At 45.2% G+C, this 115,343-nt stretch carries 106 protein-coding genes, 2 tRNA genes and 1 other annotated feature (1 of these 109 running past the window's edge); of the genes, 15 read left to right on the forward strand and 93 right to left on the reverse strand.

What is annotated here, in order from left to right; genetic code table 11:
• The 9 genes from G9G57_RS03025 to G9G57_RS03065 all read right to left on the reverse strand — a co-directional run.
• Positions 1–10,142: non-ribosomal peptide synthetase (locus G9G57_RS03025; protein WP_164964473.1), on the reverse strand; the 10,142-nt coding region annotated here is incomplete at its 3' end.
• A 232-nt stretch (positions 10,143–10,374) separates the two neighbouring features.
• Positions 10,375–11,124, reverse strand: a complete 750-nt coding sequence (locus G9G57_RS03030; RefSeq protein ID WP_016821481.1) for a polyketide synthase — start codon at positions 11,122–11,124, stop codon at positions 10,375–10,377.
• 46 nt (positions 11,125–11,170) lie between these two features.
• Entirely contained in the window at positions 11,171–11,932 is a 762-nt protein-coding gene (locus G9G57_RS03035) for an enoyl-CoA hydratase/isomerase (RefSeq protein WP_016821482.1), read from the reverse strand.
• Positions 11,929–13,191 carry a hydroxymethylglutaryl-CoA synthase family protein gene (locus G9G57_RS03040; RefSeq protein WP_016821483.1) on the reverse strand — a complete coding sequence of 421 codons (1,263 nt, stop codon included), beginning with the start codon at positions 13,189–13,191 and terminating at the stop codon, positions 11,929–11,931. Before G9G57_RS03040 ends, G9G57_RS03035 begins: the two co-directional genes overlap by 4 nt.
• Positions 13,192–13,206: 15 nt before the next feature.
• Complete coding sequence (locus G9G57_RS03045) at positions 13,207–14,454, reverse strand: beta-ketoacyl synthase N-terminal-like domain-containing protein (RefSeq protein ID WP_016821484.1); 1,248 nt, start codon at positions 14,452–14,454, stop codon at positions 13,207–13,209.
• Positions 14,432–14,671: an acyl carrier protein gene (locus tag G9G57_RS03050; protein WP_016821485.1), complete on the reverse strand. Its 240-nt coding sequence runs from the start codon at positions 14,669–14,671 to the stop codon at positions 14,432–14,434. Before G9G57_RS03050 ends, G9G57_RS03045 begins: the two co-directional genes overlap by 23 nt.
• Positions 14,672–14,696: 25 nt before the next feature.
• Positions 14,697–15,452, reverse strand: a complete 756-nt coding sequence (locus G9G57_RS03055; protein WP_228552566.1) for a 4'-phosphopantetheinyl transferase family protein — start codon at positions 15,450–15,452, stop codon at positions 14,697–14,699.
• A gap of 113 nt (positions 15,453–15,565) precedes the next feature.
• Complete coding sequence (gene loaP / locus G9G57_RS03060) at positions 15,566–16,087, reverse strand: antiterminator LoaP (protein ID WP_016821487.1); 522 nt, start codon at positions 16,085–16,087, stop codon at positions 15,566–15,568.
• A gap of 327 nt (positions 16,088–16,414) precedes the next feature.
• Positions 16,415–17,050, reverse strand: coding sequence for an MBL fold metallo-hydrolase (locus G9G57_RS03065; RefSeq protein WP_016821488.1), 636 nt, complete (start codon positions 17,048–17,050; stop codon positions 16,415–16,417).
• Positions 17,051–17,514: 464 nt separating this feature from the next.
• Here G9G57_RS03065 and G9G57_RS03070 point away from each other — a divergent pair, with 464 nt between their 5' ends.
• Positions 17,515–18,075, forward strand: coding sequence for a carbohydrate binding domain-containing protein (locus tag G9G57_RS03070; protein ID WP_019687997.1), 561 nt, complete (start codon positions 17,515–17,517; stop codon positions 18,073–18,075).
• A 222-nt stretch (positions 18,076–18,297) separates the two neighbouring features.
• Here G9G57_RS03070 and G9G57_RS03075 read toward each other — a convergent pair whose 3' ends face one another.
• The 3 genes from G9G57_RS03075 to G9G57_RS03085 are packed head-to-tail and all read right to left on the reverse strand — an operon-like array spanning position 18,298 to position 19,513.
• The gene (locus tag G9G57_RS03075; protein ID WP_016821490.1) at positions 18,298–18,570 is read right to left on the reverse strand and encodes a barstar family protein; all 273 of its coding nucleotides are present in this window, start codon (positions 18,568–18,570) and stop codon (positions 18,298–18,300) included.
• 13 nt (positions 18,571–18,583) lie between these two features.
• Complete coding sequence (locus G9G57_RS03080; RefSeq protein WP_017428096.1) at positions 18,584–19,024, reverse strand: ribonuclease domain-containing protein; 441 nt, start codon at positions 19,022–19,024, stop codon at positions 18,584–18,586.
• Positions 19,025–19,075: 51 nt separating this feature from the next.
• The gene (locus tag G9G57_RS03085) at positions 19,076–19,513 is read right to left on the reverse strand and encodes a GNAT family N-acetyltransferase (protein WP_017428097.1); all 438 of its coding nucleotides are present in this window, start codon (positions 19,511–19,513) and stop codon (positions 19,076–19,078) included.
• Between the two features lie 84 nt (positions 19,514–19,597).
• Between G9G57_RS03085 and G9G57_RS03090 the strand changes: the two genes are divergently transcribed.
• On the forward strand, positions 19,598–20,416 hold the full coding sequence (locus tag G9G57_RS03090; protein WP_019687998.1) for a MerR family transcriptional regulator: 819 nt from the start codon (positions 19,598–19,600) through the stop codon (positions 20,414–20,416).
• Positions 20,417–21,218: 802 nt separating this feature from the next.
• On the opposite strand, the gene G9G57_RS03095 is transcribed toward G9G57_RS03090, so the two are convergent.
• The 7 genes from G9G57_RS03095 to G9G57_RS03110 form a co-directional block, all read right to left on the reverse strand.
• Positions 21,219–21,413: a hypothetical protein gene (locus tag G9G57_RS03095; RefSeq protein ID WP_017428100.1), complete on the reverse strand. Its 195-nt coding sequence runs from the start codon at positions 21,411–21,413 to the stop codon at positions 21,219–21,221.
• A 96-nt stretch (positions 21,414–21,509) separates the two neighbouring features.
• Positions 21,510–22,112, reverse strand: coding sequence for a hypothetical protein (locus G9G57_RS03100; RefSeq protein WP_017428101.1), 603 nt, complete (start codon positions 22,110–22,112; stop codon positions 21,510–21,512).
• Positions 22,113–22,636: 524 nt separating this feature from the next.
• Positions 22,637–22,711: a putative holin-like toxin gene (locus G9G57_RS26345; protein WP_220124463.1), complete on the reverse strand. Its 75-nt coding sequence runs from the start codon at positions 22,709–22,711 to the stop codon at positions 22,637–22,639.
• Between the two features lie 182 nt (positions 22,712–22,893).
• Positions 22,894–23,292, reverse strand: coding sequence for a tyrosine-type recombinase/integrase (locus tag G9G57_RS26275; RefSeq protein ID WP_316562497.1), 399 nt, complete (start codon positions 23,290–23,292; stop codon positions 22,894–22,896).
• A complete protein-coding gene (locus tag G9G57_RS26155; RefSeq protein ID WP_026065486.1) occupies positions 23,199–23,477 on the reverse strand; it encodes a tyrosine-type recombinase/integrase in 279 nt (92 codons plus the stop codon). Before G9G57_RS26155 ends, G9G57_RS26275 begins: the two co-directional genes overlap by 94 nt.
• Positions 23,474–23,797 carry a site-specific integrase gene (locus G9G57_RS25725; protein WP_026065487.1) on the reverse strand — a complete coding sequence of 108 codons (324 nt, stop codon included), beginning with the start codon at positions 23,795–23,797 and terminating at the stop codon, positions 23,474–23,476. Before G9G57_RS25725 ends, G9G57_RS26155 begins: the two co-directional genes overlap by 4 nt.
• Positions 23,798–23,939: 142 nt before the next feature.
• Positions 23,940–24,025 (reverse strand) — tRNA-Leu (locus tag G9G57_RS03110).
• A gap of 248 nt (positions 24,026–24,273) precedes the next feature.
• Here G9G57_RS03110 and G9G57_RS03115 point away from each other — a divergent pair.
• Both G9G57_RS03115 and G9G57_RS03120 read left to right on the forward strand, forming a co-directional pair.
• A complete protein-coding gene (locus G9G57_RS03115; RefSeq protein ID WP_013311032.1) occupies positions 24,274–24,432 on the forward strand; it encodes a hypothetical protein in 159 nt (52 codons plus the stop codon).
• Between the two features lie 125 nt (positions 24,433–24,557).
• A complete protein-coding gene (locus G9G57_RS03120) occupies positions 24,558–24,749 on the forward strand; it encodes a hypothetical protein (RefSeq protein WP_025365320.1) in 192 nt (63 codons plus the stop codon).
• Between the two features lie 35 nt (positions 24,750–24,784).
• Here G9G57_RS03120 and G9G57_RS03125 read toward each other — a convergent pair whose 3' ends face one another.
• The 3 genes from G9G57_RS03125 to G9G57_RS03135 all read right to left on the reverse strand — a co-directional run bounded on the left by G9G57_RS03125 (position 24,785) and on the right by G9G57_RS03135 (position 25,585).
• On the reverse strand, positions 24,785–24,937 hold the full coding sequence (locus G9G57_RS03125) for a hypothetical protein (RefSeq protein WP_164964474.1): 153 nt from the start codon (positions 24,935–24,937) through the stop codon (positions 24,785–24,787).
• A 95-nt stretch (positions 24,938–25,032) separates the two neighbouring features.
• Entirely contained in the window at positions 25,033–25,359 is a 327-nt protein-coding gene (locus G9G57_RS03130; RefSeq protein WP_013371956.1) for a YnfA family protein, read from the reverse strand.
• Positions 25,360–25,402: 43 nt separating this feature from the next.
• Complete coding sequence (locus G9G57_RS03135; RefSeq protein ID WP_016821496.1) at positions 25,403–25,585, reverse strand: hypothetical protein; 183 nt, start codon at positions 25,583–25,585, stop codon at positions 25,403–25,405.
• 663 nt (positions 25,586–26,248) lie between these two features.
• On the opposite strand from G9G57_RS03135, the gene G9G57_RS03145 reads away from it, so the two are divergent.
• Positions 26,249–27,280, forward strand: coding sequence for a glycosyl hydrolase (locus G9G57_RS03145; RefSeq protein WP_044785305.1), 1,032 nt, complete (start codon positions 26,249–26,251; stop codon positions 27,278–27,280).
• Between the two features lie 71 nt (positions 27,281–27,351).
• Here G9G57_RS03145 and G9G57_RS03150 read toward each other — a convergent pair whose 3' ends face one another.
• The 6 genes from G9G57_RS03150 to G9G57_RS03175 all read right to left on the reverse strand — a co-directional run bounded on the left by G9G57_RS03150 (position 27,352) and on the right by G9G57_RS03175 (position 31,949).
• On the reverse strand, positions 27,352–27,567 hold the full coding sequence (locus tag G9G57_RS03150; RefSeq protein ID WP_013371960.1) for a hypothetical protein: 216 nt from the start codon (positions 27,565–27,567) through the stop codon (positions 27,352–27,354).
• 189 nt (positions 27,568–27,756) lie between these two features.
• Positions 27,757–28,857 (reverse strand): glycerol dehydrogenase, encoded by a 1,101-nt coding sequence (locus G9G57_RS03155; RefSeq protein ID WP_016821499.1) that lies wholly within the window; start codon positions 28,855–28,857, stop codon positions 27,757–27,759.
• A gap of 133 nt (positions 28,858–28,990) precedes the next feature.
• Positions 28,991–29,524, reverse strand: a complete 534-nt coding sequence (locus G9G57_RS03160) for a GNAT family N-acetyltransferase (protein ID WP_016821500.1) — start codon at positions 29,522–29,524, stop codon at positions 28,991–28,993.
• A 216-nt stretch (positions 29,525–29,740) separates the two neighbouring features.
• The gene (locus G9G57_RS03165; protein ID WP_016821501.1) at positions 29,741–30,727 is read right to left on the reverse strand and encodes a ketoacyl-ACP synthase III; all 987 of its coding nucleotides are present in this window, start codon (positions 30,725–30,727) and stop codon (positions 29,741–29,743) included.
• Between the two features lie 31 nt (positions 30,728–30,758).
• Positions 30,759–31,109, reverse strand: a complete 351-nt coding sequence (locus tag G9G57_RS03170) for a hypothetical protein (RefSeq protein WP_016821502.1) — start codon at positions 31,107–31,109, stop codon at positions 30,759–30,761.
• A gap of 186 nt (positions 31,110–31,295) precedes the next feature.
• Entirely contained in the window at positions 31,296–31,949 is a 654-nt protein-coding gene (locus tag G9G57_RS03175) for a cell wall hydrolase (protein WP_016821503.1), read from the reverse strand.
• Positions 31,950–32,405: 456 nt separating this feature from the next.
• Between G9G57_RS03175 and G9G57_RS03180 the strand changes: the two genes are divergently transcribed.
• Both G9G57_RS03180 and G9G57_RS03185 read left to right on the forward strand, forming a co-directional pair.
• A complete protein-coding gene (locus G9G57_RS03180) occupies positions 32,406–33,077 on the forward strand; it encodes a cupin domain-containing protein (RefSeq protein ID WP_016821504.1) in 672 nt (223 codons plus the stop codon).
• 109 nt (positions 33,078–33,186) lie between these two features.
• Positions 33,187–33,414, forward strand: a complete 228-nt coding sequence (locus tag G9G57_RS03185) for a hypothetical protein (protein ID WP_016821505.1) — start codon at positions 33,187–33,189, stop codon at positions 33,412–33,414.
• Positions 33,415–33,601: 187 nt separating this feature from the next.
• Here the strand turns inward: G9G57_RS03185 and G9G57_RS26160 are convergent, their stop codons facing one another.
• Complete coding sequence (locus tag G9G57_RS26160; protein WP_016821506.1) at positions 33,602–33,730, reverse strand: hypothetical protein; 129 nt, start codon at positions 33,728–33,730, stop codon at positions 33,602–33,604.
• Positions 33,731–33,899: 169 nt separating this feature from the next.
• On the opposite strand from G9G57_RS26160, the gene G9G57_RS03190 reads away from it, so the two are divergent.
• Positions 33,900–34,166, forward strand: coding sequence for a DUF2642 domain-containing protein (locus G9G57_RS03190; RefSeq protein ID WP_045244401.1), 267 nt, complete (start codon positions 33,900–33,902; stop codon positions 34,164–34,166).
• A gap of 70 nt (positions 34,167–34,236) precedes the next feature.
• Here G9G57_RS03190 and G9G57_RS03195 read toward each other — a convergent pair whose 3' ends face one another.
• Both G9G57_RS03195 and G9G57_RS03200 read right to left on the reverse strand, forming a co-directional pair.
• Positions 34,237–35,781: a GH25 family lysozyme gene (locus tag G9G57_RS03195; RefSeq protein WP_164964475.1), complete on the reverse strand. Its 1,545-nt coding sequence runs from the start codon at positions 35,779–35,781 to the stop codon at positions 34,237–34,239.
• 236 nt (positions 35,782–36,017) lie between these two features.
• A complete protein-coding gene (locus tag G9G57_RS03200; protein ID WP_016821509.1) occupies positions 36,018–37,043 on the reverse strand; it encodes a YeiH family protein in 1,026 nt (341 codons plus the stop codon).
• A gap of 117 nt (positions 37,044–37,160) precedes the next feature.
• Here G9G57_RS03200 and G9G57_RS03205 point away from each other — a divergent pair, with 117 nt between their 5' ends.
• Positions 37,161–38,048 carry a LysR family transcriptional regulator gene (locus G9G57_RS03205; protein ID WP_164964476.1) on the forward strand — a complete coding sequence of 296 codons (888 nt, stop codon included), beginning with the start codon at positions 37,161–37,163 and terminating at the stop codon, positions 38,046–38,048.
• Between the two features lie 58 nt (positions 38,049–38,106).
• Here G9G57_RS03205 and G9G57_RS03210 read toward each other — a convergent pair whose 3' ends face one another.
• From G9G57_RS03210 to G9G57_RS03240, 7 genes are all read right to left on the reverse strand, one after another.
• Complete coding sequence (locus tag G9G57_RS03210; RefSeq protein WP_045244399.1) at positions 38,107–39,684, reverse strand: glycoside hydrolase family 43 protein; 1,578 nt, start codon at positions 39,682–39,684, stop codon at positions 38,107–38,109.
• Positions 39,678–40,658 carry a pectinesterase family protein gene (locus G9G57_RS03215; protein WP_045244398.1) on the reverse strand — a complete coding sequence of 327 codons (981 nt, stop codon included), beginning with the start codon at positions 40,656–40,658 and terminating at the stop codon, positions 39,678–39,680. Before G9G57_RS03215 ends, G9G57_RS03210 begins: the two co-directional genes overlap by 7 nt.
• Before the next feature lie 25 nt (positions 40,659–40,683).
• Positions 40,684–41,568 (reverse strand): dienelactone hydrolase family protein, encoded by an 885-nt coding sequence (locus G9G57_RS03220; RefSeq protein ID WP_045244397.1) that lies wholly within the window; start codon positions 41,566–41,568, stop codon positions 40,684–40,686.
• 24 nt (positions 41,569–41,592) lie between these two features.
• A complete protein-coding gene (locus G9G57_RS03225) occupies positions 41,593–42,954 on the reverse strand; it encodes a glycoside hydrolase family 28 protein (RefSeq protein ID WP_025365332.1) in 1,362 nt (453 codons plus the stop codon).
• Between the two features lie 134 nt (positions 42,955–43,088).
• Positions 43,089–44,609 (reverse strand): extracellular solute-binding protein, encoded by a 1,521-nt coding sequence (locus G9G57_RS03230; protein WP_016821515.1) that lies wholly within the window; start codon positions 44,607–44,609, stop codon positions 43,089–43,091.
• 28 nt (positions 44,610–44,637) lie between these two features.
• Positions 44,638–45,261, reverse strand: a complete 624-nt coding sequence (locus tag G9G57_RS03235) for a YesL family protein (RefSeq protein WP_016821516.1) — start codon at positions 45,259–45,261, stop codon at positions 44,638–44,640.
• Positions 45,262–45,282: 21 nt separating this feature from the next.
• Complete coding sequence (locus G9G57_RS03240) at positions 45,283–46,248, reverse strand: ABC transporter permease (protein ID WP_016821517.1); 966 nt, start codon at positions 46,246–46,248, stop codon at positions 45,283–45,285.
• Positions 46,249–46,517: 269 nt separating this feature from the next.
• Between G9G57_RS03240 and G9G57_RS03245 the strand changes: the two genes are divergently transcribed.
• Entirely contained in the window at positions 46,518–47,417 is a 900-nt protein-coding gene (locus tag G9G57_RS03245; RefSeq protein WP_016821518.1) for a carbohydrate ABC transporter permease, read from the forward strand.
• Here the strand turns inward: G9G57_RS03245 and G9G57_RS03250 are convergent.
• Positions 47,414–49,675 (reverse strand): helix-turn-helix transcriptional regulator, encoded by a 2,262-nt coding sequence (locus G9G57_RS03250; protein WP_045244396.1) that lies wholly within the window; start codon positions 49,673–49,675, stop codon positions 47,414–47,416. The two genes, G9G57_RS03245 and G9G57_RS03250, sit on opposite strands and share 4 nt — an antisense overlap.
• A 165-nt stretch (positions 49,676–49,840) precedes the next feature.
• Here G9G57_RS03250 and G9G57_RS03255 point away from each other — a divergent pair, with 165 nt between their 5' ends.
• Both G9G57_RS03255 and G9G57_RS03260 read left to right on the forward strand, forming a co-directional pair.
• Entirely contained in the window at positions 49,841–51,337 is a 1,497-nt protein-coding gene (locus tag G9G57_RS03255) for a GDSL-type esterase/lipase family protein (RefSeq protein WP_045244395.1), read from the forward strand.
• A gap of 357 nt (positions 51,338–51,694) precedes the next feature.
• On the forward strand, positions 51,695–51,955 hold the full coding sequence (locus G9G57_RS03260; protein WP_016821521.1) for a hypothetical protein: 261 nt from the start codon (positions 51,695–51,697) through the stop codon (positions 51,953–51,955).
• Positions 51,956–52,200: 245 nt separating this feature from the next.
• Here the strand turns inward: G9G57_RS03260 and G9G57_RS03265 are convergent.
• The 11 genes from G9G57_RS03265 to lspA form a co-directional block, all read right to left on the reverse strand.
• A tRNA-Ile gene (locus G9G57_RS03265) sits at positions 52,201–52,274 on the reverse strand.
• A 123-nt stretch (positions 52,275–52,397) separates the two neighbouring features.
• Positions 52,398–52,562, reverse strand: a complete 165-nt coding sequence (locus tag G9G57_RS03270) for a hypothetical protein (protein ID WP_010345444.1) — start codon at positions 52,560–52,562, stop codon at positions 52,398–52,400.
• A 150-nt stretch (positions 52,563–52,712) separates the two neighbouring features.
• A complete protein-coding gene (pyrE, locus tag G9G57_RS03275; protein ID WP_017428119.1) occupies positions 52,713–53,354 on the reverse strand; it encodes an orotate phosphoribosyltransferase in 642 nt (213 codons plus the stop codon).
• Positions 53,351–54,145, reverse strand: coding sequence for an orotidine-5'-phosphate decarboxylase (gene pyrF / locus G9G57_RS03280; RefSeq protein WP_017428120.1), 795 nt, complete (start codon positions 54,143–54,145; stop codon positions 53,351–53,353). Before pyrF ends, pyrE begins: the two co-directional genes overlap by 4 nt.
• A gap of 66 nt (positions 54,146–54,211) precedes the next feature.
• Entirely contained in the window at positions 54,212–57,427 is a 3,216-nt protein-coding gene (gene carB, locus G9G57_RS03285; RefSeq protein WP_164964477.1) for a carbamoyl-phosphate synthase large subunit, read from the reverse strand.
• A 1-nt stretch (position 57,428) separates the two neighbouring features.
• Positions 57,429–58,565 carry a glutamine-hydrolyzing carbamoyl-phosphate synthase small subunit gene (gene carA, locus G9G57_RS03290; protein ID WP_013372064.1) on the reverse strand — a complete coding sequence of 379 codons (1,137 nt, stop codon included), beginning with the start codon at positions 58,563–58,565 and terminating at the stop codon, positions 57,429–57,431.
• Between the two features lie 62 nt (positions 58,566–58,627).
• Positions 58,628–59,950, reverse strand: coding sequence for a dihydroorotase (locus G9G57_RS03295; protein ID WP_064962141.1), 1,323 nt, complete (start codon positions 59,948–59,950; stop codon positions 58,628–58,630).
• Positions 59,951–60,010: 60 nt separating this feature from the next.
• Positions 60,011–60,925: an aspartate carbamoyltransferase catalytic subunit gene (locus tag G9G57_RS03300; protein WP_013372066.1), complete on the reverse strand. Its 915-nt coding sequence runs from the start codon at positions 60,923–60,925 to the stop codon at positions 60,011–60,013.
• A 2-nt stretch (positions 60,926–60,927) separates the two neighbouring features.
• Entirely contained in the window at positions 60,928–61,488 is a 561-nt protein-coding gene (pyrR, locus tag G9G57_RS03305) for a bifunctional pyr operon transcriptional regulator/uracil phosphoribosyltransferase PyrR (protein WP_016821529.1), read from the reverse strand.
• Positions 61,489–61,997: 509 nt separating this feature from the next.
• Positions 61,998–62,969: an RluA family pseudouridine synthase gene (locus tag G9G57_RS03310; RefSeq protein ID WP_016821530.1), complete on the reverse strand. Its 972-nt coding sequence runs from the start codon at positions 62,967–62,969 to the stop codon at positions 61,998–62,000.
• A gap of 1 nt (position 62,970) precedes the next feature.
• Entirely contained in the window at positions 62,971–63,462 is a 492-nt protein-coding gene (gene lspA, locus G9G57_RS03315) for a signal peptidase II (protein ID WP_013372070.1), read from the reverse strand.
• 234 nt (positions 63,463–63,696) lie between these two features.
• On the opposite strand from lspA, the gene G9G57_RS03320 reads away from it, so the two are divergent.
• The gene (locus G9G57_RS03320; RefSeq protein WP_016821531.1) at positions 63,697–64,437 is read left to right on the forward strand and encodes a TraR/DksA C4-type zinc finger protein; all 741 of its coding nucleotides are present in this window, start codon (positions 63,697–63,699) and stop codon (positions 64,435–64,437) included.
• 12 nt (positions 64,438–64,449) lie between these two features.
• Here G9G57_RS03320 and G9G57_RS03325 read toward each other — a convergent pair whose 3' ends face one another.
• The 37 genes from G9G57_RS03325 to G9G57_RS03505 form a co-directional block, all read right to left on the reverse strand.
• Positions 64,450–64,842, reverse strand: coding sequence for a DUF5665 domain-containing protein (locus G9G57_RS03325; protein ID WP_026065489.1), 393 nt, complete (start codon positions 64,840–64,842; stop codon positions 64,450–64,452).
• 140 nt (positions 64,843–64,982) lie between these two features.
• The gene (gene ileS, locus G9G57_RS03330) at positions 64,983–68,072 is read right to left on the reverse strand and encodes an isoleucine--tRNA ligase (protein WP_016821534.1); all 3,090 of its coding nucleotides are present in this window, start codon (positions 68,070–68,072) and stop codon (positions 64,983–64,985) included.
• 78 nt (positions 68,073–68,150) lie between these two features.
• Positions 68,151–68,429: a binding site (T-box leader), on the reverse strand.
• Positions 68,430–68,599: 170 nt separating this feature from the next.
• On the reverse strand, positions 68,600–69,109 hold the full coding sequence (locus tag G9G57_RS03335) for a DivIVA domain-containing protein (RefSeq protein ID WP_013311075.1): 510 nt from the start codon (positions 69,107–69,109) through the stop codon (positions 68,600–68,602).
• A gap of 172 nt (positions 69,110–69,281) precedes the next feature.
• Positions 69,282–70,064 (reverse strand): YlmH family RNA-binding protein, encoded by a 783-nt coding sequence (locus tag G9G57_RS03340; protein ID WP_016821535.1) that lies wholly within the window; start codon positions 70,062–70,064, stop codon positions 69,282–69,284.
• Between the two features lie 8 nt (positions 70,065–70,072).
• On the reverse strand, positions 70,073–70,330 hold the full coding sequence (locus tag G9G57_RS03345) for a YggT family protein (RefSeq protein ID WP_013372075.1): 258 nt from the start codon (positions 70,328–70,330) through the stop codon (positions 70,073–70,075).
• Between the two features lie 7 nt (positions 70,331–70,337).
• Positions 70,338–70,790 (reverse strand): cell division protein SepF, encoded by a 453-nt coding sequence (locus G9G57_RS03350; RefSeq protein WP_013372076.1) that lies wholly within the window; start codon positions 70,788–70,790, stop codon positions 70,338–70,340.
• Positions 70,781–71,482, reverse strand: a complete 702-nt coding sequence (locus G9G57_RS03355) for a YggS family pyridoxal phosphate-dependent enzyme (RefSeq protein ID WP_016821536.1) — start codon at positions 71,480–71,482, stop codon at positions 70,781–70,783. The genes G9G57_RS03350 and G9G57_RS03355 overlap by 10 nt, the downstream gene beginning before the upstream one ends.
• A gap of 8 nt (positions 71,483–71,490) precedes the next feature.
• Positions 71,491–72,375, reverse strand: a complete 885-nt coding sequence (pgeF, locus tag G9G57_RS03360) for a peptidoglycan editing factor PgeF (RefSeq protein ID WP_029514420.1) — start codon at positions 72,373–72,375, stop codon at positions 71,491–71,493.
• 82 nt (positions 72,376–72,457) lie between these two features.
• Positions 72,458–72,802 carry a YlmC/YmxH family sporulation protein gene (locus G9G57_RS03365; RefSeq protein WP_173426158.1) on the reverse strand — a complete coding sequence of 115 codons (345 nt, stop codon included), beginning with the start codon at positions 72,800–72,802 and terminating at the stop codon, positions 72,458–72,460.
• A gap of 112 nt (positions 72,803–72,914) precedes the next feature.
• Positions 72,915–73,697, reverse strand: coding sequence for an RNA polymerase sporulation sigma factor SigG (gene sigG, locus G9G57_RS03370; RefSeq protein WP_013372080.1), 783 nt, complete (start codon positions 73,695–73,697; stop codon positions 72,915–72,917).
• Positions 73,698–73,793: 96 nt separating this feature from the next.
• Positions 73,794–74,534 carry an RNA polymerase sporulation sigma factor SigE gene (gene sigE, locus G9G57_RS03375; protein WP_164964478.1) on the reverse strand — a complete coding sequence of 247 codons (741 nt, stop codon included), beginning with the start codon at positions 74,532–74,534 and terminating at the stop codon, positions 73,794–73,796.
• Positions 74,535–74,638: 104 nt separating this feature from the next.
• Positions 74,639–75,625 carry a sigma-E processing peptidase SpoIIGA gene (gene spoIIGA / locus G9G57_RS03380; RefSeq protein ID WP_126666838.1) on the reverse strand — a complete coding sequence of 329 codons (987 nt, stop codon included), beginning with the start codon at positions 75,623–75,625 and terminating at the stop codon, positions 74,639–74,641.
• A 191-nt stretch (positions 75,626–75,816) separates the two neighbouring features.
• Entirely contained in the window at positions 75,817–76,941 is a 1,125-nt protein-coding gene (gene ftsZ, locus G9G57_RS03385) for a cell division protein FtsZ (protein WP_013372084.1), read from the reverse strand.
• A gap of 67 nt (positions 76,942–77,008) precedes the next feature.
• On the reverse strand, positions 77,009–78,280 hold the full coding sequence (ftsA, locus tag G9G57_RS03390) for a cell division protein FtsA (protein ID WP_031461774.1): 1,272 nt from the start codon (positions 78,278–78,280) through the stop codon (positions 77,009–77,011).
• Between the two features lie 199 nt (positions 78,281–78,479).
• The gene (locus G9G57_RS03395) at positions 78,480–79,244 is read right to left on the reverse strand and encodes a cell division protein FtsQ/DivIB (RefSeq protein ID WP_017428129.1); all 765 of its coding nucleotides are present in this window, start codon (positions 79,242–79,244) and stop codon (positions 78,480–78,482) included.
• Between the two features lie 56 nt (positions 79,245–79,300).
• Complete coding sequence (gene murA, locus G9G57_RS03400) at positions 79,301–80,611, reverse strand: UDP-N-acetylglucosamine 1-carboxyvinyltransferase (protein ID WP_013372087.1); 1,311 nt, start codon at positions 80,609–80,611, stop codon at positions 79,301–79,303.
• On the reverse strand, positions 80,601–81,506 hold the full coding sequence (gene murB, locus G9G57_RS03405) for a UDP-N-acetylmuramate dehydrogenase (RefSeq protein ID WP_016821542.1): 906 nt from the start codon (positions 81,504–81,506) through the stop codon (positions 80,601–80,603). Before murB ends, murA begins: the two co-directional genes overlap by 11 nt.
• Positions 81,507–81,652: 146 nt before the next feature.
• The gene (murG, locus tag G9G57_RS03410) at positions 81,653–82,762 is read right to left on the reverse strand and encodes an undecaprenyldiphospho-muramoylpentapeptide beta-N-acetylglucosaminyltransferase (protein ID WP_016821543.1); all 1,110 of its coding nucleotides are present in this window, start codon (positions 82,760–82,762) and stop codon (positions 81,653–81,655) included.
• 6 nt (positions 82,763–82,768) lie between these two features.
• Complete coding sequence (gene spoVE, locus G9G57_RS03415) at positions 82,769–83,866, reverse strand: stage V sporulation protein E (RefSeq protein ID WP_013372090.1); 1,098 nt, start codon at positions 83,864–83,866, stop codon at positions 82,769–82,771.
• Between the two features lie 49 nt (positions 83,867–83,915).
• Positions 83,916–85,337, reverse strand: coding sequence for a UDP-N-acetylmuramoyl-L-alanine--D-glutamate ligase (murD, locus tag G9G57_RS03420; protein ID WP_164964479.1), 1,422 nt, complete (start codon positions 85,335–85,337; stop codon positions 83,916–83,918).
• A gap of 4 nt (positions 85,338–85,341) precedes the next feature.
• Positions 85,342–86,310 (reverse strand): phospho-N-acetylmuramoyl-pentapeptide-transferase, encoded by a 969-nt coding sequence (gene mraY, locus G9G57_RS03425; protein ID WP_013372092.1) that lies wholly within the window; start codon positions 86,308–86,310, stop codon positions 85,342–85,344.
• A 22-nt stretch (positions 86,311–86,332) separates the two neighbouring features.
• On the reverse strand, positions 86,333–87,736 hold the full coding sequence (locus tag G9G57_RS03430; RefSeq protein ID WP_151255438.1) for a UDP-N-acetylmuramoyl-tripeptide--D-alanyl-D-alanine ligase: 1,404 nt from the start codon (positions 87,734–87,736) through the stop codon (positions 86,333–86,335).
• Positions 87,736–89,223, reverse strand: coding sequence for a UDP-N-acetylmuramoyl-L-alanyl-D-glutamate--2,6-diaminopimelate ligase (locus tag G9G57_RS03435; protein ID WP_151255413.1), 1,488 nt, complete (start codon positions 89,221–89,223; stop codon positions 87,736–87,738). The genes G9G57_RS03430 and G9G57_RS03435 overlap by 1 nt, the downstream gene beginning before the upstream one ends.
• Positions 89,224–89,278: 55 nt before the next feature.
• Positions 89,279–91,195, reverse strand: coding sequence for a stage V sporulation protein D (locus G9G57_RS03440; protein ID WP_044785342.1), 1,917 nt, complete (start codon positions 91,193–91,195; stop codon positions 89,279–89,281).
• A gap of 81 nt (positions 91,196–91,276) precedes the next feature.
• Positions 91,277–93,631: a penicillin-binding transpeptidase domain-containing protein gene (locus G9G57_RS03445; protein WP_090889367.1), complete on the reverse strand. Its 2,355-nt coding sequence runs from the start codon at positions 93,629–93,631 to the stop codon at positions 91,277–91,279.
• A 61-nt stretch (positions 93,632–93,692) separates the two neighbouring features.
• A complete protein-coding gene (locus G9G57_RS03450; protein WP_013372097.1) occupies positions 93,693–94,073 on the reverse strand; it encodes a hypothetical protein in 381 nt (126 codons plus the stop codon).
• 24 nt (positions 94,074–94,097) lie between these two features.
• Positions 94,098–95,048, reverse strand: coding sequence for a 16S rRNA (cytosine(1402)-N(4))-methyltransferase RsmH (rsmH, locus tag G9G57_RS03455; protein ID WP_017428135.1), 951 nt, complete (start codon positions 95,046–95,048; stop codon positions 94,098–94,100).
• A gap of 17 nt (positions 95,049–95,065) precedes the next feature.
• The gene (mraZ, locus tag G9G57_RS03460; protein ID WP_013311099.1) at positions 95,066–95,503 is read right to left on the reverse strand and encodes a division/cell wall cluster transcriptional repressor MraZ; all 438 of its coding nucleotides are present in this window, start codon (positions 95,501–95,503) and stop codon (positions 95,066–95,068) included.
• A 329-nt stretch (positions 95,504–95,832) separates the two neighbouring features.
• Positions 95,833–97,098, reverse strand: coding sequence for an adenosylhomocysteinase (locus G9G57_RS03465; RefSeq protein WP_017428137.1), 1,266 nt, complete (start codon positions 97,096–97,098; stop codon positions 95,833–95,835).
• 43 nt (positions 97,099–97,141) lie between these two features.
• Entirely contained in the window at positions 97,142–98,773 is a 1,632-nt protein-coding gene (gene bshC, locus G9G57_RS03470) for a bacillithiol biosynthesis cysteine-adding enzyme BshC (RefSeq protein ID WP_164964480.1), read from the reverse strand.
• A 121-nt stretch (positions 98,774–98,894) separates the two neighbouring features.
• A complete protein-coding gene (locus tag G9G57_RS03475; protein ID WP_016821552.1) occupies positions 98,895–99,833 on the reverse strand; it encodes an ABC transporter ATP-binding protein in 939 nt (312 codons plus the stop codon).
• Between the two features lie 11 nt (positions 99,834–99,844).
• A complete protein-coding gene (locus G9G57_RS03480; RefSeq protein ID WP_016821553.1) occupies positions 99,845–100,795 on the reverse strand; it encodes an ABC transporter permease in 951 nt (316 codons plus the stop codon).
• A gap of 4 nt (positions 100,796–100,799) precedes the next feature.
• Positions 100,800–101,732, reverse strand: coding sequence for an ABC transporter permease (locus G9G57_RS03485; protein WP_016821554.1), 933 nt, complete (start codon positions 101,730–101,732; stop codon positions 100,800–100,802).
• A gap of 197 nt (positions 101,733–101,929) precedes the next feature.
• Positions 101,930–103,630: a peptide ABC transporter substrate-binding protein gene (locus G9G57_RS03490; RefSeq protein WP_016821555.1), complete on the reverse strand. Its 1,701-nt coding sequence runs from the start codon at positions 103,628–103,630 to the stop codon at positions 101,930–101,932.
• 153 nt (positions 103,631–103,783) lie between these two features.
• On the reverse strand, positions 103,784–104,173 hold the full coding sequence (locus tag G9G57_RS03495) for a DUF3397 domain-containing protein (RefSeq protein WP_013372105.1): 390 nt from the start codon (positions 104,171–104,173) through the stop codon (positions 103,784–103,786).
• A 4-nt stretch (positions 104,174–104,177) separates the two neighbouring features.
• Positions 104,178–105,158: a ketopantoate reductase family protein gene (locus tag G9G57_RS03500; protein WP_016821556.1), complete on the reverse strand. Its 981-nt coding sequence runs from the start codon at positions 105,156–105,158 to the stop codon at positions 104,178–104,180.
• Between the two features lie 104 nt (positions 105,159–105,262).
• Entirely contained in the window at positions 105,263–105,913 is a 651-nt protein-coding gene (locus G9G57_RS03505) for an RsfA family transcriptional regulator (RefSeq protein WP_016821557.1), read from the reverse strand.
• 296 nt (positions 105,914–106,209) lie between these two features.
• Between G9G57_RS03505 and G9G57_RS03510 the strand changes: the two genes are divergently transcribed.
• On the forward strand, positions 106,210–107,295 hold the full coding sequence (locus tag G9G57_RS03510) for a coiled-coil domain-containing protein (RefSeq protein WP_016821559.1): 1,086 nt from the start codon (positions 106,210–106,212) through the stop codon (positions 107,293–107,295).
• A 99-nt stretch (positions 107,296–107,394) separates the two neighbouring features.
• Here the strand turns inward: G9G57_RS03510 and G9G57_RS03515 are convergent, their stop codons facing one another.
• From G9G57_RS03515 to G9G57_RS03535, 5 genes are all read right to left on the reverse strand, one after another.
• Positions 107,395–108,726 (reverse strand): PhoH family protein, encoded by a 1,332-nt coding sequence (locus G9G57_RS03515; protein ID WP_017428139.1) that lies wholly within the window; start codon positions 108,724–108,726, stop codon positions 107,395–107,397.
• 301 nt (positions 108,727–109,027) lie between these two features.
• Entirely contained in the window at positions 109,028–110,089 is a 1,062-nt protein-coding gene (locus tag G9G57_RS03520; RefSeq protein ID WP_016821561.1) for an LCP family protein, read from the reverse strand.
• Between the two features lie 125 nt (positions 110,090–110,214).
• Positions 110,215–112,056, reverse strand: a complete 1,842-nt coding sequence (gene typA, locus G9G57_RS03525) for a translational GTPase TypA (RefSeq protein WP_016821562.1) — start codon at positions 112,054–112,056, stop codon at positions 110,215–110,217.
• Positions 112,057–112,349: 293 nt separating this feature from the next.
• Complete coding sequence (locus G9G57_RS03530; RefSeq protein WP_151255415.1) at positions 112,350–112,841, reverse strand: hypothetical protein; 492 nt, start codon at positions 112,839–112,841, stop codon at positions 112,350–112,352.
• A gap of 162 nt (positions 112,842–113,003) precedes the next feature.
• Positions 113,004–113,663, reverse strand: a complete 660-nt coding sequence (locus tag G9G57_RS03535) for a TerC family protein (RefSeq protein WP_025365349.1) — start codon at positions 113,661–113,663, stop codon at positions 113,004–113,006.
• A 217-nt stretch (positions 113,664–113,880) separates the two neighbouring features.
• Here G9G57_RS03535 and G9G57_RS03540 point away from each other — a divergent pair, with 217 nt between their 5' ends.
• Positions 113,881–114,576, forward strand: a complete 696-nt coding sequence (locus tag G9G57_RS03540; protein WP_016821565.1) for a TerC family protein — start codon at positions 113,881–113,883, stop codon at positions 114,574–114,576.
• 68 nt (positions 114,577–114,644) lie between these two features.
• On the opposite strand, the gene thiI is transcribed toward G9G57_RS03540, so the two are convergent.
• On the reverse strand, positions 114,645–115,343 hold the 3' portion of the coding sequence (gene thiI / locus G9G57_RS03545) for a tRNA uracil 4-sulfurtransferase ThiI (RefSeq protein ID WP_016821566.1). It continues 528 nt past the right edge of the window; 699 of the gene's 1,227 nt are visible here — the last part of the coding sequence; its start codon lies off the right edge, out of view; its stop codon occupies positions 114,645–114,647.

The raw sequence follows: 115,343 nt of genomic DNA on the forward strand, positions 1-115,343 counted from the left end.
ACAAACGGCGTCTGCTCAAAAGGAATGTTCGGATTCAGTTCCTGGGCATGCAGACTGGGAACCAGTGTCCGGTTTTTCATCTGCAGGACAATTTTCCCAATCCCTGCGATGCCCGCTGCCGCCTCCAAATGTCCGATGTTGGACTTCACAGAGCCCACGGCGCAAAATCCCTTGTCTGCCGTGTCCTTTCTGAAGGCCTGGGTCAGACCGGTTACTTCAATCGGATCTCCCAGTTCTGTGCCAGTTCCGTGAGCTTCGATATAGCTAATGGTCCGGGCATGTACCCCGGCTCGTTCCAAAGCCGACCGGATTAGCTCCCCTTGAGCAGTCGGGTTAGGCACGGTATACCCGTTGGTCTTGCCTCCATGGTTGATGCTCGTTCCCCGGATGACCGCATGGATTGGGTCCCCATCTGCTATCGCCTTCGACAACGGCTTCAATAGCACGACCCCCACACCTTCTCCTGGGACAAAGCCGTTGCCTCCCTTTCCGAAGCTCTTGCACTGTCCGTCTACGGACAGCATCTGATTCGCACAAAGTCCGACATAACTCAGCGGATGCAGATATAGGTTCACTCCTCCTGCCATGGCCAACTCGCATTCTCCGCGGTACAGATGCTCACACGCTTCATGAATCGCAGTCAACGAGGACGAACACATCGTATCCACCGGCATGCTCGGCCCCTGCAAATTAAACAGGTACGAAATCCGGTTGGCTACCGAGCTAAAGGATATTTGGGGGAATATTTTGGCCCCCATCTTCCATAATTCCGGCCCATAAAGCTCGTAGCCCGTTTTGGTAATTCCCGCAAACACACCTACACGGCTGTTATGTCGTACCGCAAGCTGTTCTCTGGTGTAGCCTGCGTCCTCCATCGCTTCCCAGCAAGCTTCAATAAACAGCCTTTCCTGAGGATCCATGCTGAGGGCTTCTCGCGGTGCAATATTGAAAAACAATGGGTCGAATTCCGCAAAGCCTTCGATAAAGCCGCCCCACTTGCTGTAGCTTTTCCCATCAGCCACCGCTTCCTGTTTGTCAGGCTGGAAGAATTCTTCCAGTTTCCAGCGTTCCTGCGGGATTTCGCTGACACAATCCTTTCCTGCCTTGAGATTTTCCCAATATTCGTTCATGTCCCTCGAACCTGGATACTTTCCTGCCATGCCAATGATGGCGATCGGTTCTCGTGTTTCCTCTGCGCCAAGTTCCGCGTAGCTTCGAATCGGCTCCACGTAGCTTCGGCTGGACTTCGCTGCCGCCTCTTCCGCTATCGTCTGCCCCGCAATTTGCGTGCTTTCTTCTTCAGCGTACTGGGCTGTCGCAGCCGTTTCCTCTACCCGTTCCTTGTCCGTGCTCATTCCAACCCATTGCATGCACTCCGGTGCATATTCCGCCACTAAATGTTCTGCCAGGGCACGCAGGGTCTGGTACTCATAAAATAGCGTCTTGGATAGCTCGCCAAAAGACTCTGCCAGCTTGGCATTGAGCTGGGTAATCATAATCGAATCAATCCCATAACGCTCTAGCGGTTCTTGGGCTTCAATGCTACCGACGCTCAGCCGGGTCACCTCTCCCAATAGCGCCTTGAGATGATACAAGGTTTTATCGTACAGTAAACCCGCATCCAGCTTCAATCCAGCTGCCTCTACCGCTCGAACATCGGTCTGCGAGACGGCTTTCGCCAGATAGGCCTTGATTTTCTTGGGCTCTCCTTCCAGGATCATCACCTGATCCTTGCTTGAGGTCAGGCATTGGTACAACGCCTGAATGCCCGACTCGGTCTGTAGAGGCGTGATGCCCATATTTTGTCTCATGAGCTTTTCCGTGTCCGCATCGATCCGCATTCCGCCTTCTTTCCACAGCGGCCAGCGGATGGATAGCGTCCGGCCCCGCCGTTGCTGGGCTTCCACCAGGGTATTCCGATATGCTGCGTACGCATCCATAAAGGCGTTGGCGGTGGCATAATCGGCCTGTCCCGGATTTCCCAGACTGCCCGAGATGGAGGAAAAGAGCATGAAGAAGTCCAGATCCTGGCCGCTGCTTGCCTCATCCAGATGGACCAGCCCTTGGACCTTCGGCCCCAGCACCTCGATAAATTCTTCCCTGCTTTTCTTGAGAATGAAGTTATCGTGAATGACCCCAGCACAGTGGATAATCCCGTGAACACGCCCGAATTCTTCCTGGATGCTTTCCAGCAAGCTGGTAACCGTGTTCCTGTCGGTGATATCCCCCTGCTTATACACCACTCTGGCCCCTAAGGACTCCAGCTCCTTCAGCCGGGTTTGTATGTTGCCGTCCAGTGTCGACCGCCCTGTCAGGATCAAGGTCGCTGTTCGGGTGTGTCGAACCAGTTCTTCGGCAACAAGCAGCCCCAGGCCGCCAGAGCCGCCGGTGATGAGATACACGCCCCCATCTCTCCATGGCAGCTCCTCATCTGACCGAGATGGCTCCAACCTGTTCCAGCAAGCGGTTTTGCGTTGACTGCCCTCATAGCGAATCCATCCATCCAACGGACTGCGGCTGTTTTCCTCCAGCTTCGCCAGCAGGCTTTCCGCAAGTTCTCCCTGTTCCACTTCGATCAATTGCCCGATGAGTTTTGGATTTTCCAGTCGGGCGGTCTTCAGCAGACCCGAAAGCCCTGAAAAGAGCTGTCCTTCTCCAGCCGCCGTCACGACAAGCTGAACCAGCACCCTTCCGGCAGGCTTGTCTTTGAGTAGGCTTTGGATGCTCTCAAAGGCCTGAACTGCATAGGTCTGAAACCGCTCATCCACCCGGCTCTTCCCAGATGAGAAGGCCAAGACCTGTGCCGCTCCGTTCACTCGCGCTTCAAGCCGTTCAGGTAAGGCCTCGTCCGGCTCACACAGTAAGATGATACGGCGGTCGTAGGCAAGGGCTTCGACCTCCGGCGCTACGTCCTGCTCCTTCCAGACTGGCTCAAACATCAGAGTTTGGCTGGCTGCAGTCGCAGGTGCTTCCGCCACTGCTCTGACCCTTGCTGCTCCAGCCTCAACCTCAGGAGCCCAACAGCGTTGCTGAGCAAAAGGATACGTAGGCAGACTGATTCTTTTCGGTTGGATATCGTAATACAGCAACTTCCAATCGATATAGAAGCCTTTGGCCCATAGCTCTGCCAGCTTGTTCATTTCACGATTTGAGATCCATTTGCTCACTAATTCCTTGAACACTTCTTCCTGTTCAAACCATTGCATTGAATCTTGCTGGTTATTTTCTCCCCTCCAGCAATTCTCGATATGTTCTTGTCCATTCGCGAACGAATCCAATTTTTGCACCAGCTCGCTCGTATTCCTGACGATAAACGCTACCCGACTTTTCATTGCCATTCGTCCTGTTTGAAGCGTAAAAGATACATCCGACAAATTGATTTCTTGAGAAGCTGTCAAGAAATCCGAGAGGTCCCCAGCATATGCCTTAAGGCGCTGATCATTTTTGGCAGACAAAGGAATAAGATACTCAGCAGCATCGTTCACCAAACTGGATTTAGAACGTTCGGGTTCATCATTAGCTACAAATTGTTCGAAAATAGCATGAGCATTCGTTCCGCCTATGCCAAAAGAGCTCAGCGCCGCTCGATGGGGAGCCGACGCTTGTTCCCATTTCCGCAGTTTATCAACAACATAAAAAGGCGATTCAGACAAATGGATATCGGTATTGGGTGTATCATAATTAAGCGTAGGAGGAATCTCATTATGGTATAAGCTTAAAGCGACTTTAATACACCCCGCCAAACCTGCTGCAGTGTCCAAATGTCCGATATTGGTTTTGACCGATCCAATACCACAAAACTGTTTTTTGGCTGTATACTGCCTGAATGTATCATTCAAGGCAGCAAATTCAACCGGATCGCCCAATTTGGTTCCGGTTCCATGTGTCTCAATATAACTGATCGTTTCGGGATGAATTCCGGTTGATTCGATCGTCTTCTGAATAACTTCAGATTGACCCTTAACACTTGGAGCATAAAACCCTAGTTTGTCAGTCCCATCGTTGTTCACGCTAACCCCTCGTAAAATCGTATAAATATGGTCACCGTCTCTAATGGCATCCAGCGTTTTTTTCAGTAGAACAACTCCAACCCCTTCTCCGCCAATCATTCCGTCTGCCGAATCGTCAAAAGCTCTAATATGGCCATCACTAGAAAAGTTCAAGCCAGGCTGATACACATAACCTAAGCTGTTGAAAGGAAAGATTGTTGACGCTCCAACCAAGGCGTATTTTGCTTCACCAGACAACAGGCTTTGCGAAGCTAGACGAAGTCCGACTAACGAAGAAGAACAGTTGGAATGCACAAATAAGCTAGGACCTTTAAATCCTAATTTATGAGAGATCATAGTAGGAATGGTCCCGCCTTGTGCCAAAATCCAGGTTACATATTCATCCGCATTCCTCAGGACATTAGGTGATTGCGATGCCAAATTAGGAATAAAGGCTTGATAAAAGCTGCTGCTCGCCGACATATACACACTGGTCTCAGGAATTTCCTTGGAGACATAACCAGCATCTTCGACAGCCTTCCATGCATGCTGTAGCAGTAATTTCATCTGAGGGTCCATAAATTCTGCATTTTTCTGGGATAAATTAAAAAACTCAGGGTCGAAATACTCTTTCCCCTCAATCGTGCATTGTCCGGGCACAAAGTGTGGATGCTCGACAATCTCTCTCTCCAGCCCTAACTGGGCTAGTTCTTCCTCAGAAAAGTACCGGACACTTTCCACCCCTGCCCTCAAATTGCTCCAAAACTCAACGTGGTTTTTCGCACCCGGAAAATGGGATGAAATTCCTATGATTGCGATACTATCCTCATAATAATCAGGGTAGGATGGTTTATGTTCATCTTCCTCCGAGTCTAATCCCTGTGAAATGGTATTTTTAGCGGTATCTGTTTGTTCTGTTGCAGAAGCTGGTGCCTCGCCTTTTACTTTCGTAATATAGGCACTAAGTTCCCTAACCGTTGGATACTTGAACAATGCTGTCACCGAAATATCACATTCCAGCTTGTCCTTGATCCTTCTAATCATCTCTGCGGCTGAAAAAGAATTTCCGCCCACGTCGAAAAAAGCATCATCCGTACTTAGATGATCGATATCCAGAAGCTTTTTCCATATTGTTAAAACTTGTTGTTCAACATCCGATTGCGGCAAATGGATTTTTCTTGTTGCTGTCGCCAGCTTGACCCTACGACCCATTAATTCCTTCCGATCTATTTTGCCATTCGGGGTCAATGGCAGCTTGTCCAGTTCGATAAAGAATGCTGGAATCATATAATAAGGCAAGAATGCTTTTAAATAATTTCGTACTTCTTTCGGATCAAGTGAGGATTCCCCGAACTGAGAGTTGTTGCGTAAATAGTAGGCGACAAGCTGCTTATCCCCTCCTTGTTCCTTGGCGATCACGACACATTCATCAATTCCCGGATATGTTCTGACCTGACCTTCAACTTCACTTAGCTCAATTCGAAACCCGCGGATTTTCACTTGATAATCCATCCGACCCAAATATTCAATGGAACCGTCAGAAAGCCACTTGCATAAATCTCCGGTTCTATAGAGCTTAGTTCCGGGCTTGAATGGGTTGTCAATAAACTTTTCATCCGTAAGCACCGGCTGATTCAGATAGCCTCTGGCCAAGCCATTGCCCGAAATGAAAAGTTCACCCGGAAATCCGATAGGTACAGGTCTAAGGAGCTGATCCAAAATATAAATCTGGGTGTTGGCAATAGGCTTACCGATCGAAATCGGCTTGTCGGCGGTAATCGTTTGAATTGTAGACCAAATCGTCGTCTCAGTCGGACCGAACATATTCCATGCGTCACCGTTGTTATGCACAAAATAAGATTTCAATGTTTCCGAAAGTGCTTCTCCGCCACAGAGCATTTTCATGTTCTCTTCGTTCTTCCAGCCAGCTTGAAAAAGCATGGTCCAGGTCACAGGCGTTGCCTGCATCATTGTCGGTTTTATTTTTTGAATCTCCTGCTTGAGTCTTTCGGCATCCTTAGCCTTTTCAGAACTGCAAACATAGCATTGAGCGCCTTTAATCAAAGGCAGATATAATTCCAGCCCCGCGATGTCAAAGCAATACGTTGTCACTGCAAGCAATTTATCCTGCTCTGTTATGCCTGGCTTTTCTCCCATGGAAAGAAGAAAGTTGGTCAACGCTTTGTGCGGGATCATGACCCCTTTGGGTTTCCCTGTACTTCCAGAGGTATATATCACATATGCCAAATGGCTAGGCTGCACTTCCCGTTTGAGTGTCTTTCTCCCCTTTATACTACTTGTCAGAAGATCCCATTCGTTATCAAGAACAATGCAGTTCACATGACTCCCTGCCAGCCGAGATACTTTTTCCAGCAATTCCGATTGCGTAATGACAAGGGAAGTATTGGAGTCCTGCAGCATGTATTCCAATCTGTCCTCTGGATAGTCCGGATCAAGCGGCACATAGGCTCCTCCCGCCAGAAGGATTCCCAACAGCCCAATGACCATTTCTAAAGACCGTTCCATGCAAATTCCTACCAGCGTATCAGGGGTAACGCCCTGATTTTGCAAATATAGAGCGAGCAATGTGCTCTTTTCTTTTAATTCCCTATAGGTAAGTGATTGTTCTTCATACACGACTGCAATAGCGTCAGGCGTTTTCCTTGCCTGTTTAATGAATAATTCAGGGAAGCATTTATCTGGATAACTTATTTCGGTCGCATTCCAGTCATAAAGGACGCTGTTCTTTTCCTCTTGCAAAAGTAATGAATAGTCCTGCAGGGCAGCCGTAGGATTGCTCATAAGTGCTTCCGCTAATCCGATGTAACGCTCAGCCATCTGTACGATGGTTGATTCATCGAACAAACCGGAACGGTATTTGATATTTAATGTCAGCTCTTCTTCCTGCTCCAGCAGCTCCAATACCAGCTCATATTCACCTTCCTGGTGAATTTCCTCTACCAACTCAACGGTAAAGCTATCGCTATACGGCGCACAAAGCTGCTGCAAGCTTGAAGTTTGCAGAAAATTTTGGTAAGAAAAAACTGCCTGAAAAACAGGCGAGCTCGCCTGCAAACGTGGCACATTTAATGCTCGAACCAGAGCCGGAAAAGGATAAGGAGCATGATCCATCCCATTGACTACGGTGATTTGCAATTTTTTCATAAAATCCAGGAATGTCTCTGTTTCGGACACTTGGCTGCGTATTGGAAGCATATTGACAAAATATCCGATTAATTGGTCAAAACGCTCCTCTGGTCGTATCATAACTGGCATTCCAACGATGATGTCTTCCTGTTTCGAATACTGGTTAAGCAATATCACATACATACCTAACAAGACGGTAGACAAGCTCATATATTGCGTACGGGCGAAAGATTTTACCCGATTGACCCAATCAACTGGAAGCCGCTTGGTGTATGTTTGTCCTTCCATGCTCGGAGTCAGAAAACCTGAGCGGTTATATGGAAGCTCTAGAGTCGGTAAAGCATCCGACAGTTGTTGCTTCCAATAGGAAAAATGCTTTTCCCCTTCTGCACTCGCCAGCATCGTTTGTTCCCATTCCACAAAATCGCTATAGCTCGCGGCAGGTGGTAAAACGACTGGTCTCTTTCCTTGTCCCAAGTCCTTATATGCATCTAAAAAGCTTTGAATAAAAAGGATGAAAGAACTACCATCAAAAATAATATGATGGATGACCACCAGTATGAAATGTTCTTGTTCGGACCTGGACATCAGATAAACACGCATCAAAGGGTCCTGTTCCAGCGCGAATGGCTGCTTTGCCTTGCTCCGAATAAAGGGAATGATTTCATCCGCTTTCAAGCTTGAAATATCCTCTATCTGCATATTGAACGGCTGAGCAGACTCCAGCTTTTGATAAGGTGTCCCGTTATCCTCTTCAATCACACTTTTTAGAATAGGATATTGCTCTAAAACGGTGTGGAAAGCCTGTTTAACGTTCTCTATCTCAACTTTCGTATTAAATCGGAGACATATTGGTACATTGTAAGCATTTATTTCAGGAGACATTTTATGTAATAGCCACAACCCTTTTTGAACTTCAGAAAGTGGAGTCCGTTGCAAACCATGCAGGATTGTTTCGGTCTTGATCTCTACAACCGGTTTATCTTTTTCAATCTTTTTGGCTAAATAAGCCGATAGTAGTTGAATCGTTGGGTACTCTAGAATTTCTCTTGCATTAACCTTGATCGGATAAGATTTTTCAATGCCGCGTATGAGCTTCATGATAAGCATGGAATCGATGCCATAACCGTGAATATTTTTATTCAAATCCATTGCCTCGGACTCCAAATTCAGTTCCTGTTGCAAAAATTGCACCATATATTCCTGAATCTTCAGCTGTATCAACGAAACAGCGTCTACAGTAGCATCCGTTTCTCCAATACCCGAATGCGCTGTTGAGAATGCACTCCGATATTGATAAAGTGCCCTAAGCTCTTGTTTGATGTAAGCATTACGGCAAACCTTTCTTTGAATTTTCCCGCTCCCCGTTTTGGGAATACTACCTTTTGGCAGCAAATATATATCATAAATCTCAAGTTGATGTGTCCCAGATACGGCATTTAACATCTTTTCGACCAGTCGTTTATATTCCTGCTCATGAAGGGACGTTTCAATCTCTTGTACGACGATTACCTTTTCCTGGCCTTTGACTTCAGAGGCAAATACAGCGATAGGCAAGGTCAACTCCGGCATATTCTTTTGGATGGTCCATTCAATATCGACAGGATGATGATTTTTGCCGTGAACGATAATGACTTCCTTCTCTCTGCCGATGACATAAATATGATTGTCTGCAATAAAGCCAAGGTCACCTGTACGGAAAAAACCGCCTTCTTGTGTACTGGAAAGTACCGCCTCAAAAGTGCTGTCCGTTTCTTGCTTCCTATTTAAATAACCCTCTGCCATCCGATCGGATTTAATCCAAATCTCGCCGATTTCCTCTGGCAGGCATAGCATATGACTTTCAGGATGAACAATCCGTATTTCTGTCGGAGCTTCGATCTCCCCGCAACTGACAACGGACTTCGATGGGTTCTTCTCATCTGTGTATTGGACTCTTCTTTGCTCCAAGCTAGGAATATCCAAATTAAGAAATCTCATCGACTGGCCCGGTTTTACACTGGTAACAGGACACAGCTCAGATAAGCCAAGAAGAGGACAAAATATATCTTCTTTAAGCCCCAATGCCCGGAAATGATGGACAAAATTTTCGTAACTTTCCTTCCGAATGGGCTCACCTGCACATATAATAGCTTGAAGATGGTGCAAAGAATATTCCTGTAGTGAAGCTACGTCCAAGGTGGAGCAGCAGTAATCGAATGCAAAGTTTGGCGCAGCCGTATGGGTAGCCTGATACTTGTCAATCATCTGAATCCAGTGCTCCGGATTTTTAGCAAAGCTTTCTGGCGGGAGAATAATGCTTGAGGCGCCATTCAATAGCGGTACCAAAATATTGTTTTGCAGTCCAAAAGCATGGAATTGCGGCATCCAGGAAACGATACGGCTATTTTGTTCAATTCTCCATTGCTCAGCCTTAACCTGATTCATCAAACATCTATGGCTGAGAATTACACCTTTAGGCAGTGAAGTAGAGCCTGATGTGTATAGCAAAAGGGCCATATCTTCAGGTGCTGGCATTCTCATCTTTATATCTACGTGGGCGGCGCTCTCTTGAAGAATCTCATCAATATTTAGGATACGAAACGTTCTATACTCCGGTTGTGTTTGGAGAAAAGCTTTGAAGGCAGTATTGGTTATGATACATACAGCCCCGGAATCCGTTTGAATAGGCTTTATTTTCTCAAGCATTTTTTCATCTGGCTCTGCTGGTGTAATGGGTGTAGGGATGGCTACGATGTTTGCATAAAAACATGCCAGCATGCTGCTGATATATCCCAGACCCTGAGGAAATACAAGGAGCGCTCTTTCCTGCGCAGCCAGTTCTTTCATTAGAATGTTGCCCAAAGTTTGCACTTGCAGCAAAAGCGTGGTCCCCGTAAGAACGTGAGGATGCTCTCCTTCATTCTCAAAAGTAAACAACTCTGTTTCAGGAAATTGCCGGCAAGTTTCCATAAAAGAAAGGATCGGGATATTAAAGTCTGATCTTTGATCATGTTTACGTGTCATTCATCCACCAACTCCTCAAACACAAAATTTAAATACAACATGAGCCAAATGCTTATCACGATGTCTATTTTGAGCTACTGTTTCACGCTTGAAGCGTTGCCTAACGAAAGTAGCAAAGAAAAAACGAGTGATGAGAAAGGCTATGCGCCCCTTTCACACTCGTTTCCAGATTCCCATGAAAAACCGTAAAAGCGTCCAACAAATATAAATAAATAAGGATGTGAAAAAGTTATTATTTTCCAAACAGGTTGATGATTCGTTCTTTAACCTCGGCTTGGTGAAAGGTCTTCTCATGCATAATCAGCTCTTGTTCTACGATTTTGGGAAGCTGAGCACGGAGTGGAGCAACCAGATGATCCTTTAATGTGATTAATGAAAATCTGGGTTTCTCGGCCAGCTGTCTAGCAAGATCCAATCCATAGCTCATCACTTCTTTGCGAGGCAAAACTGGAAACGGCACTCCTCGCTTCTCCAGTTCTGCGCCTCGGTAATTCCCCCCATTTAACAATAATTCTTCTCCCAGGCTGAACCCGAGTTTTTGGGGAAGAATGAACGTCGCACCCATTCCTGGTGTAAATCCGTATCTCATAAAATTAGTCGTGTACATACTTTCCTTACTCAGGATTACGAAATCAGAAAATAGCCCCATGACAAAGCCCCCACCAACCGCATGGCCCTGCATAGCAGCTATCACTGGAACTTTGCAGTTCAATGCTAGAGAGTAAATATTTTCATCAGTAAACTTTGATGTTCCTTCATGTATAGCCAATAGTCCTTCTTGCGTCCCACCCGTGGCAAAGTAGTTGTCATACCCTGTTATAATTACGACTTTGCAGGTCGAGTCATCCTGGATCGTACGGAACGCTTCTCTAAGTCCATGAGTCATTTCAAGTGTAAATGTATTTTTATGAACTCTATCTTGCATTGTTACTTGAATAATCCCTCGCTCGATCTCAAGTAACTCAACCACAGATTGTGACATGATGATCTACTTCCCCCTCAGCATCCCGTCTTGTGGCAAACGCCCATCAGTCCATCCACGGAAATTGACCTGTTTCGACATATCGGAAAATGCCCTTCAGATTTTGAGCGTCTGAAAACACCTCTTGATTGGACGCCAGCGCCAGTGATTTATACTGACGCAAATCGCTGAGTTCGTCCATAAAGCGTTTGTAGCGTAAAATACCCGTTTTGGACAATCGTCTGAGGCGTAATAAATGCTTGCGCAGCACCGTATCACTCTGGGCATCATATGCATCGACTAGTCCCCATGTAAGAGCCTGCTCAACCATAATCGGCTGTGTCATTAATGTCAAATAATTCGCTTTTTGGAATCCAATTCTGCGTACTAAAAAGGGCAAAACACAAGCAGGGAAAAGCCCAAACAACAATTCCGACAGACTGAACTGTGCTGTCTGATCTGCTATCACAATGTCGCTGGCAGCAATAAATCCAATGCCGCCAGCGTTTGCCTTTCCTCGCACATGAGAAATCGTGATATAGGGCCCTGTCGCCAGTTTTAACCACAGATCATATAGTGGTTCTGGATTCTGTGCATGCTCATGTTCATTTGCCATTTTTTCGTACATTCCTTGAAAATCCGCTCCAAGACAGAACACCTCCGGCAGGCCTTCCAAAACAACGATCGTAACCGACTCCTCACACAGTGCAAGCACATGCATGCATTCCTCAATGAGGGTGTTATTAATCGTGTTATTTGCCTCTGGTCGGTAAAACCGTAAATAACAAATCGATTCTTGAAACCGAACCTGAATTGTTTGATAATTCATGATTCCCACCGATATTTGCGGTGGAATTCATAGATTTCCTCCAGATATAATCGCTGTCTCCCTTTCCCGGAATCGATCACTCCAGGAACCAATTGAAAATCAAGTTTGGTGTTGCGGGTTCCAAAACGTACAGCGCCACTGCCTTTCAGCAAGGATTCATATTCATCCATGGATAATTGATACCGATCATTCAAATTACGCTCGATCTCAAAACGACGCAGATATTCCTGGCTTTGCGGCATCACTACCCCGCTATAAAATTCCGAGCAGCAGCCTGATCCATAGGAAAAGCAACCAATCCGCTTCGGAGAATCAAATGTGCCCTTATCAATCGTGCCTGCCAAGGACAGGTACAAGGTCGCACCCATAATATTGCCGACTCGTTGGCAATACTCCAATCCTGGCTTGACACGTTGTACATAATCCGCCTCAATCTCATTGGGCTTGGCCTGAGTAATCCTTCGCATCATCGTGCGATGCGCTCCTTTTACCATTCCACCGAATGGAGTATGGAAGGAAAGATACTGGAAGGTATCTTTATAATCCACTCCTTGTACCCGTTTCTGGTATTCCAAAAATGCTTGCTCGCAGCAGTCCAGATAGGACATTAAAGACAAGTCCGCATCTCCGGCCTCGCTATCTGGTATCGGCCGGCAAGTATCCATCACCTCATAGCCATAATATCCATTAGCGCCCGCATCGACTTGGAATATATGAGGATTTTCACTAATGAGCATGGCCACAGCCCCTGCCCCTCCGCTTGGTTCAGCGTAAGACCAATCCTCACTCAAAACATCCCCGCCTTCAGCGGCAATAAATCGTGAGATATCACTGGCAATAACAAGCGCTTTGGCCCCTGGCGAGACTTGGGATAAAATAAAATTCACCGCCATTTGGAGTCCGGCAGTACCTGAATAGCAGGCTTGCTTGAGTTCAAATAGCCTGCAATTCCGATTCAGTCCCAAATAGTGGTGAATATATGTACTGATTGATTTTCCAAAATCAATTCCTGATTCTGTACAGGTGATGAGCATTTCGATGCGGTTTTTTTCCGCTTCAGAGAGGGCGTCCACCAGCGGTTTTGCCGCATTGACTCCAAAGGTAACCGGATCTTCATAGGGTAGGGCAACAGCCTTTTCTTTCATTAATAAATTTTCAAATCTCGCAGGGTCCAACTGTCTGTGCTGCGCTAATTGCATGACATCTAGATAGGCTGAGCCCCCAAAAACATTCATTGCTTCTATTCCTACCAATACCATAATGCTCCCCCTTTCTTAAATGCCCGACTCATACTTTTGCATACAGATGGCCGTATTGATCCCGCCAAATCCCATGCTCAAATTCATAGTATTGTGAATAACCGCTGGGATGGACTCGTTTTTCACCCAGTTGCAATCCACTCTGATCGGCTCCTCCAAATTGCGGGTAGGATGAAGTTTCGACTCTTTCATTTGTAGAAGAGTAGCAATAATTTCAACCGTCCCGGCTGCGCTCAGACCATGCCCGATAATGGATTTGGTTGCATTGATGTAAGCATGTGATAATTGGCAATCCTGTATTGCCTTTATTTCGATCTCGTCCCCAATTACAGAGCCTGTCCCATGGGGATTAATATAATCAATTTTTTCCGGCGACAGTTTCGCTTTCTCCAAGGCCCTTTTAATCACTCGAACCTCGCCATCATAAGAAGGATTGGGGTTCCGGTTCCGATCCATCCCCATATCCCAGCCTGCAAGCTTTGCATAAGGTTTCCCCTGCCGCTTCATTGCAAAATCCGACCGCTCTATGACGATAACTCCGCAAGATTCCCCGTATATAAATCCATCGTGCATCTTATCAAAGGGGCGACACGCTATTGCTGGTTGGTCGGCATATCGGTCGCTTCCCATGGCTCCCAAGGATCGCAATGCCTGGCATTCCAAATACGAAATATCCATCAACGCCCCCATCGCAATGCACACATCAACCCGATTTGCTTGAATTGCCTCAATCGCTTGAATGATGGCGACTTGTCCGCTCGCGGAAGCCCCGCCGACAGTATACGCTAACCCTTGAATACCGAATTGCTCAGTGCATAATCCGCACAAATCAGTATCCATAAAGGACAGCCCATAGGTCGGAGATACAAAGTGCATTTTTTCCCGATAAGCCTCATAGGTTTGAAATAATTCCCGTTGCTGAAAATTGGAGCCTCCAATCACCAATCCTATGCGGCTAGGGTCGACGTCATCCAATTGAGCATCATCCCAGGCCTCTTGAAGGGTAACCATTGCCACCTGTCCTGAAAATGATGCGGTTCGTAACATTCGTTTGGAAATGGTCTCCGGATAAGACAGAGATGGCAGCTCCGCACCTATAAATGAAGCTTCTCCCTTTCTGCCTGGACGTTGCATAACTCCAAATGCATGTTGCCCTTTGAACAGCGCCGAAGCAAAGGCAGTCTTCCCTTGCCCAATCGACGAAGTAACACCAACTCCCGTAATAACTAACTCAGGCTCTTTATAATTTGGCATAAAGCGCATCTGCCAACTCTCCTACATTTTTAACGCCAGATAACTCAACGCGCGGAATATTAAGAGATAATGCTTCCATAGACTTCATTACAATATCGGCTCGATCTACCGAATCCGCACCCAAATCTACCAAGCGATCGTCATACTGAAACTGGTGATCGTTTAATTCTGGTAGAACTTCACAAATACAACCTTTAACGATTTCGAATACTTCTTCTTTACGCATGTATATCCTCCTAAAATTGGGTTATTTACAAACAGCTTGGATGGAAAATCGGATTAAATTGCTCATACAATTGAGACATATTGATACTCCATTCCGTCTTCCTTGGCGCTGCAATAGTAAAGATGTAGTTACCCAACCGATACGACTGGGCGGCATATTGCGGAAAATGCGAAAATGTACTCCGAAAGCATCCACTATTAAATCTGATCTCGTTAATTTCAAGCACTTGCAATGATGCGGTAAAGCCTGTGCGCAATATTTTCGAAATCGCCTCCTTTACCGTCCAAGAAACCGTCAATAAAACAGAGTATTCCTCTACTCCTCGCACGGCTGCGATTCTTTCCCTTTCTTCCGTCGTCAATTGGCTTTCCATGGTCTTATTTCGGTTAGGACTTATCCTCTCAATATCAATCCCCATAGGATGCGCTTCTGGAAAAACAACAGCGGTCCCGATATCATCACAGTGGGCAATGCTCACTTGGTAACCAGGGACTCCGGTAGTTCGAAGCAAGGGCTGGCCGAAAACACCTGTCTCCACGCTTATGTTGCGTAGGTTCTGCTCCCTTAACAGCACGGATGCTGCTTGTTTTGCACTTAGCCTGCCAAGCAGAAAGTTGGATTTTCGGCGCTGGAATAGCAGGCTCTCAAAGTAGCTACACTCATCTGAATGAAAAATCTCCGGATCGAGAGCAGCATCGTCACGGCAAACTGCATGTACAAAACTAACAGCCGCCTTCATCACGATATCTTCCCGCTTCAACATGAGCTGTTCCGTATACATGGTCACATGCATATCCCCCTATGAATAGGCAAGCACAAACCAAAAAAACCTTCAAATGCCTTAAGGGCTCTGAAAGCTTCCAAATGGAGAAGATATCCCCACGATTATTCTATTTAAACTTTACTAATAATTTCTAAAGCTACGTTCACTAGTCTGATATCACCCATAAATTCTAGCTGAATAACCGCCTGTCTTTTATGTCTGTCTATCTTCTTAACTATGCTGCTTCTTCCTTTAAGCGGCCCTTCTATGATACGTATATTGTCTCCTTCAATAATTCCAGTTGAGCATTCTATACAATATCTATCATTGCATAAACTCTCTAAAACTTGTCTCTCGCAATCTCGCATAGAAGCTTCTAACTTCGAATATCTCAATAAACGAATGATATCGCTGGAAGTATAAATCATTGAATTTGTACTTGTTACGAACTGCAAGTCAGGTAAGTTGGACTCAATAAACACATAACTGGGGAACAAAGGCGCTAATTCTTTCTTGACTGTTCCTGCTACTTTAAAAAGCCTCTCCTGGAGCGGTATAAATGGTTTGTAAACTTCAGAATCAAACCACTTATTAAAAAGTTGTTTAACCCTTTCTTCCCTACCCGTTCGCACAAAAAGCACGTACCAATTCACTCCGCTCATCTCCTAACAAAACATACTGCCAAAATCAACCCCTATAATGTCTGCTGCCAGTGTATGCATAGCTTCGCCCTTTCACTTATCCTGCTTGATAAGCTACAATCTCTCACGATATGTCCCTCATCAGTGGTTAACGTGACCCGCCAGCGATTAACCGCAAACAAGTTCCTTTATTTTTCATATAATCATATAATTGGAATAGTATATTTCCATTATAATCCTCTGCTCAAACAGTGTCAATTGCCATTTTGGCAACAACCCGGTCTATATTTAAGGGGGTAGAGGCCCCATCACCCTTTAGAACTGCCCCCTTTTACCAACTCATTTAAAATTGAATAAACCTTTTTGGTTGGGGCGCATTCTGAAATTAATAAACGGCTTCATGCTCGTAAATTGAAAATAAATATTTTCATCCATAAGGTGACTGAGTGGGAACCCAGGTGCTTTACCATATGAATGAGCAGGATAAATTTGAATGGAGCTATCAACCTCTCGCTTTATTTTTTGAACGCTATGATATAAGTCTTTCGGATCTCCTCCATTCGGATCACAAAAGCCACAACCTTCAATGAAAATGGTATCCCCCGTAAACAAGTGATTGGATAAAAGATAGCATACACTTCCCACGGTATGTCCTGGGGTCAAAAGACTTCTAATTTCTGTTTCTCCAAGTTTGATAATATCCCCATCTTTAACGGGATGTAAATTTTCACATCTAAAATGGTAATAATCGATTTCTTGTATTGACATGAATACGTGCGGTCTATACTTTTCCAGGAGCGGATTTACCAAATTAACATGATCTAAATGTGAATGGGTTAATAGTATGGCTCTGAGATTACCATTCAACTGTCGAAGATATAACTCTATTTTCGATAAATCCCATGACGGATCGACAATAGCAATGTCTCCTGTTTTCTTATCCATTACAATATATACATAGTTAATAAAATTCATAAAACAGACTCTTAACTGTTCCATATGGTATGTCAGACTCATATCAGCTTCACTGAACCCACCTTCCCATGGCCAAATCCAAATTTGTGCGTCAAATTCACAGTTCAAATGCGGCTGAATTGATCTACATCACTATGCGTTTGCTATGTTGTAGTCTTTGCTAAGAGTTCCTGAATAACAAGCATTTCTGCGCTTTTCGGGATAATTCTCGTCTCCGATGTCTTTCTGTCAAAAGTTGCTGTACCAATGATTATACCAACTTATGCAATAGAAAGGCTTCGGCCCTCTGTTACAAGATTTTGCTCTATAAAGTCGTAAAACTCTTTCTCGCTGTAATTACGTAACTAAAAAAAATACCGCCATACGGCGGTATTTTTGGTTTCTCTTAATATGAACACTATTATTCACACTTTCATAAACTACTAATACAAAATACATTTTTTACTGAAAGAGAGTTGGCTGAGATGAAACCTAAAAAAACTGGAAAAAGTACAGCTACTGTCCGTAGAGGGATGAATAGATCCCCTATACAATCTCAACCTCACGCATTGAAGAAGAAAAGAATATTGCCTACTCAGGCTGTTGTTAGAAACGGCGGCTTTGAAGATCAGGATTTGACACCTTGGATTGCAAACGTCAGCAACGTGACAGGTCAAATCTTTATTACCAGAACCAACCCGCACAGTGGCAATCAAGCCGTCAGAATCTCAGCTAACCCGGGGCACAGCGTCTCGCTTAGACAAACGATTTCCGATCTGAGAAGAGGAAGAAGATACCGTGTGACCTTCTGGGTACGTAATTTGATCAGTCCTTTCGGTGGTCGGCTTCAAATTAGTTTAGGAGAGCAAACCTACACGATCCAGCTTAACTCGCTACCTTCATCACAATATGAGAGAGTCTCCCGTACCTTCTCAATCTCAGGGAATTCGGGGACAGTCTCCAGAGATTTAGTGTTCCGCGTTACAGCACAGGATACTTTTGCAACCATTCTTTTGGATGATGTATCTATATCCAGATTAAGATAATAAATCATTTGGTAGCAGAATTATCATTACAAAACACAAAACTAAACTGAATTTTATAGCATGTAATTTTTCCAAAATTAAAGTGCCTCCTCCGCAAATTAACGGTAAGGCGCTTCGTTGGTCCTGTGTACCTGCGAATACTGTAATCTATATAAAATACCAGAGTCTGTCCCCAATTCGTCTTTGTTCTCCTAACTAAAAGTGAAAATCTTAAAAAGATAATTATACTTTCACGTCAAAAGTAAAATTCTCCACCTCTTCTTCGGCTTCACGCATTAAATCCAACAAACGATCGGCGTATTCTCCAAGGGATTTCCTGCTTGCGTGAAAATCAAGCCATTGAATTGTAAGTGGCATCGGGATGGAGCCAGTTAAGCAATCCCATAATGCATCCAAATTTCGACCGTAAGTTTGGTCTAATCCAAGCTGGGCTTGAAGTGTGTCATGTAATTCTTCTTTTCCATGAATGTTATTTCCATTTATAATTACAACCATCATAAAGCCTCCTTCATTCTTTTAGTTGCTCAAACGTACGGTAATGATCAGTTGTTTTATAGATTAAGCCATCATTGGAGTAGAGAATTCGATCGCTCCCCCTAGTTCCGCCTGAGTAATTAATGTCTGCTTCGTACCAAATTCTCCCTTTTTTCTCAGGCAACAAGCCTTCTCGATTTCGAAATACATCACCGCCTATGCTTTTGCCTGGGGCTACTTTTTCCAAATTTCCTTCACTAGGCTCCCAGCCTAATTTTCTGGCCTCTTTCTTGGTTATATAATTCCCGGGAAGATCATTATGCTCCGAAATATATTTAGCGACTTCATCAAATTGCGTTAAAACAGAACTGCTGTGTGTCGAGTCCTTTAATGAGACCGTTTGGAGCGAACAGCCTGTAAACAGGATGGTCACTAAAATAAAAAGCAAGACACCTAAATATTTTTTAACATTCATTACATTTAATCTCCTTTGATAGTTACATCCTATGTTCAAAACTTATCAATCTCATTGATTTCTTTTATTCATTATTTTTTCTTTTGGTGTATAATAGTCACCTGTGAAAGTAAATCCAAATTGTTTATATAATTGAATTGCATGGATATTATTTTCATAAACACTTAAATAAATATGGTGGCCAGGGTACTCATTTTCTAAAAATGAAATAAGCTTTTCCATAAAATATTTGCCCAAGCCCATTCCCTGAAATCGCTCATCTATTAGAAACCGATCGAACCAGACTTCGTCTTCAAATTTACCGTACATAGCAAAACCCACTGGTATAGCATTTTTATACAGACCTACTGGTACAAAACGAGTATCCTCCCTAGCCTCTTGTAAACACTGTGAGATGGATTCTACAAACTGTCGCTGATCCTTAGCTATGCTTAAGGAAAGTACTTCTTTTTCATTCGAGCTCGTTACAACCCGAATTTCGCTAAACATAATAACAAAACCTTTCCATTTAGTTTGTTTACAAAACGATCATATGGTATATAGTAACTATACAGTCAAGGGAGGCACTCAAAAATGAATGAAAAGTACTTTACTCCGAGGGAATTTTCCGATCTATGTAAAGTTAATAAGCAGACATTACTCTATTACGATCAAATTGGCCTTTTTTCTCCGATTTACAAAAACGATAAAGGATATCGTTTTTATTCTATTCGTCAATTAGAATGGTTCAACGTGATTGAATTGTTAAAAGATCTTGGAATGTCACTCAAAGAAATCCAGCAGTATATGAAACACAAATCACCTGCCAGCTTTTTATCTTTAATGCACCAACAGAAAGAGAACATTGTTAAAAAAAGAAAAGAAATTGAAATGACGGAAAGGATCATTGACGCAAAAATAGAACTCATGGAAGAGGCATTGCGGTTAGATTTTCATCAGATTTCTCTTGAAGAACACGCAGAAGCAACACTTTATCTTAGTAAAAATATAAAAAATATTTCGGAAGAAGATTTTGTGAGAGTGGTTTCAGAATTTGTTGACGAATTATATGTATCATTTCTCGATACAGGATATCCTATTGGGGGTATTACAAAAAAAGAGCAAGTATTGAAGGGTGAATATACGAACTACAGTTATCTGTACATAAAGCAACCTAATCCTCGGGAGGACTATCCTTATTTGAAAACTAAGAAAGGATATTTTCTAACGGGCTACCATATTGGTGAAGAAAAGAGCATTCATGAAACCTATGATCGACTTTTTTCGGAAATGGATCGACTAAACTTATCTTTAGGAGATTATGTTTATGAAGAATATATATATGATGCCGTGGTAAAATACCGGGAAAAAGATTATATTACCAAAATTATGATGGAAGTCATATTAGAATAAGGGTAGGCTCCTACTTTACCTCAATCTCTCCTTCATCAGGCTACGAAAAGAACTGAAAAACTATTTTGAGGAAGAAGAAGCAGCCGAGGTTATTGAATCGTTAATTAAGAATGACTCAGTTTGGAGATTTTACTTTCTCGGGGCAATAGGGGGTTACAGACACGGGGAACTGATTGCTTTGGACGAAGATGATTGCGACTTTGTAAATAATCGGTTGCGTATCGAAGAAAACATTTCACACACTGAAAATAGACAGGCAGACATAACCGACACAAAAAATGAAACCTCCGAGGAATACGTGGATATGCCAATATGGCATATAGAGGAACTATCCACCCTTGTCAAAGCTAACACAAAGGCTCGCAACATGAGTACGCAGATAACCGCAGAGGACCACGCACTCGTCCGTACATACTTATTATTACCGCAGGCACTTACCGCTTTTGAACGCGACAAACGTATACTTTCAGAATCAGCCGGATTACGCACGCAGGCCCCAATGCAGAAGTTGTCGAGCGGGCGATGAACGCAGTAAGCGCGAACTAAAGGACATACGAGCCACTATGTGCAGACGTGGCGTTAAAAAGTATACGAAGAAACGCAGGATTCCGTTCAAGTCGTCGCGCTATATCAATGTCGAGGTTACCACGGACGCTTTATGATGCTCAACTCGTTCGTTGCAGCAGAACCTAGAATACTAATGCGAAAATACCTCGGGCAGGATACTCGTAAAGTAGCACCGCTCTAAATACGCTACGTCTATAAACGAAAAAAAAGCGCCTGCCTCCGAAGAGACAAGCGCTTAGTTTATCGTTATGTTAAATACGAGACCATAACGTAATAGTCCGTACAGGAACCACAGGATGATTCCTCCGATGATTAAACCGGAAATTATCCTCGCTGCCTGTTTATCTACCGGAAACATATCCCAAAAACTCGGATCGTTATCGACTTCTTCAGTTGCCTTCGTTGCTACTGCGGATTCTTGATCTTTCACTCTGAATCTCCTCCGTATCTAGCCACATTCCCCTAAATAATACCACTGAAATTGACTACTGTCACTAATAGAAGAACGGACTATTCGTTAGATTTATTACTTTTCCCCGACAAGTTTAAACTCACCGTCAGCGTAACTACCGATATCATAGTTTTGAACGGACAAATTGACTGCTGTGGATTCCGTCCATTTCGGCATTCCCGGCGCATCACTATAGTACTTCTTGACCGCCGCTATAAGACTATCAGCCTTTGCTCTCAACTCGCGGTCTCCAACATTGTATGCACCTTTTCCTTTATACGCAAGCTCCATCGTTGGTTGATTAGTAACGTCCATAGTCACGCTATCAAGATTACCCCCATCTTGGCTGAAGTATATCCGATCCACTACGAAATCATCGGTGACTACTGAACCCTCGATAACGTGGGCTGCTTCCGTCATATACGCGACTGACTTATATGTAGCTATTTCTTGCGCGCTAGTATCCTGCGCTGCCTTAACGTCATCCACCGACTTCGCTAGGGCTGCGTTTTCCGCTTTTAGCGACGATACCTGCGCCTTTAGACTGTGGTTCACAACTAACAGTACGATCGAAGCAATAATTGCAACGCCTGCTAGTATCGTCGCGACTAATGCGAGTTTATTTAGTGGCGCTGTCTGTTTTGTCTCTACAACTTCATAACTACTTAATTCCTCCATAAAATACATCCTCTCGACTAATATAGACACATTTTACTATGTATCCAGCTCGCAATCTAGTATATTTTTCCTATATCTATAAAGAAAAAACGGACCCACCTACGCACTATCGCGCGAATGAGTCCGTTAAGCCCGTTACTTCATACCTTCCGCCTTTTGTTCCGACTTGAACGTAGAGTACACGCCTGTCTCGATCAACGCGTACGACACAATGTCTACTCCGATTTGCCACGTTCCGAAATCGGGCGCGGCTCCGTACTTACGTGAGACCGACGACTGCTGCGATGAATAGCGGATTAGTCTTCATTAGTTAACTTTTTATATTAGCTAAATAATCTTTTTTACTATCTAACTAACTAATTAATTAGATAATGAGTAATGACAATTGGGATGAAATTGTGTAAACTAAAGATGTAACGTATTACAAAAAGAAAAAGGTCGCTAATATCGCAAGACATAGCGCGGCCCTATTTAATCCCATCTTATTTTACGAAAAATAGCCGTTATCTTTGGTCGGAAGCGGGCTATTTTTCGCGTCTTATTACAATGACGAGAGCAGCAAACATTATCATTAAAGACAATGATTCATATACGGTCATAAGCGGTCACCTCCTGGGTAGCCGCTTTTTGCTATGCCTTGCTTGCCTAATTATACAACACATCCCCTCTCACTGCCTACTAGTTTATACTCTCCTAGAAAATAACGCCCACCTCCGAAGAGATGAGCGTTACGCACATACGTTTTATATTTTCGTATTACGTTTTGCCTACGTACTCTTAACTAGCCGATCGACCGGACTGGCCTTCTCGTGCTCCGCTTTAAATCGCTGTTTACAATCGCCACGTAACGCTGTGTCATTTCCATAGTAGCGTGGCCAAGAGTCCGCTGAGTAGCGAAGGCGTTCGCACCATTACGTAGGAACTCTAACGCAAACACATGCCGCAAATCATACGGTCGGATATGTGTTCCGATCTTTTTGCAGTATATTTCTATCCGGTCGCCCCACGTATGGCGATTAAGCGGCCGCCCTTCGTACGAACAAAATATCGGAACGTCATCGCCACATTCAGGTGCGCGTACCGATATCAGTGCGCCTTCGTTGTAGTCTCCGATATAGAAAGCGTCCGTGCCACACGACCTTTCGCCACCTTCGCCGGTACGTAAATCTCCCGCAAAGATGCGTTAAAATCCTGCGGTATTAGCTTCGTACCCTCCGACGGGCGGATGCCTGTATCAAGCGTTAAAAGGATGAGCGTATAGTCGCGTAAACCGACAAATGTGTTTTGGTTAGGCGCGGCCAACAACGCATTAAGTACGTCTACCTCGATAGAGACCGCCCGGTCTTCTGTCTCCCGTTTCTTCATAGTTGCGAGTGGGTTCGTGGATAATTCGCCTCACTTATGCAGTAGTTAAAGAACGTACGCAAGTAAACGAGTCGATTGTTAAACGTTGGTGGTGCGATGTCTTGCGCTAAATGCTCCATTACTGCGTCCCTCAAAGCTTGCTCCGAGTCCCACGCGTTAGGAAACCGCTTGAATAGCAGATTAACGGTTCGATCGTAGTCGTCCAACGTATACTGACCGACTCCGTCCTCCAGCTTCTTGTACGACAGGAACTCCGTGAGAAGCTGACGCCAGTCCGTTCGGTTGCCCGCCGTAGGTTTTATACTTCGTAATCTTGCCAAAACAAAAACGCCTCCTCCGCATGTTAACGGTGAGGCGTTTCCTTGGTCCTGTGTAGTTATAACGGAGTAGTCCGCAGGTACACAGGAACTCGCGTTATTTTCGTCCATTTAACGCTAATGTGATCGGGATAAAACGTTGATATGCCGAGGACCGGGATCGAACCGGTACGGTAGTCACCTACCGCAGGATTTTAAGTCCTGTGCGTCTGCCAATTCCGCCACCCCGGCAAGCATTTAGGAACGCTATTTTACACTTACTTGTTCTTGTCTTACAAGTATCTGAGAAGCTTACTTACTAAGAAGTGTTCTCGTTATGTAAATGTCGTTCATCTGGGCACCAACTTATAATACGATATTTTTATCAAATTGTAAAGTGTTTTTTTAAAAAATAATAAAATTTCTCTTTTTGTATAACTTGTGCACATTTGAACTACACTAATAAACGTCTTTCCAAACCACCAGAAGGGGTGTTACGAATGCGTGAAGGTATGATTCCAGCTGTTCTTGGGACGGTAGTATCGGCTTCAGGCGCTGTGTTGCTGAGCAGTAAGTACAAACTTGCAGCTACAGGCATTCTCGGTTTCGGACTGGCTCATGTTGTTCTGGGAGCGATTGATTTGATTGAGCATCGCTAGTTGTTTGGAAAGTACCGGGCGGGATTTATCCTTCCCGGTTTATTTTATAAGCGTTTAATATGGAGCATAAGCGTTTATGTAAAGTGTAGAACTGACCATGCCTAAGAAGGAGCGTGTAATGTGCTATGAAAAAACATAATTCAAAAAAAAAGAGTCTTACTGACGATCAAATCGAATATAAACAATCTCTGGATAAGCGTGAACCAGGATTTGATCGGATTCCTGACCCTGGTGCCGATTCACCTGCAGCTACCGATATGATTGATGAAGCCGTAGGCCGTGGAATAGACAAACTACGTAATGATTTTACAAAATAAAGCATGAATTATAAGTCACAGGTTTTTGTTAAGCATCACTTGAAGATAAGCATGATCCAACCAATAATTGAGATCCACAGCACAATGCTGATGGAGAGTCCACACAAGAGACCAAAAGAGAAATTACCTTCACTCTTCGGCATAGCACTGCCAAATTTCAATCTAAGCTTCATTTGATTCCAGTTCATAGAACCCCCTCCTTAAGTTCTATTTCGGAATATGAAGCTTATTTTTGTAGACCTATAGTCATGTTTTTAAAAATAAAAAAGGGGTTTTTGTCCTATCAACCTGAGCGCGGCAACAGAATTACAGCTATGCCTACTAAACAAATCAATCCACCAATGAAATCGTACAAGTCAGGTGTCTTTTTATCAATCCACCAGCCCCATGCAATGGAAAGAACAATAAAGACACCTCCGTATGCTGCATATACACGCCCAAAGGAGGAGAAAACCTGGAAGGTGGCAATGACTCCATAGACAGCTAAAATCACTCCGCCGCAAAGTCCGACATACCATGTCTTGCCTTCTCGCAGCCACTGCCAGATCAAATATCCACCTCCGATTTCGGCGATGCCAGCCAAAATAAAAAGTAAAGCTGCCTTTAACACTCCATTTCACATCCCTAATCTTTTTGACTTTTCAGTCATCTCATTAAAGTAATCGGCCTATAATAATAATCAATGCAATTACGCCAACCAGAATAAGCAGATTACTGACCTGACGCCAAAGGCTTGAAGCTCCCTCGGAGTGAAGCTTCCGCTGATTGGCATCAAAGTTTGCTTTGGTTCCCTCAGCATCTGCTGGACTAGAAAATGGTCTGTTTTCTTCATTCATATGAAAACCTCCTTTGCAATCCACTTTAATCATACCAAACTTTTCCGTCGATTTCGCGTTGCATTTATGCTTATACTTTACCACCATTTCCAAACGGAGCTTCATATGTACGTAGTGTACAAACCATATGTCGATATTTCACTGAATATAAAGTATGATGGCGAATCAAGGTAGAGTGGGTATTTAGACGCCTTTCATTGCAGGACGGTAGTTATGGTATAATTTAGTCAACTTGTTCAAGATCATAACCAGAGCACAACAGTTACTCACCCTGTCCTAAAACTTGCATCTAAGAATCCACATCTGCGGTTACAACCTGCATATTCTGTTTGTAGACCTAGGAGGAGGATACGGATGTCCCCTATTTTTATAGCTAGTTTAATGATAATGGGTATATTTTTATTTCAGGCAGCCATCATTTTGGGCATCATACATTGGGTTTCTAAACGTACCAAGCGTCCAGCACAAACCAAAATGTACCTTATAGTGGGTTTGCTTGTTTTTATATCAGGCTTCCTTGTGTGGGACAATTGGATACAATCGCAGGAACTCAATGGGTGGACTATGATTAGTCTGATAATGATCATGATTAGCGCCTACATACAACTTAGAAAACACAAAGAAAAACACTAATCCCATTACCAGCATCAAAGGAGGAGCGCCATGAAATCTCACTCAACACGCTTTTGGTTACAGAGGGTGCTACTGCTAATGCTTGTTTTACTCTTTAGCGGCTCTCAACAATCGTTCATTGTTGCCGATGCCGCCCCGCCAATTAATGCTCATGCCTCTGCCAAAGCCAGGCAATTACTTGCCTATTTAACTAATGTACCGGATGGTATGCTAATTTCTGGACAGCATGATTATTTAGAGGCACCGGATGAACAAAATAACAAGCTGCAACAAATCAGCGGACAATTCGCAGGACTTCACGGCTATGAGTTTGGTGGGTTGGCTAATCAGTCCCGTACTGCTTTACGAGAGCAACGTCAGCGCGTTGTGAATAGTGCTATTGAATGGAGCCAGGACGGCGGAATCGTAGCTATCACCTTTCATCAGGCGTTACCGGGCAAGCCAAAAACGTGGAAAAACGTACAAGCAAAAATTACTCAAGCTGAATTTAATCGTTACATCACGCCGGGTACCCCGCAATATAAGCAGCTCATCGCTGATTTGGACGAGGCGGCTCTGTCCCTTAAGACCTTACGGGATGCGGATGTACCAGTTTTATGGAGACCCTATCATGAAATGAACGGCAACTGGTTTTGGTGGGGGAACAAACAAAATTACGCTAAGCTGTGGGATCTAATGTATGATCGGTTCGTACATGTCCATCATTTAGATAACCTATTGTGGGTCTGGAGTCCCAATGCCCCGAACGCATACAGCACGCCCTATAATCTGTCCTTTCCAGGCATTAACCGGGTAGATGTGCTTGCAGCCGATATCTATAATAATGATTACAAATCCTCCTACTACACTGAATTGCTAAAGCTTGCACAAGGCAAGCCTATGGGAATCGGAGAAAGCGATATTCTGCCAAGTGCGAAGGTGCTACAGAATCAGCCAGCCTGGGCTTATGCTATGACATGGGGAAAGGAACTGTCGGCAACTAATTCGCAGGCAACCATTAGACATTTTATGAACCAAAATAATATTATCACACGAGATCTTCTCCATGAGTCCCTCCGCTGAAAGAAAAAAGCTTGTACTTTGCTCCTAGAGCGAAATACAAGCTTTTTTCATACCCAGTCAAAAGAAACTCTCTAACTATTTCTGATTACCTCTTCAAGATCAAGATCGGCATACGCCTCTTCACCAAGATGTACGGATACAATGGTGTAGATCCGCTTGGTTAATCTAGACATCAGCCGATCACCTGGTGCTACGGAATATTCTTCCCGAAAATCCCCAATCTTGTGAAAACCGCTGGACATGTGGATGTACAAGTTGCCCCTACGTGTTTTACCATGTACCAACATCAAATCTCCTCCTGCTGTGTGACCAACCTAATTTCCCTGTTATATCTATATCGGTCAGAACAAGATAGGATATAAGTCCCTGGTCCCTTCTTTCGTTTCACTCGTTAGTGCACATAAACGAAACGGGCCTGTCAGTGTTATGACAGACCCGTCTTTGTAAAGTTCACTTTTCTAATTAGAAAGAAACTATTATTGATAGGATTCTGCAATCGCATTGGCTGCGATGATTGCATTATACACATCATCAGGACTAACCGGGAACGGCATGTTGATCATCGTATCATTTGCCGCACAAGCAGCTTCAGCCACCTGGCGCCATTCAGCCTCAACAAATTCCTCTACACCCAGGTCACGAAGAGTTAATGGAAGCCCTACATCCTTAACCAGCTTAATCACAGTCTCCAGCTCTTCTTTTGGCGCGTTTTCCAGCACCAGCTGAGTTAACAAGCCAAAAGTAACTTTCTCACCATGCTGTGCTTTGTGGAGCGAAGGAACAGCCGTCATACCATTATGAATAGCATGTGCCGCTGCCAATCCACCTGATTCTGCTCCCACACCACTCAGATAAATAGTCGCTTCAATCGTATCCTCAACCGCACGAGTATACACTTTACGATCCACTGCGCGTTTGGCCTTCACAGCATTTTCCAGCAATGTATCATAACAAAGGCGAGCAAGTCCCAGACCTGTAGTGGAAGGCTTGTTCAGCACCAGATTGTCCCCGTTGGCCTGATAGCAGGCACGAGCTTCAAAATAAGTTGCCAGTGCATCACCAATTCCTGCTGCAAAGAAACGTGCAGGCGCCGCTGCCAAAATACCTGTATCCGCAAGTACTACATCTGGATTCGTAGGCAGGAACAAATATTCATCAAAAGAGCCATCCTTCTTGTAAATAACCGCAAGCGCGGTACAAGGAGCATCTGTAGAAGCAATCGTTGGAAAAATAACAACAGGCAGCTTTTCATAATATGCTGTTGCCTTGGCGGTATCCAGCGTTTTTCCCCCGCCAATCCCTATAATGATGTTCGAACCATGTTTACGTACTAATTCACGGTTACGATCAATCTCTTCTTTTGTACATTCATATTGGAATTTCTCGAAGACCACTTGGTTACCAGCTGCTTCAATCGAAGCACCTGCCTCCTTTTGGGCTCTTTCAAGTATAAACTCATCGCAAATAACATAGGCTTTATCGCCATAATCCTTGATGTAGTCATTTAACGACGAGAGCAGATTTTGTCCAGAAATAAATTTCTTGGGTGAAGTGACGGACCTTACAACATTTGTCATGTAAATTCCTCCTCAGCTTTGACTCATACTCAAATTAATAATGATTTGGGCATGTGACCCCTTAACTATAAACCTCTTTCCACATTATTAAAAGGCTTATTATGGAATATTTTATGAACAAATTGTGTATCTATTATTCTTGAAGAGTCGAAATCCATTCAGAGTACAGGATGCCCATCATAATACGATCATAGCTGTTGCCATCACGGAGAACAGCGGAACGAACTCTACCCTCCAGCTGGAACCCTGCCTTTTCATAGGTACGGATCGCTTGTGTATTGTACTCAATCACATCCAAGCCGACCCGATTAAGATTCAGCTCATAAAACGCATAACGAAGAATGAGACGTATAGCTTCCGCTCCAAACCCCTTGCCACGGTAGTCTGTATTACCTATACCTACTGCCAGCTGCCCGCAGCGATTATTCCACTCAATCCCATGAATAGCAACAAATCCGATCAAGACATCGTCTGCCAATGTTCTTAACCGAAAATAGATCTCGTTAGAGCTAGGAGATCCTTCCGATTCCATCTGTTTCAACGTGTAGGGGAGTGCCAAATCCGTATCTACATTTCGCAAATACTTCGCATCCTCGCCCCATTTGAACATCAGTTCAGCATCTTCTTCCCTAACTGCCGCCAGTTTTATTCGTTCCCCGTAAAACAAATTTTCGATTTTAATAACCCTTCAGCTCCTATTATGAATTGTGTACGATGTTTTCCGTCATCATTGTCATGTTATCCAATGTCCGCAATATGAGCTCTCCCTTATGAATTCAATGTTTAAATTTTACAAAATAATCACCCCTAACACAACCAAATCATTACAATTATCATGGTGGGAAATACAAAAAGACCTTGCAGCTGCAAGGTCTTCGTATTCCTAATATTTGAACAACATAGCAACCAGTTGATATCCAGCTCCGATCGTCCAGAATAGCACATGATCGCCACGCCGGATACGACCTGATCCAATACCTTCATATAGAGCAATGAACGGGCTGCTGGTACCTGTATAACCATAACGATCACCCACATAAATCATCTGATCATCCTCTAGCTCCAAATGATCCTGGATCTTCAACACATTGGCCAATGAAAACTGCGACAGACAATAAGCCCGCACATCCTGAGGCGTCAGCCCATTCTTTTTTATAATGCGTTCAAGCAGCTCAAATGTTGGAGGCAGGGCCATATTGGCGTCGAACGGAAGCCATTGAATATATTTTCCGGGCGCGTTCCTTTGAAGTGTCGCCGCTAACCCCTGAGCTGGGTACAAAATTTTATCTATATTGACGGGGTCCGTAAAATACAGGGAATCTATGAATCCAGTTTCCTCTTCAGTACGCTCCAAAATAACTGCGCACGCAGCATCCCCATAGTTCGCATAAGTAATCTCATCCGCAGGATCGGAAATGAGCGAATTATAATCTGAGCCGATAATAAGCGCTGTCCGTACATCGGGATTAGATAACATCGACCGACTGGCTTGATCGACAGCTACTGTCATCCCTGCACAATTCGCATTGGAATCCATCACTGCCACATCATGTCTGGCCCCAATCGCCTGGTGAACAAACAAGGCATTCATCGGAAACAGCGACTCAGGAACTTGAGTGGAGAACACGATCATATCCACATCACGACCTGTCATACCAGCTTGCTCCAATGCTTTTTGCGCAGCTGCTATCCCCATAGTTAGACCGTTTTCGTTGGGGTCATCAATGATATAGCGGTGTTTTCTTCCCATATGCTCCATGAAGCGCCGGATATCTTTTCCCCGCTCGTCAAAATGGCGAATATAATATTCGTTATTCAACGAGTGGGACGGATGATACGCTCCCAGTGCTTTTATTCTGATATGGCTCATCAGGTTTCCCCCTTACTCATACGTCAGCGCATTATTGTACTACAATATCTACGTTGTTTAATCCTGCTTCACGTGCTACGCGACCAAGCTGCATTTTAATAATCGTTTGCTGGAGGCTGATAACAAAAATTATTTTGGCAAATCCAGTTTCTTTATAACGTGCAAAAGAACCCTTCAGTTTCTCTACTTCACCTGGTCCCAAAAGTGCCATTTGGGTGCAGTCTACCTTGAGTGTAAAGCTCGATGCCTGAATAGATGAAGTTTTGGCGATATAATCCTTTACAAAGCTGTCGTACTCCTCTTGGCTAAAAACTCCATTCACTGCCATATGTACCGTTTTAATGACTTGATCCACTTCGATGGTATAAGGATGTTGACTCATTTTAGAAAGACTCCTTTGATTTCATTTTTTGTCTATTAAGAGTATCGGAATAATAGGTAGAATTTTTAATATAAAACGAGATACATCACCCCTAATATATTACAAAATTGTGAATACACAAAAAGCCGTCACCACTTCTAGAAGAAGCTACTGACGGCTGAAAAAATTACAAATGCTCATATGGAATTAATTCGTAAATGTATGACGACCAAGTGAGATGACAGCCGGACGGCTTTTACTCCATTTGGCTGTGGCAATCGCTGGGTTGTAATAAAACAAGGACCCATTGGTCGGATCAGCCCCATTAAGTGCCTGTCTGGCTGCTCGGTACGCAGTCTTGTTGGGCTTCAGGCGGTATTGACCATCCTGTACAGCGGTGAATTGACCCGGCTGTAAAATAACGTCGGGAATCGAGCTTGGAAACTCGCCGGACTGCACACGGTTTAATACGACAGCGCCAACAGCTACTTGTCCTTCAAACGATTCCCCACGCGCCTCGGAATAAATGATCCGTGCCAGTTGATCCAACGCGGTTACGCGGACCTTTCCGAACGAATCCAGCTTGGCCTGTGTTGCCGCTCCCGCTATACCATCAGGCGTCAGACCGTTATCCCGCTGAAAACGAGCCACCGCTTTGCTGGTCAAAGAGCCATAGTATCCCGTAAAACCAGCTTTGAAGTAACCGAGTGAATGAAGCTGCTGTTGAAGCTCCAGCACCCGTTCGCTTTGAATCCCTTTCTTTAAAGCTGACGATTGTGCCTGTGCTTGTCCTGGTGCGACTGATAATACTGTACCTAACATGCATGCGCAGGACAGGATTAAAATAGATAATTTTTTCATATTCCAGACAACCTCCTCTTTCATGTTCTGTCCGGTGCAACCATTCCGGCCTGTACAACTCAGGGACGTTTATCCGATGATGCTTCTTTTGCCATAACTTATGACTAGCTGCGGAAATGACGCGTGGCTATATATGGAATCGGATATTGATGCATTCACACGTCCGTTGCAGTATACCACAAGCCGCATTTACGTATCATCCGGCTCTGGTCCTAAGAATAACTAAGCTAATAAAACACCATTCCTAAGGGGCTGACGTGTATGAGAGGGCAATAGACCACATTTCGACTACACTTGAATACGTGACTTTTTTCGCTATTTTTCGATTCAATCTACCCAGGACCTGAATCTGACATTTGCTTTTTCAAACCACATTTTGTGCACATAAATATAGGCGAATGCATAGGGTAGCGTACGATCATTCATTTCGAGTAACAGAAAGGCAGGAAAGGACACGTGAATTCATATATGGATTACACCTCTCCCACTGTACAGTTCACCTATGATTTAAGCGACAATATTTTGTTTCAGAAAGATGCTCAGAACTCAGTCAACGAGCTGTCGATCCAGCAGCTGAATACATTAGCAAATGTATCGCTACTGGATATCCGTCTCAGCACTGCTAATGTTGTAGAGCCTCACTACCATCAAAATGCCACAGAACTAATATACTGTATTTCTGGAGCAGTGACCGTGTCACTGATTAATCCCTTTACTCGCGAGTTACGACATTTTCCGATTACACCTGGACAGGTGGCTAACGTCCCTCAGGGATGGTGGCATTATCTAGTCGCCACGGTGGACAACACTCACTTGTTGGCGATTTTTAACGCTCCAGTCCCTGAATTCATTTTAGGCTCCGATGTTTTGCGGCTAACGCCGAGTAACATTATGGCTCATACTTACTGCCTGGATGAGAAAAAGGTTCAGGAAGCGCTCGCCCCTATTAAAAAACCTGTCATCATCGGTCCTCCCAATGACTGCAAGCAGCAGCCACCTCGAAAACCAGGGATTCATGTAAGGCTAAACGATACTTCATCACATCGTCAGATCGCCCCCCAAAGAGGTTACACCTATACTCATGGATACCCTGGCTTTTCCTTTAATCCCTATCAAGAGCAAGATTAACCCTAGTCAGACCTGAAGTACGCCGGAATCCCCCTTCCCTGTATGTTCGCCGTTACCATAAGACTTTCCCTCTCATAAAATGCCAATGTGTATAAGAGGGGGTGATTGAATGGACGCTTACTACAACTGTTTGAACTGTATGAATAAAAAGGTGCGTATTCTCACCATTGACGGAAAACAGTACGAAGGAACCATTACGGATGTGGATCGTAAAAATGTGTACTTAAAAACCGAGCGGAACGGACGTGTACAAACGTCTGCCTTTTATCCTTACGGGTATGGTGATCAAATCTTAACTTTGAGCCTATTTACCCTATTAGCGATTGCTTTAATTTAATCCTCATCCATCTCCCGTTTCGGCTTATTGATGCCAAAACACCCCATTTGACAGCTCCCCAGCCCTGCACAGTTGTGTTGGGCTTGTGCGCTGTTATTTGGGGTGTTTTATCATACAATCCATTCTCTAAAGCACTTAACCCCCCACCGGTAATATACCAATGAGGGGTTAAGCTACTCAATTGAATTTAGATCCAGAAAGACTTTGTAATGATAACGAGCAGAATGAACAATACCAGAATAGCTCCTGTCGATGTCCAAACGCCTGGGTAGCCCCCTACCGAACCGCCACCGCAACCTCTTTCACATTCACTCATGGATCATTGCCTCCTTTAATTCAAGGTACAACATAGCTTATGTATGGAGCTTTCCTATGGACCGGGCTTTTTGGCAATGTTATGAATATTTTCACGGATGGGCATTAGCCTACACCTTTCCTAGGCAGGAGCATAGGATATCACAACTAATCCTGAAGGAGTGAAGCAATTGAATTCAAATCAAATGTTTAATTATAACGTTAACCAACCTTTTCCTCACCATCCTACCTCCCACCATGTCGTGGTACACCCCGTAGATCCATATGTCGTAGAGACATTAAAATCAATGATCGGCAAGTACGTTGTACTTGAAACAACACGTGGCAGAATTGATGGATGCGTAGTAGATAGTAAGCCTGACCATGTCATCTTGGATGTATACGGAAAAAAATTCTTTGTTCGAATCAGCGAAATCGTATGGATCATGCCCAGCTAAACAAATCAGACATTAAAAATCCTCGCAGATCCTATCCGGATTCGCGAGGATTAATCATGACATGAACCTTCTAATCAAGCGAGCCTGCCAATGAAGCACGAAGTTCATCTATCGTTCCATTGTACTCATCTAGATCGACTTGGCCGCTAATACCTGGAACACTGCCTGTGCTACTGTATTGCCAAGCCCACCAGCTATTCCAAGCTGGAACTGCGGTCGGCTTTTGCGTAGTGCTGTATCGCGCTACCCACAATTTATACATAGAAAACGTAGGATCAAACTTGGAAGCAAAGACATTTCCCGTGTATACGATCGGCTCACGTCCGGTAAGCTTCTCCATTTCATCCAAAAATGCATGAGCCACTTCACTGATCTGTGCGGAAGTAAGACCTTTAGGATTATTTTCGTAATCCATCACAGGGGGCAGATCCAGCCTTCCTCCTGCTGAATCTAGAGCCCTGGCGAAATTAGCTGCTTCCTGGCGAGCTCCATCTACGGTAGTTGCGTTTAAAAAGTGATAAGCGCCAACCAGGATGTTAGCATCTCTGGCCCCCTGAACATTTGCTAAAAATTGATTATCTTGATACTTGGTGCCCTCTGTAGCTTTAATAAAAGCAAATGTCTTGCCTGCTGCCGCCACCTGCTGCCAATCAATATTGCCATTATGGTGCGAGACGTCAATCCCCTGCGCGTGTCCGTCAGAAGAAATCGTAGGCTCAACAGGTATAGTAGATATAACAGTATCGGTAGATGCTGACTCCTCCGAAGCCTGATCCAACGCTATGACAACTTTACCATCATCTGCATTAATAAGATGAAAGGGTGTGCTGTGATCAAGATCAACCACAATACGTGCCGAGGCTGGGTTTGTGCTAAACATGGAGTATCTTACCTTGGAAGCATCTAGATCTTCTGTGACTAGAAAGCTTCCTTGTCCACCATTGTTAATAGATTGCGAAGCTGGAAATTCCTCGCCAAACTTCGAATCAGGTATATCTATAACAATACGATCTGGTTGAGTCAATGTGGTTACTTTGGGGCTTACCTTTCCATCCACCGTTATCATCAATTCGTGATTGTTGAAGTTAATTTGGTGTATAGCTGTACGCTCACTCTCTGTAGCATCACTTGCAGCTTGAGTAGCAGAGTGATCATGGGTGGTCACGCTGTTTCCGCTTGAAGCAGACGGAGTCGTCAAAAATACGGTTTTAAGTTCGTTGTTCCAGACCACTTCAACTCCTGTCTGTTCAGATACAAAACGAAGTGGAACATAAGTCGTCCCCCCGTTCAGCAAAGGAGCTACAGCCAGCCCCATCGGTTGATCATTAACTGAGGCAATGGGATTGTTGACCTGAAGGCTCAGGTTGAGATTTTGTTTATGTATAGTTATGGTACCTGTCTTGGATTCCCAATTCACACTATAACCCAATTCCTCTACAATAAGACGGAGTGGAACCAGCACATTGCCCTTTACTTCCTGAATCTGCGCACCCTTGCTGACACTTATATCTTTACCGTCCAGCTGAATATGTGAATTTGAAGACGCAGCGTGACTTTCTCCTGGAAATGCTAATAGAAACAGAAACAAAAAAGCAAATAAACTAATTTTCTTCATATGTACCCTACCAATCTCTAATTTTTCACTATGTAAATTTTACATTCTATGCACCTCTGAAGCCTCCATTTTGATAGACGCGACTCCTATGTAAAAAGTTACGATTCATTCATTATATATTTCAGCCTTGTAATACGAAAGCACTAAAAAGCTCCGCCAGCTATACGCAAGCAGAGCTCTTTCCAGTTTTACTAATCTCATTTGCTACAATCTCATCACAAGCACATACTTCCAATTTATACAGTTACAAACGTTAGCCCTACAAGAATGATCGAAGTAACAGACAGTACAAGTAAGGGCAGCATTGCTTTCTCTCTTAAAGTCTTAAAGCTCACATTCAGCCCCATGCCTACCATAGCCATCGTTAACATAAAGGTAGTAAGCTGAGAAAGTTCGTTCATTAGATTAGGTGGAACTAAAATATATTTTCCAAAAACATAACTTCCCAAAATACTTGCCGCAATAAAGCCAATGAGGAACCAGGGGAACTCCACTTTAGTACCTGTACGAATCTTTCCGGTTCGTTTCATCCAATACATTAAAATAAAGCTAAGCGGTATGAGTAAGAAGACACGCCCCAGTTTGGCTAATAAACCCATGGCAAGAGCATCCTGTCCGGCAGGCGCTGCTGCTAAGGCCACATGTGCAATTTCATGTAAGCTGATGCCCGACCAGATTCCATATTGCATATCCGTCAGAGGAAGCCAAGGTCGAAGCACTGTAAACAAAATAGCAAATACCGTTCCGACCAAGGCAATGAGTCCAACTCCTATGGCTGTATCCTCATCGTCCGACTTTAACAAGGGAGATACAGCTGCTATTGCTGCTGCACCGCAAACTCCTGTTCCAATCCCTAGAAGTAGAGAAAGCGAAGCATCTGCCTTACATCGTTTGGCCAGCCAAACCGTAAAAAAAATGGCGAACACCACAGTGCCTACATCACGTAAAAGCAACCCCAGCCCCTGATGAATAACAACATCCATATTCAGCTTCAGTCCATACAACACAATAGCTCCGCGCAGTATTTTCTTAGCTGAAAATTCAATTCCTGAGCGTACAGCTTCAGGATATCCCCACAACTGTCGGTATAGTATAGCGAGAAACATCGCACATGCCAATGGACCTACATAATGAAAGCCTGGTACTTCATTCAGGACGTATCCCGCCAGTGCGAAGATCATCGTTAGCACAATGCCGAATAAAAACCGAAACAATCGACCTTTGTTCAATAAAAGTTTGCTGTGTTGAATATGACTTTTCATGCTGATTCCCTCCAATTCTACATGCATACAGCTTAATATGTATTTTGTCATAAGAAAAATAAATCATTACAATAATGATAATAAGTAAATAGCATGATTAAATTGGAGGAATAAGCTTTGGATCAATCTTTAGTCGTTTTTGTTAAGGTTGCGGAGAAACAAAACTTCACACGAGCTGCTGAGGCACTACATATGACCCAACCTGCGGTAAGTCAATATATTCAAACATTGGAACGCAGTGTAGGAACCCGGCTCTTGGAGCGAAGTAATAAATATGTGCGCTTAACTAAAGCAGGTGAAATTGTGTATCATCATGCCCAGGAGATTATCCGACTCCATACACGTATGCAGTACTTGGTGGATGAGCTAATGCATACGGCAAAGGGTAACCTGTCTATTGGTGCAAGCTACACGTATGGTGAATATGTATTACCACATGTAATTGCGCAAATGAGAATTCAGTACCCACTCATTCAGCCCTCCATTACCATCGGCAATACATTGGAAATTGAAAAGCTCGTGATCCATAATCAACTGGATGTGGGCATTATCGAAGGAGAATTTCAGCATGACCATTTGCACATTGAATCCTTCGCCGATGATGAAATGGTTATTGTCGTTCCGCAAAATCATCGTTTGGCCGGTAAATCTCAAGTGGATATAAATGAGCTGCATGAGGACATCTGGATTCTGCGGGAAGAAGGCTCTGGAACCCGGGAGGCGGCTGAAAAGATGTTTGCACAGCTTCGATTTTATCCTTCTCATATGATGAATTTTGGCAGTACACAGATCATCAAAGAGTCGGTAGAAGCAGGCTTGGGGATTTCTTTGCTGTCCCAATGGGTAATTCAAAAGGAACTTGCTTTGGGAACATTAGAAGTATTGGATATTCTCAATCTCCCGTTCATTCGGAAATTTTCTTTTCTGACCCCTTCTGCGATATTTGAGACGAAAGCAACCACTGCTTTTTTGGAGATTTTGCGAGATTATAATGTGAAAAGGTAATCTGCGAAAGAAAAAAAGCACCCATTAAGGTGCTTGCAGTATAGTCAGTATTATATTTTTATGAGGAGAGATGGTCCTTACCATGGTATAAGAAGTGGGAGAAATCAGCATGGCTTCCTTGGAATTGTTGCATATCATGAGCTGCAATACCTACAAAATTCCCTGTAAATCCTCCAGACAAAAAGCTGATATCCTGTATTTCAAAAAGTCGCGTCCAGGAAGGTTCATCTCCGACTCCATAATAAAATTGTGCATGGGATGCATGAACCTCTACAGCCAAATGTACAGGAAGATCATTCTGAAGGGCAATCACTTGCGGAATTAGCGTAAATGAATTAGCTTCACAGCGCATCATGCGCAGCACTTTTCCCACTCCCTCTTCATAGCTAACATACGCATACAAATAGTCTTCTTCATTGAGATACAGCAAAAGTCCCGCCATTTGCAAATAGCTGGTTGGCTGATACTCCAGTGCTGTTTCTACCCGGAAATGATGATCCGTTTGCCGAATGGCAAGCACGTGATGCTGGAACAGACTTTGTATGGATTCTCCAGCATGGATTCGAAGATAGCCTGGGCGTTGACTTAATGAACACCAGCTATCGTCCGCCAGGATACGCAATGTGTTCCACGTTTTGTCAAGTGTGGGGCCCTCGAAAAAGTCTTCGAAAATATACTTCTGCTGCTCTTGCTGACCCAAGATTGTCCCTTGAGGCGCAGGCACCTCCAATTGGGGTGTATGGCCCCCGGCGGTTAATCGCAGCCAGCCTTCATCATTCCAATATACTTGCTGTAACGCTGTCTCGCGCCCTAAAATGGCGTATTTCCCCTCCACTGGACGTGTACATAAATGAGCCATATACCATTCTCCGTCCGGTGTTTCCACAAGACTGCCATGTCCTGCGCATTGTAAAGGGAAATTCAGCAGATCACGAGACGTAAGCATCGGGTTATGCGGGTCCACTTCATACGGGCCGGTTATCTGCTTGGAGCGTGCTACGGTAACTGCATGCCCCGTACCCGTTCCACCTTCCGCTGTAACAAGATAATAATAACCGTTCTGCCTGTAGATGTGGGGCGCTTCTGTCTTCTTCAATGGAGTGCAATCAAAAATTTTAATAGGCTCGCCAACAAGCCGCTGTTGACTGCTGTCATACTCCTGCATGACAATACCCGATGACTTATTGCTTTCCAACATGCGGTAATCCCACAACGCGTTCAGCAGCCATTTGCGTCCATCCTCATCATGAAATAAAGATGGATCAAATCCACTACTATTCAGATAAACGGGTTCCGACCACGGTCCGTTGATCGTGGGTGCCGTTATCACAAAATTATGAACGTCCTTGAACGGACGCTTGGTGCTTTTCACATCCGTATAGAGCAGATAAAAAAGGTTATCCGCATAGCTTAATTGCGGTGCCCAAATGCTGCAATTTTTCGGGTTCCCTCTCAAATTAACCTGGTCAGTCAAAATATCCGTGCAGTGCTCCCAATGAGCCAAATCTTTGGACTGATACACCCGTACTCCAGGCAGCCACTCAAATGATGACACTACAATATAGTAAGTATCTTCGACTCGCGTAATACACGGATCGGGATTAAAGCCTTTTAATATAGGGTTTTGGATCAACATGAGACATCACTTCTCCTTACTTTCCAAAATGTGACTCCCTCAAAAACCTGCTTCTTGCTCCATGCTTCTGTCCTCGCTTCAAAGCAATCCGCCCACGGAACACGCTGCTTACGTAATAAAGCTATTTCATCAGATCCGCCATATTCCTGATAGCAGACGGTTTTCTCATTCGCGACATTGTCCCAATTGTCCCAGCCGCGCGGGTCGATATGGTCGCCCATTTTACAATCGACAAATACGGTTTTGGCATATTCCCGCCATGGACGGCCCAAAAAAACAGGAGTAATATCAGGCTCTGCGGTTAAATAGCAATGATCGAATACATAGCCGTACGTTTGTCCTTGCGGTGTAGAGGCGGCTGTAACGTAGCTTGTATGGTTCTTATGATGACGCAAACTACGAATCTCACAATCTTCAAAGTAAGCGGTAGCCCCGCCAAAAATGAAATCTATCGTACCCTCGATGTAACAATGCTGATAAAGCTGGCGATAGTGTGCATGGTGTTCTTTCAAAGGAATTCCACCAAACTTTAATCGTTCTTTGGGTGCAGGAGGCAGAGGGCCTGTAAATAACGTGTCCTGGTACCCTTTAAAGGTGCAGTTTCTAAAGACGGTTTGATCACAATGAGCGTATACCGCAACGGCCTGCCCAATGTGTTCTCCCTGTCCGGCCGTGTTGGAAATGATGAGATTTTCCAAGATCAGATGGCTGCCGCCTATAAATAAAGTCGGTGTCGCAAAGGTTCCTATTTCCTCACCTGCTTCATTCCGCTCCTTGGCATACCGGTCCATACGAATCTCTACCTGCCCGATGCCTATGATATGTAGATTTGAACGGTAAATCCGCACTTCTTCCTCATAGGTACCCGATAAAATAGTTAGCGTTTCCATTTCGTTGGAAGGCGATTGCTCCAATACATGAATCGCCTCCTGAATAGTGTGGAAATCACAAAAGGATTCTTTTCCGACTAGCATGGTTACCCCAATCCTTTCATTTGATTTACAAGTGTTCAGCTAAAAATGACTGCCAAGCCGTTCGCATTTCCAATGTCTCCATATGGCCACCGCCCGCAATCACAGGCTGCCAATGCTCAGGGTGACCTGCTTTCTGATAAGCTTCCAACAACCCCTTGGCCAAATGCTCGACTCCTTCTATAGGACACATCCGATCATTTTGACCTGTTATACTCATCCGTGGACGAGGTGCGATCCGCTTTTGAATATCCAGCGTGGTGAAATGCTTCAACAAGCCGGGGACATAGGAATAGAAGCCATGATGATCCAATCCCCTTTTAGCGATCAGCGTATGGGCATCTACCTGTCCGCAGATATCCACCGTGACCTGTATTCGTTCATCTAAAGCAGCCATCCACCATGCCATAAGTCCACCCATCGACATACCGATCGTTGCGATACGGGAAGCATCAATGTCCTCACGCTGACACATATAATCTACCAAACGACGGTTATCATACAGCATCATGCCCCACAGCACCTGACCCTGCCAGAGCATTTCTTTTACCAGCTCGCTCTCGGTTTTGCCTCCACGCTCATTGAAGCCCCACATGTCGATACAGCACACGCAATACCCCATGTCTGTCAGAGCTGTAGCAAACGAGGGCTGCTGTAGGTAAGAACTGCTATGAAGCAGTTCCTTACGTCCATTCGTATAGTTGCCTCCATGCGAATGGTTAAATACGACCAATGGGAACGGACCGTCCCCATGTAAGGGTGTAGCTACATAAGCGGGTACAGACTCGATCCCGTTCAAGTCCAGCAGGAGACACTCCAGTTGATAACCCTCCCGCTCTTCTTGATTCAGTAGAGTCGCCGTTATAGGGCGATCTGCCGGAAGGTCTCCCAACAATGCTTGCAACTTATCCACGTTTTATGCTCCTTTCATCCCCTCCTATTTCACAACATTTTGTTCAGAAGGTTGTATCGTTACTTGTTCTATCAGCTTTTCAGGCTGAGCTGTATTCTTCGAATGACAACGATTGATTTCAACATCTTCCCCATTTTCAATGTAAAAGGCAGGACCTTCATGATTTTCAATCGTAACCTGTTGAAAACGAATATCCCTCACATTACCTAGATAAAAACCACGGTTATTCATATCTTCAATCCCTGTCATCATGGCCGGACGACCGGGAATCGCATTTTTAGCCATAGATATATCAATATTGGAAAATGTAATTTCAGCAATATATTGTTCTGCAAGTCCGTATAAGAAACCAGCCGCCGCATGAACCTGACGTGCCGTGATATTGGAAAAATGGATTCTTCTAAAGCACGGAGTTTCATCAGTAATTGGATAGGGATTTTTATCCCACACATATTTGTCCTTGCCCCGAGGTCCGCAGAAATAATACAGGTTTAGAATAAATGGACAAATGACCTCCTCCATCACAATGTTGCTGATACGAATATCCTCGATGATTCCACCGCGTCCCCGTCTTGATTTCAGACGTATGCCCCGATCCGTTTGCTTGAACACGCAATTGCTGATCGTAACATTACGAATATCTCCGCTCATTTCGCTTCCCAGTACGACAGCACCATGACCATGCACCATTGTACAGTTGGTAATCGTAATATTTTCACAAGGAATCCGCTCATGGGTATCTTCGGTTCCTGCTTTGATCGCAATACAATCATCACCTACATCAATATTGCAGTTGCTAATACGAACATTGGAACAGGATTCGGGATTAATGCCATCCGTATTGGGAGAGTCAGCCGGGTTAAGAATGGACAAATTGTCAATCGTAACGTTATAGCAAGCAATGGGGTTTACAGTCCAACTGGGGGAATTTTTTAACATGAGGTCTTTAATGGTGACCCGTTGACAGCGGTCAAAGCTGATTAATTTGGGTCTTGGATACTGCAACTCTTCAGGGTGATTCCGATGCTTTTCCCACCACGGTTGACCATTTCCGTCCAATGTTCCGCTGCCTGTAATCGAAATATTCTCAAGGTTCTCTCCATAAATGCACGATGCATGTACTTCCCGCTGAACGCCTTCCCATCTGGATTCTACTACAGGGTAATCTGCCAGTTCCGTACTGAAGGAAAGAATTGCGCCGGGGCTTAAATGCAGCTCAATGTTACTTTTCAGAATAATAGCACCCGTCAGGTATGTTCCAGACGGAACAAAAACGGTGCCTCCACCAGCATTACTTGCTGCTTCAATGGCAGCCGCAATCGCCTCTGTCGCCATCGTCGTACCATCCTGAACTGCTCCATAATCTACAATGTTATATAATTGCATTTCGTTCTCTCCTGTCTTTATTTTAAGTGAATAAAACGCAGTAGGCGGAATGGTGCTGGACAAGTGTCAGCGATGTTAAGCACCATCCGCCTGCGTAGTGACAATTCATGTACACTAATGTTCAGCCTATATCTTTATTTTTTCGTTTTCTTATACGCTTCTTCATACTCAGTGGTAATTCGTGCTCCGCCTGACTTTTTCCAGTTTTCTACAGCTGCTTTAAATCCGGCTTCATCAATTTCACCCATAATAAATTTGAAGGAGGCGTCGGTAATGATTTTCTCCAGCTCTGTTCCTTGTTCATTAGCGGTGGCTGAATCCAGTGGCACTGTCGGGTCCAGAACAGCAAATTTATTATTTTCTCGCACTAATTCATTAGCCATTTCCTTTTCCGGATTGGCATCCTTTAAGTTATAGGTCACTTCACTTGGTCTGGAGCTTGAAAATGGCTGAACGTCTGCTTGCCACAAATCTGTATTCGTAATTTTAAAGGAACCATCCTTTTCGATTTTATAATGAGTACCTTCAATACCACCGGTCATGTACATATATACATCTTTGTCAATTAAATCATCTACAAATTGCAGCAGTCTCTTCAACTCAGCTTCTGTCTTTACTTCAGATTTCGGAAATGCCAGCAAGCCTCCTACCCCGCTTCCTTCAGACCATACGTGATATTGGCCATCTCCATTAGAAATCTTGTTAACAGGTACCAGCTTCAGCCCTTTTTGTAAGCCTTGAGACAAGGTTCTAAGGTTAGAGATATCAATCATGCCTGTATAAATCCCTGCTTTACCTTGTGCAAATTGTTGTTGCTGGTCCGTTTTAGCGGTTACGGCAAAGTCTTTGGAGAGGTATCCGTTTTTGTATAATTTATTGGAATACTTTAAGGTCTCCAAATATTGAGGAGTATCAAATTCCGGCGTAAACTTGCCGTTTTCATCTACTTTCCAGCCATTAGGTGTCCCAAAGTAGGAGCTTAATGTTTTGAAGCTGCTGTAACGCAGATCCGATCTGTCAACAAACCCAGTCGTATCATTTTTTCCATTGCCATCTGGATCATCTTCTGTAAACGCTCTCGCAACTTCATACAACTCATCCAGTGTGGTCGGCACTTTCAGTCCTAAGCGATCGAGCCAATCCTGACGAATGACCAGACCCGCCCGAGCCAGATTTTTCTGGAACGGAACACCATACAGTACCCCTTCAATAGAAGCAGCTTCGCGCACTTCAGGCGGGATCTTCTTCAAATTTTCATAATCATCCAAGTATTTGCCTACATCCCAGAATAATCCTGATTTCAATGAACTACGCACTGATGAATTTGTCATCATCGTCAAAGTCACCATGTCTGCCAATTCACCAGAAGCCAGTGCGGTGGTAATTCTCTCTTCCTTGGAAGCATCCGGCACCCAGTTGAACGTAATTTTGGAATTGGTGTATTCTTCGATTTTGCTTTTAATCGTTTCTGTAGGCGGAGAGGCTGTATGCAATACGTTTAGCCAGGTAAATTCCAGTTTGGATTTGGGATCATAGGTTTGGCTGGCTTGATCCTCAGTCCCCTTGTCACCACAAGCAGTTAGAAAAACACTCATGACCATAAGTCCGGCAAGAAGACCCGATACTCCCTTTTTCATCGCGTTTCTTTTCTTCATCGTGTTTGCTCCTTTTTCGTTTGTATATTCATGCCATATCTTCCTCTTTCACCAGAACCTCTCGTTCTATTTTGCTGAATACCTGATGCGTCATCCACATCACGAGATAACCGATGATGCTCGCTCCGGCAAAAGTTAGAATTCCTGGGTACAAGCCTAGAATCAATGCATAAAGCACGACAATAGCTACAAAAAGAACTAGTGTATATTGTAAATACGAAAATCCAATGACGATCGACATCTTGATCTTCAGCTTGATGCCTTTCCAATCATAGTGAGCCAGTAACGGAAAAATGTATGCCAAAGAGATCAGATACAAAAAGGCACCCATCAGTGTCACCACACGAACATACCAGGATGAGCTGTTGACGATATCCACGTAGAGCACGTAACCCACAAGGCTGTATAGCCCGCCAATGATGGCTGCTTCCTTAAAGCTTTCTTTAAAGTAACGTACAAACGTCGAGAAAATGGCGACTTCCTCATTGCCCCGAATCCACTGCCTTAAAATACTAAGCATAGCAACGGTTGCAGGCCCTACACCTATAAAACCCAAGCCCAGGATTGTCGCAATCGTCCACAGCAAGTTAAGGTAGACCAGGCGTAGCAGGCGCATGCACCATTTGTTCATGTTTTCTACAAATCGTACCATTTTGCATCCTTCCCGTCGTCATTAGTAAACGCCGTCCTCACCAAATTTCTTAGCGAGTCGATTGGAGAACATAATCAGAATTAAGCCTACTACACCTTTGAAAAGTCCTACCGTCGTACTGAAACTTAATTGTCCATTCTTTAAGCCCGCAGTATAAATATAGGTGTCAAAGATTTCGGCAACCTCGCGGTTTAATGAGTTCAATAGCAGATACATATGTTCAAAGCCCAAATCCAGCGTGCTACCGATTTTCAAAATTAACAAAGTAATAATAACCGGGCGGATCGCTGGCAACGTCACGTGCCATGTCTTTCTCAAACGTCCAGCACCGTCCATTTCTGCTGCCTCATACAATTGTGTATCCACCACTGTAATTGCAGATAAATAAATGATGGTAGACCAGCCAAGTTCCTTCCAAATCACTTGCCCGATATAGACCGTTCGCAGCCACTGCGGTGATGTTAAGAAGCTGATCTTCTCACCACCTAGTGCGGCAATCAGTTCATTCAGCACACCGCCGTCCACCGTCAGGAATACATAAGAAATCGAAACGATGATAACCCATGACATAAAGTGCGGAATGTAGATGATGGTTTGAATTATATTTTTGAAAAACATCTTCCTAACCTCGTTCAGCATGAGCGCCAATATAATGGGCAATGGAAAAAAGATTACAATATTCAGTGCAAATAAAACCAGCGTATTGCGAAGCAACATAAAAAACGTAGGCTCTGTAAACAAACGAATAAAATGCTTCATTCCTACCCATGGACTGCCTGTAATTCCCTGAAAGGCTTGATAATCCTGAAATGCAATTACCAATCCTCCCATAGGGAAGTACTTGAAAATAATGAAGTACACCAACCCGGGTAAAACCATCAGATAGAGCAGCTTGTGTTTCTGCATTCGTAAAAGGCTTTCCGTCGTTCTTTTGTTCTTTTTCATTTTCATCTTCATGTTTGGTGCGGGGACACTTGAAACTTTCATTAGTTCGACCTCCTTCAAACGTTCCTGTATACGCTTTCAAGAGTACGTTATTTTCGTCATTACGCATATAATCATCAAATGATAGCGTTTACAAAAATAGGCCAACAGCCTACTTTACAGCCTTTTCACCTTAGCTAATGATTACTACACAACTTAATGATCATCCTCTTTTTTCCACGCTTAGAGAACACCTCAAGATTTGATTATATACGGAATTCTTTGCTCTTGATAAGGTTTACATGTAAACGATTACAAGGAGGTCACCCACATTGGAACAACCATTAATCAAACCAAAATCACGAAAAAAAGAATCACTGGGCAGTCGTATTTTCAACATTGTAAACAGTACACTTTTGATTCTCATTGCCCTCACTTGTCTCTTACCTTTTTTGAATATCATCGCCAGCTCATTTGCTTCAACTGAGGAAGTAGTGGCCAAGAAGTTCATCTTATTCCCTGTAACTTTTTCACTGGATGCTTATCGCTATATCCTATCCACTCCAACGATTTTTAGAGGACTTGGGGTTTCGGTCGGAGTAACGATCGTGGGTACAGTTGTAAGTATGATTTTTACCGCTTTTATGGCTTATGGATTATCCCGAAAATATCTGCTTGGCCGCAATACGATTAACTTCATTGTCGTGTTTTCTATGTTGTTTAGCGGGGGGATGATTCCGACATTCCTCGTGGTCAAAAGCATGGGACTGATCAATTCGTATTGGTCCTTGATTCTGCCCGTAGCTATTAATGCATTTAACCTGATTATCATGCGTAACTTTTTTCAGGCATTGCCGGATGATTTGGAGGAATCGGCCAAGATGGACGGGTGCAACGATTTTGGTATCTTCTTTAAAATTATGTTGCCATTAGCCCTGCCTTCTATTGCAACCATTTCTTTATTCTACGCTGTTGCCTACTGGAATACGTATATGCACGCCATTCTCTATATCAATGACTCTGCCAAATGGCCAATTCAAGTCTTACTTCGCCAAATTGTTATCGTCTCCAGTGGTATGCAGGCAGAAGGAACTGCGGTAGATGTCATCCCGCCTGCGCAGACGATTAAGATGGCGGTCATTGTTATAGCGACCGTTCCGATGTTAATCGTGTATCCATTTGTGCAAAAGCACTTTGTCAAAGGAGCCTTACTGGGGGCGGTTAAAGGTTAATTGGCTTGCTTCATCTTTCGATAAGCCCCTGGTGTAACCTGTTCTTTTTTTCGAAAAGAGCGGATAAAGTTTTGCGAATTATGATATTGCAGCCGCTCGGCGATTTCTTTAATCGTCATATCTGTCTCAACGAGCCATTTCTTGCTCATTTGCAGGCGATAGCCCATCAGATATTCACTAAACGTCGTTCCGTATTCTTTTTTGAAAATACTGCTTAAATAATTTGGATTGTAATGCAGTCGATCTCCAATGAGTTCTAATGATAATTCCTGGTCATATTCAGCACGGATAATCGCGGCAATTTTCTCAGAGAGACAGCGGAATTGCTGGTTGGTCTTCTCCTTCATGCTTTTTACCATGGGGAAAATAACCTGTTCTAACAGCATGCGTTCTATCTCCTCCGGGTTACGGATATCCAGCAAACGGTGATACAAGGCATGATTGTCTTGCGTTAGCAGTACTTCAATCCCTAATAGCTGCTCTAATTGGATGAGGTTATTGACAAAGCGTACCAGCAGCACTTCAAAGTTCATGGAATGGTTGTTCTTTGTCATCATTTCCGCCAATAAAGAGTGCACGGTATGATATACCTGCTCTTCATCTCCTATGCGGATGGCATCAAACAGTTTGGATTCCAATTCCGCAGGATAATGCAGCAGCACCGGACCTGAAATGACCATGGAAATATCCTCATAAAAAATAATCGACTCTTTACCTAGGTTTAAACGGTGATGCAATGCTTGCTTGCTCATCTCACAAGCTTCTTTACTTTCTAATAAGTTATCATACGCTGTGCTAATACCGATGCTGATGGATACATTCAAATACTCTTTTACATTCTGAATCAAAAGGGTCGCATGATCCAGCACTTGCTTTCTCATTTCCTGTGCACTCTTACCTGCCAAAATTAATATGGTAGCCTGGGTGTTATCGTTCAAAATGATGGGAAGCATACGCTGCTGCTCAGGAATCGTTTCTTCTACGATTTTGTTAATAGCCAGCAGTAAAACATCTTTATCCGAAGGTTCTCGATCTCCCAGATTATCCAGTTGAACCAACAAGGTAATATACACTTGATTCTCGATCTGCGGGTAGCCCAAGCGTGGCATTTTTCGTGCCAATTCCTCTGCGGAAACACGTTTGCGAAACAGGTTGAGAATCAATTGCGTTTCCAACTGTGGCATTTCGGACTGAATGAGACTTTCCAAGCTTTCCTTCTCTGTTACAATGTTGTCGATGGAATTAATAATCCACTCAATTTCATTTTTAGAAGGTTCATTTTTGAAAGCGAAATTGGGATTTTTCGGTAAGCTGCGTTTTATTTGCTGGAATGGCTTGGTAAAGTAAATGGCAATGATGTATGCCACCACCACCATTAAAAGCGTTAATACAAGGCCCATCATGATAATCCCAAATTTGGTCGTTTGAAACGCGTTTGCAATCTCTTTTTTATCTAATACCGTTAAGTAAGTCCAATTGTTGTAAGCAGATTTAGCATAAATGATTTGCCGCGCTGGCTGATGCTCCGTTTTCTCCAATGTCAGCATGCCCGTGTTGTTTGATTTAGCAGTAACCTCTGAAATGTGCTGAAGCTGCTGAGTAGACAATAAGGGAGTAGCAGGCTCAGTTTCGTACATTAAGTCGCCTTTTTTATTCAAAATAAACACAGGCATATGATCCTCTGTTTGAATGGTATGGCTTAACGTCTGCGACGAAATATCAGATAGCGCGATGGCCTGTTTCTTTTTGGAAAACACAGGCAAGGTATTCACAAAACGGATTCCTTTATCTGTTTTAATCCAGAATAGTCCCTTATCCTGGTGGTCGATATAGGTACTAATCAGCTTTTCTCGTTCCGTTTTCGTCAAATAAGACAGGCTTCCATTGGAGATTCTCCAATTCTGATTTAGACTTATTAGTGAATACTCGGTTCCTTCTAATCCCATCGTAGCAATATAATTGAGCTGGGTATTTACATTCCGATACGCTACAAAATCTTTTTCTGTAATGGGATTTTTGACAACTTCATTAAAGGAACTGGTCGTGCTATACGTATTAAAAGCGTATTCAATGGTTTGGATTTTCTGTTCCAGGCTATTTCTGATCTGCGCCATGTAGCTTTGCTTGGTATTGGAAACTCTCTCCACAACGGAGCTAATTGTTGTAAAATAGATATAGCTGCCAAAGCTGGCCACCAATCCTATTCCCAAAACCAGAATCGTAATAAAAATAGTGTAGAACATTCTTCCTTTTTTCATTGCGCTCCCCCTTTGGTTCTTGGTATCACACCAAATTATAGCGCTTTCATAACAAGGTTTAAATCATTTTTTTCACGTGTGCATTATTTTTTACATCCGTATCATTCCAATTTAAGTTGATTTTATTTGGTTTGCGGCAGTTAAAAAGAAATTTGGAGGTCTCTTATGCTACATGTCGTTAGTTCTAAAGAACAGATTGTAAAAGAAGAATTTCCGTTAGACACTTCCTTTCTCTCCCTCTATCCCGTAGTGGCTCGTGAAGCTCGTCCTTTTGTATTGGTGTTACCTGGCGGTGGCTACGAGCATTTGGCCTCACATGAAGGAGAGCCAATCGCCCGGTGGTTAAATGATCTAGGTATTCATGCGGGCGTGCTGGAGTATCAGGTCGGTGATTTCGAGATTACCTCCTTGCTGGAGGATGTAGAACATGCCCTGCAATGGATTCGCCAAACACCGCATGACTGGCTAGTGATCCCTGATCAAGTGGGTCTCATCGGTTTTTCAGCAGGGGGTCACCTGGCCTCCATTGTCTCCACGATCGGAGCGGAAAAACCAAATCTTCTGATGTTGGGATACCCTGTCATTTCATTTCATGATCCTTATACGCATCTTGGAAGCCGTACGCACTTTTTAGGGGAACAGCCAACCCTGGAGCAGCTCCAAGCCTTTTCATCCGATCGGCAAGTGACTGCACAGACACCTCCGACTTTTATGTGGACAACGGCCAATGATGGCGCTGTACCGGTAGAAAATAGCCTGTTGTTCGCTTTCTCATTATCCAGAGAGCGTATTCCGTTTGAACTGCATGTATTTGAGGAAGGACGACACGGCTTGGGACTATCCGAGGACAACCTTGAATGCAGACAATGGCTCGACCTGGCGGAAACATGGCTACAAAAACATGGATATGCGCAGGCAAGACAACAGATGACAACTCGACTGTTTATCGCAGGGGACTCTACTGCAGCTCAAAAAGGAGCAACCGAAAAACCGATGACAGGCTGGGGCGAACATTTGCAAGCTCATTTGGACTCTACTGTTCATGTGGATAATCGTGCCGTCAACGGACGAAGCACCAAATCTTTTATAGCAGAAGGGCGATTAGCTGATATTGAAAAAGATATTCAAGCTGGCGATTATTTGTTTATTCAATTTGGACATAACGACGAGAAAAAAGAAGACCCTGCACGCTACACCGATCCTGATGGAGAGTACCGTCTAAACTTAATTCAATACATTCAGTCCGCTCGGGAACGTGGCGGAATTCCAGTGCTGTTAACCTCTGTAAGCCGCCGCCGCTTTACCGCAAACGGTGAACCTGATCCGCTGGCCGTAGGAGCCTATCCCGCTGCCATGAGACAAGTAGCCAAGGAAACCCAGACACCGTTGCTCGATATTTTCGAAGCATCACAGCAGCTTTATCGTTCCATGGGCGAAAAAGAGTCCCAGCTTCTATTTATGCATTTGCCTGAAAAAACGCACCCTAATTACCCAGCTGGTGTAGCAGATAATACCCATTTTTCTGACGAAGGAGCAAGGCAAATTGCCCAGCTGGTAGCAGAAGCGATTCGTCAAAATACGGAGCTGTCTGCATTAAAACAACGCATGGTCGAAAGAAATCTAGATAGTAGCAAGAAGCTTGCACATCAACTTGTCAACTGATATCAAGTGCCATACATGCACATACGAAAAACGGATCTCGGACGAATCACTCCGACGTCCGTTTTTATTTTGTTATGCAAAGATGGCCCAGCTATAGAGAATAGCTCAAAAATACAGTATATTAAATGAGTTTCTTTAATTGTCATATTTTAATTATTTTGTATCTTATAAGACTATAGAATCGTTTCATTGTATTATTTTTACAATATTTATCGAATGAAGTGAAAGCAACCATTTTACACGGTATATTTTAGGAGTTCATATCATACATAAGGAGGATTTTTTTATGAATACTAAGAAAATATTATTATCAACAGCTATCTCTTTGGGACTCATTGGGGGATTATTATCCCTAGCGTGTCCGCAGCAGTAGGCCCTTCTCCAGAAATTACACCTGTTGTACAAGTAAACGGAGTATCCTACAGAACGGCTACGTTGCAAAGTAATTATTCTTATGCGTTGTCAAATTACCCTGGAGATACTTATAAAGTGGCGAGCGGAAATGTCACCGTCTCCGCTTCCGGCGTAGTAACTACCACCACTGCAACGAATGCAAGAGTTGAGATTTACGCCGGTAACGGTAAATTGAGAATGGTGTATACCGTTAAGGTAAACTAAAAAAAGCGTTAAAAAAGCACTGTTCGTTTATTCGAGCAGTGCTTTCTTTGTTGGACCTATATTCCTACTAGCTATAGCGACGTTATCATGCTTCAAAGTTAATACACTCGGAGACTTATAAAAAACGGACGGGCTGAGGTTACCCCTCTCTTTGCTACTCAATAGGATTAAATGAGGATTAAATGAGGATTAAATGAGGATTAAAACAACAAAAAACCCTTGCTAAGCAAGGGTTTTTGAGGAAATGGGCCCTGAGGGACTCGAACCCCCGACCAATCGGTTATGAGCCGACCGCTCTAACCAACTGAGCTAAGGGCCCTCAAAAAAATATGTATATTCACGCTACATATTCGTAACAGCAACGTTAATTAATATACAACATTTTCTTGTGTTTCGTCAATAGTTTTTAGAAATTTTCTTTTTAAAAATTATTTTTGTAAACCTATGGAATAAATCGGACACCATAACGACCTTTGCGCGAGCGGTACACCTCCACTGCGCGGGGATCATTGTAGCCATACATCCAGCCATCATGCTCCAGCCTTTTTGCCAAACATCCTGCCTGAAATTTAGTCGTGTACAGTCTGCCATAGTAAACCCAATACATCCGAACTCCCTCTTTTCACATGTATAGTAGGAGTTAGTGTAACCGGATCGAATTCGATTTACACAGCTTGATTACTAACAATCTGCACTGGATGGCAATGAGTCTGTGGCGCACTACTTATTAGCTCCGTTGTCTCTCTAATACTCAGCCTTATTTGCCAAAAGAAGCCGGATCCTGACGCCAGGAACGCAGCAGTTCCATCTCTTCCTGCTGAATGGTTCCTTCACGCAAGGCAACCTCCATCAAGGCGGTGTAATTTGACAAGGTTTGCAGCTTCACACCTGCTTCTTCAAAAGCTTGAGTGGCTTTGTCCAGCTGGTAGCTGAAAATAGCCAATACAGCTAACGGCTGAGCTCCTGCTTGCTCTACAGCCTGTGCTGCTTTAATGGAGCTTCCCCCGGTAGAGATGAGGTCTTCGATAACCATAACCTTTTGTCCGGCGCTGATACGGCCTTCGATTTGGTTTTCCTTCCCGTGTCCTTTGGCTTTGTCTCTGACATAAGCCATTGGCAGATTTAGCTTTTGTGCCACCCAAGCGGCATGAGGAATCCCTGCTGTGGCTGTGCCGGCAATAACCTCGGTTTCAGGGTATTGTTCACGGATAAGAGCCGCAAAAGAGTCTGCGATTAGTTCACGCACCTCCGGGTAGGACATGGTCAGGCGATTGTCACAGTAGATAGGGGATTTAATACCGGATGTCCATGTAAAAGGCTGCTGTGGACGCAGTGCCACTGCCTGAATGCGTAACAGATGGGATGCAATTTGCTCTGGGATATTGTTTAATGTAGTCATACTTGTATCATCTCCTCAATAATATGTTTTGCTGCGGCGCGTGGGTCTGGTGCCGCCGTGATCGGCCGTCCAACGACAATGTAGCTGCTGCCCTGGGCAATGGCTTGTCCGGGTGTAAGCACACGCGACTGATCACCTGTAGCACTGCCTGCCGGGCGTATGCCAGGGGTTATAGTTTTAAAGTCAGATCCGCATACTGCACGAATCGCAGGCACTTCTAATGGGGATGCGACCACACCGTCCAGTCCAGCCTCACGCGTCAATTGTGCATAACGAACGACAGCATCCTGTACTGTGCCAGGAATGCCTAACTCCGTATTCATAGTCGTTTGATCCGTGCTGGTCAGCTGTGTAACTGCAATAATGAGCGGCATGGCAAGTGAGCTGTCTGCTGAAATCGCTGCCTCAGCTCCAGCTCTGGCGGCCGACATCATACTGCGGCCTCCAGCAGCGTGTACGTTAAACATATCCACCCCTAGACGGGTAATGCTCTCTGCCCCTCCCCGTACCGTGTTAGGGATATCGTGCATTTTCAAATCCAGAAATACGGAGTATCCTCTTGATTTTAATTGTTCTACAAAAGCTGGCCCTGCGCTATAAAACAGCTGCATCCCCACTTTTATATAACAAGGAATTCCCTCCAGCTGCCGAATTAACTGCTCTGCTTGTTGTGCATCCGGGTAATCTAGCGCAACCATCAGCCGTCCTGCCATCTGCTGAAATGCTTCGTTCACCGTTCTACCGCCCCTTTTCACATCAATTCGGGTATATTTGCCCGTGATAAAGGACATCCGTCAGCAAATGCTGATGAATGTCCTTCCCATTACCACTTATTTTGCTTATCTATTCATAAGGCGTTAGTTGCTCAGAACTGGCATCGATTCGGATGTGAAGTTAATCGTCTCCAGCATTTTTAACAGAGCGCGCACTGTATCCAGCGAGGTCATGCAAACAATGCCGTTTTCAACTGCTTCGCGGCGGATGCGGAATCCGTCACGCTCTGGCGTTTTGCCTTTGGTGAGCGTGTTGAAGACAAAGTTGGCTTCACCTGTACGGATCATATCCAGAATATTCGGATTGCCCTCACTTAGCTTATTAACAGTGTTCACTGGAATGTGGGCCTGTTCCAAGGCTGCTGCCGTTCCACCTGTAGCAATAATTTTGTAGCCCAGTCTATAAAAGCCCTGCATCAGCTCGACCGCTTCTTCCTTATCCTTATCCGCTACTGTAATGATGATCGCCCCAGTAGATGGAATTTTCATACCTGCGCCTACGAGTCCTTTGTACAATGCTTTCGCATACTGGATATCGCGTCCCATAACTTCACCTGTAGATTTCATTTCAGGCCCCAGTGTTGGCTCTACACGACGCAGCTTGGCAAAGGAGAATACAGGAACCTTAACCGAGACATAATTACTTTCAGGCCATAGCCCTTCTGTATAGCCTGCATCTTTAAGCTTACCGCCCAAAATGGCCTGTGTCGCCAGGTTAGCCATCGGAATATTCGTTACTTTGCTTAGGAAAGGAACCGTCCGTGAGGAACGAGGGTTAACCTCGATGACATACACCTCATCTTGATGAATGACGAACTGAATGTTTACCAGACCAATCGTTTTCAATTCCTTGGCGATGCTGATCGTAATGTCCACGACTTTTTGCTTCAGCTCGTCAGACAAGTGTTGTGGCGGATACACTGCGATCGAGTCACCCGAGTGAACCCCTGCCCGTTCCACATGTTCCATAATCCCAGGTACCAAGACCGTTTCACCGTCACAGATGGCGTCAACCTCAACTTCTTTGCCCAGCATATAACGGTCGATGAGCACAGGGTGTTCTGGATTGATTTTAACCGCTTCTTCCATGTACCGCAGCAATTCCGTATCTGAGTACACAATTTCCATAGCGCGTCCGCCCAGGACGTAGGATGGACGTACCAGAACCGGATACCCCAATGCTTGGGCAGTTCCTACCGCTTCATCTACCGACGTGACCGTATTGCCTTTAGGCTGGGCGATAGCAAGGCGAGACAGCAGCTGTTCGAACTTTTTCCGGTCTTCTGCTTCATCGATACTTTCCAGACTCGTACCCAGAATATTCACGCCTGCCGCACTAAGTGGAGCTGCAAGGTTAATCGCCGTTTGACCGCCGAACTGGACGATGACACCAATCGGTTTTTCCTGCTCAATGACATTCATTACATCTTCGAAGAAAAGTGGCTCAAAGTAGAGACGGTCCGACGTGTTGAAGTCTGTAGAGACGGTCTCCGGATTGTTATTGATAATTACCGCTTCGTAACCTGCTTTTTGGATAGCCCATACCGCGTGCACGGTGGAGTAGTCAAATTCAATCCCTTGACCGATCCGAATAGGTCCTGAGCCGAGTACGATAACTTTCTCTTTGTTAGATGGAATGACTTCGTTTTCCACCTCATAAGAGGAGTAGTAGTACGGAGTTGTGGCTTCAAACTCGGCTGCGCACGTATCTACCATTTTGTAGACAGGACGCAGGTTTTGATTTAGACGGAATTCACGAACCTCAAGCTCGGTTGTCATACTCTTCTGTTGACCCATACTGCGAATCTCGGCAATGGAGCGGTCGGTAAAACCTTTTCGTTTGGCCTGATAAAGTGTTTCCGAGGACAGCTCAGACTCTCCAGCGATAATGGATTCGAACTTAACAATTCCTTCTACCTTATCGAGGAACCACCAATCAATTTTGGTTACATCCTGAATGTCTTGTTGTTTCCAGCCACGACGGAATGCCTCGGCTACCAGGAACAAGCGCTCATCATCTGCTTTAGCCAGACGCTCTTTGAGTACCTCATCAGATAGTTGATCGGCGCCCTTTAGATGCAGGCGATGTACCCCAATTTCCAGAGAACGGACCGCTTTATGGATAGATTCTTCAAATGTACGTCCGATGGCCATGACTTCACCGGTTGCTTTCATTTGTGTGCCAAGCTTGCGGTTGGCAGAAATGAACTTGTCAAATGGCCAGCGTGGTATTTTACTCACGATGTAATCCAATGTCGGCTCAAAGCAAGCATACGTTTGTCCCGTTACTGGATTCACAATTTCATCCAGTGTGTAGCCTAGTGCAATTTTGGCCGCCATTTTGGCAATCGGATATCCTGTCGCCTTGGAAGCCAGTGCCGAGGAACGACTCACCCGTGGGTTGACCTCAATCACGTAGTATTGATAGCTGTGCGGATCCAGCGCAAACTGTACATTACAGCCGCCTTCGATATTGAGGGCGCGAATAATTTTCAGAGAAGCCGAGCGCAACATTTGGTACTCACGATCTGACAGTGTCTGGCTCGGTGCTACGACGATACTGTCGCCAGTGTGCACGCCGACCGGATCGAAGTTCTCCATATTACAGACAACGATGCAGTTGTCATTGCCGTCACGCATAACTTCATACTCGACTTCCTTCATACCTGCGATACTTTTTTCCACTAAGCATTGCCCGATTGGACTGTAGCGCAAGCCAGAGCTGACTGTTTCACGTAATTCTTCTTCTGTAGCGCAAATCCCACCGCCTGTACCTCCCAGCGTATAAGCCGGACGAACGATAATGGGGTAACCGATTTCGTTAGCAAATTCCAATGACTCTTCCAGTGTTGTTACAATTACGCTCTCCGGTACTGGCTGTTCCAACTCACGCATCAAGTCGCGGAACAAGTCCCGATCTTCAGCTTTTTCAATTGAATTCAGTTGAGTTCCCAGCAGCTTAACATTTTCGCGTTCCAACACTCCAGCGCGAGCCAGTTCCACTGCCATATTCAAACCTGTCTGTCCTCCCAGCGTAGGAAGGAGACCATCCGGACGCTCCTGGCGGATAATCTGTGTTACAAAATCAAGTGTAATCGGCTCGATGTATACTTTATCTGCCATATTGGTGTCTGTCATGATGGTTGCCGGGTTACTGTTGATCAGTACTACCTCGACGCCTTCTTCTTTGAGCGCTTGACAAGCTTGTGTACCAGCGTAATCGAATTCTGCTGCCTGACCAATGACGATAGGACCGGAACCGATCACGAGTATTTTTTTAAGTTCTGTATTTTTCGGCATATTAGCGCTCTCCTCTCACTGCGGCGGCGATAGCAGCCTGACGCGGTTGCTTTGGTTGATTTCTTTTGTGTTCACGGATCATTTCCAGGAAGCGGTCAAACAGGTAGCCATTATCGTAAGGACCAGGCGCAGCCTCTGGATGGTATTGCACCGAAAACGCGGGATACTTAGTATGTTTAAGACCCTCAATCGTTTTATCGTTGTTGTTAATATGCGTCACTTCAAGTTCTGTTCCTTGGATCGATTCCTCATTCACTGTGTAGCCATGATTTTGTGATGTGATGAAGCAGCGTCCGCTCTCCAGTTCTTTCACCGGATGGTTACCACCGCGATGTCCGAATTTCAGCTTTTCCGTATCTGCTCCCGAAGCCAAGGCGAACAACTGGTGTCCCAAGCAAATTCCGAAAATCGGGTATTCCCCTAGCAGTTCAGCCACCGTACGTACAGCATGCGGTACGTCTTTTGGATCTCCAGGACCGTTGGACAGCTGAATACCGTCCGGATCCAAGCGGCGAATTTCCTCGGCCGTCGTATCATGTGGAACGACAACCACATCACAGTCTCGTTTATTCAGTTCGCGCAGGATGCCGCTTTTAGCACCATAGTCAATCAATACAATCCGTTCTCCGTTGCCAGGGCTGCTGTACGGATGAGGAGTAGAAGTCAAAGGAACCTGATTACGCAGTTCTTCTATGGTCATGTCGGACATCATTTCTTTTAGTTCTTCCAACGGCTGGGAACCAGTCGTCAAAATGCCCTTCATTGTGCCGTGATGGCGAATAATCCGGGTGAGCATGCGGGTGTCGATGTCGCTAATACCAATGATGCCATATTCCTTCAGCAAATCGCCCACGCTGTATTGAGCACGCCAGTTACTTGGCGCCGGCTCGTAATGTCGAACAGCAAAGCCGTGTACATAAGGCCGTACTGATTCAAAATCATCACGAGTAATTCCGTAATTTCCAATTAGCGGGTAAGTCATGGTTACGATTTGTCCGCAATAAGAGGGATCCGTCAGCACCTCTTGATAGCCTGTAATCCCTGTGTTGAAAACGACTTCGCCTGTTTTTTCACCTTCCGCACCAAATGATGTGCCTGTAAACAGCGTGCCGTCCTGAAGTAACAATCTTGCCTGCATCCCGTCTCACTCCTCTATTTTGTTTCCTGCTATAAGGTTCTATTTTTTTAATTAGTTGTGTATTATTTTGCTTCGTCAGCAGACCATACCAGTTTGCCGTCTACCCAAGTTTTCACCGGCCAGCCTTTGAGCTTCCAGTCTGTAAAAGGAGTGTTGCGTCCTTTGCTGGCAAACGTTTGTGGATCAACTGCCTGCTCCTGCTCCAGATCAATCATGGTCAGGTCAGCGGGTGCTCCCTCTTCCAGACGTCCCGTATCAAGGCGGAAGACACGTGCTGGGTCAGCCGTCATACGGCGCACCAGAAAGTCCAGCGTCCATTGCCCGGTAGCTACGAATTTGGTGTACAGCAGCGGAAAGGCTGTTTCAAATCCAACGATTCCAAATGGCGCCAGCTCCATCCCTTTTGCCTTCTCTTCCTCACTGTGTGCTGCATGGTCCGTTACGATGATATCAATCGTTCCGTCCTCCAGCCCCTCGATGCATGCCTGTACATCACGCGGGGAGCGTAGTGGAGGATTCATTTTCCAGTTGGCATCCAGCCCAGGAATGTCCTCATCGGACAATACCAAGTGATGCGGGCATACCTCTGCAGTAACCTTGATGCCAAAAGATTTGGCATGGCGAATCAATCGCACCGATTGCTCTGTGCTGACATGGCATACATGATAATGTGCCCCAGTTGCTTCGGATAGCAGAATATCACGTCCAACATGGATTGCCTCGGATTCATTGGGGATACCTTTGAGTCCGTGACGCTTGGCAAATTCACCGTCCGTCACCGCTGCTCCTACAACAAGTGTGTTATCTTCACAGTGTGCAATGACTGGCATATCCAGCGCTTTAGCTCGTGACATGGCATCCTTCATCATTTGTGCACTCTGCACTCCGACTCCGTCATCAGTAAATCCGATGGCACCTGCTTCTTTGAGCGCTTCAAAATCTGTCAGCTCACGTCCCAGTTCGTTTTTCGTGATGGCTGCGTAAGGAAGTACTTTGGCGAGCCCAGCTTCCTGCCCCTTTTTCAGTACCAACTGAACCGTGTCTACATTGTCTGTCACCGGACGTGTGTTTGGCATGCAGGCAATCGTCGTAAATCCACCTTTCACCGCAGCGCGGCTGCCTGTTTCAATTGTTTCTTTATATTCAAAGCCAGGTTCTCTCAGATGCACATGCATGTCGATTAGACCGGGGATGACCAGCTTTCCCTGGGCGTCGATTTTTTCGACTTCGAGCTCTTGTCCAGATGCCCCTTCTTCCATAATGAGGCTAACTCCGGCTTCCGCATTTGCGATAGCCAAAATTTTTCCGTCAGCGATTAGGATGGATTTTAATTCCGTCTCGCCCTGCTCGTTCAATACGCTTGCATTCATAATTAATTGTTTCATCTGAAATATTCCTCCGCTCAGGTTTTTTGCAACTTTTTCCTACGATCCTACTGACAGCTGCTACAGCTTCATTGCCCGTTCCATAACCGCCATGCGGATCGGAACCCCGTTGGCCATTTGCGGAAAAATTCGTGATTGCTCGCTTTCCACAACTGCACTGTCGATCTCCACATTCCGATTCACTGGAGCCGGGTGCATGATAATTGTTCCGGACTTAAGGCTCGCTGCTCTTTCTTCTGTCAGACCGTACTGCTCTCGGTACTCATCCGCTGAGCGCAACATTCCTTCAGCATGCCGTTCAAGCTGGACTCGCAGCATCATGACCACGTCTGCCTGCAAAGCTTCTTGCATCGGCACATAAGGCGCGTACGTTGCAAGCTCAGGTGCCTGCATATTGTCCGGTGCACAGAAGCTAACCTTGGCTCCGAATTTTTGCAAGGCCCACAGATTCGAGCGAGCTACACGGCTGTGCAAAATGTCTCCTATGATGGATACTCTCAAGCCTTTAAGCTCACCGAAAGTTTTGCGCATGGTGTAGAGGTCCAGTAAAGCCTGCGTTGGATGCTCATTGTTGCCGTCTCCCGCATTAACCAGCGGAACACTAACCTTCTCAGCAAGCTCTTGCAGCACTCCGGCTGGCTTTAACCGGATGACTCCAGCATCAATGCCCATGGATTCGAGCGTACGTACAGTATCGTAAATGGACTCCCCTTTTTCCACACTGGAAGCCGCAGCGGAAAAGTTCAAAACCTGAGCGCCGAGCCGCTTCTCCGCCATTTCAAAAGAAAAGCGTGTGCGTGTACTATTTTCAAAAAACATGTTGGCCGCGAAGCGTGACTGTAGGACTGGAATCAGCTTTTGCGGCTGTGTTTCCCAATAATGAGCACGATCCAGAATCGACTCAATTTCATTTCGGCTAAGTTCTTTTAATCCGAGCAGGCTACGTTCTCTAAGTTGACTGGCTGTTGTGATCATACCTATTCCCCCCGGTTCTGAATGATCGTCACTTCGTCCTTACCGTCCGTCTCCTGAAGTGCAACTACGATTTCCTCAGATTTGGAGGTCGGGATGTTCTTGCCGATGTAATCCGGACGAATCGGAAGCTCACGGTGTCCGCGATCTGCTAGCACAGCCAGCTGGATCATTTGCGGTCGTCCGCAGTCCATCAATGCATCCATCGCCGCGCGAATAGTGCGGCCTGTGTACAGCACATCGTCAAAGAGAATGACTTTCTTATCATGAACCGATACGTCAGCGGGATTCATCAAAAGCTCTTTTCCATTTCCTTTAGCCTCGGCAACGCTGCTCCGGTCATCGCGGTAGGCTGTGACATCTAGCTCTCCCCATGGAATTGGTGCGCCTTCAATTTCAGCAATTTTTTCAGCCAAGCGCTGCGCCAGATGAACTCCGCGTGTTCGAATACCTACGAGTACGCAATCGTCAATACCCTTGTTTTTCTCCAAAATTTCATGTGCAATCCGCGTTAATGCCCGACGAATCGCAATTTCATCCATCAGTACATGTGTTTCAATACTCATGCTTCCAGCCTCCTCAGGTGATGTTCCCTTCAGACCTGGTCCCGTGTTCGGATACAAAAAAGACTCCTTGCCCAAGTTTGGCAAGGAGTCTCGTATGAACAGTCTTCCACTGTTCTCCGATCTGTCGGACACACTGAAGACATACCGCCGCAGCGGATGCACTGATCAGTGATCCATTCACGTTACCTTGCCAGCCTCACGGGACTGATTTAAAGGTGCTATTCAGGATTTCCTTTGTCCTGTTTCTCATAGTGTGAGATGGTTAACCATCTCTCGGACAAAGTCCATCGCAACTACAAGAAGTATGACAGATTGAAAATCTCGTGTCAACACCCGTTCAACCGGAACCACCGGAAGCACTTTAATAATTATACATCCTAATTGTATAATTATCCATAGTTGTTTTTACCCATTCCTATTCAGACAATAAAAAAACCGCCATTTAGGCGGTTATACTTAATAATTTATTCAAGTTTTTGAATAGGAAAGCAGAGCAAATCATCATTATTTTAGCGACTACGCAAGGACGTTAATACGTCCTCCATATCAGGAGGGATCGGTCTGCTAAATTCTAAGTACTCTCCAGTAGTTGGATGCTTAAATCCCAGAACCGCTGCATGCAGCGCTTGGCCATCCATACGAACCCCTTTACTGCGTCCATACATAGGGTCGCCAACCAATGGATGTCCAATGAATTTCATGTGAACACGAATTTGGTGTGTCCGTCCTGTCTCCAATTGAAGTTCAAGCAGGGTATAATCACCTAACCGTTCAATGACGAGAAAATGGGTAACTGCATGCTTGCTGTTGCGTTCCGTAACCGTGAACAATTTACGGTCACCTGAATCACGACCAATCGGGGCATCTACGGTTCCCTGATCGTGACTCAAATGACCGTGGACCAATGCTATATATTTCCGAGTCACGCTATGATCCTTCAGCTGTGCTGCAAGTGATGCGTGGGCCTGATCATTTTTAGCTGCCATCAGCAGTCCTGATGTATCCTTATCAATACGGTGAACAATACCAGGACGTAATTCCCCGTTAATGCCGGAAAGGTCATGGCAGTGGTACATCAGTGCGTTGACCAGTGTTCCCGAGGAGTGTCCTGGTGCAGGATGCACAACTAGACCACGTTGCTTGTTAATGACAATAACGTCCGAATCCTCGTATACGACATCTAGCGGAATATTTTCCGGCATAATATCTACACTTTCTGGTTCAGGTACCGATAGTACGATATGATCTCCTTCAGCCAGCTTGTAGTTCGCTTTGACCGCCGCACCGTTCACCAGTACCCGACCATTCCCGATCCACAGCTGGATCTGGGAACGAGACACTTCCTTCATTTCTTCGGCGATGTATTTATCTATACGTGTTTTGACATCCTCTGAATCCGCTGTCCATTCCAGAGATTCACCCTCCAGTTCGTCCTCATAAGACAGACCTATGGCTTCGCCGTTTTCATTCACTTCGTTCATGCTATGACTTCCCTTCAACGCTATCATTGCCATTCCCTTTTTCCCGACGCGATTCCAGCAATGTATCCAAAATAATCAGTGCAACACCGATGACAATTGCCGAGTCTGCCACATTAAAAATCGGGAATGTGTAGCTTCCAAAATTGAACTGTGCAAAATCAACTACTTCTCCAGAAATAGCTCGATCCAAAAAATTACCAACCGCTCCCCCAAGCACCAAACTTAGCGCAACAGGAAGTAGTTTTTGCCCAGCTCTGACCGTTTTTCTCAGGTACCATACGATACCGATCACAACTACAATTGTAATCACGATAAAAAGCCAGCGTTGCCCTTCCAAAATCCCAAAAGCGGCTCCGCGATTACGATGAGAGGTGATTAAAAAGAAATTGCCGATGACTGGTATTTGCTCGTACAATTCCATCCGCGTAGCCACCAAATATTTGACACCCTGATCAATCAAAAAAATAATTAGCGCAATACCAAAATAAATCACAGTCCTTCGTCACTCCGATCCGCTTATATCCGTTGTCGAACCCATTTATTGTAGCATAAGCCTTCTCAGATCGTCCACGAGTCCTGCAGGCTATCGAGCATAGTCCTTAAATGGAATGAACTCAATCACATTTGATTAGAATTTCCTATGTAAAAGAGGTCTTCCCGGTGCACACTACAAGGAGCATACCTGACACATTGCATGCATGTAAATCTAGAACAAGGAGAGGATTCCATGTCCCCATTGACGGAGCAACAATTGCAGGGCTTGCGTAACGAACTGCTGGAACGCAAAAAGGAAATTGAGCATCGTTTGCAAAACAACGACCATTATGGACTCGGCGATTCTCAACGCGACCAAACCGGTGAGCTTTCTCCCATCGATAACCATCCAGGCGATCTAGCTACCGAAACCTATGAGCGAGCCAAAGATATTTCCTTACTGGAGCATGACGAGTTTCAATTGGAACGTATCAAATCAGCCTTGATGGCTATGGATAAGGGAACCTATGGCATTTGCGCCGCCAGCGGCAAACCCATCCCCTATGAACGCCTGTTGGCTGTTCCCTATACCATTTATTGCAAAGAATACAGTCCTGAAACAGAAGTATCCAACAACCGTCCGGTGGAGGAAGAATTTCTCGCTCCCGCGTTCGGTAGAACAAGCCTGGATGAGCGTGAAGAACAAAACGGCTTTGACGGTGAAGATGCTTGGCAGATCGTTGAAAATTGGGGAACCTCTAACACCCCGGCCATGGCGGAAAGTGGTGAAATCCACCGCTATGATGATATGGAAATTGAAGCTGGCGATGATAATATGGGCTTCGTAGAGCCATATGAAAGCTTTGTCGCTACTGACATTTATGGCAGAAATGTATCCATTGTCCGCAGTTCTATTTATCAGCGTTATATAGAAGATGGCGAGGGTGAAGGTCTGCTGGAGCCGGATTTGCACGAGGACGAATCGGAAGCTTAAAAGTGAAACGCCCTAGTAGGTAGTAAGCTCTAATTGTCGCTGTACGATCCGTACAATATCAGCGATATAATCACCGATAATCGGCAAATTCAACGCTCCGAGCACTTGCAGCACATAAATTATGGTAGCGGCAAAAAAAGTAAATCCTAGCGCAATGCCGATTCCACGGGAAACACCTGATATTAGGTTTAGCCAAAGTAATCGCCAAGGCTTATTCAGCAGCAAAGCGTAATCTGCAATACGTGTTCGTTCCATCTGCTCTGATACAGCTTGCACCAGCTTTTCCACACGACTTAGTTTCTCTGCCTGGTCACCTGCTATTCCCTTATCTGAGGCTATGGCGGCCCCTTCTCCGTTCATCCCTCGGAGACTCCTTCCCAGTCTGCGCCTTGACCGTGCTGTCATATGCACAATCCCCCTTTTCCGATGGCTGCCCCGAAAGCAGCAAACGAGCCGAAGCACGTAACGGAGGAAACCCGTTTCCGATGCTTAGGCTCGTTTTTATATGCTGCCTGTTATTGTATTATGGGACAGGGGGCTTGTAATTATTCCCCAATATGAACGCCGATCGTTTTGCCATTCACTTCTACATGTTCCGCTGGTTCGGCTTGACCAAATGTCACCGTGGTTACCAATACGTTCTCACGCAACACAGAGTCGAAGCTTTCGATCGCCTGACGCAAATCGTTGTCTACATCCAACGTCAATGCTACATACTTTTCAATCGGCAGATCCAGCTTTTTGCGGTAGTCTTGTACCGCACGAACCACTTCACGTACCCAGCCCTCTTGCTCAAGCTCCGGTGTAATGTCTGTGTTCAACGCTACCGTTAAGCCATAGCCAGAAGCAGAAGCGAAGCCTTCTTTCGCTTTTTTCTCCACCAGCAATTCCTCAGCTGTAACTTGCAACTCTTCTCCTTCTGGAGAAGCCACGTTCAGTACCCCTTTTTCTACAACAGAACGAGTTTCTTCAGCAGACATTCCCTTGAAAAGATTTTGTAGGAATCCGACATTTTTGCCGTATTTCTTGCCTGCCACTTTCAAATTCAGCTTCAATGTAAAATCTACAAATCCGCTATCGTCCGTCTCAACATGAATATGCTTCACATTGATCTCATCTTTGATGATTTCCTCATAGCCACCCAGGTCAAAATCCTGATCCATAGACAGAATCAACTCAGACAACGGTTGACGTGTTTTCAAACCCGTTTCGTTACGGACATTACGTGCTAATTCAACGACGCGACGTGCCGTTTCCATATCTCGCTCCAGTTCCAGATCAATTAAGGATTCATTGGCAGACGGATAGTCATCCAGATGAACACTTTCCCCATTGCTCAGGTTGAGGTAAATATCCTCAGCAAGCAGCGGTGTGAACGGTGCAAGCAGCTTCGCCGTCGTTAACAGCACCTCCGTCAGTGTGCGGTACGCATCCAGTTTATCTTCTGTAAGCCCGTTACCCCAGAATCGATCACGTGAACGACGGATATACCAGTTACTCAGTTCATCCACAAACGACTCAATCGCTTTGGCAGAGTTCAGGAAGTCATTGACAGACAATGCTTTGTCCACAACCAAAATTAAGCTGTTCAGACGGGACAAAATCCAGCGATCCAATTTGTGTGCCGATGGCTTGAACGGATGCTGTGCCGGATCAAATCCGTCAATATCTGCATACAAGGTCAGAAATGCGTGTGTATTGACAAGCGTATCTACCAGCTTCGATTTAGCTTCGCCTACGATGCCTTTGGAAAAACGTTTGCTATTCCATGGTGCGCTATCGGAGAGCAATGCCCAGCGGAAAGCGTCTGTACCGTACTCGTCAATTACTTCCCACGGATCGATAACATTGCCCTTCGATTTGGACATTTTCTGACCCTGCTCATCCAGTACATGGCCTGTTGCCATGACAGCTTTGTAAGGAGCTTTGCCAGTCAGCATCGTCGAAACCGCAAGCAAGCTATAGAACCAGCCACGAGTCTGGTCAATCCCTTCACAGATCATATCTGCTGGAAATTGCTGCTCGAACGTTTCATTATTCTCAAAAGGATAATGATGCTGTGCAAACGGCATAGAACCGCTATCGAACCATACGTCGATGACTTCCGGTGTGCGAGTCATTTCGTATTTACCGCATTGGCTACGAACCTTGATATCATCTACATATGGTTTGTGTAGCTCGATATCCGCCGGCACGTCCCCAATCGCACGTTCTCTCAACTCAGCAATACTGTGGGGTGCGAACTGTTCTCCAGTTTCCTCACAAACCCAGATATTAAGCGGTGTACCCCAATAGCGATCACGACTGATGTTCCAGTCCACCAGTTCCTCCAAAAACTTGCCAAAGCGTCCTTCGCGTACATGACCTGGGTACCATTCAACTTCGCTGTTGTTGGCAATCAGTTGATCCTTGATCGCAGTTGTTTTGATAAACCAGCTGTCCATAGCATAGTACAGTAATGGAGTATCGCAGCGCCAGCAGAACGGATAGCTATGCTCGTATTTTTCCTTGCTGTACAGCAAACCTTTTTCGGATAGCATTTTCACAATATCTACATCGCAATCTTTCACAAAACGGCCTGCAAAATCAGTGATTTCAGCTACATAGTTACCTTGAAGATCCACTACGTTGATAAACCCAACACCATTTTCACGACATACGCGATAGTCATCCTCACCATGTGCCGGAGCCATATGAACGATACCTGTACCGCTGGAGTCTGTTACGAACTTCGCACCCAGAATTTGGTTACCCTTTTCCACCTGAAAATAAGTAAATGGCGGGGTATAGGTTTGGCCTACCAGTTCAGAACCCGATAGTGTGCCAATCACTTCATGATCACCTTTAATTACGGTCTCAACCAGATTTTTAGCAACGATGTATACACCATCTTCTTGCTTCACACGTGCGTATTCCAGCTCAGGGTTGACAGCGAGCGCCACGTGGCTCGGCAAGGTCCAAGGTGTTGTCGTCCAGGCCAGTACATATTCACCACTGCTATGCAGCTTGAATTTGGCCGTGGCACTCAGATCCTTTACATCTTTGTAGCCCTGTGCTACTTCATGGGAACTTAGCGTCGTCTGACAATCCGGGCAATACGGACTCACACGATGACCACGATACAGCAGGTCTTTCTCATGAATCGTCGCCAAAATGTTCCATACGCTCTCGATATAGTTATTGTCCAAGGTAATGTACGGGTGATCAAGGTCTGTCCAGTATCCGATCGCTTCGGTTAAATCGCGCCATTGCTGCTCGTATTCAAACACGCTCGCTTTACATTTTTTAATAAATTTCTCAACACCATATTCTTCAATTTCAGGTTTGTGGGAGATCCCCAGTTGCTTTTGCACACCCAGTTCCACCGGCAGGCCATGCGTATCCCAACCCGCCTTCCGTACGACACGATATCCCTTCATAGTCTGATAGCGGCCGACGAAATCCTTAATTACGCGACCCAGCACATGACCGATGTGTGGTTTGCCGTTAGCTGTTGGTGGGCCCTCATAAAACACAAAATTGGGCTTTCCTTCACGATTGGTAATGGATTTACGGAATGTGTCCTCCTGTTTCCATTTGCTCAGGATGCGTAGGTCACGTGACCGTGCTTTTTCTTTAACATCCACTCTGTTCATAACGTTATACTTCCTCTCTGCTCATCATTGATTGTTCTAGCGCACTTAAAAAAGCAACAAAAAAAGCCCCATCCCTGTAAAAGGGACGAGACTGTGCTCGCGTTACCACCCTGATTCCGTAAATAGACCAATCTAAAAAGACGATCTTGTCACGACTCTCTGAGCCCTACTCTACTTCAGCAGGGCGCCATTATAACGCATGGCAAACGGTGATCGCTTACACACGCCCCAAGTTTAAGCGCTTCAGCTCACTTCTCCGGGAGGATCTTCAGTCATGTTCTGAACGTTGGCTTGCACCGGTAGGCCAACTCTCTGAGGGACAAATCATGACGTACTCGTTCCCATCAACGAATTAAACATGTTAAATTCATCGAAATCTTAAATCAGCAACATCGTTGCCTTGAATAACAACCATCAACCGATAGACGGATAATCGTTGAATTCAGTATAGTATTTACAGTTATAGCCTGTTTAAAGATAAAAGTCAACCCTAACAAGACCGAATAAAAGCTTGTCAGAAATCAAAATTAGTAAATTTCTTTCATTTCACGCTCGCGCTCCAGCACTTCGCGTTCACGGTTTTCAAGTGCTTCCCAGCCATCTTGGCTTAACAAGTCGAGCTGCGCTTCCACCAATGTACGAAACCGTGCTCGGTAAATTGAAGCCTGTTTCTTCAGCTCTTCAACCTCCAACGCGATTTTACGGGATTTGGACAATGCTTCGTTCACAATACGATCCGCATTTTTTTCCGCTTCCTTCACGATCAGTTGAGATTCTTTCTTGGCGTTGTTGCGAACTTCATCAGCTGCTTCCTGCGCGACAATAATTGTCTTGCTCAGTGTATCCTCAATCGTCGCGAAATGATCGAGCTTCTCCTGTACGTTCAACAACTGGGTGCTCAATTCTTTATTTTCACGGATAACGCCCTCGTAGTCCTTGATCACCTGATCCAAAAATTCATTAACCTGATCCTCGTCATAACCGCGAAGCCGGCGGGCAAATTCCTTATTATGTATATCCAATGGCGTTAATGGCATGCCGTCCACCTCCTATAAGATTGACAAAAAATTCATTTTCCGCGTCACGACGCTCAATATCATCTATCGGTCATCATACCCCGTTTTGTGAATACTGTACAGAGCAAAATCGTTCCAGTTCAACGCTATAGGTTAATTCTTTCGACAGAAATCTCATGAATCCTGCCTTCAGCTATACAAACTTACCAATTTTGACACGGAATCTACCTTTTTTTGTCATCCCGTCTGTTTCAAGCACTTTAAAACGCCCAAATCCCTGCATGGAAATAACGTCCCCAACTTTAAGTGAAGTCGATGGATTCTCCTCCACCTTCCAGTTTACCCGACATCGTCCCGCTCGAATCGGTGTTAATATTTTACTGCGGCTCAATTTGTAGACGTCACTAGCAATCCCGTCCAGACGCAAAGAAGCCACCGTCAGATCCATCGCCTCTAATGCAACTTCCTTCGTTCGGAGACTTGCTACTGGCAACAGTTCTGTCCATACATGAACACGATGTACCTGCTGCAAATGCATAGTCATAAAATCTCCAATCTCTGACGCCACCAATACATGACACCCATCATCCAGCACGTGAATGTCGCCGATTTTGCCACGCTTGATTCCAAGCCCCAAAATGGCACCTAGATAATCACCGTGCTCAAGGGTATTGATTTTATGATCATCAGAAGTGATGGAAAGGACCTGAATTCCCATTTCCTTATCGTCCAAATACGAATAATCGGGCGCAATCAGCGCCCGCTTTCGTTCCGAAGCCATGTATCCGCCATCTACCCTAATCGTGACCTTGTCTTCCTTCGAAGCAAGTGTCTCCAATATGTACTGTTGCCGCGGATCCAAAAAATCAGTCAGCTTCTGCTCATGATAAGCTCCCGCATGACTGATCCATTCGGAAGCACGATCCACATAATCCCGTTCATCCGGGTGAAAATGCTCATAAATCTCAGTCCGCATAAATCCTCCTAGACGAAATTGCCGATTAAAGAAATCAAACCGTACGATGCAAAACGCAGAGCAATCAGCGCTACGATAGGTGAAATATCAATCATCCCGAAGATTGGCGGTATAAACCTGCGGAAAGGAGACAAATATGGCTCCACAAACCTGGCAAGTAAATCACCGATCACACTCTCTCTGGCATTAGGAAGCCATGACAGCAGGACATATGCAATGATCATGTACGAATAAATCTGAAATAGCCAGTAAATTACCTCGATCAAGAAAAGCTCACCTCATTCTGTTAAGTTCTTGTTCAGTGTCAGCCAGTATCTCCGTAATGGAGCCTTGAATTTCAACCGTATCCGGTGTGCACAGAAAAATATTGTTACCGACCTTCGAAATGCCGCCACTCAGTGCATACACAGTGCCACTCAAAAAATCAATGATGCGTAGCGCCTGATCCTTGCGAATTCGTTGCAAGTTAACCACGACGGTGCGGTGGGAACGGATATGGTCGGCGATTTCCTGTGCTTCATCGTAAGAACGCGGCTCATACAGAACAACTTTCACATTTTTTTGTGAATGGATGCTGACAACATTCGTGCCCTTCTGGTTCTTACGTTTATCAAAGCTTGGGGTTTCAATTTCTTGATCTTCCGGCGTATTCATAACCTCTCGCTCTATAACTTCCTCTTCTTCCTGAAGGCCCAGAAAGTTCATGAACTTATTCATTACGCCCACTGAAAATCCTCCTCTCGTCCGACCAGTACGGAACCAAGCCGCAACCAAGTCGCTCCTTCTTCAACCGCCACTTCAAAATCATTGGACATCCCCATAGACAAGTGAACGATAGGTTCTTTAGTCAAAGCTTGTCCATTTAACCGATCACGCAGTTCACGTAATCCCCGAAACACAGGTCGAGTATGTTCTGGGTTTTCCTCATGAGGAGCCATGGTCATCAGGCCGATTACATCCACATGTTCCAACTCGCGAATTTGTTCTAGGAAAGGGGCAACTGCCTCGGAGGATAAGCCGTATTTTGAAATTTCCCCAGAAATATTGACTTGCACAAAAGCTTTGACTCGCAGTCCCAAAGCGGCTGCCTTCTTGTCCAATTCCTGAGCAAGCGATAAGCGATCAAGCGAATGTATAAATTTAAATTTTCCAATTACATCTTTAACCTTATTCGTTTGGAGATGACCAATAAAATGCCACGTTCCCCGATCACCCAACTTGCTCCATTTATCCGCAGCATCCTGCCAGCGATTTTCGCCCACATGCTCCAAGTCGTTATCCAATACGGATGCCATTGCCGCCGCCGAAACATATTTCGTGACAGCGATCACATTTACTTCATCACGCGAACGTCCGCTACGGGCACATGCCGCTTCGATACGGGCGTTAACTTCTTTAATTCGTTCCTCCAAAGACACGGGAGGACTCACCTCTCTTCCAGACCAATCCAACTCGCCATTCTTCCTGTAACGCCGCCTTCCTTGCGATATGAAAAAAATAAATCGCTGCGGCTACTCGTGCACAAGGTAGTACATTCGATATGGCTCGGCAATATTCCTGCTTTCATCATAATGTGTCGATTGCATTGTTTCAAGTCGAGTAGTGTTTTTCCACCGGTTAAGGGGAAATAAACAGAACCTTCCCATTTATCATTACCCGGGCAATCATGCTCTAAAACCCGGATTTGGTTCATCACATGCTCATCTACCTCATAGGATTCAGGACCAATAGAAGGACCAATAGCTGCTAGTATATCGGACGGCTGAGATCCATATTCAGTTTGCATGGTCTGCACCATTTTCACCGCAATCTCCGCAACTGTTCCCTTCCAGCCTGCATGCGCCAATCCAATCACACGATGCACGGGATCACAAAAATATAAGGGTACACAGTCCGCATAAAAAGACGTCAGCAAAATGCCTGGTATATTCGTCACAAGTCCATCTGTGTCCTGAAAAGCTGAGGCACGATCCATAAAGCCTCGCCCACGATCGGTAGCCTGGACAGCAGCAACATGATTACCGTGGACCTGCTCGCCGCACGTCCACGCTTCAGCAGCAAAACCAAGCTGCTCAGCAATCAGTCGGCGATTGCGAATGACTTTCACGGGGTCATCGCCTACATGAAACGCACAGTTCAAACTGTCGTATGGCGCTTCGCTGACACCGCCATGACGCCCTGTAAACCCCACTGTTAATCCCTGAACCTGCCGCTCCCAAGATTGGATATATAACAACTCTGGCACGGGACGTCCGCCATCTTGCATGGGCGTAGTCCCTCTAGCCTCGGTATTCACTATAAACGGTTCCATTTCGTTCTCACCTCTACTGCCCAGTGTACCAAAAAGCCGCCGCTGTGTCTTCACAACATACTAAATTACGTGTACCTGCTGTTCAAAAGCCCCGTCGGTCATTCCGCTCCTGACGTTCGATATAAGACTTTTCCTCCCTCTCATCCGGCGGCTCATGCAATCCCTCCAGTCGAACAAGCACAACATCCGAACCAATTTTCACAATGTTGCGCCACGGAATAACCAATTCGCTTCCCCCTCCAAACCAACCCATGAATCGGCTGCTGCCCGGAACCACAATAGCTTCAATTTTCCCTTGTCGTACGTCAATCTCCAGATCACTGATTTGTCCTAGACGTCGTCCATCTACAATGTTAATGACATCCTTGGTTTGAAACTCGGAAATTTTCATGGCTCTTACTGATGTTTCCGGTGCATTCACACGCATCACATCCTTTATTTCACTATATGAGTGGGAGAGCCCAAAAAATGTCCTGCAAACGCAAAAACGATCCGCACGGGATCGTTTTTATCACTGAATCATTCAAGCATTCATTTCATTAGGACTTTACATGTTTTTGCATTTGCTGTATAGCCGACTTCTCTAATCTCGAAACCTGGGCTTGAGAGATACCGATTTCGTCGGCAACCTCCATTTGCGTCTTTCCTTCATAAAAACGCATAGACAATATCATCTTTTCACGCTGGCCCAGGCGATGCATCGCTTCCCGGAGAGCGATTTCCTCAATCCATGAGACGTCTTTATTTCTGTCATCACTGATCTGATCCATCACATAGATTGGGTCGCCCCCGTCGTGATATATCGGCTCGAACAGCGAAACTGGATCCTGAATCGCATCCAATGCGAACACAACATCTTCTTTAGGCACGTTCAGCACCTCTGATATTTCAAAAATCGTTGGTTCCCGCGAGTTCAGATTTGTCAGACTGTCCCGCACCTGAAGCGCCTTATATGCAATATCCCGCAACGAACGGGACACACGGATCGGATTGTTATCCCGCAAATAACGGCGGATCTCTCCGATGATCATCGGCACCGCATAAGTGGAGAACTTTACGTTTTGCGAAAGGTCAAAATTATCAATCGCCTTCATCAGGCCGATGCATCCTACCTGGAACAAATCGTCCACAAACTCCCCCCGATTGTTAAAACGCTGAATCACACTCAGGACGAGCCGGAGATTGCCGTTGACCAATTTTTCTCTGGCTGATCGTTCATTATTTTGCTGAAGTGATGTGAACAACTCGCGCATCTCTGCATTGGTTAATACCGGCAGTTTGGCGGTATCCACACCGCAAATTTCCACTTTGTTTCGGGTCATCGTGTCTTACCTCCCAAGGAGCAACATTAATGTACATTATCTCCTGAGGGCATTTTTTTATTCGCCGTTTCCATCGCTTCCGGATATCCCCAAGCATTATACCATTTTATTGAATTCTTTTCGTAAGCGATTTATAATTCGTTTTTCCAGACGCGAAATATACGATTGCGATATACCCAGCAGGTCAGCAACATCCTTCTGTGTCTTCTCTTCTCCGTCTTGTAAGCCGAAGCGCAGTTCCATAATCAAACGCTCTCGATCCGTCAACTTATCCAGTGCCTTATGCAATAATTTACGATCTACTTGCTCCTCAATATTACGGTAAATGGTATCATTTTCCGTGCCCATCACATCGGAAAGCAACAACTCATTACCATCCCAATCGATATTCAGAGGCTCATCAAAAGAAACTTCCGTTCTCGTTTTGCTATTACGACGCAAATACATTAAAATCTCATTTTCAATGCATCGAGATGCATAGGTGGCAAGTTTGATTTTCTTCTCTGGATCAAAAGTGTTCACCGCTTTGATCAGCCCAATAGCACCGATGGATACGAGATCCTCAATGTTGATTCCCGTATTTTCAAATTTACGGGCGATATACACGACTAACCGCAAGTTTCTCTCAATTAGCATCGACCTCACTGCTGCATCTCCAGAAGAAAGCTTTCCAAGCAAATACTCTTCCTCGTCTCTTGTTAATGGAGGGGGGAGCGCCTCGCTACCGCCAATATAATAAATTTCTTCACTTTTCAGCCCGAATAAAAATAAAATACGATAATATTGCAGTTGCCATGCTAGCCTAAATTTCATCTTTAAATTCATTTGTTCCCTCATATCATTCTCCCCCTTTTGGAAATAGTACAAGTCTTACTGGCTCCGTCCATTTCAGCATCGAATGTTTCTCCTCGTCTTTAAACCTTGTCCTGTACTCTTCTCCATTATCCTGATTCTGTAAAATGATCACTAGCATATGCTTCTCGTTTCAAGCTTGAATCAGCACCCCCCTCTTCGTGTGCCGTCACATCTGGATGGATGATGGCATGGTATTTGCCCTCTGCCGACAACTTTCCCCCGTCCAAGCCAATCAGCACTCGATGATGTACAAAATGAATCCCATTCATCACCACCTCTACTCGATCTGGTTTGAGTGCGAGCATAAAGGAATGACTTTTGTTAATTCCACGATAGGGAACGAGACGAACACGATCCTGCCAGTTGAACGGTTCCTCCCCCAGATCCATCACTAGTTGATCAGCATTACCCTCAGAACATTTTTGGAGCCAGGAAGCGGGTAAATACGATTCCCACAAAGCCGCCTCCATCACCATTACTGGGGTTCGGGTCAAAGGATCATGCAGTTGGTTACCTGTATCCAACAAGCCTGTACACTCAATATGATCCTGCCCAATCCACACCTGTACTTGCCCCAAAAAGCCACTCATCCTTTCTGTGCGCTGCTTCGAGGACTGCACAATACGAAAGAAAAGCATCACTCCGCCAAATGCGCATAAAATAAACCAGAATGCGATTTTCAATTCAAAAGACATTCCACCTGATGCGGTATACCAGATGCCATTAAACAATTCCCCCGTATTTTGGAGAAAATAATGCATCCCCAAAATGCCACCTGCTGCTACAAAATTGATCATGTAAAAGGCACCCATTGTACGAAGATACTTTTGCATGCTGCCAAAACCAAAGGCCACCAGCAGCATGATGACCGATAAGGCCAGCTTGATTAGAAACGTAAATAAAAATGACAGTTCCGGCACAAACATCATGACTACGTACATTGCGCCAATTCCAGCTGAAGTCATCAATCGCCACCACACTGGACGAATCTTTCTCATCCAGGCGGTGGCCATTAGCAACACAGCATCAATGAACAAATTGGCCAAGAAAATTAAATCGATATAAACAACCAAGGATTCACCCGCCCAGCATTTTGCAGGATAGGCTTAAGTATAGTAGTCATATGGTTCAAAGTCTGTCTAACGGTGGGGACGGTGTCCGACTAATTTTGTCGGAAAGAGGAGAAGCACTGGCCGTGCGGGATGCGGAGAAAACAGAAAGAAGCCCGCATCTCCAAAGAGGATGCGGGCTGTCTAGATATAAACTAGTTATCGTTATTATTATTGCGTGAACGGTTACGTAAGAATGTCGGAATATCCAATTGGTCACTGCTTTGAGTGTTACCGAATGGACGCAAGTTAGGAGAGGACTTTTCCGTTGCTTCGGAAGCCGCTGGGTTAGCTGCTGGTCTACGTCCCGGTGCTGGTTGGCTCGGCTTACCTTCAAAACCAGTGGCGATCACGGTAACCTTAATCTCTTCTTTCAAGTCTTCATCAATGATAGCACCGAAAATCATGTTCACTTCCGGATCGGAAGCTGATGTTACAATTTCAGCCGCCTCATTGACTTCGTATAGAGACAAATTGGTGCCGCCAGTGATGTTCATAATGACACCACGCGCACCTTCTATGGATGTCTCTAGCAACGGACTCATGATAGCCTTGCGCGCTGCCTCAGCCGCACGATTTTCACCCGTCGCTTCGCCAATCCCCATCAACGCGGAACCACGCTCCGTCATGATCGTTTTTACGTCAGCGAAGTCAAGATTGATCAGACCCGGTACAGCGATCAAATCCGAAATACCTTGTACGGCCTGACGTAGAACATTATCTGCTTCACGGAATGCTTCCAGCATCGGAGTTTTCTTGTCCACAATTTCAAGCAAGCGATCATTCGGGATTACAATCAAGGTATCTACTTTTTCTTTCAATCCCTCAATGCCAAGTTCAGCTTGATTGGAGCGTTTACGCCCTTCAAATGTGAATGGTCGGGTTACCACGCCTACAGTCAGCGCACCGCACTCCTTAGCAATTTCAGCAATGACAGGAGCCGCTCCGGTTCCTGTACCGCCACCCATTCCCGCAGTTACGAATACCATATCCGCGCCTTTGAGCGTATTCATAATGAGCTCACGCGACTCTTCAGCCGCTTTTTTACCCACGTCAGGGTTAGCCCCGGCACCCAAACCACGAGTCAGCTTATCGCCAATTTGAAGCTTATGCTCAGACTTCGCCAAGTGAAGCGCCTGGGCATCTGTATTGACAGTAATAAACTCTACACCCTGAACTCCATTTTCGATCATTCGGTTAACCGCATTGCTGCCGCCGCCTCCGACGCCGATCACTTTAATTTGAGCCAAGCTCTCCATTTCAAAATCAAATTCCAACATACTATTCCATCTCCCCCTCAATGTGCATGGATGGCCCGTCCATGATTGGCATAATTAGCAATGAACGTTATATAAATTCACTGAACATATTTTTTAAGCGTTCAATCAACCCCTGCTTCTGCTCGCCTTCCGTAACGGGACTGCTGCTCTTGGTTCGGTTAGTCGGCTTCTTGGTACTACCGCCACTGTTGCTAACACTAGTCGATCTCCCGCGATAGTAACGAATAGCATTATGCAAGATACCAACTCCGCTCGTGTATCCCGGATCCCTTACACCGATAAAATCAGGTACAGCGATCCTTACGGAAGCGGCCAGTTCGCTTTGTGCCACCTGAAGTACACCAGGCATGGAGACGGTGCCTCCGGTAAGTATATAACCCCCCGGAAGCTCTGTGTAACCCAAGCGCTTAACTTCCGCCTGAATGAGTTGAAAAATTTCCTGTACTCTCGGCTCAATAATAGCAGCCAAATCCTGTTGGTTGAACTCCTTATCTACATTACTGCCGATACGGGTCACTTTAAAGACGACATCGGCTGCTGCATCATCATACCAAGCGCAGCCGTATTTGAGTTTAACTTTTTCGGCTTGATCGGTAAGGGTTCTCAGTCCGTAGGCAATATCATTGGTTACAAATTCTCCGCCGATTGGGAGTGTTGATGTAGCAACAATCGTTCCTTCCTGGAAAATGGCCACATTCGTAGAACCTGCACCAATATCCACCAGCACGGAACCCATCACCTTTTCATCCTTCGAAAGAGACAACTGTCCAGCTCCGAGAGGCAACAAGACGAGATCTTTAATCCTCAGGCCAGCTTTCTCAACGCAGCGCAACAGATTATGTATCGGGGTTTTGCCTCCAGTAACAATCGTAGCCTCTACTTCGAGACGAACACCGATCATACCACGAGGGTCCTGAATTCCTTCAAGGCCATCCACGACATACTGCTTGGCTACCACGTCAATAATTTCTCTCTCCGGTGGTACGGCAATTACTTCTGCTGCCTTCAGTACACGTTCAATGTCCTCCTCACCGATTTCGCGGTCCTCGTTGGACACGGCTACTACGCCATGACTATTTTGCAGACCAATATGGTTGCCTGAGATCCCCACATACACTTCTGTTATTTGAATACCAACCATGCGTTCTGCGTGATCCACGGCGTTACGGATTGATTGCACGGTTTGATCAATGTCTACAATTGCACCTTTGCGAATCCCTTCCGAGTCGGCAGATCCAACTCCAATAATATTAAAGGTTCCATTATTCATTTCCCCAATAATAGCCCGAACTTTGGATGTACCGATGTCCAAACTAACAATGATGTCATTGTTGCTCAAGTCTGTGGCACCTCCTGACTCCAAAATGAATTTCGTTCTTTAAACACACTCTGTACATATTCAACATACTCCATGCTTTCCCTCTTTTTTCTACAAATTTTTTAGAAGCCAATTTATGGTTGCAGTCACATAAAAATTTGAAGAAAAAAGAAGGAGGCAAGTCTATTACCCATAAAATCAATTCTAGCATTTTTTCACATCACTGAGTAGTATCTTTTTCTTGGCCCTCTTCGCTCGTATCGGGTTTAAATGGAACGTAGGAATCCGCCTCCAGCATTGTGATCACACCAGGCTCTTCTGTTTCTAGCACCTGGTTCAGATAGCTGATTTTAGAGTTCAACAGTGAAACAGTTGTAATAACCTCAAACTGGGAACGCGTGTACATTTTTATACGGTCTGGAAAAGAAGGAATCGGCGCCGGAATGATTTCCGAAATATCAGCTGTCCATTCTCCCGGAATGCGTGATAAAGCATCACACAGCTTCGCTTTGTAGGGATCATCTGATTTCCATTTAGTCAAAATAGGCTTTTCAACCGCTATCCCACTGCTACCTACGCCCACGCTTGTCCCATTTGCTAGAATAGCACGCAGGCTACCGTCACTTTGTAACTCGTAAGCTACTGTAGCAAACTCCTTAATGTGAATCGTAATGATGCCCGGAAACTGCTTGTCCACTGTGACTTGCTGAATCGACTGAATTTCCCGCAGCTTCTCAGAGACGTCGGAAGCACTGACTCCGAAATATTGATCTCCGACAGCGAGACCACTTCGATTGAGAAGTTGCTCCCGGGTCGAAAATACATTACCATCAAAACGAATTTCAGAAACCTGACTCAACGAAGAACGGAAAAAGAGAACAGCGAGCAGTACAATAAACAACAAAATGAGAAGAATAGCAATCTTCCGGCTTGTTCTTTTTTTCGTTCTGTTCTTTTTAAGAACAGGTATTTGAGCATTTGGCATAGCTTCTCTCCACAAAAGCCCTTTGTCCCCCCGTTAACGGAGGGACATTATAGGCATTAATTTACGAAATCCAGCTGCTCGGGCACCGGAGACTGACGGCTCATTCGGGCACCCAATCCCTGGAAAAGACGTTCGATCCGGTCATATCCTCTGTCAATGTGATGAACCTGCTCGACAATGGTACGTCCCTGAGCGGCTAGACCGGCTATAACTAGTGCAGCCCCTGCCCGCAGATCGGTAGCCTCTACTGTAGCCCCGTACAGACGAGAAACCCCTCTTATAAAAGCAGCATTCGCATCGACCGTAATATCAGCACCCATTACATTCAGTTCATCTACATGTTTAAATCGGCTTTCGAAGACAGTCTCTTTCATGACACTGAAGCCGTCCGCCAAAGATAATAGAACCATGACCTGAGATTGCAAATCCGTCGGAAATGACGGATAAGGTGAGGTAACGATCCTCTCCACTGCTTTGGGACGACTCATACAACTTACGGTCATTATATCATTCAAGATGCCAATTTGAACACCAGCCCGCCTGAGGACGTGAATCAGAGCAGACAAGTGGGAAGGATTGCAGTGTGTCAACGACACACTACCTCGTGTAGCTGCCGCTGCAATCATAACCGTTCCAGCTACTATGCGGTCAGGAATGACCTCATACGTACAAGGATTGAGTTGACTGACCCCCGTGATTGTAATTGTGTCTGTTCCAGCACCGATAATATGGGCTCCCATGGCATTCAGAAAGTTTTGAAGATCCTGAATCTCTGGCTCTCTCGCTGCATTGGTAATCGTTGTTCGTCCTTCGGCCAGCGCGGCAGCCATCATAATATTTTCTGTTGCGCCTACGCTCGGAAAATCCATGTGGATGTCCGAGCCGATCAGCTTACGGGCTCGAAACGTAATTTGCTCGTCTTTCTCCTCGATCTCTGCGCCAAGAGCTTTTAAGCCCTCCAGGTGAAGATCAATTTTGCGCTCGCCTATGGCGCAGCCTCCGGGCTGATAAATGGAAACTTCTCCGTATCTAGCGAGCAACGGTCCCATTAGAAAGATAGATGACCGCATTTGCTTCATCAAATCCTCAGGAATTTGGAACGTTCGGACGGACGATGTATCCACATATACCGTTTCCTCTTCATGTCGGCATGTGCAACCAAGTCTTTCTAGGATGTGCAGCATGACCTTAATGTCTAAAAGATGGGGGACATTCCGAATTTCCACCTTACCTTGTGCAAGCAAACTTGCTGCAAGAATAGGTAGTGCCGCATTTTTTGCCCCATGGATACGTATGGTGCCTGACAGGGGACGGCCTCCCTCAATCACCAATTTGTCCAATGTATCACCTCCGAGTTTACCGCTCACCCACTACGAAAACCTCCGGAATTAGCTTGATGCCGGTTTGAGATGATATTGTACTTTGAATATGCTTCATTAGGGTAAGCACGTCCTCTGCTGTCGCTTGACCGGTATTTACAATGAAATTAGCATGCTGTACTGATACCTCAGCGCCTCCCGCCTTCAAACCTTTGAGACCTGCGCTTTCAATAAGCCGGGCAGCATAGTCTCCTGGTGGATTACGGAACACGCTTCCTGCACAAGCTAACTGTAGCGGCTGGGTCAGCCTACGGCGGTCTTTAAAAGCCGCTAGCGCTGTTGAGATTTCCTCTCGGTCCCCCCGCTTCATCTGGAACACTGCCTCTGTCACCATTCCACGTTGCTCATGCAGCACGGAGTGACGATAGCTAAAGTGCATATCCTCGGCATTGTACACAGCCAATTCCCCTGTATCCAGCACAATCTCAGCGGACTGGAATATTCGTGACACATCAGACCCGTGGGCACCGGCGTTCATGTAGACAGCCCCACCGACCGATCCTGGAATACCACCAGCAAACTCAAGGCCTGACAGACCCTGCTTGCTAGCCATAACACATAGTTTAACTAGTGAAACGCCTCCACCAGCAACGATCTGTTCATCCTCAAAACGAACATAATCAAATCCTGGTCCAAGCTTGATCACCAGTCCCCGAATCCCTTTGTCAGAGACGAGCATGTTGGAGCCCCGCCCCAACTGCATCCAGGGAATTCCGTGCTCGCTAGCCAGCTTCAAAATCCTTGCCAACTGCTCTTTGGTATCCGGGATCACAAGAGCATCGGCAGGGCCTCCGATCTTCCAGGTCGTATATTTGGACAGCGGCTCATGCTCCAGCACTTTTCCGATATCATGCTCCGCTAATAATGGCATCCATTGCTGCATTGTACTGAAACCTCCTTGTTGCTTGCCCCGCATCGTTATAAGGCTCTCACCTAACAACCGGCAGCCTGGGTGATGGTCACAATCTATAGGGTATCCTATGTAAATACCGTCCAGTGTGTGACAACCGCCCAAATCTGCGCTGCGGACTACCTATTATGGGCAAGACGCTCCATTTCTTTTACTAAAATATCTGCTGAGTCAGGCTTGCCAAGCGCAGATGCCAGCTCCGCCATTTGGCTCCGCCTTGCCTCATCCTTCATAATTTCCGCTATAGATTGAAACAGAGCCGGGCCACTTAATTCCTTTTCTGTGATCATGACAGAAGCCCCTGCCTTTTCAAGTGTACGAGCATTAGCCTCCTGATGGTTGTTCGTCACATTCGGTGATGGAATCAGAATGGACGGAATGCCGAGCGATGTAATCTCTGCCAAGAAGGAGGCACCTGCACGATTAACAATTAAAGAGGTACAAGCCAGCACCTCAGGCATATTGTGAATATAGGGGAGCACGTGTAGATGATTGGGCAATGAGCCGATCTGATTTCGTATGCTGTCCAGCGTTTGCTCATAATAAGATTCGCCGGTTACATATACAAAATGGACGTCTTTCAGTTGCGAAAGTTGCGGAACCATTGCAATCATGGCATCGTTAATGGCCTTTGCCCCTCTGCTGCCGCCAACCACCAGGACCACAGAGCTGTTCATCGGAACCCCTATAGTTGCAAATCCCCGATCCCGGTTAGCCAGACGAACTGTTGTAGCACGCGGGTTCCCAGTGTATAGTACATTTTTAGCTTTGGGAAAAGCTCCTTCCGAGCCTTCAAAGCTAACAGCCACTGTATCCACATAGCGACTCAAAAATGCATTAGTCAATCCAGGAATTGCATTTTGTTCATGAATAATGCTGGGGATTCCCAACTTGGAAGCTGCATAAACGACAGGGCCGCATACATATCCTCCGGTGCCAATCACGATATCTGGCTTAAATTTCTTTAATAATGCTTTGGACCTGCGAACTCCTTTGAAAAAGCGCATGATCGTTTTTATATTTTCCACAGACAAGCTGCGACGAAATCCTGTGATATCAATAGCCTCAAATGGAATTTTTTCCTGAGGAACCAATTTACTTTCAAGTCCTCGTTGACCGCCAATGTATAAAAATTCAGCGTCCGGATCTATTTCTTCGCACTGTCTGGCTACGGCCAGTGCTGGATATATATGTCCTCCAGTACCGCCGCCGCTCAACACGACGCGCATAAACGTTCACCTCGCATAACGTGATAAATTTAATAAAATACCCAGAGCAGTTAACATTAAGGTCAGTGAAGAACCTCCATAGCTGATTAAGGGCAGTGTTATTCCTGTCACTGGCATTAAACCGATAACAACACCAATATTAATAACGACCTGTACCGCCACCATTCCGACAATACCGACTGCAAGCAAACTGCCATAGGTATCCGGGATGGTAATAGCGACACGCATCCCTCTCCAAACAAGGACCAAAAAAAGCCCCAGTACCGTCATTCCACCGATAAAACCAAGCTCCTCCGCCAGTATAGAGAAGATAAAGTCCGTCTGTGGCTCAGGAACGTAGCTGTATTTTTGCCGACTCATGCCAAGCCCCAGGCCCGCCAATCCGCCAGGACCAATAGCATATAGCGATTGAATAATTTGATAACCCGCACCAAGCGGATCAGACCAAGGATCCAGAAATGCGGTAATACGCTGGAGTCGATAAGGAGCAGCTGCAATCAGTGCAGCAAACCCCGCTGCCCCCGACAAGGCCAGTAGACCCAGATGCTTCATACGCGCGCCTGCCGTAAATACGATCAGCATGGATGCTCCCATCATTACGGTGCCTGTGCCCAAATCGGGCTGGAGCATGATGAGCCCAAAGGCCAGTCCCATGAGCCCAAGCGGAGGCAACAGCCCGCGCGTAAAAGAGCTAATATCATAGTCAGGACGACTGAGCCATTGAGACAGAAAAAGAATCATGCCCAGCTTCATAAACTCGGAAGGCTGAATGCCAAAAGAGCTAATACCAAGCCAACTTCGTGCTCCACCTCTTACTACACCAATGCCAGGAATTAAAACAGCAACCAGTAGAGCCAAACAGATCAACAATACGACCTTGGCATATTTCTGCCAAATCCGATAGTCCGTTCTGGCCGTAAAGTACATGGCTACAAGGCCGAGCCCCGCAAACAACAATTGTCGTTTAACAAAATAGTAGGAGTCCCCGTACTCGTGAAAAGCGAGGACGGCGCCCGCGCTGTATACCATAACCATGCCGATGGCTAACAAGCTTACAATACAGACGAAAAGCCATATATCTGGCGCCGGACGAGATTGCTTCATCAGGAGGCCACCCCTTGCATAAAAGTAGGGGCTTATCCAACCCCCCTACTTACAATTTATGCGCCGCCTCTTTAAAAATACGTCCACGCTCTTCATAGGATTGGAACATATCCCAACTTGCACAGGCGGGTGAGAGTAATACCACATCTCCCGTCTCAGCAAATTCAGCTGCCTTGTTTACAGCCTCCACGAGCGTAGCGGCGGCATCCTCCCCATTATCGACGACCTTGACATGCTCTATTCCAGCCTGACGAGCCCGATCTGCCAGCTTATGCCGTGTCTCACCCAAGAGCACAACGGCTTTCACACCATCCTGCAAGGACGGTACAAGCTCCGCATAATCAGAGCCACGATCCAATCCTCCGGCAATGAGTACGATGGGTTGCTTAAAGGAAGATAAGGCCATCATGGTCGCTTTGGAGTTGGTTGCTTTGGAATTGTTGTAATAAGCTACTCCACCGTGTTCTAAAACATATTCAAGCCGATGTTCTACACCGCGAAAAGAGCTTAATGGTTCCACCAATTTTGCTGGTTCTGCGCCTGCGGCTATGGCGATTGCGCAAGCAGCTAGAGCATTTTCTACGTTAAAACGACCCGGAAGCCCAATATCGTTCACGCCTATAATGGGTTGCAGTACCCCATTTCCATCACGGTATACGATATTTCTTTCAATATCATCCGTTACATCCGGTATGTATGGCGGGTCAGCGAACACCCCTTCCTGCAAACGTTCCGTCATTGAGAAAGGAAGCTGCTTCGCTTGAATATAGGGCACAAGTTCCCGGCAGACGGGATCATCCCAGTTCACCACCGCGGTATCCGACGCTGTTTGATTGGCAAATAGACGTGCCTTGGATGCAACATAGTCCTCCATGCCTCCGTGGTAGTCCAAATGGGTCTCAGCTACATTGAGCAAGCAGGCTACAGCGGGCTTGAAATCCTTTGTTCCTTTTAACTGAAAGCTGCTCAGCTCCACAACCATCCACTCGTCCGACTTGGCGTCCACAGCCGCCTCGCATAACGGCGTACCTATATTACCAGCCACGATCGGATTCATGCCGGATGCCTCCAACAACTTGCCCACCCAAGTGGTCGTGGTCGTCTTTCCGTTGGAGCCAGTAATTCCGATAATCGGAGCTTTACATAGATGGTAGGCGACCTCAACCTCGGTCACGACCTCAATGCCGAGCTCGACAGCTTTCTGTACGGGAGGGGCCGCGTAAGGAATTCCTGGATTTTTGACAACCAGTTTCACTCCAGAATGAATCAGTCCTTCCGGGTGACCCCCGCATAAAACGGAAATTCCCAAAGCCTCTAATTCAGAAGCTTCGGGACATTGTTCCCTATCTTTTTTATCATTGACTGTGAGCTTTGCCCCGGCCTGATGTAGCACCTTGGCCACTTGTACGCCGCTTTTGGCCAGACCGATAATGACGACTTCCTGATCTCGGTATGCGTCTGGATGATTCATTTGTCTACAACCCCTTGTTGAGATAAAGTCCGAGTCCTGCCAACAGCAGTCCTACAGCCCAGAATGTGATAACTACGCGCCATTCGGACCAGCCGGACAGCTCGAAATGATGATGAATCGGGCTCATTTTGAAAATACGCTTGCCACGGGTTTTAAAGGAAGCTACCTGCAAGACCACGGACAGCATTTCAATCACGAATACACCACCGATGATGAGAAACAAAATTTCGCTTTTCGTAACAATGGCAATGGCACCAATGGCTCCGCCGATTCCCAGCGAGCCTGTGTCTCCCATAAATACCTTGGCAGGATGAGCATTATATACGAGAAAACCAAGTACAGCACCAATCATGGCCGCTGCGCAAACGGCAGCCGGAAGCGAGGTTGCTTGAATCGCCACAATGGCATAAGCAGCAAATGCAATCGCACTTGTACCGGACAGCAGCCCGTCCAGCCCATCTGTAAAATTGACAGCGTTGCTGATCGCCAACATCATGATAATAATGAACGGATAATAGAACCAGCCGCCCCAATCAAATGACCATGAGGTGCCTGGGATACCGATCGCCGTGCTGTGATCATTGCTAATCAGAAGCCAGCACATAATCGCGCCAAACAATAACTGCCCGAACAGCTTTTGACGCGCCGTCAGACCGAGCGAGCGTTTGAATACGATTTTAATATAGTCGTCCAAAAAGCCGATCAGCCCAAAACCGAGCGTAGCAACCAGTAGAACGTAAAAGTCCGTATTTTTGATAGCTGAAAACTTAAGAAAGGTCAGCGTAAAAGCCAGCAAGATTACGATACCGCCCATTGTAGGCGTACCAATCTTTTTAAGATGGCTTTGTGGCCCGTCATCCCGGACCTGCTGGCCGAATTTCATTCGCCGCAGCAGCGGAATGAGCAGTGGAGCGGCAATGACCGCCAGTATAAACGATACGACGATCGTCAGCAGTAATAATTGAATATCCATGGGAGTCTCCCTCTCGTCAACATCAGTTCTGTAGCGGACCGTTTTTCAGCGCATCCACAATTTCTTCTAATCGCATCCCTCTGGATGCCTTAACCAGCACAATATCATCGGCATGGAGATAAGACCGCAAATGCTGGATCAGCTTTTGCTTATCAGTATAAGCGTGTACGTTAGCAGTTGGCATTGTTCCTTGCGCACCCTGCGCAATCGAAGCGCCTAACGCACCATAGGTAAACAGTGCCTCTATGTTATGCTTTGCAGCAAAACGCCCAATTTCCTCATGAAATTGCGTTTCCTCAGCGCCCAGCTCCAGCATATCCCCAAGCACGGCAATTTTACGTCCACCCGTTTGATATGCAGACAACGTCTGAATTGCAGCCTTCATTGAAGCAGGACTGGCATTGTAAGCGTCATTTAGCACGGTAAGTCCATCCGAACACTTCACGACCTCAACGCGCATGCCCGTCAGCTTTAAAGACGACAATCCTTTACGTATATGGTCTACATCCACATTGAAATGACGTGCTACCGCCAGCGCTGCCAACCCGTTTACAACATTGTGCTGTCCAAGCAAGGGAAGCCGGAAAGCCTCTTGGCCGGAATGGGCTGTTATGAATGAGATACCTTCTTCATCCGAAGTGATTTCAATTGGATAATCATCATTGTCCGCAGCTAACCCGAACGTGAATAATTTTAATCCTTCAGGCTTGACCGTTTCAGGTTCTGCCAACACTTGTGGAAGTAGTGGTTCATCCCCATTATAAATAAGCAATCCACCAGGTTTAATCCCACTTGCAATTTCCAGCTTTGCACGAGCAATTTCAGTGCGAGAACCAAGCTGAAGTAAATGCGATTCGCCAATGTTAGTTATCACAGCTACATCTGGTTGGGCAATATTAGCCAACAGACGGATTTCCCCGCGTCCACTCATGCCCATCTCCAGAATCAGGATATCTGTATCCTGAGGCATGGACAGTACTGTTAAAGGCAACCCGATATGATTGTTATAATTTCCTTCGGTTTTGTGTACTTTAAAAGTCGTGCCCAATAGAGCATTTACAATATCTTTCGTCGTCGTCTTACCGTTGCTTCCCGTGATTCCGATGACAGAAACGTCAGTTTCGCGCAAGTATGCGGCCGCTAGATGCTGAAGGGCTTCTAACGTATCCTCGACCTCAATAGCATTGACGGACGGAGGTGTTCCATGATCCTTTTGCCATAAATACGCTGTTGCCCCTCCCTCGCTTACGATTTGCTGAACATAATGATGTCCATCAAATCGTTCACCCGCGAGTGGAACGAACAGTCCCAGACTCTGCGGCCTGCGTGAGTCTGTAAAAACGCCCTCAATCATCCGTTCAGCGTCCGCCTGTGCGTGAAGTGTTCCTCCACACATGGATGCAATCTGACCGATTGTTCTTTTCATCACTTGGATAAACCCCTTATCGCTTCTTTGGCTACGATGCGATCATCGAATTCATGCACCGTTTTCCCGATCAACTGGTAAGTCTCATGACCTTTTCCCGCAATCAATACTACATCGTCAGGGCTTGCCATTTCAACAGCTTTATAAATTGCAGTTCTGCGATCCACGATCAGTTCATAACGTTCGGCAGGTACACCTTCATCAATCAACCCTTGTTCGATGTCTTTCAAAATCAATATCGGGTCTTCTGTTCGCGGATTGTCGGAAGTAATAAACGAATGATCGCTATATCGTGCAGCAATTTTTCCCATCAACGGACGTTTCGTACGATCTCGATCTCCGCCGCATCCAAATACACACCATACTTTACCAGTCGCAAATTCCTTTACGGTACGAAGGACATTTTCCAATCCGTCTGGCGTATGGGCATAATCAACGATTACAGCAAAGGGTTGACCCGCATCAACAGGCTCTACGCGCCCATCTACGCCTGCGATAGATTCCAGACTCCGCTTGATATCCACCAACGAGATTCCTTCCAGCAGAGCAGCTGAAATGGCTGCTAGTGCGTTGTACACATTAAACTTGCCTACCATCCGAAGCTCAATATCGGTATCTCCTTTAAAAGTGGAGACATGGAAGGAGGTTCCCTTGGCACTTATAGTGATACGAGACGCTTGCACATCCGAATCCTTTTCTACACCGTAGGTAATCACTTGGGCCGCTGTTTGAGCCTGCAAATAGGAAGAGGCCGGATCGTCTGCATTCAGAACAGCATATTTACTATTGGATGCATCACGCGAGAAGGCATTTCCCAATCTGGAAAACAAAAGTCCCTTGGCAGCGCGGTACTCCTCCATCGTGTTGTGATAGTCCAGATGGTCCTGCGTTAGGTTTGTAAATATAGCGGTACGAAAATCTGTTCCTTTGACACGGCCCTGCTCCAAAGCATGTGAGGATACCTCCATGACACAGCAATGAACCCCCTGCTCTGCCATATTCCCGAGATAACGTTGCAGTTCTACTGCTTCGGGCGTAGTGCCGGACATAGGGTAAGACTGGCCGTTATAACGCATTTGAATCGTACCAATCAGCCCGGTGTTCACCCCGGCGTCCTTCATAATTTTTTCAAGCAGGTATGTTATCGTTGTTTTCCCGTTCGTTCCGGTTATGCCGATCATACGCATACGGCGGCTTGGCGAATCAAACATATAATCCGCCAAAACCGCCATGGCATGTCGCGCATCCTTGACAATAAGCTGCGGAACAGGCACATCCAGTTCCCTCTCTACGACCAAAGCCGCCGCCCCAGACGCAACGGCCTGCCCAGCATAATCATGTCCGTCCACTGTAAAACCAGGCAAGCATAGAAATAAGTCTCCTGGCTGGACACGACGTGAATCCGCCCCGATTCCTCGGCAATCCACTGTACCGTCACCCACCACTCGGGAAACGGCCAGCAGTGAAGCCAATTGTTGAAGCTGCATCTTACATTCCTCCATTGCTCTCTCGTTATTCATAGTATGGTATAAAAAGAACCTATCAATCCCCCATATATATACGGATCGTTGATCCTCGTTCCAATCGAGAGCCTGGCTTCGGTGCCTGACTTACGACCGTCTTGCCTGACCCAGATTTCACGAGCATAAAGTTCATATTCATATCTTCATATAAATCAGCTGCAGTGGCACCTACCAGATCAGGTACCGTTTCAATCGGATTTTCGCCATACTTGTACTCTTTGGCAATTTGATTGGTACGAGGTGGTATTTTCAAGGCAATCAGTGCATCCTTTAAAATATTTTGCACGATTGGCGCAGCAACCACACCGCCGAATTGAATCCCTTTCGGATTATCGACAGCAGTATAGACGACGATTTGCGGATCATCCGCCGGAGCAAAACCAATAAAGGATACAATATGCTCCGAGGAAGAATAACGTCCGTTAATCACCTTTTGTGCTGTCCCCGTTTTACCTCCAACCCGGTAACCCTCAATAAAGGCAGGGCGACCTGTACCTTTAGCGACGACACTTTCCAGCGCTTCCCTTACCTGTCGAGAGGTATCCTCTGAAACAACTCTACGCACCAGTTCCGGCTCCACTTTTTCGAGAACCTTTCCAGTTCCGGGCTGAATCCAGCCTTTTGTAATGTGAGGCTTATAAAGATTGCCGCCATTGATTGCTGCCGATACAGCCGTAACCTGCTGAATCGGAGTGACAGATACCCCTTGACCAAAGGCCGTAGTAGCCAGCTCTACAGGTCCGACCTGAGGTAGCTTGAACAAAATGCCATTGCCCTCACCAATCATGTCAATTCCTGTTTTGCTGCCGAAGCCGAAATTGCGAATGTACTTGAACAGTGTTTCTTTGCCCAGACGTTGTCCCAACGTTACAAAACCGGGATTGCATGAATTTTCCACCACTTGAAGAAAGGTTTGGCTGCCATGCCCGCCTTTTTTCCAACAACGCAGACGTGCTCCACCAACTTCAATATATCCCGGATCAAAGAAACGGTCATTTTTGAGATTGACCTTCTTTTCTTCCAAGGCAGCGGCAAGTGTAATAATTTTAAAAGTAGACCCAGGTTCATATGTCATCCAAATCGGCAGATTACGATTATAAATTTCAGGCGCATATTGCTTGTAAAGCGCTGGCTCATAGCTTGGCCGTCCAGCCATGCCTAATATTTCACCCGTCTTCGGGTTCATCGCAATAGACAGCGCGGACTTCGCCTGAAATTTGACCATGGCTTGGTCAAGCTCTCGTTCCATAATGGATTGCACCGATTTATCAATGGTTAATTGTAAATTCAGTCCATCCTTCGGTTCAATGTACTTTTCAGAAGAACCAGGCATCAGACGGCCACCTGCGTCTGATAAATACGCGATGCTTCCATCGATTCCCCGAAGCTTACTGTTTTGCTGCTTCTCTACGCCTGTCAGCCCTTGATTATCAATTCCGGTAAATCCAAGAATATGAGCCGCTAGATCACCATAAGGATAATAACGTTTGTTGTCTTCAGCAACAACGATACCCGGCAGCTTCAAATCACGAATTTTCTGGGCTTTCTCCATCGTAATTTTTCGTCCACCGGGCTGAAGTTTTTGGCTTGCTGTTCGTTTGGTAATCAGCTTGAGCACTTTATCCTCACTCATATCTAGCAATGGCGCCAGCCTGCGAGCCGTTTCTTCCGGCTCCTTAATCTGTACTGGTATCGCCATGACAGTCGGCGAACTGACATTATAGGTCAGCGCAGTACCCTGTCGATCCAAAATTTCGCCACGCTTGGCGGCAAAAGGAATATTGCGGCGCCACGAATCCTCAGCCTTGGCTGAGAGCTCGCCTCCTTTACCCAATTGAACATAGGCGAGCCGGATCGACAAGGCCGCAAACAGTATAAACAATCCCAGTAGCCCCCATACCAGCCTACGCCGCATGGTCACGTTAGATTTTTTCAAACGCGCCCCCTCCGTTCCTCAAATACTCATGACATGTCTTACCTCATGAATATTCAAAAGAACGGACATTAGAACAAGCTATCAGTTATCTTCGCCTTTAATCGCGGCAGCACTTTTCTCATCTGCTACAGCAGATATTCCTCCCTTTGGAGTTCCCGCATTTGTTTCAGTATTCGCAGTAGTATCGGCTTTGGTTTTAGTATCGGCTTCCGTTTTCGTTGCATTGCCTGTCTCGTTAGCTGCAACTCCAGTAGTCGAGTCCTGTGTTTCCTCCGGCTTCACTCCAGTCACTGTTTCTTTGGCCGGCTGAAGCGTCACACTGACGACCCGCTTGCCATTTACCATTTGTGCCTTTTGAGAGACAACATACCCTTCCCCGCTTACCTGAACACCAACCTTCATAAGCGTCAGAACTTGAAGTGTGTCACGCAACGAGACACCTGTAAAATCGGGAATCGTCATGTTGGCACTATCCTCAGTCAGCAAATAGATGCGCTGTCCCGGTTTCATTTTGACGCCTGCTTCAGGATACTGACGAACAATTTTGGAGCCTTTACCTACCGTTTCGTAAGCAATCCCCTGTTTGAGCAATGCGTTTTGCGCATCCTTCTTCACTTGGCCTGTTAATTGTGGTACCGTTGGCAAATTCACCGTTTTCGCTGCAGCCCCACCTGATTTATTCGTTTTGGTTCCCGTTTTGGGAACCCCCATATATTGCAGCGATTGGGACACGATTTTTTTAAACACAGGTGCTGCTGCTGTACCGCCGCCTACCGATTTGTTAGGTTCATCCATAACTACCAAGACAGCTATTTTCGGATCATTTACTGGTGCAAAACCAATAAAAGACACGACATCCTTCGAATGATCGTAAACTTTTCCGACGACTTTCGTCGCTGTCCCTGTTTTACCAGCAACACGATATCCGTCAATATAAGCTAGACGTCCCGTACCAATTTCCTGGTCAGACACGACCTGCTCCAGATAGCTGCTTGTCTGAGTTGCAGATTCCTGAGTAATCACTTGGCGGACTTCCTTCGGTTGAATCGTCTGCACTTCGCCTGTATCTGGGTTTATAATTTCCTTCACCAGATGAGGCTGCATCAACTTCCCACCGTTAGCAATCGCCGAGATCGCTGCCACCTGCTGAATTGGCGTTACCTGAACCCGTCCGTGTCCATATGAAGCCGTTGCGACTTCGGATTTGTACTGGGTATGGAATGTGATAGCACCGGTAGACTCACTCGGAAGATCAATGCCTGTTTTGACACCAAACCCAAAGTTATTGATATACTTCTTCAGTCTCTCGCCACCCAGCTTATCCAGCCCCAAATGGACAAAACCGACGTTACTTGAACGCTTGACCCCTTGAAGATAGGTTAATGTTCCCCAGCTACGGCTTACGTCACGAATATCCCAGCCTCCAACACGAATCATACCAGATTGGTAGGTCTCATTCGGATTAAATACCTTTTCTTGAACCGCAGCAGCCAAGGTTACTATCTTAAACGTGGAGCCTGGTTCGTAGATAGACTGAGTAGCATTATTACGGAAATTTTCCAAAGGAGTACTCCCATATGTATTGGGATTAAAATTCGGATAAGTCGCCAAACCGAGAACATCCATCGTTTTGGGATCAGCTGCTACGACAGTCATCGTTTTGGGATTATACTTTGCGATAGCTTCCTGCATGGCATCCTCTATATAATACTGAATCGTATCATCAATCGTCAGCTTTAAATTTTTACCATTTTGTGCCGGCTCATAGACACTTTCCGATCCCTGAAGAGGAACTCCCTTTCGGTCCCGCTGATATAGAAGCTTTCCAGCCGTGCCGGAGAGCTCTTTATTGTAATAAGCTTCCAACCCCATACCTGCTGTACCATCTTTTCGCAAATAGCCAAGGACATGAGAAGCCAGCTTATTTTCTGGATAATAGCGTTTGGATTCCTGAACAGTGTCCACAGCTCCAACTACCTCATACTTATCCTTCAAATACTCTTTGAATGTATCCACCTGTGCCTTCACCTCAGGGTCTACCTTCCAGCCTCCATTACGAATCTCACGGTTTTTTAAATAGTTACCCTTTTTATCCTTTGCAGATAGATGTCTTCTCAGTTCATCCTCAGGCGTTTTGAGAAGCTGATGCAGCTTGGCTACAACCTCATTCTCCAGATCATACTCCTGAATGATGCTAGGGTTGACAACCACCGTGTAAGCCGGTGCATCCGTAGCTAGTACATTCCCTTTACGGTCCATTATAGTTCCACGCTTGGGCTGAATCACCTGGTCTCTTTCTATCTGTGCAACTACCTGATTATGCCAGTATTCCCCACTCACAACTTGAATCCAAAATACTTTAAGTAGCAGAACAAGAAAAAAGAGGGTAATACATCCCCCTATCAGCAGTGTGCGAAGCTTTATTCTTTTGACCATAGCTCAAACCTCTCTGCAAAAAAAATATACGTCAGAGCATAGCTTGATGCTATGCTCTTAACTATTTGGCAGCCTGCTTTTCCACACGAATGGGCTCTCTTGTTGGTTCGATATATCCCTGTTCCTTTGCAGTAGGCACAATCTGATTCTCCAGACGTTCCTTCTGAATCTTCAATTGGGCGATATTGGTCTGTAATTTGGAAATGTCCTTGCTGGCTGTATTAATCGCATAATTAATTTGATAAATGTGCGCATATCTGCCAATCAACGTCCCCGCAATGACAATGCATGCTACAAGTGTCAATAGATACAGCAGCTTTTCTCGAATCGGCAGCTCTCTGCGGCGTGTAACGACTTTAGTGGTCTCACGATACCGTTGTTGCTGAACCTGTTCCTGACGGGCTCTTTCTTTTACAGCCAAATTACCGCGTGTATAAGCCATGTCGCCTCTCCTTCTCCATTAAATTTACAATTTTTCGGCAACTCTCAGCTTGGCTGACCGGGATCGTGGATTAAGCTCTAACTCTTCTTCTGATGCCACAATCGGCTTACGATTCACCAGCTTTAGATCGCCTACCATTTTGTCATCCAGAATCGGCAAGTCAGACGGATAGATGCTTTTCGCCAAATACTCCTTGAAAATATGCTTGCATATCCGATCCTCCAAGGAATGAAACGTAATAACCGAAATTCTGCCCCCTGGAGCCAGACATTTTACTGCCTGATGCAAAGTATCTTCCAGTGCACCCAGCTCATCATTCACAGCAATCCGCAAAGCCTGAAAACTGCGTTTAGCCGGATGTCCCCCGGTTCTGCGTGCCGCAGCCGGAATTCCTTCTTTGATAATATCGACAAGTTCCCCCGTTGTGTGAATAGGCTTGTTCATTCTACGTTCAACCATGATCTTCGCGATCCGCCTGGAGAACTTCTCTTCTCCATATTGAAACAGAATACGCGCAATCTCCGCTTCCGGCCATTCATTAACAATTTCATATGCCGTAAGCGAACTGCTCTGATCCATCCGCATATCTAACGGTGCATCATGATTGTAACTGAATCCCCGCTCCCCCTCATCGAACTGGGGCGAGGATACACCCAGGTCGAACAAAATACCCTGGACCTGCGGGACGCCGTCTTTTTCGGGCAATCCCAGTTCGGCCAGCTTGTCCTGCAAGTGGCGGAAGTTGGATTTCACTAATGAAATCTTTCCTTCATAGGCTGACAGCTTCTCTCGTGCATTGTTCAATGCCCAGTCGTCCTGATCAAAGGCAATAAGCCTCCCCTCAGGGCCAAGCTGTGATGCAATGACGGAACTGTGTCCTGCCCCTCCCAACGTGCAGTCCACATAAATCCCGTCCTGCCTGATGTTTAGTGCCTGTGTTGCTTCTTCCTTGAGTACGGTAATGTGGTGAAACAAACGGCTGACCTCCTAAATTACAATTCAAAGTTGAAATCAACCAATTTCTCAGCAATGTCGTTAAATGCTTCTTCTGATTGGTTGAAATATTGCTCCCAAGTGTGCTTACTCCAAATCTCTACCCGGGTGGACACTCCCAATACGACGCACTCTTTTGTAAGCTTGGCGTATTCGCACAAATTCCCCGGTAAATTTACCCTGCCCTGTTTGTCCAATTCGCATTCAGTCGCTCCCGAGAAAAAAAACCGGGTAAACGCACGCGCATCAGCCTTCATCAAAGGCAGTGCTTTAAGTTTTTTCTCCATGACAGCCCACTCATCCATAGGATACACGAAGAGGCATTGGTCCAGCCCGCGGGTAACCACGAACGAGGCACCGAGAAGTTCACGAAACTTGGCCGGGACAGTAAGCCGACCCTTCTCATCAATGCTATGTTGGAACTCCCCCATAAACATTGGTTTCGTCACCCCTTACCCCATTCTCCCACTTTGGCCCACTTTCCACCACCTAAGCATAATAGATTCGCTTTAAAAAATCAAAGACCTCTTTTTCATTACGAAAAAGTGATAAACCTAGAATTCGGGCATAATGTCTGTTATTGTTGCCCCGCGTCATAAGATGCCAAAAAGCCCCTTATCCCATGAAGTCGAACCCCCGACAATATGCATCAGGTTTCGAAACAACACGGAATAAAGGGCTTATTCTCTATCCATCATGTCAACCTATACAAGTACTTGCTTAAAAATGCACCATTTCTGCAGCGGACATCGTGACCGAAAATAGATTAGGCGTTCCAGCTGTCCAGATAGACCTTTTGGTCTTCTGTTAATGTATCAATCTTGATTCCCAGACTATCAAGCTTGAATCGAGCCACTTGCTCATCAATTTCATAAGGTACATTAATCACAGCTTTACCCAGTTCGTTGTAACGATCATTCACATATTTCAAGCCAAGTGCCTGAAGAGCAAATGTCGTATCCATAATCTCTGCTGGATGACCGTCAGCGGCAGCTAGATTCACGAGGCGCCCTTCTGCGAGCAAATACATTTTACGTCCATCTTTAAAGCGGTATTCTTCGATATTGCGACGCACTGTGCGAATGGATTCGGAGCGTTTAGCGAGCTCAGGCTTGCTAACCTCCACATCAAAATGCCCTGCGTTACACAGCACAGCTCCATCCTTCATAACATCAAAGTGTTCCCCTGTAATTACAGCTTTATTTCCAGTTACTGTAATGAAGAAGTCGCCCAGTTTGGCAGCTTCCACCATTGGCAATACATGAAAACCATCCATATGGGCTTCTACAGCCTTGATTGGATCAACTTCCGTTACAACCACGTTGGCTCCCAGCCCTTTCGCACGCATTGCAACCCCCTTGCCACACCATCCATAACCCACCACAACCACTGTACTTCCTGCCACAACCAGATTAGTAGTACGAATAATACCGTCGAAAGCTGACTGGCCTGTACCATAGCGATTGTCGAACAAATATTTACAGTAAGCATCATTTACAGCTACCATCGGAAAGTGAAGCTGCCCTTCTTTTTCCAAGGCCTTCAAACGAATAATCCCTGTAGTGGTCTCCTCTGCTCCTCCACGGATCGTAGAAATCAGATCAGGCCGTTCAGATTGCAACAGAGTAACCAGGTCACCACCGTCATCTATAATGAGATCTGGCTTAGTTTCCAGAGCCTTGATTTGCAAATTCTTGAATTCCTCTGGATCTGGATTGTATTTAGCTAATACCGTAACGCCATCTTCTACTAATGCGGCGCAAACATCATCTTGTGTCGACAAAGGATTACTACCCGTAATGGTGACCTGTGCTCCACCTGCTTGTACCACTTTAGCCAGGTAAGCCGTTTTGGCCTCCAGATGTAAACAAATCGTTACCTTCAGACCAGCAAAAGGCTGCTCTTGCTCGAATTGTTGACGTATACGGTTCAATACCGGCATATGGGCTTCTACCCAATCAATTTTCAAATGACCTTCAGGGGCCAAGTTAAGATCGTGAATAATGCTATTTTGCAGAGAATGGGAAGTCATACGTTATTTCCTCCTAAATATTAGTTAAATTCGTTTATGATCATTATACATAAATCACACGATGCGTCCCGGACAAATCCAATGGCACGTTCATAATCATATCCATCAGGTCGAGACCATAACGATTCAGAAAATGATAGATCGTATACGCACGCTCCTGCGGCTGTCCAAATGGGAAAAGCGACCATTCGATATGATCCCAATGGCGAAGTGCTGTTCCATTTTGCCGAAGCAGCGCTTCCTCCACCTTTGCCTCCAGATAGGCGATCTGCCCCAGAATTTTCTCGCAGTTGGTTTCTCCGAGCTGTAGCAAACCTTTCTCTATCATCCCTGTCTGCTGTATAAGCGGTTTATAGATGCGGACAAAAGCATCCTTAGCCTCGGAAAACTGATCCTGCATTCCAAGCTGATCTTGAGTGGCGATCCATTGCTTTTTTCGTTCCTCAAGCCCGTCTCTAACTTGGCCAAAAGTTAGTTCGTACTTAAGCATATGCTTTTCCACGCCCGGCTCCAGTAATGTAAAAGACATACGCGGCAGCAGTATCGGCATCTGCATCCCGAGCACTTCGAAAGCGTCCCGTGTAATTGCCCAGTAGGCAATTTCTCCTAGACCCAGCACAGACCCCAGTACCGGGAACAGCGAATCCTGCATGAGCGGACGAGTTAGTACATTGTTACTAAAACGTTCGGGGTGTCTATCTATCTCTTCAAGCAGTTCAACCGCTGTAAATGCCACCAAACCGCGTCGATCTGTGAATAATCCAGCTTTTTTGAAAAGCAGTAGGCGTTCCTCTTCATGAATGTAAAAAAGGTTCGCACCACCTTCATGCACATCCGCTTGTAAGTGATAACCATAGTCCACGATCCGCGTAGCGGTTGTCCTATACGCTGTCTCCAACTCATCATTGTGCTGAACCAACTGTCTAAAAACGGATGCCTCTAGCTTGCGCAGCAAAGGATCTGCAGAATCCATGAGCACCAATCCATAGGTACCAAACAAACGACCCATCAGCTTGGCAAAGGCATCACTTAGTCCATATGACTCTGTCAAACCCTGCTCAATCATGTGCATAATATCGGTCTTATGTTCTGAATCTGGCAAGCATTGCTCTATATCCGCCATCGCTTGCTTCCACTCAACCGTATCGACTTTAATAGCACTAACTGAAGAACGACGTTCAGGCTGCTTATTCAGCTTGATTTTAACTGCTTGCGGGTCTTTTGCCATTACGTATGTATGATTGACCTCGTCCCAGTCATGATCTTCACCAGCAATCCAGAAAATTGGAATAACCGGACGTCCAAGCCGTTCTTCAGCTTCTCTAGCTGCTTTAATAATCGTAGCGGCTTTATAAATGACCAGCATCGGGCCTGTGAACAGTCCACTTTGCTGTCCGCCAACTACTACTAAAGCATCTGGGCTTTCCAAACGGTCCAATGAAGTATGAACCGCCTCATGCGAATTGTGTTGCTCATTGTATATACGAAGACATGCTACGACATCCTTACGGTTTAATCGCAGATGCTCCGTCTTATCCAGCCACTTCGCCCGTTGGGCATAAGCATCGGCGTGCAGAATATCATATTCATACAAATCGCTTGCGCGTCCTGTACCCTGTATATAGTCTTCTGCCAAAGCCGACCCTCCGCGAAGCGTTTCCGGAACTATTTTCATGGGTCTGCCTCCTGTCTCCACCAAAACCTTACTGCTTGATTGTACCGAAAGCCCATGTCCACGTCAAAGCTTCCTACAAAAAAACCGCCGAATAACTCGGCGGTTGGTGTATAGAACAAAATCAAGCGTAAGGTTCAGCTACAAAATGTCCTTTAGACACTTCGATAAGCGTGGCATTTTCCAGATTATAAGCCCCTGCCTTATTATCGGACGCGTTATGAATCGGTCCGCCTTGATCATCAGGCATAATAATTCGCTTTTTGTTGGCTTCAACTTCCGGATCAGGAAGTGGAATCGCCGACAAAAGCATTTTCGTATACGGATGAATCGGATTGGCATATAATTCAGAGCTTTCAGCAAGCTCCACCATTCTGCCTCTATACATTACAGCTACCCGATCACTGATGTGCTTGACCATCGACAGATCATGCGCAATGAACAGGTACGTCAGACCAAGACGTTCTTGAAGCTCTTTCAACAGGTTGACAACTTGAGCCTGAATAGATACGTCAAGCGCTGAAATCGGCTCATCACAAATGATGAACTTAGGATTAACAGCCAATGCACGGGCAATACCAATCCGCTGACGTTGACCACCAGAAAACTCATGCGGATAGCGTGTTGCATGGTCAGGGTTCAAACCAACCAGATCGAGTAATTCCTCAATCCGTTTCTTACGTTCTGCACGGCTACCTGCCATATTGTGAATATCCAGTGCCTCACCAATAATATCAGACACGGTAAAACGTGGGTTCAATGATGCATACGGATCTTGAAAGATCATCTGCATATCACGACGCATTGCTTTCATTTTCCCCGGTGATAATTTGTAAATATCTGTGCCGTTAAAACGTACGCTACCTGCTGTAGGCTCATACAAGCGCAAAATAGTACGACCCGCTGTAGACTTACCACAACCGGATTCGCCAACCATACCCAGCGTTTCACCCTCACGAATATAGAAATTCAGGTTATCCACCGCTTTGAGCACACGGTTTTTGCCAACATTAAAATACTTTTTAAGGCCTTCAACTTCAATTAAATTGTTGCTACTCACCATGATCTCACCTCCTATTTCTTCAACTTCGGATCAAGCGCATCACGCAAGCCGTCGCCAAAAAGGTTGAACGCAAGCATAATCAAACTGATCAAACCTGCTGGGAAAAGCATCCGCCAAGGGTAATACATCCACCCTGTCAGAGCTGATTCAATCATTGAACCCAGCGATGCCTGAGGAGCCTGTACCCCTAATCCAAGGAAGCTCAGGAATGCCTCGGAGAAAATAGCACTTGGAACCGTCAAGGTCAATGTGACAATGATTGGTCCTACCGCGTTAGGCAACAAGTGACGGAACAACAAACGACCTGCACCAGCACCCATTGAACGGGAAGCAAGTACGAATTCTCGGTTTTTAAGTTGCAGCATTTCACCACGTACAATCCACGACATGTTAATCCACCCTGTTACACAGAGCGCAATAATAATGGTGGTGATACTTGGCTCCAGTACAACCAGCAACAGAATTGTAACAAGCAAGTAAGGAATGGAATACAAGATTTCAGAAAATTTATTCATGATTTCATCAACGCGGCCACCAAAGTAACCCATAATTCCACCATAAATTACACCAATCATCAAGTCAATCATTGCAGCAGCCAAACCAATAATCAATGAAATCCGAGCGCCCATCCAAGTACGTACAAACATATCACGCCCCAGATCATCTGTTCCGAACCAATGTTCCGCCGATGGAGGAAGATTGGTGCTCAACAAATCATTCGTGCGGTCATCGTATGGCGACAGCATCGGACCAATAATTGAAGCAAGCACTATGAGAACCAAAACGCTTAAGCTCGTCATAGCCAATTTATTTTTACGAAGACGCTCCCAAGCATCTCGCCAAGCGGATAAGCTTTCACGCTGAATAACTTCAGACTGCTTTTCATCCGCTCCGACCCTCTGGAAATCTTCCGGTTTCACCTGAAGTTTATCCAAGTTCACAGCATTATCTTTAACAGACATAAAGTTATCCCTCCTTCCCGCCAGTAAGCTTAATCCGCGGATCAATAAATCCATATGCAATATCCGTAATAAAACGTGCCACCATCAACAAGATACCGTAAAAAATAGTAACTCCCATAATCATCGTATAATCACGGGTTGTAATACTATCTACGAACACCTTACCGATACCGCCAATCCCGAAGATTCGTTCAATAACAACCGAACCCGTAATAATATTGGCTGTCATTGGTCCTACATAGGTAACAACCGGCAGAATGGCATTACGTATAACGTGTTTGAACATAATTGTAATAGATTTCAAACCTTTAGCCTTGGCAGTCTTAATGTAATCTGCATGAAGCACTTCCAGCATGCTGGAACGCGTTAGTCGAGCGATAAACGCAATCGGTGAAGCAGATAGAGCCGCAACGGGCAAGAAGTAATCCATCGGGCCTTCAAAGCCCATAACATTAAACCAGCCTAACTGTTGAGCAAAGAAAAATTGAATTAACGATGCCAGAACGAAGCTGGGAACCGCAATCCCCATGATAGCTAATACCATAGCGACGTTATCTATGAGCCTACGATGATACAAAGCTGCTAGCATTCCTAGCAAGATACCGACAATTATCGACACGATTATGGCAACAAAACCGAGTTTGAGGGAAACCGTAAACGTTTGTCCGATAATGTCAGTTACACTTTGATTCAGCTTTTTCATAGAAATACCAAAATCACCTGAAGCAATATCACCTAAGTATTTAAAATATTGGACATATACAGGCTTATCCAGCCCATATTGCTCCATTAACCGGGCTTGAATCTCAGGAGAAGTCGCTTTTTCACTCATGAAGGGGTTACCCGGAATTGCTTTCATGAGAAAAAACGTCGCAGAGATCAGAATGAACAAAGACAGCAACATATAGAAAAATTTACTGATCAAATAACGCGTCATTGCCCGTTTACACCCCCCATAAATTATTTTCGACACCATTCGATTTTATCGAAATAGAATTGGACTGTCCAATCTACTTATTTGCATGGTTACATGATGATGGAAAAGACTAGGACACACAAAAAAAACGGGATATATATGGTTCAATCCACATATATATCCCGAAGTAACTATCAAACTTCAGAATTAAGCTTCAGTTACTGTGTAATATACGCTCTTGTGAAATCAATTGCTCCACTAAAGTCAAGTCCAATGTCTTTAACATTCGGTTTCGTTAAAGAAACATTTGAATAGTAATAGATCGGAAGCATTACCATATCATCTTGAACCAAAATTTTCTCTGCTTTCGCAAAATCTTCCATGCGTTTAGCTGGATCAGTTTCTGTTTTAGCAGCTTTAATCAATTCATCATACGCAGGGTTAGCATAACCTGAGTTGTTGTTACCATTGCCTGTTGTCCACATATCCAGGAATGTCATTGGATCATTATAGTCAGCAGACCAACCACCACGAGCGATTTGGAAATTCAGCTTGTTACGTGTTTGGATAAATACGCCCCACTCTTGGTTTTGAGTTTTAACATCTACACCAAGATTTTTCTTCCACATATCAGCTACTGCCAAAGCAATCTTTTGGTGACTTTCACTGGAGTTGTACAGCATAGTTATTGTAGGAAGCGTAGTCATGCCTTCTTCTTTCATACCTTCTTGAAGCAATTTTTTCGCTTCAGTGAAATCTTCTTTGAAGAAATCATCTTTATGCTCACTACGGAATTCTTGAGAAACTCCTTTGATACCTGGAGGTACAAAGCCGTAAGCAGGAATTTGACCGCCCATTGTTACACGTTCAACGATCGGTTGGCGTTGAATAGCCATCGCAAACGCTTTACGGATTTTAGCATTGTTAAATGGTTTTTCTGTTACATTAAACAGATAGTAGTACGTACTTGCAATTCCTTTAGCCTTAAATTCATTAGGCAATTCGTTTTTCACAGCCGTAATTTGGTCAGTAGGAATTTCACCTGTTGGCATACCTGAATAATCAAGTTGTCCACTTCTGTAAGAAGCCAGTTCAGTTGCACCACTGTTTACAAGGGACATTGTGATTTTGCTCAACTTGATCTCGTCTTTACCCCAGTAGTTTTCGTTCTTGGAAACTTCGATCTTTTGACCGCTATCCCAAGCCGTTAATGTGAAAGGTCCGTTAGTAATCATGCTATCTTTCTGAACTGCCCACTTGTCATTACCTTTAATAGAAGGGTTTACAGGATAGAAAGTGTAGAAAGAAGTCAATCCCAAGAAGTAAGGAGTTGGGTGTTCCAGCTCTACTTGCAATGTATGGTCATCAACAGCTTTGACACCTACATCTTTAAAGTCTGTAATTTTTGTTCCTTTATAAGATTTCGAAGTGCTCAGGTTGTAGCCCTCAGCATTTTTGATATAGTACAATTGGTAAGCATATGGAGGTGCAGGAGCCGTTGAAGGATCCAATACCCGTTGCCAAGCGAATACGAAGTCACTTGCTTTGACTGGGTCGCCATTACTCCATTTTGCAGTATCACGAAGCTTGAACGTGTAGGTTTTGCCGTCATCGGAGATTTTCCAAGATTCAGCAACGCCAGGGATTTCTTTGCCGTCAGGACCCATACGTACGAGACCTTCATACAAAGTTTTCAGAACCGCGTTGGTTTGACTATCCTGAGCTTGTGCCGGATCGAAGGTTGGCGGCTCGGAAGAAAGGTTAACGCGCAAAATTTGCTTGTCGGCCGGGGCCGGCGTAGTCGAGGTGTTTTCTTGTGCGCCCTTACCATTGGTATCATTCTTGCCGCCGCAACCTGCGAGCAGTGCGCCAACTGCAAGAACGAGTGTCAAAAGGACTAAAAAGCTTTTCCTTTTCATCTAGCGTTTTCCCCCTAGTTCTAAAGTGGTATATGTTTATAGATTATACAACCAGCGGTCAAAAAAATCTACATTACATTTCTTCAAATTGAGCTTTTTTTTCAAAAAAACATGATTAATTCATATTTTTTCATCATTTCATGTCATATTTCATCACATAGAGTTGAATATATTTTTAAATATACCAACAACAGTCAACAAAGTATACGCTAATGTCATCGCCATAAAAGTTAATCTCCAGACCGCTCTACATAATCTTTTGCCATCAACCTTTCCTTTTATTCGGTTTTGAGCTCCTCCAATTAAACCCAATGCCAGTAACAAGAGCAGTAGAATCAAATAAAAACCGAATCGGGATGTAAATAGGACATTAAAGAGTGCTGCGACGGAAAATATCAGAAAAAAAGTGGTAATATCCATAGAAGTAAGCAATGATTTCTTCTTTTCCATTTTAAGAATGTAGCGACAAACCGCAAACACGATCAAAAACGGAAAAAAGGGAAGAATACTGAAAGTGATAATAGTACCTTGTATAAGACTCAACTGATCACCCCTCTTTTAGCCGCATTCCTTCAATTAATTGCCACAATACCTCATGAGTTGGCGCACTAATCCCAGCTCGCTTTGCCATCTGCACCAGTTGCCCGTTAATGGAAGCAACTTCGGTCATGGAATGTGCAAGTACATCAGCTAGCATAGACGAGTGATTCTCTGCCGTTGCCCGGCAAACATCCATAATTTGATCCCACCATGCGCTTTCCCAGCGGATACCATGAGCTTCATATACTTGAATGCCTTCATCATACAGCTTACGCATCATATGTATTCGAACAGGCTCCGATAGCAGCTCGCCATTCCGAACTCGCCATACGGCTGTCAGTGGATTGATCACAGCGTTAATCAACAACTTGCGATAAATCCCTTTCTCGATTTCTTTCGACAAGCAAACGTCAAATCCTGCTGCAAGCAGCCGATTTAACACATATTGTTTGAAATCAGTGTTGTGCTCTCCCTCTACTTCCTCCGAATATCCAATTTCAGTCACGCCCGATCCTGCATGCACAATGGATGCTGCGCCTTGTTTCTTGGCTCCTTCGGTTGTCACAGCAGGATATACTACAGCTTTAGGCCACGCCTGCCTGATGCGTTCTATATGACCGATTCCATTCTGCAAACAAATAATCCCTGTACCTGTTTCCGTTTGAGCTACAGGCTGGATCTGCTCCAATACTTCTTCTATCGCCCCCTGTTTGGTCAAAAACATGATCCACCGTGCCGAAGTCTGTGAATTTAACCGTTGCCAATCTGCCAATGGCGCTACCTTTAATTGGTCCCCCGATACATGAACAGCCACCTGTCCCTCCTTATCAAGCACAGTAATCCCTTCACGAGCAATGATGTGTGCCTGCTCAAGTGTTCGTGTCCACAGCCTTACTGTAGCACCCGAGGCCGATAATCTCCCGGCAAACAGTAATCCCAGCGAACCCGCTCCAATAATATCAATCACTTTGTATCGTCTCGCTTCCATCTTTTTTTCTACTATATCATATGCACTCCAATGTAATAACAAAAAAACGCCAACTACGGCCAAGCGATAGTTGACGTTTTATTTAGATAGCTATTGTAATCTTGCTACTCAATGCGCTCCAGATTCCCATTAGCGTCCATTTTGAACCTGGATTTAAGCTCTTCCTCATCTTCAGTGATTAAAGCCAAACGCCGGGCACGGTCCATAATCTGAATCAGAGCTTTATAATCATCATTTACAACACGATAGTCGGTCTGCACATCATTCACTTCTTTGGACAGCCGGTCATTAATGGAGCGAAGCTGATTTAATTCTTCTTCCTTTTCCCGCAAATCTTTCTCCAGCATCTTAATCTGCCGATTAGTCTCCTGCACAGATCCCTTCCATTGACGCAAGAAGCGAATTACAGCATCAATAGATAACGTATCTTCACTCGTGCCATCGGTTCTGTATCCCCCTTCGACTGTATCGAGCGTGGCAAAGGCCGCTACCTGCGATACACCTACTGGGCTCTGCTTGCGAATATAACTGCGCTTCTGGCGCTGCGCTTTGGCAATGCTAATCGCTTCATCGTAACGTTTGCGCACGCAGCTATTCCAACGAAAGCCGCATGCCGCAGAGGTTCTACCTATTTTTTGTCCAACCTCCTCAAACGCAGCGAGCTGTGTTCCACCTTCCCGGATATGCCGCAATGTCACCTCCGCCAATATCAAGTCATCTTCCGCACTCCATGCATCTTGTCTTATTGCAGTCATGCCTCTAGCCCTCCTAACAACATCCTGAAATAACCGTCTTCATGAACCGATCTTGCCGGTATTTGAATAGGGTATAAAAGCTGTTTATTCATTCCTATGCCTCTCGTAGAGTTCATAGAATCTATTTGATACTAAATTGTATTTCCATTTCTGCCAGAACTCATACGTGAAGTAAACAGTTTCGGGTTTCACGCATGCTCTGACTGCTGTACAATAAAATGAATGGTTAAAGAATAAAAAAGGATCATATACATTACCAATAGTCTTTTTCTGGAATACATAAAAGGGGAAACTAAATGAATAAACGAATAAAAATCGCGATCTGCACCCTGCTGGTCCTCATGATGATGCTGACTTCCATATATGTACGTCCTACTTTGGCCGCTCCCTCTCCTGAAGAAAAACAGATTTTACAAGATAGCCTGTCTATCGTGGAGATCGACCATGAAATCGAGCGGATTAGTCAGGAGCAGCAGGCTCTTTTACAGCGTCAGCAGGAACTGCGTAGTAGTCTAGCTGATCAACAGGAGCAAATAAATCTACAACGTAAGCGTGCAGGTTCTGTGCTGCGATCTTACTATATGGGAGAAAGGGACAAGCTGCTGAGTGTAGTGCTAGGGGCTAAAAGTATAAAGCAACTTCTCTCTTTGTACGATTATTACTTATTATTGATTAGTCACGATCAGGATGTGCTTCAGGAATACGAATCCAATTATCAATTTATGCGAAAAACAGAGCAGCAAGTCGCCCAAGCCACGACGGAATTGGGGACGGTTAAAACAAACCTACTGGCACAACGTAAACGGATTCTCCAACTCCAGTCGCGTGTAGATAACGGCGTTAACGCCAGCGATAACCCTGATACTCTACGCAAGTTAATTGGCGAAATGACAGCTTATTGGGAGAATGTAGGGGTATACGAGGTAAATAAACACTTTAAAGCATTAGCTCAAGCAATGCAGGATTTACCCCAATTCATTCAACAACAGCAAGGTGCTATGATTACAAATGGAAAAATCATTACTATAAGCATTCGTGAAGAAGAATTTAACCGTTTTTTAAAGTCAGAGAATGAATTGTTTAATCACTTCAACTTTTCCTTCGTGCAGAATCAGATTGTGGTAGAAGGTCAGCAAGGAACGATGAGATTGAGGGTAGAAGGTCACTATACAGTAGAGAATGAACCCAAAAATGCCATTCTATTTCATGTAGATCGACTGGTATTTAACGGACTGGAATTGCCGGACACGACTCGCAACAAACTGGAAGAAGATTTTGATCTCGGCTTCTATCCACAGCAGCTTATATCATACGTCAAAGCTACAGAAGTACATGCTTTAAAAGGTATTCTTGAAGTTAAGCTCGAATTAAGTTTTAAGTAAGTTTTTGCTCACCTACATTGTTCTGATTTTTGATATGAACAAAACAAAAGACCTCGGGATGTTCCCGAGGTCTTCATTATTTGTAATAACGATCAGGGGTTATAACAGATCAGCTGCCAACTGCGCGAGCTTGGAGCGTTCTCCTTTTTCCAACATAATATGTCCGCTAATCCCTTCTTGCTTAAACCGCTCCACCACATAGGTCAAGCCATTACTGGCTGCATCTAGGTAAGGATGATCAATTTGCTCCGGATCTCCCATCAGAATGATTTTACTTCCCTCACCTACCCGAGACACAATCGTTTTGATCTCATGTCGGGATAAATTTTGCGCCTCATCGATAATAATAAATTGCCCAGGTATCGAACGTCCGCGAATATAAGTGAGCGCCTCAACCTGAATACTGCCCAAGCCCATCAAAATTTTGTCGATATCCCCAGATTTTTTGGCATCAAACAGATACTCCAGATTGTCGTAGATTGGCTGCATCCAGGGGCGAAGCTTTTCTTCCTTTTCTCCCGGTAAATAACCGATATCCTTGCCCATAGGAACAACAGGCCGAGCAATTAACAGTTTCTTGAAGCGATGCTCATCCTCTACTTTAAGCAGCCCCGCCGCCAGTGCCAGTAGCGTTTTGCCTGTACCTGCTTTTCCAGTAATCGTCACAAGAGGGATATCATCATTAAGCAAAAGCTCCAATGCCATCCGTTGTTGAGCATTACGCGCGCTGATTCCCCACACCGATTCGTTACTTAAGTACAAAGGTTCTAATCGCTCTGCCTCCTGGTTTACTTTCAGCAATGCTGATTTTCCAGTGCCCATTTCATCTTTCAAAATAACAAATTCATGTGGATACAGTGTATAAGGTAGTTTCAGTGGTTTGATTGGTAAGAAACGGTTAGAGTAAAATTCATCTATGATGGACGGATGCACCTGTATCGCTGAGTATCCGGGGTACAACTCACTTGGATCGCCCGTTCTATCGGATAGGTAGTCTTCAGTCAGCAGCCCCAATACATCTGCCTTGATTCTGACTAATACGTCTTTACTAACCAACACCACCGAACGCGGATCAGATCGCTCCTGTTCTTCCAAATGATAATTTAAGGCAACTGCCAAAATCCGGTTATCGTTCGAAACCTCCCCGAACATCTCCTGAACTTTCAAAAAACTCCGGTGGTTTAACTCAACCTTAAGCCTTCCCCCTTGGGGAAGTGGAACGCCACTGTGAAGATGCCCCACTTCTCTCAACCCGTCCAACAATCGCGATACATTACGGGCATTCCGTCCAATCTCATCCGCGTTGCGTTTTTTGGAGTCGATTTCTTCCAGAACAACAGCTGGAATAACAACTTCATGTTCTTTGAAGGTAAAAATGGCTTTCGGATCATGCAGTAGCACATTCGTATCCAGCACAAAAATTTTCTTCATTAAATCCCCTCCAAAGCGGCGTGGACAATCTCATGTTTCATACCTATACCTATTCACTGGCTACCCAATACTTGCTGATTCCCTGAAAAAAGAACCCCAAAACAGCATAATGCAACGAAAAGTGTAGCTGAAGATAGCCTCAGAGCCTGTACATTTTTAAAATTAGACACAAAAGGCCCAGTGATTGCTCACTGGACCTAGACTGGGTTCACTTTAAATTTAGTCATACCTCAACCCCCTTATGCTATATAAGAGCTTTACTCGCTGCGAGTATAACATAAGCGGGGAAAAAGATACATACTCAGGAATTGGAAGAAGCTTCAGTGCTGTCGCTTGCTTTTTTGGCTAATTCCTCTTGTAGCGCTTGTTTGGCCAAATCGAGCTGTTGCTCATCAATGTACACATAAGGGCTACGCCACGTTCCTGATACAGGATTGTATTTTACATTTTGCTTGGAAATATTCCAATAGGTTTGTACGATATTTTTCATTTGCTGTGACTCGATATCAGTCATCATATTCTTATCAACCGATTTAATAATTGCACTAAACTTGGTCAAAGCATTAAAGGATTGCATTTGGTCAATTAGGGAATGAAGCACCTGATTTTGTCGACGATTGCGATCAAAGTCGTCAGATTCAGCCGTTCTCGGACGACAATTCGACTTGCGGTAGCGAACAAAATCAAGAGCTTGGTCACCGTTCAAATGCTTGGCCCCAGCTGTCAAGTTAATATCGGTGCCATCAGCACGGTCTCGATAACACATATTTTTGTCAACCGTTACATCTACGCCACCTAGATTATCTACAACATCTCTAAAGCCCTGGAAGTTAATAACCGTTACATAATCAATATTAATGTTTAAATATTTTCCGATCATCTTCTTCATTTGCTCTTCAGCAACTTCACCAGAGTCTTTCTCTCTAGCCTTAAACACCGGATAATACTCATTCAGCTTGCGTGGTTTATACCCATCCATTTCTAGACGCGTATCACGAGGCAAGGACACAATGGTAGACGATTTTGTACTAGGGTTCAATGTAGCTACCATAATAACATCTGACAAATACGTCGGATGGTCAGGGCGATAGTCGGTTCCAAGCAATAAAATAGTCAAAGGCTTAGCCTCAGCCAGTTGCGTTTTGGGCACTTCCTTGTTGATTCCAGTATCCAAAACTTCCTCTACCTGATTGTAAATATAGTAGGTATAACCACCTGCTGCCAAGATACCTATAATGAGTAGAAATAAGACAAACTTCATAAACGATCTGAAAAAGCTTTTTTTCTTTTTCGTTTTTTTCGGTTTGGCGGATTTTTTCCCGCTTTGTGTCCGGGGAGGCAATCCATTCGAAAGATTACTCATGCTTCAACACCTTTTCCTGCGTTTTGAGAAATATAGCTTTCTCCAAGTTTACAATCCTAAAACACATACAGCGGCGCATCCCATTTCCGGGCGTCGCCGCTGTGGCCAAAGACCAATCCTATGAATTAACTATTTGCTTGTGCTGTTTTACGTTGTTTCTCCGCACGCTCGCGCTCACCTTTGTTCAAGATCTTTTTACGCAAACGAATGGATTTAGGAGTGATTTCACAATACTCATCATCATTCAGGTATTCAAGCGCCTGCTCCAGAGAGAAGATAACAGGTGTTTTCAATTTAACTGTATCATCTTTTGTTGCGGAGCGAACGTTTGTCAATTGTTTTTCCTTACAGATGTTAACGACAATGTCGTTATCACGTGTGTGCTCACCAACGATCATACCCTCATAAATTTCAGTCCCTGGCTCCAAGAACAAAATACCACGATCTTCTACGCCCAGCATACCATAAAATGTAGAGGTGCCGTTTTCCGTGGATACGAGTACACCTTGATGACGTCCACCTACTTGACCGCCAACAAATGGTCCATAGCTGTCAAATGCATGGTTCATTACACCGTAGCCACGAGTCAAAGTAAGGAAGTTTGTAGTGTAACCGATCAAACCACGTGCAGGGATCAGGAATTCCAAGCGAACCTGTCCAGTACCGTTATTAATCATGTTGACCATTTCGGCTTTACGGGAGCCCAGGCTTTCCATAACTGCACCCATGCTTTCTTCCGGAATATCAATGAGGAGACGTTCGATTGGCTCCATTTTTTTACCGTCAATTTCCTTAACGATAACTTCCGGTTTGGACACTTGCAGTTCGTAACCTTCACGACGCATGTTTTCAATCAGGATTCCCAAATGCAATTCACCACGTCCAGATACAATAAAGGCATCCGGGCTATCGGTTTCATCAACACGCAAGCTGACATCTGTTTCGAGTTCTTTCAGAAGACGCTCACGCAATTTACGAGATGTTACCCACTTACCATCGCGACCTGCGAATGGACTGTTGTTAACCAAGAAGGTCATTTGCAGTGTAGGTTCATCAATTTTCAGTACAGGCAACGCTTCAGGATGATTTGGATCGGCAATGGTTTCACCAATGTTGATGTCCTTAATCCCCGCGATCGCCACAATGTCACCAGCGCCTGCTTGATCGGTTTCAATCCGTTTCAGTCCTTGGAAGCCGAACAACTTCTCAATACGCGCTGATTTACTGCTGCCATCACGTTGGATAACTGTGACCGCTTGTCCCTGCTTGATAATACCGCGGTTCACCCGACCTACTGCAATTCGGCCCAGGTATTCGTTATAGTCCATCAGTGTTACGAGGAATTGAAGAGGCTCATCTACTTTCTCAGTTGGAGATGGAATATGCTCTACCACTGTTTCGTACAATGCTTGCATGTTGTCATCTTGCTTTTCAGCATCCAAGCTGGAGGTTCCGTTCAGTGCCGAAGCGTACACAACAGGGAATTCTAATTGATCATCATTTGCACCCAGCTCGATGAACAGATCCAGTACTTCGTCAATGACTTCTGCTGGACGAGCTGCCGGACGGTCAATTTTATTGACTACAACGATAGGCGTCAGATTTTGTTCCAGCGCTTTACGCAGTACGAATTTCGTTTGCGGCATGCAGCCTTCGTAAGCATCAACGACGAGCAAAACGCCGTCAACCATTTTCATGATCCGTTCCACTTCACCACCAAAGTCGGCGTGTCCCGGTGTATCTACAATGTTAATCAGGTAATCTTTGTAAGTGATAGCTGTATTTTTAGCCAAAATCGTAATACCGCGTTCACGTTCCAGATCGTTGGAGTCCATGGCGCGCTCCTGAACAGCCTCGTGTTCTCTAAATGTTCCAGACTGTTGAAGCAACTTATCGACAAGTGTCGTTTTTCCGTGGTCGACGTGGGCAATAATCGCAATATTGCGAATGTTCTCTCTTGCATGCATGGTTTGTATCCATATCCTTTCCGTATATCAAAATAGTGTCTCTATCCTGAAGCAATGCTCATTCAAGGCTAACAATCGTTCTTTAGGCCCACTCCCTGCCAGCCTTCTATATGTTTCAGGCTTTATACAGACAGCTTCTCTCTCCGATTCGCGTGAAAACCTTAAAATAAGCGTCAGAAATCATTCCGACGCTCTTTTCATATCCATTATATTATAGTAGAAATATGTCATAAAGCAAGACATTATTGCCTGTTCCGTAATTTACCGCCATGAAATCTGCACAGCTTGTCGGTTTACCAGTTGCGTTTGCTACGGTTGTTTATGACCAACCAGATTCCAGCTCCAATCAGCAAAACGGCAATAATATACATGATGCCTGTACTTAGCAAGGTAATAATTAATAATAGCACCGATATCAAGCCTAATAGCACGCTCCCTGTGTATACATTGCAAGAAAGCGAAATATCATTAATGGCATACTCCCATAATCCAATCGCCACACCTAGAAGGAACATAGGCCATAAGTAGACCATTAAATGCCATCCCCAAGTATTGCAGAGAAAAAAGAGGAAGCCGTATACCGACAAAATCCCTGCCGGCAGCAACATAAAGGGTGATACCTTGCGCATCATATACATTGCATGCAGCACGATTCCAGGTATTAAAATCAGCAAGGGCCAAAGGTTGCGTCCCAAGAAGGAGAACGTCCCCAATTTCCCCAACAAAATAATCAGTCCTACGGCAACAATGCCTACTCCGATCATACGCTCTTTTCCGGAATTCATCGTGGTCTCCTTTGTTTGCTGGATTTGTTTTTGAGTCATTAAATGTAGTTATTTTTAAGTACACTTTTATGAATATAGAGTTTTTACAAAAACCGAGCAAACTCCCCGGCATCTGCAAAACCCTATGTCTAGTTTAGCCGATGTTTTCCAAAAAAACCACGTTCAAATATGACGGGTCCGTAGCTGTCGATATATTCCTGCAATGACAACCGCTACGGCCAGCAAGAGCGGTAACCATGCATGTATAACCTCACCCATGACTGCTAACCATATGCCCAATTTGGGATCACGCAGTAGCATTTCTCCTGCCGTAAAGGCCAGAATGGCAGATCCCAGCAGAACAAGGATCGGGAATCGATGAAGCCAGATTGCTATCACATTGCTGCCCCAGACGACAATCGGAATACTAATTGCGATACCAATGACTATAATAGCAATGTCCCCATTGGCTAGAGCTGCAATAGCTAATACGTTATCTAGACTCATTACAAAGTCTGCTACTAATATCACTTGTATTGCCTTCCAAATGGTTGTTTCCGCTCTTACTCCTACATGATCATCATTCTCATACAGCAACTTGAATGCAATCCATAACAGAAGTAAGCCGCCCGCCGCCTGAATAAAAGGTATGCCCAGCAAAATAACAGCTACAAAAGTCAACACACAGCGCAGAAGGACCGCACCGACTGCCCCCCACCATATCGCTTGACTTCGCTGCCTTGCAGGCAAGTTTTTGCTCGCCATGGCTATAACAACTGCATTATCACCGCTTAGCACCAAATTAATCATTAATATTTTCAATAGCAAAATGATATGCTCCATATGTACAAACACCCCCATCCTACATGTATGCGAAATCGGACGAGGCTATGCTTGCAGGCATTTCAAATAATTCATCATTTATTAATAACTGATATCCAATTTGTTGAGTATATACCTTGAATTCAATAACAAACAGCAATATAATGAATCGTATTTCCGAAAAACGGGTATTAACATAAACAACATGCAATGTTTTTGATGATGTTTAATCAGGGAGATGAGAACGATTGACATGTCTGTACTTCAGTTCTTTTGGCTATTGCTTAATGTAATATTTATTGACCTTCTACTCGCAGGAGATAACGCGATTGTAATTGGGCTTGCCGCCAGAAAGCTGCCTCCTGCAATGCAAAAAAAAGCGATTCTATACGGCACCGGGGGTGCCCTGCTCATCCGCATAGCAGCCACTATTGTGGTACTCTGGTTGCTCCAAGTACCGTGGTTGTTACTCATTGGGGGTGTGATGCTAGTCTGGATCGCGTATAAGTTGCTCGTGGACCAAGAGGATCATGCTGAAGTTAAAGCAGGCACAACGCTATGGGGTGCTATCCGCACCATTATTATCGCCGATGCGGCAATGGGTCTGGACAACGTGATTGCTGTTGCTGGCGCGGCCCAGCAACATTTGATACTTGTAGTGCTGGGCCTGTTAATCAGTGTGCCGATCGTTGTATGGGGAAGTACTCTTTTTATCAAGCTGATCAACAAATTCCCCTGGATCATCTATTTAGGATCGGCTGTGCTTGGTTATACGGCCTCTAATATGATCACTGAAGAACGTAAGCTGGCACCATACTTTACAGAGCATCCGGCGCTGCGTATCTTGTTTATTGCCACCGTTATGGCTGGGATCTTGCTCACAGGATATCTTCAAAATCGCAGAGCAGTAGCCCGTCGAGAAAAAGCCGTCTAAAAGAGTTTTCAAAAGCACAACCCAAATAAAAAGGCAGACCCAACACTGTTGCGGGTCTGCCTTTTTTATTAAAACCAATCTTCCTGTATAACTTCCTCTTTACGCCCCTCTATAGCTCCGCCTGCCTCAAGGACAACCGTCTCCGTTGTAGCTACAGCCTGATCGATTAAAGCATTTAAATCCCGAATAGAAGCTTCAATCTTCTGCACTACCCACAAATTCGGATTGGTCGTGGGAGATTTGGGAACAAACAATGTACAGCAATCCTCATACGGGAGAATGGATAAATCGTAGGTGCCAATTTGCTTAGCGATTTCTGTGATCTCCTGCTTATCCATCATGACGAGAGGTCGCAGCAAGGGGAGTTCCGTCGAACGACCAATCACATTCATGCTGGATAGCGTTTGACTAGCAACTTGACCCAGACTGTCGCCCGTCACGAGTGCCAATGCTCCTTCACGCTCTGCCAGCATCGTTGCAATTCGCAGCATAGACCGCCTCATTAGCGTAATAATCAAATTATCCTGCCCAGTGCGAGTAAAGGCCGTCTGCACCTCTGTGAACGGTACAAGGTGAATTTTGATGCGGCCCGCGTAGCCTGCTAATACTTTTGCCAAATCAATAACCTTTTCTTTCGCACGCTCACTTGTAAATGGATAGCTATAAAAATGTACACATTCGATTTCCAAGCCTCTACGCATGGATGACCATCCTGCTACCGGACTGTCAATTCCACCGGACAGCAGCAGCATAGCTTTGCCGTTCGT

This window comes from Paenibacillus sp. EKM211P (genome assembly GCF_011066175.1).
GTDB classification, from domain to species: domain Bacteria; phylum Bacillota; class Bacilli; order Paenibacillales; family Paenibacillaceae; genus Paenibacillus; species Paenibacillus polymyxa.

Bases quoted from the DNA above. Each gene is read 5' to 3' on its own strand.
- G9G57_RS03030 (WP_016821481.1), bottom strand. From the start codon at position 11,124: ATGTCACAATCTGTGGTTGAGTTACTTGAGATCGAGCGAGGGATTATT.
- G9G57_RS03035 (WP_016821482.1), bottom strand. From the start codon at position 11,932: ATGAATTATCAAACAATTCAGGTTCGGTTTCAAGAATCGATTTGTTAT.
- G9G57_RS03040 (WP_016821483.1), bottom strand. From the start codon at position 13,191: ATGGTATTGGTAGGAATAGAAGCAATGAATGTTTTTGGGGGCTCAGCC.
- G9G57_RS03045 (WP_016821484.1), bottom strand. From the start codon at position 14,454: ATGCGCTTTATGCCAAATTATAAAGAGCCTGAGTTAGTTATTACGGGA.
- G9G57_RS03050 (WP_016821485.1), bottom strand. From the start codon at position 14,671: ATGCGTAAAGAAGAAGTATTCGAAATCGTTAAAGGTTGTATTTGTGAA.
- G9G57_RS03055 (WP_228552566.1), bottom strand. From the start codon at position 15,452: ATGTATACGGAACAGCTCATGTTGAAGCGGGAAGATATCGTGATGAAG.
- G9G57_RS03065 (WP_016821488.1), bottom strand. From the start codon at position 17,050: ATGAATTTTATTAACTATGTATATATTGTAATGGATAAGAAAACAGGA.
- G9G57_RS03070 (WP_019687997.1), top strand. From the start codon at position 17,515: ATGAAACCTAAAAAAACTGGAAAAAGTACAGCTACTGTCCGTAGAGGG.
- G9G57_RS03075 (WP_016821490.1), bottom strand. From the start codon at position 18,570: ATGGTTGTAATTATAAATGGAAATAACATTCATGGAAAAGAAGAATTA.
- G9G57_RS03080 (WP_017428096.1), bottom strand. From the start codon at position 19,024: ATGAATGTTAAAAAATATTTAGGTGTCTTGCTTTTTATTTTAGTGACC.
- G9G57_RS03085 (WP_017428097.1), bottom strand. From the start codon at position 19,513: ATGTTTAGCGAAATTCGGGTTGTAACGAGCTCGAATGAAAAAGAAGTA.
- G9G57_RS03090 (WP_019687998.1), top strand. From the start codon at position 19,598: ATGAATGAAAAGTACTTTACTCCGAGGGAATTTTCCGATCTATGTAAA.
- G9G57_RS03100 (WP_017428101.1), bottom strand. From the start codon at position 22,112: ATGGAGGAATTAAGTAGTTATGAAGTTGTAGAGACAAAACAGACAGCG.
- G9G57_RS26155 (WP_026065486.1), bottom strand. From the start codon at position 23,477: ATGAAGAAACGGGAGACAGAAGACCGGGCGGTCTCTATCGAGGTAGAC.
- G9G57_RS03115 (WP_013311032.1), top strand. From the start codon at position 24,274: ATGCGTGAAGGTATGATTCCAGCTGTTCTTGGGACGGTAGTATCGGCT.
- G9G57_RS03120 (WP_025365320.1), top strand. From the start codon at position 24,558: ATGAAAAAACATAATTCAAAAAAAAAGAGTCTTACTGACGATCAAATC.
- G9G57_RS03125 (WP_164964474.1), bottom strand. From the start codon at position 24,937: ATGAACTGGAATCAAATGAAGCTTAGATTGAAATTTGGCAGTGCTATG.
- G9G57_RS03135 (WP_016821496.1), bottom strand. From the start codon at position 25,585: ATGAATGAAGAAAACAGACCATTTTCTAGTCCAGCAGATGCTGAGGGA.
- G9G57_RS03145 (WP_044785305.1), top strand. From the start codon at position 26,249: ATGAAATCTCACTCAACACGCTTTTGGTTACAGAGGGTGCTACTGCTA.
- G9G57_RS03150 (WP_013371960.1), bottom strand. From the start codon at position 27,567: ATGTTGGTACATGGTAAAACACGTAGGGGCAACTTGTACATCCACATG.
- G9G57_RS03155 (WP_016821499.1), bottom strand. From the start codon at position 28,857: ATGACAAATGTTGTAAGGTCCGTCACTTCACCCAAGAAATTTATTTCT.
- G9G57_RS03165 (WP_016821501.1), bottom strand. From the start codon at position 30,727: ATGAGCCATATCAGAATAAAAGCACTGGGAGCGTATCATCCGTCCCAC.
- G9G57_RS03170 (WP_016821502.1), bottom strand. From the start codon at position 31,109: ATGAGTCAACATCCTTATACCATCGAAGTGGATCAAGTCATTAAAACG.
- G9G57_RS03175 (WP_016821503.1), bottom strand. From the start codon at position 31,949: ATGAAAAAATTATCTATTTTAATCCTGTCCTGCGCATGCATGTTAGGT.
- G9G57_RS03185 (WP_016821505.1), top strand. From the start codon at position 33,187: ATGGACGCTTACTACAACTGTTTGAACTGTATGAATAAAAAGGTGCGT.
- G9G57_RS26160 (WP_016821506.1), bottom strand. From the start codon at position 33,730: ATGAGTGAATGTGAAAGAGGTTGCGGTGGCGGTTCGGTAGGGGGCTAC.
- G9G57_RS03195 (WP_164964475.1), bottom strand. From the start codon at position 35,781: ATGAAGAAAATTAGTTTATTTGCTTTTTTGTTTCTGTTTCTATTAGCA.
- G9G57_RS03200 (WP_016821509.1), bottom strand. From the start codon at position 37,043: ATGAAAAGTCATATTCAACACAGCAAACTTTTATTGAACAAAGGTCGA.
- G9G57_RS03210 (WP_045244399.1), bottom strand. From the start codon at position 39,684: ATGTTGATCCAAAACCCTATATTAAAAGGCTTTAATCCCGATCCGTGT.
- G9G57_RS03215 (WP_045244398.1), bottom strand. From the start codon at position 40,658: ATGCTAGTCGGAAAAGAATCCTTTTGTGATTTCCACACTATTCAGGAG.
- G9G57_RS03225 (WP_025365332.1), bottom strand. From the start codon at position 42,954: ATGCAATTATATAACATTGTAGATTATGGAGCAGTTCAGGATGGTACG.
- G9G57_RS03230 (WP_016821515.1), bottom strand. From the start codon at position 44,609: ATGAAGAAAAGAAACGCGATGAAAAAGGGAGTATCGGGTCTTCTTGCC.
- G9G57_RS03235 (WP_016821516.1), bottom strand. From the start codon at position 45,261: ATGGTACGATTTGTAGAAAACATGAACAAATGGTGCATGCGCCTGCTA.
- G9G57_RS03240 (WP_016821517.1), bottom strand. From the start codon at position 46,248: ATGAAAGTTTCAAGTGTCCCCGCACCAAACATGAAGATGAAAATGAAA.
- G9G57_RS03250 (WP_045244396.1), bottom strand. From the start codon at position 49,675: ATGAAAAAAGGAAGAATGTTCTACACTATTTTTATTACGATTCTGGTT.
- G9G57_RS03255 (WP_045244395.1), top strand. From the start codon at position 49,841: ATGCTACATGTCGTTAGTTCTAAAGAACAGATTGTAAAAGAAGAATTT.
- G9G57_RS03270 (WP_010345444.1), bottom strand. From the start codon at position 52,562: ATGTATTGGGTTTACTATGGCAGACTGTACACGACTAAATTTCAGGCA.
- pyrE (WP_017428119.1), bottom strand. From the start codon at position 53,354: ATGACTACATTAAACAATATCCCAGAGCAAATTGCATCCCATCTGTTA.
- pyrF (WP_017428120.1), bottom strand. From the start codon at position 54,145: ATGTCCTTTATCACGGGCAAATATACCCGAATTGATGTGAAAAGGGGC.
- carB (WP_164964477.1), bottom strand. From the start codon at position 57,427: ATGCCGAAAAATACAGAACTTAAAAAAATACTCGTGATCGGTTCCGGT.
- carA (WP_013372064.1), bottom strand. From the start codon at position 58,565: ATGCAGGCAAGATTGTTACTTCAGGACGGCACGCTGTTTACAGGCACA.
- G9G57_RS03295 (WP_064962141.1), bottom strand. From the start codon at position 59,950: ATGAAACAATTAATTATGAATGCAAGCGTATTGAACGAGCAGGGCGAG.
- G9G57_RS03300 (WP_013372066.1), bottom strand. From the start codon at position 60,925: ATGATCACAACAGCCAGTCAACTTAGAGAACGTAGCCTGCTCGGATTA.
- pyrR (WP_016821529.1), bottom strand. From the start codon at position 61,488: ATGAGTATTGAAACACATGTACTGATGGATGAAATTGCGATTCGTCGG.
- G9G57_RS03310 (WP_016821530.1), bottom strand. From the start codon at position 62,969: ATGAACGAAGTGAATGAAAACGGCGAAGCCATAGGTCTGTCTTATGAG.
- G9G57_RS03320 (WP_016821531.1), top strand. From the start codon at position 63,697: ATGTCCCCATTGACGGAGCAACAATTGCAGGGCTTGCGTAACGAACTG.
- G9G57_RS03325 (WP_026065489.1), bottom strand. From the start codon at position 64,842: ATGACAGCACGGTCAAGGCGCAGACTGGGAAGGAGTCTCCGAGGGATG.
- ileS (WP_016821534.1), bottom strand. From the start codon at position 68,072: ATGAACAGAGTGGATGTTAAAGAAAAAGCACGGTCACGTGACCTACGC.
- G9G57_RS03335 (WP_013311075.1), bottom strand. From the start codon at position 69,109: ATGCCATTAACGCCATTGGATATACATAATAAGGAATTTGCCCGCCGG.
- G9G57_RS03340 (WP_016821535.1), bottom strand. From the start codon at position 70,064: ATGCGGACTGAGATTTATGAGCATTTTCACCCGGATGAACGGGATTAT.
- pgeF (WP_029514420.1), bottom strand. From the start codon at position 72,375: ATGGAACCGTTTATAGTGAATACCGAGGCTAGAGGGACTACGCCCATG.
- G9G57_RS03365 (WP_173426158.1), bottom strand. From the start codon at position 72,802: ATGCGTGTGAATGCACCGGAAACATCAGTAAGAGCCATGAAAATTTCC.
- sigG (WP_013372080.1), bottom strand. From the start codon at position 73,697: ATGACCCGAAACAAAGTGGAAATTTGCGGTGTGGATACCGCCAAACTG.
- sigE (WP_164964478.1), bottom strand. From the start codon at position 74,534: ATGAGGGAACAAATGAATTTAAAGATGAAATTTAGGCTAGCATGGCAA.
- ftsZ (WP_013372084.1), bottom strand. From the start codon at position 76,941: ATGTTGGAATTTGATTTTGAAATGGAGAGCTTGGCTCAAATTAAAGTG.
- G9G57_RS03395 (WP_017428129.1), bottom strand. From the start codon at position 79,244: ATGCCAAATGCTCAAATACCTGTTCTTAAAAAGAACAGAACGAAAAAA.
- murB (WP_016821542.1), bottom strand. From the start codon at position 81,506: ATGCAGCAATGGATGCCATTATTAGCGGAGCATGATATCGGAAAAGTG.
- murG (WP_016821543.1), bottom strand. From the start codon at position 82,762: ATGCGCGTCGTGTTGAGCGGCGGCGGTACTGGAGGACATATATATCCA.
- spoVE (WP_013372090.1), bottom strand. From the start codon at position 83,866: ATGAAGCAATCTCGTCCGGCGCCAGATATATGGCTTTTCGTCTGTATT.
- murD (WP_164964479.1), bottom strand. From the start codon at position 85,337: ATGAATCATCCAGACGCATACCGAGATCAGGAAGTCGTCATTATCGGT.
- mraY (WP_013372092.1), bottom strand. From the start codon at position 86,310: ATGGATATTCAATTATTACTGCTGACGATCGTCGTATCGTTTATACTG.
- G9G57_RS03430 (WP_151255438.1), bottom strand. From the start codon at position 87,736: ATGAAAAGAACAATCGGTCAGATTGCATCCATGTGTGGAGGAACACTT.
- G9G57_RS03435 (WP_151255413.1), bottom strand. From the start codon at position 89,223: ATGCAGCTTCAACAATTGGCTTCACTGCTGGCCGTTTCCCGAGTGGTG.
- G9G57_RS03445 (WP_090889367.1), bottom strand. From the start codon at position 93,631: ATGGTCAAAAGAATAAAGCTTCGCACACTGCTGATAGGGGGATGTATT.
- G9G57_RS03450 (WP_013372097.1), bottom strand. From the start codon at position 94,073: ATGGCTTATACACGCGGTAATTTGGCTGTAAAAGAAAGAGCCCGTCAG.
- mraZ (WP_013311099.1), bottom strand. From the start codon at position 95,503: ATGTTTATGGGGGAGTTCCAACATAGCATTGATGAGAAGGGTCGGCTT.
- G9G57_RS03465 (WP_017428137.1), bottom strand. From the start codon at position 97,098: ATGACTTCCCATTCTCTGCAAAATAGCATTATTCACGATCTTAACTTG.
- bshC (WP_164964480.1), bottom strand. From the start codon at position 98,773: ATGAAAATAGTTCCGGAAACGCTTCGCGGAGGGTCGGCTTTGGCAGAA.
- G9G57_RS03475 (WP_016821552.1), bottom strand. From the start codon at position 99,833: ATGGTGAGTAGCAACAATTTAATTGAAGTTGAAGGCCTTAAAAAGTAT.
- G9G57_RS03480 (WP_016821553.1), bottom strand. From the start codon at position 100,795: ATGTCTGTTAAAGATAATGCTGTGAACTTGGATAAACTTCAGGTGAAA.
- G9G57_RS03485 (WP_016821554.1), bottom strand. From the start codon at position 101,732: ATGACGCGTTATTTGATCAGTAAATTTTTCTATATGTTGCTGTCTTTG.
- G9G57_RS03490 (WP_016821555.1), bottom strand. From the start codon at position 103,630: ATGAAAAGGAAAAGCTTTTTAGTCCTTTTGACACTCGTTCTTGCAGTT.
- G9G57_RS03500 (WP_016821556.1), bottom strand. From the start codon at position 105,158: ATGGAAGCGAGACGATACAAAGTGATTGATATTATTGGAGCGGGTTCG.
- G9G57_RS03505 (WP_016821557.1), bottom strand. From the start codon at position 105,913: ATGACTGCAATAAGACAAGATGCATGGAGTGCGGAAGATGACTTGATA.
- G9G57_RS03510 (WP_016821559.1), top strand. From the start codon at position 106,210: ATGAATAAACGAATAAAAATCGCGATCTGCACCCTGCTGGTCCTCATG.
- G9G57_RS03515 (WP_017428139.1), bottom strand. From the start codon at position 108,726: ATGAAGAAAATTTTTGTGCTGGATACGAATGTGCTACTGCATGATCCG.
- G9G57_RS03520 (WP_016821561.1), bottom strand. From the start codon at position 110,089: ATGAGTAATCTTTCGAATGGATTGCCTCCCCGGACACAAAGCGGGAAA.
- typA (WP_016821562.1), bottom strand. From the start codon at position 112,056: ATGCATGCAAGAGAGAACATTCGCAATATTGCGATTATTGCCCACGTC.
- G9G57_RS03530 (WP_151255415.1), bottom strand. From the start codon at position 112,841: ATGAATTCCGGAAAAGAGCGTATGATCGGAGTAGGCATTGTTGCCGTA.
- G9G57_RS03535 (WP_025365349.1), bottom strand. From the start codon at position 113,663: ATGGAGCATATCATTTTGCTATTGAAAATATTAATGATTAATTTGGTG.
- G9G57_RS03540 (WP_016821565.1), top strand. From the start codon at position 113,881: ATGAGAACGATTGACATGTCTGTACTTCAGTTCTTTTGGCTATTGCTT.